This is a genomic window from Thermosporothrix sp. COM3, from assembly GCF_059696735.1.
The window spans coordinates 4,901,714-5,017,056 of record NZ_AP019376.1 but is presented as its reverse complement, the minus strand read 5'-3'; the positions used below and the strand labels follow the sequence as shown (position 1 = coordinate 5,017,056).

Genomic DNA, 115,343 nt, shown 5'->3' with positions numbered 1-115,343 from the left:
GGGCGGCTGCCGGTGAGGTTTTCTCAGGGCGTTTGGTCTGAAGCTGACCGCTGGCGGCTCGCTCAAGCTCGACTTTTCGGCGTTCGCGTGCGCGGCGGGCGCGTTTCCATTCGACAAGCGTTGTCCAGAGCGTATAAATGGCTGGCCGGTACACGAAGTCCTGTGTAGGGATATTCAGGCGGGAGAAGCCCCCAAAGCCCTTCTTATATTCGTAGACGCCCCACATTTCCTCGCCGGGCTCCAGAATCTCTGGAATGGTACGGAAGTCAAAGTGAGTGCATCCCTTTGACTGTGCCCACTGGATACAATGATATTGCAGCAGGTAGGTGGGCTTGAGATTGCGCTTGTGATTGCTTGAGGCGCCGAACATATCCCAGCACCAATCGCCAAACCGGATCAGCATTTTCGCCGCGATCGCTTCGCCCTCGTGTTCTGCGAGGAAGAGTACCGCATCACCCTTGCTGGCAAAGTGCCGCAGGATCTCCTTATGATACGCCTTGTCGTGAATGAAGAAGGCGTCGCGCTCGCTGGTAATTTTCATCAATTCGTAGTAGGCATCGAAATCGGCATCGGTGGTAGCCTCACGAATAACGACGCCTTTACGGGCGGCGGAACGCACGTTCTGACGCCATGTCATCTTGAATTTTGCAAGCAGTTCTTCAGCGGGAGGGCGGATGTCCAGGACCCAGCTTCTACGCCCGTGAACGGCTATCGCGTTGTTACGGAAGCCGAGGCGCTGATAGGCGTTGATCCATTCCTGCTGATTGGGATCGTCATCGGCGATATTGGGTTCGATACGAAGGACGACGGCCCGTTCTTTGCGAGCAATCAGATGAGCATGCTGGATCAACGCTGGCAGTGCAGGCGAATCGGGGCTGGTAACGGTTGGCCCACGAACGCTATACAGCCACTTGAGCTCGACGCCCGGGATTTTGACAGGCAGAGGAACCGGATTGACGGTCAGTAGCATCGCGCCGATCATTTCGCCATCCTGAAGGGCGCCCAGACGGTAGATGCGCCCTCCAAGATATTTGTTGAGTTCTCCCCACTCATAGGACTGTAGAAGATGCCCGCGAGGCTGTGCCTGAAGGAAGTTATTCCATTGTTCGCGATCGGTGATTTCTTCTATGGTAAGAGACATACGCAATTACTTCTTTTCTTCTTGCTCCAAAAATTCACTTCTCAAAAGGCTGTATACACGAACGTTGTTATATTTGCCGAAACGGAAAATGGCTTCGCGCAATGTACCTTCATACTTGAAGCCCGCTTTTTCATCGGCTTTCCATCCGCCTATATTCTCTTCCATATCCTGCGTCTGGATGCGGTTCAGATTTAATTCCATAAATCCGTAGCGGATCATAAGCTTTGTTGCCTCAGTGCCGTATCCCTGCCCCCAGACGCTGCGATCTCCGATAATGACGTAGAATTCGGCTGTCTGATTGAGGGTGTTGATGTCCTTTAAGCCAACCAGACCGATGAGGCGATTATCACTCTTCCGCACGACACCAAAAATAATATGACCGAAGCTTTTGTACAGGTTCTCGATGCGTTCTTTTCCGCGGTAGTCGCTTGTTGGGTAAACGGAGAAATAACGGCGGATCTCCTCATCATTTAGCCAGGTGGAATACAGGTGGTTGTCCTGGGCCGGTTCCAGAGGACGGAGGTAGAGACGGTCTCCAATAATAAAAGGGTTTTGCATCTCGGTAATATTTTCAGACATAGTTTTGTACTCCATAGCTTCAATGTTCTCATGCATACAAGTTACTGGTTTTGAGGGCAGTATAACATAGCGAAAAATTCGAGGCAATTTGATCGTGCTTTTCTAGGGAGAAAGGGATACTATGCACAGACAGGTATCCTATTTCGCTCTTTATCCTGCGGCCTCACTCCTGTTTCGTCAACTTGCTGTCTATCTTTGCTTGCTTGCCTCTTGACAGCGAGATTTCTCTATGTCTATAATTGACTAAACTGATCAACTAAATTAAAAATCCAGGTAGCGTGCCCCTCGGTACGACTTCAACAGGGAAAAGTAGGTACGGAAAAATGTTTGTGATTGAGTCCGAGAACCCCCTTCGGAGGTTCGCTTTGACGCCGCTTGCGCCACGCATCAACCTATCTATGATTCGTGCTATTCCTCATATGTCCTCCCTCTCTCAGCGTTGTATGCCCTGTTCCATGTGTGCCTGTTGTTGTTAGGGCCTGGCTGCATTCTTTCATCCCTTTCTCTTGAGTCTTCTCTTTTCATTCTATGGCATGGAATAAAATCCTGTCATTGATGTGTCTTATGTTATAAACTAGAGAAAATAACACCGCTCGGTTATTTTCATTCTTTTCTGTTCATCCCTGAAGGGAAACACTATTTCTCAAATAGGTATTCCCTGGCTGGCAGTGTAAAGGAGTTCTTATCGATGTCATTACGACGTAGCCCAATGCGAAAATACTCTTACATCCTGTTGGGCTTTCTGGCTCTGCTCGTCGTCGCCTGTGGAGGCGGGAACACAACCACAGCGAATGATGGCGGGAAAGCACCCGAGAACAGGCAGGTTCTGGTTCAGCCGATGGTCGGCCCTGGATCATTGAAGACGCTCGATCCGCCGATCGCTGGCGGTCCGCGTGTGGTGAGCATGCTCTATACCGGCCTGGTGCAGCTTGACGAGAATTTACAGGTGATTGATCAGCTTGCACAGACACACGAGGTGGCAAGTGATGGCGTGACCTGGACATTTAAGCTGAAACCCAATCTGAAGTTCAGCAATGGAGATCCCCTGACATCTGAAGATGTTGTCTACAGCATTGATCGAGCTCTCCAGCCTGCGACAAAGGCTCCAGATGCGCTTTTCTATTTGCGCCTCATCAAAGATGCGGACAAGCTGGCAACAGGCAAAATCAAGACGCTGATCGGTTCCAGTCTGCTGACTCCTGATCCGCAGACCGTGAAGATCATCACCAGCAAGAAGGCCAGTCACTTCCTGTATGCGCTGGCCTATGAGACGGCTTTTGTAGTGAATAAGAAGGTCGTTGAGAAGTATGGCTCAAGCTATACCCACCATATCAAGGAGGGCGCGGGAGCCGGTCCGTACATTCTCTCTGAGGCTGATGAAAACAAAGCGTTCGTTTTTGTTCCCAATCCGAACTACAATGGACCAAAGCCACAAATTAAGAAGGTGATTATTCCTTTCTACAAGAGCCAGGACACGATGTATCAGGCCTACCAGACCGGTGAGGTCAGCTACACGAACGTGCCTCCCTCTCAGCTCGAAGCTGCCCAGAAACTGCCCAATAACCAGTTCTACAAGGCAGCTATTCAGGGGACCACGTACTACACGATGAACTATCTGATCAAGCCGTTTGACAATCAGAAGGTTCGTCAGGCTTTTGCCCTGGCCCTGGATAAAGAGCAGATCGCGCGCTCGGTGTATAAGGATACGATTATTCCGACAAACCATATCGTCCCTCAGGGAGCGAACAGCTACAACCCGAATCTCAAAGGTCCGGCTGGTGTTAATGATTTGAAGGGCGATAAGGCCAAAGCAAAAGCGCTCTTTGAAGAGGGACTCAAAGAAGAGGGCCTGAGCCGCGATAAACTGCCCCCGATCACGCTTTCGATCCCCCAGGGTGATACGCTGGTGCAGCGTGAGGCTGTGGTGGTGCAGCAGATGTGGAATGAGACGCTTGACCTGGACGTCCGGGTGAGCGTTGTTGAGACCTCGAAATATTACGAAGATATGGACGCCACAAAGAACAATCCACATGGAATGATGATCTGGCGTTCCTACTGGAAAGCAGATTATGCGGACCCGCAGAACTGGCTGACCTTGCTGTTCGATAAAGAGTCGACTTTTAATAATGAGAACTACGGCACAAACAATGCCTCCAACAAGGCAGAGCAGCAGAAGGCCATTGATCTCATGTATACTGCTGATGCAAACTTCAATCAGGATGAGCGCATCAAGCAGTATCAGGAGGCGGAACAGATGGTTGTCGATCATGCTGCCTGGATCCCTCTGTTCCAGATGACAAAGGTTCAGGTGCGCAAGCCGTGCGTAAAAGGCATGATCAATTCGGCCCCGTTTGATCCGGCTCCAGACAACTGGTCGAAGATCTACATTTCAAACGACCAGCCGTGCATTAGCTCAAGATATACTGTCTGAAGAGACTTTCTCACAACTTTGACGGCGTAGCGTGTATGTCTTGGTGACGATGAAGAGGGACAGCGAGAACAATGACGTTCTCCTGTCCTTTTTTCTGCGTTTTGGCCTGAGGAGGAGAGATGCTGACCTTGAATGGCCCCGGCATCTGGTTCTGCCAGAACAGGAATCATGCCAGCGCGACGGAAAGCGGCTCTGAGAGAAACAGTGAGAGGGGGGAACAGAAAACGAGAGAGAAACAGTCTGCTGGCTGTTTCTCTCTCTGCACAGGCTCAATCGGTATCTTTGGTTTCCTGGGGGTTATCCGTGCCATATGGCCTGATAGGAGGCGTTGCATTGATGATGCCCGCCTGTGTTTCAGCGTCATAGGCCCCATGTTTGCGCATAATTGCCAGGGCATCACGATACCCTTCCGCACTTGGCGTTTTTACGACGATAACGGTGTGACCGGCTTCCAGTTCCTGCTGATAAAACTGTGCATCTTTCTCTGGAATGCCGAATTTGACGAATGAGCCGATAAGCCCTCCGGCGGCTGCTCCGAGCGTGGCCCCGCCAAGTGTGGTCGCGAGAATGCCGCCTGCCACTGCCGGGCCAATGCCAGGAATGAGTAATGAGGCGGCTGCACCCAGAACGCCTCCGATGACACCTCCTTCGAGGATACCGGCGGCAGTGTTGGCTGCTTTGGCTGCATCTTTGCCGACCACGCGGCTGCGAGCTAGAAAGCCGATCTCATCATCATTGAAGCCAGCCTGCTTGAGCTCTTCTATGGCCTGGTTCGCCTGGGCTTTGTCATGGAAAACACCCACGACAACGGTATTTTGTGTCATTGCCATCGCCCTTTGCTCCCTTCCTGTACGGCTGTTCCAGGGCTACGAAAGGCTACTTCCTGTGTGATTAACACGGGAATGGTTCGGGTAAAGTTTCACAAAGCGCTTATTGATTCTGTGGCGTTTCCGGGGTTATCAGATTGAGGCGAGCGGCGTAAAGTGCTGCCTGAGTGCGACTCTGGACACCGAGTTTCGCCAGAATATGGCGTACATGTGTCTTCACGGTATCTTCAACGATGTGCAGGTGTCGGGCGATGTCTTTGTTAGTCTGCCCCTGGGCAAGCAGCCGGAGCACATCGGCCTCACGCTCCGTCAGGCGATCAATACGGTTTGGGATGCGCATTTCCTGACGCAGAAAAGCAGTGGCCTGAGGAGACATATGGAGTTGCCCTTTGCTGGCCGCTTTAATGGCTGTACAGAGCTCCTCGGCCTCAGTATCTTTAAGCAGGTAGCCAATCGCTCCCGCTCTGACAGCCGAGATTACTGCCAGACGTTCCAGAAAGCTGGTCAGAATAACCACTTGCGTTTGCGGAAATTCCTGACGAATTCTGCTTGTTGCTTGAATGCCATCAATAACAGGCAGAAGGAGATCCAGTAAGACAACATCCGGGTGATGCTCTCGTACAAGTTCCAGCGTTGCTGCTCCATTGGCAGCTTCTCCAACGACCTCGATTGCTGGATCGTCTGTAATGAGATGGCGTAATCCTTCGCGTACAATGCAGTGGTCATCTGCGATCACCACGCGAATCATCTCTGTTCCTCCTTCCGGGTACAGGCTTCGTGCTCCTTTTTTATTCTACACCGTCTGACGAATGCTTTTTCGTGCATGTTCTGCGAGTGATCTTGACTCCTGTTCTCTCGCTGGAGGGGCTGTCATTCGGGCTAGAACTTGTGATAACGGACAAAGATATGCTGTAATAGTTCTGGGCAGGCCTAACAAACAAACTGTATGTGTATTTTGAAGCACTATCTGGAACAAAAGAAAGTATTGTAATGGAGAAAGAAATTGTATTACGGACAGAAGGGCTGTCAAAGCGTTTTGGAAAGCGTGTTGCTGTTGATAATCTGCCTCTAGAAGTATATCGGGGTGATGTTTTTGGGTTACTGGGGCCGAACGGATCAGGTAAGACAACGACGATTCGGATGATCCTCAATCTGATCCGGCCAACGAACGGGCGGGTGATTCTCTTTGGCTGTCCTTCGACCGAGAAAGGAGCCTATCGCGAGGCATTGCGCGGTGTGGGCGCGATTGTTGAGCAGCCGCTCTTCTATCCTTTCCTTTCGGGATGGGAGAATCTGCGGGGGATCGCGGTCTTTGCCGGGCTCCCTGATAACAGTCAGACAAGAACTCGGATTGACGAAGTGTTACAGATGGTCGGGCTTGCGGAACGGGCGCGGGACACCTTTCAAAAGTATTCATTGGGTATGAAGCAGCGTCTGGGGATTGCCGCGGCCCTGCTGAACAATCCAGAATTGGTCATCCTCGATGAGCCAACAAACGGCCTTGATCCGGCCGGAGTTGTGGAGATCCGAAACTTTATTGGGCTGCTGGCAAAGCAGGGCATTACGGTGATTGTGTCCAGCCATATCTTACATGAGATCCAGCAGGTCTGCTCGCGGGTTGCCATTATCAAATTCGGGCAATTGCTGGTACAGGGCGACGTGCATTCGCTGCTGGCCTCTCAATCGGGGGTACGAATGCTCTTCAGGAGCACGGAACAGGCATACATGGCCGAAAAGTTGCTCAATGCTTTGCGCGGTGAGCGCGCTCCCTGGCTAAATGGTGCGCACTGCCTTCAGGCGGAAGCAGGGTCGTGGGCTCCGCCAGGCAGTGTATTGTTGCATGTTGATGTATCGGTTGAGCACTCGGCTGATCTCAATGCGTATCTCTGCTCTCAGGGAGTGGTGCCTGCCGAGATTCGGCGTGTAGAGGCCAGCCTTGAACGCTACTTCCTGGAACTGACGGGCGAGGCTGCGGGCTCTATGACGAACCATATACAGGGAGCCTCAATGATGGCTCCGGGGAGGAATGGCTAAGATGCAGAATGCATGGATAGAAGCGTCGCCGAGGCAGAGACGGCGAAGAAGCTGGTTTGGGGAAGTTGTGAGCCTGATTGGCTGGAACTGGTTTGTGCTGCGTCGTCGGGCGAGCATGACCGTAATTCTGACGCTCTTCTTTGCAATCGCGGCGCTGATCGTGATTGGCCTGTTTCTGTTGGGAAGCGGGTTGTTAGCCTATCCCGGCTCATTGAATATCCTCTCACAATATACGGTAAAGCTCGGTGCATTTCTCTTTCCTGTGCTTGCGGCTATTCTGGTCGGGAGCGAATACAGTCAGGGAATGCAGCGTCAGATCCTTTCTCGGGGCTTGAGTCGAGCGCAGGTGTTGATTGCGCAACTTATTTCGCTCTTCCTGCTCCTGCTTGTACTGGTGGTGATTGTGTTTCTGCTGGCGCTGCTCATCGGATTCGCTGTGCCAATGCTGAAACAGATGCAATGGGCGGTACCATCATCATATCACTGGGAGCTCTTGCCGGTCTTTCTGCTTGGCTGTGTGCTGAATCTCTTCCTCTATATGACGATGGCCGTCTTCTTTGCGACGCTTGCGAGAACGCCGGTTGGTGGCGTGGCCTTTGTCCTGGTTTATGAGATGCTGGAACTGGCACTCTGGGGGACGCTTCAGGCCTTTCTCGCGATGGGCGTTATTCAGGAGGATGCGGCACGTTGGATTCAGAACATCGGCCCCTGGCTCCCGGGCAATGTAGCGAATCGGGTTGCAGCGTTGACCTCGGATCTTCTGCCAGGCAACTTTGAGCAGGCGACCTCGCTGGCTGTTACAGGGCTGCCAATCTCGCTGTTGACCCTGCTTGGCTATTGTGTCATTCTGATTATCGCTGCCTATCTGCTCTACAGCCGACGCGATATTCTTGAATAATATCCAAACAGGAGGCTGACAAGCGCAAGCTGCCGGCCTCCTGTTTTTGTTATCCGCTGCTATTCGACTGTTACCGACTTGGCAAGGTTACGCGGTTGATCCACGTTACAGCCACGGGCGACGGCAACATGATATGAGAAGAGTTGAAGCGGAATAATAGCCAGTAGTGGGCTGAACGCTTCCAGCGTGGCCGGAACATACAGCACATCGTCAGCGAACTGCTTCACCCGCTCATCTCCTTCGGTAGCAACCACGATCGCACGGGCGTCTCTGGCCCGAACTTCCTGAATATTGGTGATGACCTTCTCATAGATGTGTGAGGAGGTGGCGATACCAAGCAAGGGTGTATCAGGGTCAAGGAGCGCGATTGAGCCATGTTTGAGCTCGCCAGCAGGAAACCCTTCGGCATGAATGTATGAGATCTCTTTGAGCTTGAGTGCCCCTTCCAGCGCGGTGGGATAACCAACGCCACGCCCGATGAACATCATATTGCTAACGGACGCCATGCGCCTGGCAAGCGGTGCGATCACATCATCTGGGCCTGCCGCCTGATCGAGAATGTGCTGTACCTGATCCGGGAGATGCTCAAGCGCAGCCAGAAAGGCGCTCATCTGCTCCGATTGAATGCGCTTGCGTTGCTCACCCAGATAAAGCCCGAGCAGGTAAAGGACCACCACAGAAGTGACGAAGGTCTTTGTTGCCACCACGCCGATTTCTGGACCGGCCTGTAAGTAAAGTACCGCATCTGAGAGGCGGGTGATCGCACTGGCGACAATATTGGTGACGGCGATCACCGGTGCTCCTTGCTCACGTGCCTGCCGAATGCCGACCAGCGTATCAGCGGTCTCGCCTGATTGGGTGACAGCGATACAGAGGGTTTCGGGTCCAACGATCGGGTTGCAGTAGCGGAACTCTGAGGCGGTAATAGCCTCAACCGGAATGCGGGCCCATTGCTCAATCACGTATTTCGCGAGCAGGCCCGCGTGATACGAGGTGCCGCAGGCCACGATAATGATGCGCTGAACTCGATCAAAAAGCCCTTCTTTGCGTAGCTTTTCCAGTTCTGGCAGATGAAGCTGTCCATCTCGGATGCGCCCGAGCATGGCCCGGCGTAGAGCGTCGGGCTGTTCATTGATCTCTTTCAGCACAAAGTGAGGATAGCCGCCTTTTTCGGCAGCTTCGGCGTCCCATTCAATAGTGATGTGGTCGCGCTCAACGACGCGCCCATCCAGCTTCTGTAAAGAGACACCGTTTGAGCGCAGGGTGACGACCTCGCCGTCTTCCAGAATCAGGATCTTGCGCGTATGCTTGAGGATCGCCGGGATATCTGAGGCCAGAAACTGCTCGTTCTCTCCCAGACCCACGATCAGGGGCCCATTGCAGCGTGCACCAACCAGAATATCAGGTTGTTCGCGACAGACCACAGCGATGGCATAGGAGCCAATCACGCGCTGTAATGCCTGGCGAACGGCCTCGGTCAGATCGCGCTTTGCCGGGCCAAAGTAGGTCTGTTCGATGAGATGAGAAAGCACCTCGGTATCGGTTTCTGAACGGAAGGTGTGCCCGAGGAGTTCAAGTTCCTGGCGCAACTCGGCGTAGTTTTCGACGATACCGTTATGCACCACAGTAAGGACTCCCGTGCAATCGGGGTGAGGATGCGCGTTATCGTCGCTTGGACGCCCGTGGGTTGCCCAACGGGTGTGGCCAATGCCCAGGCCGCCTTTCTGAGCTTCCAGGCGGGTGGTAATATGAGCGGCCAGATTGGCGATTTTGCCAGCTCGACGATGGAGCTCGAGTGTACCGTTTGCTGTCAGAACGGCTATTCCAGCGGAATCATACCCGCGATACTCTAATTTGCTAAGGCTTTCAAGCAATATGTCAGTAACATCAGAGCCTTGAGGCCCGACGTATCCTACGATGCCGCACATGGATGACTGGCACCTTTCTCTATTGTATTCGGGTTCTGCCTGAAAAGGGCAGAATACACCCGGCTACATCACTGTGAGCGTTTTGTTCCGATCGTTACCAACCGGGTTTGTGTGCCCACTTCACAGGGACGTGATCGCCCCTGGAGGCTCCCCGCTGATGGTCCGAACAGCCTCCACCTCGTCAACCGGGCTTCCTCCAGAGCCCGGCCCATGCGCTACTCTCTCTACAACACTACAAACAATAGACTTGATAGGTTTAGATCTACAGTTCTTTTGGCGCGTATCCCCTGCTCGAAGGGGGGCACCTGATCCTCTCTAAAGTGAGTATATCATATAGGTGGTTGAGATATTAGGAAATAGCACATTTAGATGAGTTGACACTCCCCGGCCTGAAGGCCGGGGATTCTTCCTTCATCCAGCCTGCTTGCGCGGCGCCGCAGTGCGACGACGCGTAGCGGCAGGCTGTCCAGAAGCGTTCGACGTTCCTTGCGGAGCGTCGGTTCCCGTCTGCCCGACGGTACCCTGTAGCGCTTTGTGCAAGATATTCAAGGCGGCGTTGTGGTCCCGATCCAGGAGCAGCCCACAGCCAGGACACAGATGGGTACGCACACGCAAGCTCTTCTTCACCCGTTGTCCACAACGAGAACAGTCCTGACTGGTATAGGCCGGTTCCACCCCGATCACCGGAACACGATGCAGCATGCCATCGTATCTCACCCACCAGAGGAAGCGCCCCCACGCCGCATCAGCGATGCTCTTGGCCAGATGACGATTCTTGACGAGATGGCGGATCTGCAAGGCTTCATAGGCAATCAGGTCGTGAGACGAGATGAGCGCGTTCGCCTGCTTTCTGGCGACATCCTCGCGCTGCCGTTGCACCTTGAGAGACGCTTTGCTGAGGGCTTGACGGGCTTTGCGCCGATTGCGGCTGCGCTTCTGCGTCTTCGAGAGCCGACGCTGCAGCCGCTTGAGCCGCCGTTCCGCTTTGCGCAAATACCGGGGAGGAGCCACGGTGTTGCCTTCGGAGTCGGTGAAGAAGGCACGCAGCCCCAGATCAATGCCCACCTGCTTGCCTGAGGGCTGATGCTCAACGCGTCGCGTGGCCGCCACCGCAAACTGACAATAATACCCATCAGCCCGCCGGAGCAGCCGTACCCGCTTGATCTGTGAGAGGGGAAAGGTCATGATATCGCGCGAGCCGATGAGGCGCAGCCGGCCAATGCCGCAGCCATCTGTGAAGCGAATATGAATGCCATCGGCCTCCAGCTTCCAGCCCGTCTGCTTGTATTCGACACTGCGACAATCGTGCTGGAACTGAGGAGAGCCCTTCTTGCCGGGTGTCTTGAGGCGACAGTGCTCGTAGAAACGGGAGATGGCAGCCCACGCCCGGTCAGCGGCAGCTTGCCGGGCCTGCGAGTTGAGGGAGAGCGCAAAGGGGAACTGTCTGGCCAGCACAGCACAATAGTGCTGCAGGTCATTCCTGGAGACGCCGCGTGCATCCATCCAGAGGCGCAGGCACGTATTGCGAATGAATTGGGTCGTGCGGATGGCTTCCTCGATGGCGGCGAATTGTGCTTTCGACCCATCCAGCTTGTATTCGTAGATCAGCATCCCTTGCTCCTTGTTCGTCCTCACTGTCTTCGCATATCCTCACACAACAATTGTCTTCTGTCAAGCGAAGGGGAACGTTCTGCCTCTGATGGCTTCCTGCGCCATCCATCCCCTTGGCTGAAGCCAGCGGCCTTCTGCCGCTTCTTGGTAATCTTCTGACGCATTCGTGATGAGAGTTTCCTGTGCGGTACGATATACTTTACAGAGATCCTAGAAAACATCCCCTGGAGGCGATGAAGTGTCTGTTGATTATATCATTCTGGGTATCCTCAGTCTGGCGCCGCGTTCTGGCTATGATATGAAGGCTGAAGTGGAAAAGGGCAGTGTAGGCATGCTCTCGGCGTTAAGTTTTGGCAGTATCTACCCTCGGTTGAAATCGCTGGAACAGGCAGGCCTGATAACGGTTCAGGAAGAAGAGCAAGCAGGCCGTGGCAAGAGAATGTATGAGCTGACGGCGGAGGGCTGGCGTCAGCTTCAGAACTGGCTTGATTTGCCCTCGGAGTATCCCATTCCCCAAAAGGACGAACTGCTCCTCAAAATGCTCTTCTGGGGCGCGGCAGGGGCTGACCGGACAACGCTGATCGAGCACCTGAAGCGGCGGCGTGACGAATCCTCTGATTTCTTACGTTATCTGGCGGAGCGTCCGCAGGATGGTCGTTCTTTTATTGATGAGTATGGCATGCTGGTGCTGGAATACATGCAGTCAAGGTTGGAAGCTGAAATAGGCTGGATTGATAAAGCGATTCGGCAGCTAGAGGGTGAGCCCGCTGTACCGATTCAGGACCCGCACTGGCTCTCAGTCTTACAGAAATCGCGGCGCACAAAGGCTCTGAACCCAGAGGCGGATGAGGAGCCCGAAGCTAAAGAGTAGCGGGCTGTTGAGAGGGACAATACGTTCGGGCGAGGCGCTGTGCTTTCGCGGAGATATCGAACGGTCTCCTCTTGACGAAGGGACGGAATCCCATTACTGTATGCGGTAAGGAATAGAATTGTTTCCATTATCTGCTTGAACGAAGAGTTAGGAGCATCTCTCGCATGGAGGTTTTAACCTTTGCCGTTCTGGTCACGCCATTTATTATTGTTTTCTATCTAGCCGTGCTCTTGATTGTACGTCCATCGAGGGCTGTGCTCTTGTCATCTTTGCTTGGTGGCCTGATTCTCGGCGTCGTGAATTTCCTGTTTGATCTAGCCGCATCCTCTGCTCATTGGTGGCATTATAACCTGACAATACCAAGCCCACAGCAGAAGATTCCGTTTGATATCCCGGCTGAGACGTTTACTCAGTTTATGTCACATCTTCCCTTTCCGTATTATCTGACACCTATCCTGATCTTTGGCAGCCTTGCCTACATGGTCATCTGGAAGCTGTGGCGGGGGCCAAAGCACCGCATTGCCCAGATTGTTCTGTTTGGTGTTCCTGTGTTTTGTATTCTGCGTGATATTTTGGTGGCGCAGAGTGGCGGAACGTATGCCACCAGTTGGGATAGCCCCATTGCCCCGCTGATGGTGGTGTTGATGTGGCTGATTGGCTTCTTCGTCGGCTATCTGGTCTTTAAGAAGCTCTCCCCCACACGCGAGAGCGTTGAGGCGCGTCGTCAGGCCGAGCATGAGCGTCTGCTTGCCGCCATTGAGGCACGAAAGAAAGCAATGCAGCAGAGCTAAAGAAGAGGAACGAATTCAGGCGGGTTGCACCAGATGCAGCCCGCCTTTTTTCTGGAAGAGCACAGTTAGCCGTACAGCGCATGATCGATTGCGATCGCCTCGCCATTCCAGATCTTTTGTGCGGTCCACGGGGCCGATCCCTGCCAGAAGGGGTCTTGCTCTGGCAGACCGAGGGGCAGGAAGATCAGGGAACTGAGGTACAGGCTGCCAGTTGAAATATATTCTTCGGCTAACACGGCCTGATGTCCGCAAACACCGATCTGAAGCCAGCCATGCTCATCAAAGGTGCCCGGCGCCTCAAGCATGCGCTTCATCAGGGCGGTGAGGGCGCAGCGTACCTGAGCGGGTTGCAGGGTCTCATCAAGGCGATGTTGTAGGGCTATCTGGCTGAGTGCATGCATCGTGCCGGTTCGATAGGTGACAGAGCGCCCGATAACCGGAATGGTGCCTTCTGGCGAGATGAGCCGTTCAAGGATGGTGGCATAGCGTCTGGCTCGCTGGATAATGGGCTCTTTAAGGGCTTTCCAGTCGTGATACTGGTCCCCAACTGTCTCAATAATATCGACAAGCATAGGATGGATGACGTAGCTGTTATAGTAGTCCCAGTGGAACTCGACCCCATCTTTATAATGGGCATCTCCCACATACCATTGCTGGAATTGTTTCAGGGCAAAGTCAATGCGCATCGGGTCCCACTCTGCCCCCATACGGAAAAGAGCGGCCTCAATGGTGGCGCTAAAGAGCAGCCAGTTGTTATATACCGGCTTGCGGCTGCGTGTCATCTGAAGCGCCTTGATCACATTTTGTTGAACACGGGGTTCCAGCTTTGCGTAGAGCTCGTTTGGCGCACGCAGAATGGCCTCAGCGACATAGGCTGTATCTACGATCGGCTGCGAGCCCTCAGTGAAGTTCAGGAAGTCCGCTGAAGCGGGTTCGGTTGCCATATCCAGCGCTTTACGGGTCAGCTCTATATACGCGTGGCGCAACTCGCCCTCAGCTCCAGTGTCCGGCCCGGTTTCCAGCCAGGGCGCGAGACCTGCGAGCAAGCGGCCAAACGCCTCAAGATGCGAGAACTGGCTGCGTGAATACTCATCCCATTCCCATTCGCCCGGTTTGCCTTCAACAGGCATGGTCGCTCTCAATTGCTGGTTTGCCAGCGCCTGTAGAACCGGAGACGCAAGCTTGCAGAGCATCTGTAGCCAGTAGCGTCTATCGGCGTTGTTAATCTGCGCAAGCAGGTGTTGGTCATCGCTCATTTGCTATTCCTTGCACTCATTCCTTCAAAAAAGTGGTTGTTTGCTTGTAGTTTATATCGACTGATATCGTTCTATAGTCACATCTTTCCACAATGGGCGTGGAGTTTCGGTCTGTGATACCGTATTAGGAGAGAATGAAGCTGTTCTATTTTGTAGTGTAGAGGGAAAGGCTATGGAATTCACTCAAGAGGAGATCATTGAACGGATAAACAGCAGCCGCGCCGGGTCTGTCTGGGAGGTGCTTGACATCAAGCTCGTTGTCGCAGAAAAGCAGCGGGTGGTGGGAACCATGCCCATCGGACCGAATCAGCGGCAACAACTGGGGTATCTGCATGGAGGTGTCTCGGTCGTGCTGGCCGAGTCGCTGGCCTCATTTGGTAGTGTGCTGAATATTGATAATAGGCGACAGATGGCATTTGGCCTGGAAATCAACGCGAACCATATTCGGGCCAAACGCGATGGGATGCTGACCGGAACCGCGATCCCGCTGCATCTCGGACGAACAACGCATGTCTGGGAGGTCAAGATCACCGATGAGCAGGAGAAACTGATCTGTGTTTCTCGCTGCACCATCGCGATCGTTAATCGACCGCCCGAGAACGACAATATTTTGACTGTAGAGTGATAAGCTATTCCAGAACATCAGCCAGAGCTGCGCCCAGATTCTCATACACCAGATCGGGCTTGATCGGTGAGCGAGCCAGACTCTCACGGCTATCTTTGCCAGAGAGAACGAGCATGGTATGGGTTCCGGCAGCTTTGCCTGCCTTGATATCGATCTCCAGACCATCGCCGATCATCACCGTTTCTTCAGGGGTGCTGCCAAGCAGGTTCAGCGCCTCTTGCAGCAGCGCGGGCTGAGGCTTGCCGATCACTTGAGGGGTCACGCCGCTGCCCGCCTCAATCGCGGCAACCATTGTTCCGGTTCCGGCAGTAAAGCCACCTGCGACGGGCAGCAGTGGATCACGGTTGATGGCAATAAAGTGCGCTCCGCGCCGGACCGCGAGAACGGCGGCTGTCAGCTTCTGGTAAGTGATGGTGCGGTCGAGGCCGACCAGAACAACATCTGCATCGCTGGCGTCCTCTCGGGCAAGCGGCAGGTTGTATGCGATGACCATATCAATCAATGGTTGCTCGCCGATCACAAAGACATGGGCGCCGGGAAAACGGCGGGCAATGTTGCGGACCGAAGCCTGACCCGCACCAAGCACATGCTCTTTGCCGGCGGGAATGCCCAGGCGGTTCAGTTTTTCCACAACCTGGGCCTCGCTGGCAAAAGAGTTATTCGTTGGGAAGAGATATTTTTTGCCAGTGCGCTCAAGCCAGGAAATAAAGTCTTTTGCGCCCGGGACAAGGGTCTCGCCTCGGTAGACGACGCCATCAAGATCGATAAGATAAGTCGTATATGGTGGTAACATAGCGCTCCGTTGTTTGTGTGTTTACTCTTTATTCTCTAGAAAAAAGACATCCTTGCGGCTGCTCAAGAGTGCCGCAAGGCTGGTAGAGTACTTGCTATCAAGACAAAATGCTGCTTACAGTTCAAGCCCTAATCGCGTAAGAGCTGTTCGCGAATGGCCTCAATCTCCTGACGCAAGGTTGAATTGTTTTTCAGCGCCTTCTCAATTTTTTCACAGGCATACAGAACTGTGCTGTGATCGCGTCCCCCAAAGAGCTGCCCGATCTCCAGCAAAGACGTCTGGGTCTCATGGCGGACCAGATACATCGCGACCTGTCGTGGTTTCACAATGAACTTGTCTCGTTGCTTGCTACACATCGCCTCAAAGGACACATGATAGAAGTGGGCGACGGCCTGAGCGATCTGCTGTCCACTGAGTTGCATTTCACGCTGATCGCTGTCCAGCGATGACATTGCGGCCCGAGCGATATCAAGGGTCAACTCGGTGCGATGCAACTGCTGGTAGGCGATCAAGCGGTTCAGGCAACCTTCCAGTTCGCGGATGTTCGTTTGAACCCGGCTGGCGATATAGGCAATCACCTCATCTGGAACGCGATAGCGCAGCATCTCCGCTTTGGCCCGTAAGATGGCCATACGGGTTTCAAGGTCGGGCGGCTGAATATCCGCGATCAGGCCCCATTCAAAGCGAGAGCGGAGGCGCTCTTCCAGGCTGACGATGGCCTTCGGCGGGCGGTCACTGCAAATCACAATCTGCTTGCTCATTTCATGCAGGCTATTGAAGGTATGAAAGAACTCTTCCTCGGTTGATTCCTTGCCTGCAATAAACTGGATATCATCGACCAGCAGAATATCAACTGAGCGATACTTGGCGCGAAACTCTTCGGTGGTGCGATAACGAATAGCATTGATGATTTCGTTGGTAAATTGTTCCGAAGAGACGTAGAGGACAGCCAGACCGGTACGCACACCCTGATGGCCGATAGCGTGTAGCAGGTGTGTTTTGCCCAATCCCACGCCTCCATACAGGAAAAGCGGGTTATAGGACTCTCCCGGAGCTTCCGCAACGGCCAGAGAGGCTGCATGCGCCAGCCGGTTGCTATTGCCGACAATAAAGGTCTCGAACGTGTACCGCGGATTGAGCCGGTTATGCATCAGAATGTTAGCGCGTTGCTCGTTGTCCCACTCTTCGAGTGGGGGTGTTTCATAGCGTGGCTCTGCCTGTTGCGCAGGTTTTCGCATTGTGTAGAACGAGTAGCCATTCTTTTTTGCAGGCTCATCGGCCGGGGGCTGCTCGAAGGAAGCAGTGCTGCCTCGCGTGCGTGTGTCTGCTGTCCGCTCGTCGGCAGGCAGGCGGACCGTAAGCGTGACTGGGAGCCCGGTGACTTCTTGCAAGGCCTCCTCGATGGTCGGGCGCCAGCGGGTATTAATGACATCTTTCGCGATCTCATGGGGCACTTGCAGTTCCAGATACAGGCTATTGCCCGGGCTCTCGCCATCCGAGACATTGGTCAGATGAGCTTCCTGAAGCCAGACCTTACTGGTAGCGTCAAGTGACGCATGCTCTAGCCGTTCAAGGGTTGTACGCCAGATGGTAGCAGTGTTCACCGTTGTCTCCCAGTGGCTAATCTTCAACCAGGGCAACGCACTCAATTTCGACTAATGCCTTGCGCGGTAGTTCAGCGACCTGAATCGTTGAGCGGGCCGGAGTCACCCCACTGTTGAAATACTGAGCATAGATGGCGTTCATGGTCTGGAAGTCACCCATATTGGCAAGGAAAACGGTGGTTTTGATTACCTTGTCAAGGGACGTGCCGGCGCTTTGGAGGACGGCTTGCAGGTTCTTCAAGACCTGATGAGTCTGGGTTTCGATGTCGGAGCCGACCATCTCACCGGTGGCAGGGTCCAGGGGAATCTGTCCGGACGTATACACAAATTGGCCGCAGCGGATTGCCTGGCTGTAGGGACCAATCGCTGCCGGCGCTTCCGTTGTATTGATCTTCTTGATCTCCATAGTTTTTTATCCTGGTCTCTCTCTTAATAGTGGTTTTAGAGCGGGCAAAGGCTGCCCGAATCGGCTGGCTCTTTTTCCTTGATTATATCTGATGCGCAGACAGACAGGCAGCAATGTGCAGGCTGCATGTCTGGAAATTTCGGGCGCACCGCGCTGATAGAAAAGGAATGCCTGTTACTCAGGAATACTGCCGAGGTCCAGCGGGAGGGATCCTTCCCTGACCGTCGGCACCAGGGTACTGGTGAGGGTACATCTGGCTCTGCTGTGCCACTGGCGCGTTTTGCTGTAATAGCTCGCGGGCACTGCGTTTCAGGGCAAGCTGCATATCCGAAGCGGAAGAGAAGCGGTCTTCCGGCTCTTTCTGAAGTGCCTTACTGATAACGCGCTCGACAGAGGGCGGGACGGTCGGGTTAAACTGGCGCAACGGTGGCGGATTGGCCGTTGCATGTTGCATGGCGATCGAGACGGCAGTTGGCCCGACAAATGGGGGCCGTCCGGCAAGCATCTCAAACATCACAACCCCTAATGAGTATAGATCGGAAGATCCGGTGAGCGTTTCACCGCGTGCCTGCTCTGGAGAGAGATAGTCTGCGGTTCCCAGAACAATACCGCTATTGGTCAGACCGGCATCCTCCGCGACACGGACAATACCGAAGTCAGTTAGCTTCACCCATGCCCCCCCGTCACTGAGTCCTCGACCGCCTCCACTGCGGGCTAGCATAATGTTTTGCGGCTTGATGTCGCGGTGAATGAAACCTCGTGCATGGGCTACCTGCAAGACCGAGCAGACCTGAATCGCAACTTCGAGCGCCTCACGCGGCTGCAACTGACGGCGCTGACCAATCAATTGCTTGAGCGTAGGTCCGTGAATGTATTCCATGACAAGGAAATACTGGCCTGCCTCTTCAACAAAGTCATAAATAGTGACGGCGTTCGGGTGCGCAAGCGCGGCCGCTGCACGGGCTTCACGGCGGAAACGCTCTACGGCTTTTTGATCGTTCTTATCCAGGGACCGCAGAACTTTAATTGCAACAATCCGCTCTACGCGATGATCCCAGGTTTTAAAGACGCTTGCCATTCCTCCGGTCGCGATATGCTCACGTATTTCGTACCGTCCAGCAATGAGTTTGCCTTCGATTTGATTCAATGTTCTAACCTCAAGCGACCTGGGCGACTAGACCACAAGACAAATATACAACAAGAGTCCTTCTGTCTCACGCTAGTATACCATCATTGCGTTATGCCGTCGAGTTTTGTGACCTTCAGTATACCTGTCTCTTTTTGCCTGCATGGTCCCCTTGGGTCCGGTAACACCGGAAAAGAGTGGCTGGCGCTTTATCCTTTCACCCAGGCAATGCGCGAGTCCGCGTCAAGTCTGGCTTGCTGATCGCTGGCCTTCAGCAACAGTATCGGGTCGCCTTTCCTCTGATAGGTGTCATTTGCTTTTTGGACCTCAAGCAGGTACAGATTGAAGGTGTTGTCCTCATATCCAATATAGGCGATATACTTGCTGTCAGGAGACCAGACAGGCTGACTGATAAGATCGGCTTTCAGCAGCAGGGTTGAGTGATTATAGGGCTCCAGCGCCTTTTGTGCAGTTGCTTTATCATCGGGCCTGGTGATGACGTCTTCAGCGATTGGCATCACATAGAGCTCCATGCCGGGCGTCGCAAGATCGGGCTTGCGCACATAGGTCAGAAATGCGCCATCGGGCGAGAAGGCGGGCTGAATGTTCATCAGATCTGCTTGAGCCGGAGTCAGAGCAACCGAGGGATCACGATGCACGCCCGGAGCTCCGGGCTGATAAGTTCCCGGCTCGGCTTTTGCGATAGCGTTGATGTTCTGGGTGAAGAGTTGAATCAGTTGCTTGCTCTGTTGATCCTGGGTGTACTGATAACCTGTAAAGACAATCTGATCGGGGTGGTTCGGACGGATAATCAGGTCTCGCTGGCCCCCATCTCCCAGGACCGCGTAGGTGACATGTTGCAGGACACCGGGATAGTCGTCAACGTTTTGCGGATTGATGCGGGATAATTGCGGGTTGTTGATATCGATGCTATAGGCCATCAGATCCAGCATAAAGGTATCCAGTCCGGAGGTGATCTGAAGCTTGCGAATGTCGCTGAGAAAAACAAGGTGGGTATTATCGCGCCAGGTCGGTTGGGCGAACCAGGTATGTGTACTGATCGCTGAGGCATAGCGGGGATTGGGTGTAAAGTCACCTTTGCCCGTAAGCAGGACGCGAGGCTTCCCGCCGCTGGTTGGCATAATGGCAAGATCCGCATAGTTCTTGTAGCGGATCACGAAAGCAAGCATCTTCCCATCGGGCGAGACTGCCGGGTCGCGGATATCCATATCATGGGTCAGCCTGCGGGGTGTACCTGAGGAGTCGAGCACATAGAGATCGCGGCCAATGGTAAAATAGAGCTTTCCCGGAACCTTCAACTCGTTGTTGATGTCGACGCTGGTCCCATTGCCGAGGGTGGTTGATTGGCTTTTCCGAACCGGGCTCTGGCAACCAGCCAGCAGGAGCAGAATCAACAGAAGAAGCCCTGTTTTGATATACTTCGATGTTTGCATGATAACGCTTTCCTGTCAGGGGGTATGAGTGGTCTCTGAATTCACTACGTTTCGGGTACCAATTTGGTTGACGAACACAAACGTTTCCTGAGAAAAACGCAGGTGTGTGCGGTCTGATCAGACAGGAGACGAGAGAAGAGCCTTCCCCTTCTCTCGCCCAACGGGTTTATTTCGTCCAGATGAAGCGTGAATCGGCGTTGATCTGCGCTTTGGGATCGGTTGATTTGATCAGGGTGATAGGCTCCCCTTTTTTGCTATATTTGCCGTTCTCTTTCGCTACCTCGATAAGTGAGAGCTGAAAGGTGTGATCGCTATAGCTGATGTAGGAAATGTATTTGCCATCGGGTGTCCATGCAGGTTGTGTGACATACTCGCCACTGAGTATGAGCGTTGACTGATCGTAGGGCTGGAGCGCTTTTTGCGTCGTTTCCTGTTCATTGGGCGTCTGTAGCAGGCTGTCATCAATCACAGGCATGACCCGAAGCTCGGCCTGGGAGTTGGTAACGTTAGGCTTTTTGATATAGGCGATCGTGTTGCCATCGGGTGAAAAGGAGGGCAACATGTTCGCCATATCGGTCTGCTGCGGGGTCAGTGCGAGTGAGGGATCTCGCTGTATGCCATTGAGTCCCGGACGATAGGTTTCGGTGGGTGGAGCGTTCTTGATCCCGTCCACGTATTGCAGGCAGATTTGAATCAGTTGATGCTCATTGCTGCTGTCATATTGATAGTTGGTAAAAATGATCTGGTCAGGGTGGTTGGGCCGCAGGCTGATGTCCCGGTGCCCGCCATCACCGGTAATAGCATAGGTGACCGGTTGTAGCGCATTGGGATAGTCGCCGACAGTGTACGCGTTGATCTGTTGAAGTGTCGGGTTGTTGATATCGACGCTGAAGGCCATGAGTTCTAGCGAGCGTGCGGCAAATGAGCGCCCCTCGTCGGCATTGGGCCAGTACTGGTATTTCCAGATATCACTGAGGAAAATAAGGTGTGTGTTGTCGCGCCAGATGGGTTGTGCATACCAGGCATAGGATGTATCAACATAGTCATCTGTGCCATCGCCGTTGGTATCATGGCCGACAAACTTCCCGTTCCCGCTCAAGATAACCTTCGGTGTGCCGCCCCCTGCCGGCATAATGGCAATTTCTGAGTAGTTTTTGTGGCGAATCTCAAAGGCGATATTTTTGCCATCAGGTGAGATCGCCGGATCGCGCACATCAAGTCCCTTTGTCAATTGTTTCAGGCTGCCGGATGAATCCAGCATATAGAGATTGCGGTTCAGTGTAAGATAGAGCTTCCCCGGAAGCTTGATATCTTTATTGATTTCGATATTTGCGCCGTTGTCCAGTTTGGTTTGCTGGTTGTTTGGGCCAAGACAAGCCGTCAGGAGCAGTGAGAGCGCCAGTAGTAAGAGCGGTATGTGAAAATATCTCGATCTTTTCATCTTCTGGTTTTCCTGAGATACAGAAAATAGTGAACAAAAATGGGGAGGGTAGCCACAGCTACCTCTCCATCACCTTCTACTTAAAATATATCCCTTATCTATTCAATTCGGCTATTTCGTCCAGATCAAACGAGAATCAGCATTCAGTTGTACTTTTTGACCGTCGGTCTTGATCAGTTGAATCGGATCGCCGTTTTTCTTATAGGTTTTCCCCTCCTTGACGACTTCGAGCACATACAGGTTAAAGATGTTGTTTTCATAGCCTATATAAGCGATATATTTGCCGTCCGGTGACCAGATTGGCTGACTAATGTACTGAGACTGGAGCAGCATCGTCGACTGACTATAGGGTTGCAGCGCTTTTTGTTCTGTCGCTTTATCATTGGGTGTGGCTGTGACATCTTCGGCCACCGGCATGGTGTAGAGCTCCATATTGCTGGTGGGGTTGGGTTTGCGAATATACACAAAGGTATTGCCATCGGGCGAAAACGATGCCTGCATATTGAACAGATCTGCCTGATCGGGTGTCAGCGCCACGGCGGGATCTTTTTGTATCTCCTCAATGCCGGGCTGATAGGTGCCCTGTGGCGCATGCGCGATTGCATCGGCGTCCTGTAGAAATAGTTGTACGACCTGATGCGTGCGAGAAGCATCATATTTATAGCTGGTAAAGACGATCTGCCCGGGGTGACCGGGGCGCACGCTGAGATCACGGTGTCCGCCGTCGCCCGCGATGGAATAGGTCACGTGCTGGACTACATCGGGGTAGTCATCCACAGTCTGTGCATTAATTTGCGATAATCGGGAGTCATTGATATCTATACTGAACGCCATTAAATCCAGCATAAAGGCATCCTGCCCCGGGTTGATTTGGAGCTTGCGCAGATCGCTTAAAAAGAGAAGGTGTGTGTTGTCGCGCCACGTAGGCTGGGCGTACCAGACATGGGTGCTTTTGGGTGCCGGATAGTTTGGATTGGGAATGTATTCTCCCTTGCCGGTCAGCAGCACTTTCGGCTTGCCACCTGTTGCGGGCATGATAGCGAGATCCGAATAGTTTTTATAGCGGATAATAAAGGCAAGCGTTTTGCCATCAGGTGAAATGGCAGGATCAACAACCTCCATTCCTTTGGTCAGTTGTTTGGGCCCCGATGCATCCAGCACATAGAGATCATGATTCAAGGTAAAATACAGCTTCCCCGTTAAGGGAACCTGTGTATTGAGTTCTAGCGTCTTCCCATCACCGAGATCTTTTTGTTGATAGGTTGTATCTGTACCCAGACAGCCCGTCAGCAGCAGTGCGACAAGCGTCAGGAGAACGAATAGCTCTCTTTTTTTCTTCATAATGATAGTCTGTTTTCCCATAACCACATGCTATTTTAGAACAGGGGAGAAGGGGGCAGTATAACCTTGCCCCCTTTCTCAAGCATTGTTATTGTTGACTCTTCTGATGATAAGAACGCCAGTGTGTGGACATTTGTTACGGCCTGTTTATGACCAGACGGAAAAGGACCCTGTCACACCCATCAGCATCAGTTTGACGATGTTCTGGGCTCCAGTAATCTCATCATTGAGCAGGAGCGGTTTCTGTTGCGGAGATGAAGCGGTCACAGCGGAAGGCTGCTGTGCCTGGCTGGCGATCTGGTTTGGCGTGCTGGTGTTCCCGGTCTGGTTGCAGGTGCCGGTGCCGAACATCTTTTCCAGAACCGGTTGCATCTGCGTGCAGACCGGGTAGTAATCTTCGCTTTTCTCATCCAGTTTCTGAGAATAGGGCGGGCTGAAGACCATGCGATCAACTTTGTTCATATCGACCTCGCGGCCAAAGTTCCCGAGCTGAATCAACTGGTTCAGGGAGAGGTCAGTTTTCACATAGCCTTCCATATCTTTCATCAGTTCAGGAAGCTTACCGATCGTGTCGATGGTAGCGAGCTTAGTCTTCAACTGGTTCAAGACCTGCTGCTGGCGCTGGGAGCGTCCAAAGTCACCGATCAGGTCTGCGTGGCGGGTTCGCACATATTGCAGCGCTTCCACACCGTTGAGGTGCTGAGGGCCGGGAGCGATGTAGAGGCGCCTGTACCCTGAATGGTCAGAGCTATGCACATCGTCAGGGTAGGTATCATCAACCATCGGGTGGATGACATCAACATCGACGCCGCCCGCAGTATCAATCACCTTAATAAAGCCATCAAGGCCAACCCAGGCATAATAGTCAATGGGGATGCCAAACTGATTCTCGATGGTATCCATCGTAATGCCTGCTCCGGCGGCCAGAGCCTTATCTTTGCTCTTTGTCTCGGCAAATTTAGGCGTGTAGCCCGCTGAGAAGACGCGCATCATTTTCTCAGTGGTGCCGTCTGGCATGCGGACCATCAGGTCACGAGGAATCGAGAGCATACCCACGTATTTTGTTTGTGGATCGATCGTGACGATAATCACCGATTGAGTGAGCAGATCTACTTTAAATTTATCGTCATTATCGCTTCCAAGCAACAGAATATTCAGGCGTTTTCCGCTGAGAATATTATTTGGGTCAACATTATGATCCACTTTGTCATTCTTGTTTTTTCGGTCTGCCTGCTGCCCGAGAATGTTCCCAATGGAGCTGGCAAAGTTGATCTGGTAGTAAGCAAAGGCGCTACCACCCAGAATAACCAGGACCGCCAGGACAGCAATCAGGATCCGTGCCCACATGGGGAGGCGCTTCCCTTTCTTGTTTTTACCTGTTGGAGGCTTTGTCGATGGGGGTTCTCCTGCTGGAGAAACCAGATTCCCCGATATTTTTACATTACCAACCGGTGGAAGCGTCACCGGACCTGGAGTCTGTTGAAGTTGGCCTGATTTGGTCGGACTGACAAAGGGAGCCGCGAACGAATGATTTGCCTGGGAAACCGGGTTCTTGACGGCTGGATGGCTATGTTGCGCAAAAGGACCTGTGACCGGCCTGTTCCCCTGCGGAATACCGGATAAGGAGGTTGCAGAGCCACCAGGAAGCTGTTGTGAGAGTGTTTTCTTTTGAATGGCGGACTGATCGGGCGAGAACGCGCCTCCCCAGCTCGGGCCGATGCCTGGTAGGGTTGATGGATGCTGCTGTTGGGTTGTATTGTTTTGATCCAGGTTCCCGGTCAATGGCCTGGTAAATAGTGGTTGTTTTCCGGGTGCCTGAAATTGTTGTCCCCATTGTGAAATAGGCCCCGCTCCCGAAATACCGGAAAGGGATGCGGGATGTGCTGCTTGAGACTGTGCTTGTTCGGGGGGAATCGTAGGTGTCGTCCCGGCTTGCGACACCTGTGGACTGCTAGACGCTTTATCTTTCAGTCCAGGTTGTATTGGTTTAAATTGCCGTTTCACAGTCCTTTACCTGCTTCCTTTTCTGTGCTGCGAGTATATTACGTTTGCTGTTTTCTATACCCTCTTCTTTCCTATTCGTCATCGTATAGGGTTTCGTCACCCATTCCACGTAGTCCCTGTGTACATATTTCTCAGTCTGCTTAGAAAGTAGCTTTGCTGTTGAGTATAACGTATAAGATTGTTGAACCATGACGACCTATTGTGGAGAATAGGACATTTGGTATAAGGCATACGCTGCCTTTAACCTCTTTTTAGCCATGTTTTTACATTTCTATTACTGTGACTTAAATTCCCTCTAATGAATACCGAATATGCTGGAAACGAAGTCACCTGTCTTGTCTTACGTTCTGCGTTCTCTGGCATATTTGCTGACCGAAAGAGGGGGTTTATGCGTGTTGCTCTGATTACTGAAAACTTTCTACCTAAATTGGATGGGGTCACACGCACGCTTGCCCGTCTTCTGGAACATTTACAGCTCACCGGCCATCAAGCGCTTTTGCTTGGTCCTGACTCTGGCATGGAACGCTATGCAGGAGCTGAAGTACTCGGGACTGCCGGTATCCCGCTGCCTTTTTACCCCGAGCTGCGAGTCAACTTCTTTCGACCGCTCTTTGTACGCCGTCTCTACGAGTTTCGACCTGATATTATCCATGTAGTTGATCCGGTGATTCTAGGCGCTACTGGCCTGGCGGCAGCTCGGCTCCTTGGTACACCAATTGTTTCGTCATATCATACCAACCTGGCGGCTTATTGTACACACTTCGGTTTTCCCCTGCTGACTCGACCCATGTGGTTCTATAACCGTTTTATTCATAACCAGTGCGAACTGACTTTCTGCCCTTCCGCGTCAACTGCGACGATGTTGCGACAGCAGGGCTTTACGCATATACGCATCTGGCCTCGTGGCGTGGATACAGCACTCTTTACGCCTCAGCGGAGAAGTGCCGAGCTTCGGGCTCGCTGGCTTCAGGATAAGCGTGACAAGTGCCTGCTGCTCTATGTCGGGAGGCTTTCGTACGAGAAGAATCTGCGCCTGCTGGTTGAGGCATATAAGGGGATGTCTCATGAGCGCTGTCATCTGGTGCTGGTCGGGGATGGGCCGGCGGCGGCCGAGTTGCGGCAGGAGCTGGCGACTGTTCCGGTGACATTTACAGGCTATTTGCAGGGGGAGGAACTGGCAACGGCGTATGCCTCGGCTGACCTCTTTGCGTTTCCCTCAACAACCGAGACATTCGGGCAGGCGGCACTTGAAGCGCTGGCTTCGGGCTTGCCGGTGGTGGGATTACAGGCTGAGGGCATCTGTGATCTGGTAACGGATGGCTCTAATGGGCTACTGCTTGAGCTTCAGGGGAAGCAGCCAGAAGAGCAGATACGGCTCTATCGGGCTGCACTTGAGCGACTGATTGAACAGGAGCCTTTTCGCCTGCAACTGGGCGAAAACGCGCGCCGGGCTGCCAGTCGATATAGCTGGTTTGAGGCAATGGAATGCCTGCTTCAGGGCTATCGTGATGTGATGCAGAGGACCGCGCCGCTGGTTGCGGCCTGAGGCCCGGGAAGGAAAAGGGCGATTATCCCTTTTCTTCCCGCTGTTTCTCTTCTCGCCAGGTCTGAATCAGGGAAAGAATTAACGATCCCAGCAGAAACACGAGCAAGAAGAGCTCCATTGAACTAAAGACTTTTTTCTTTTGCATGCTCCCTCCTCTCGCGCGTAAGACCCGCGCTCTTTATATTTTAACCCATAGCTCTTTGTTTTGCCCGTACGATTTGACAAGCCTATAGTGCTGCTTGACCCAGGTATGGAACGCGGAATCCTTATCGAGAATCAGGCGTCCGGTATAGAAGAGGACAGCCTTGACCTCTGTTTTACTGGCCTCCTTTTGCAGCATCTCTGTGGTCAGATAATGGGATGTCAGCCGTACCGAGGAGGTGTCAACCAGATCGGGTGGCGTATCGCGTCCCGCAAGGGCGACAAGGAATTGTGCGTCGCTGATGACGTTTTGTCCACGCTGCGTATAGCGCTGCAAATCATTGATGACCTGCTGATCCTGACGCGAGATGCCATGTTGCATCTTATAATAGCCACGAATGGGGCGGGCATTGGTTGCAGCTGTTAGCGTGACAAGCACCAGCATTGCAGCCATCGTAATCTGAAGCGCCGATTGCCACTGCTTGAGATCAAGCACCCATTTCGCGGGAGCCAGCCCGATCACGGCCAGGCTGATCAGCGGCACTGTGATAGCAACATAATGATGTGGGAAGAGAGGCACTTGCTGCCAGAGCACATAAATAGTGGCAAGCGTCCAGGCAATCAAGGGAAGTACGCGCCAGTCCTTGCGCAGACAGGCGATCACGGCTCCGATCAAAGCAGGGAACGTCAGAAAGCCGGTCAGCAGGCTGCGAATCGCACCGAAGTTCTTGCTATGCTCTTGCTTTAAAGCGTCTCCTGCAACCACGTGGAAGGAGACAACGCTATCCCAGAACTGGGGCCAACTGCCAAGAAAGGGGAGAATCAGCAGCAGACAGGTCGCCGCGCAGGCCAGCAGACCAAACAGGATGGGCCTGAATGGTTTGGGCTTGACCGGCCCCTTCTTGCGGATCTGGAGCCAGCTAAAGGTGAGAAGCAGCAGGCCAATGGGGACTACTGCACCTACCGTTAAGAGCTTGCTCATCAGGCTCAGGGCCAGAGAGATGCCGCAACCGATAGTGTACCAGTATGCCCGGCGTCCTGTTGGCTCTTCCCACCACATCAGGGCCAGCCCAACCGCCAGCGCGGCGAACGCCACACAGGGGACATCTGCCTGTAGCGTCTGCGATTGTGCCAGATAGCGCTGATCAGTGACCAGAAGAAAGAGGGCGACCAGTGCTCCCATGCGTCCTGCCAGTGCTCGACCGATCAGGAAGACACCGACCAGACCGAGAAGAGAGATCAGGACAATACCAAATCGGGCCGCCCAGAGCGAGTGGCCGAAGAGCACATAGGATGGAAAAACCGATAGAATAAAGAAGGGCGTCTGTGAGTAAAATGTTTCCTTATATAGCGGGTGTCCGGCACTCATCGCACGTAAGGTTTGCCAGTAGACACCTTCATCGTAGGTATCGCGATCAAAGGGCGCATCCAGATGATACAGCCGCATGACGAGGCCAATGAGGAGTAAGAGAACGGCACTTCCATAAAAAAGGATATGTTGCCATTGCTGAGATATGGTGATGCTTCTGGGTATAGAAAGCTTTTTCTTCTTGGTTGCTGCTTTGCTACTCATTCACTTTTACTTCACTCTCTTCAATCATACTCTGGTCTGGCAAATTGCCGCTTTTACGATAACAAAAATAGAGGATATCTTCAATATCGAAAACGGAGCAGTCACAAAAAGGTGCAGGCAAGCGGGCCTTATCTCCCATTCCAGAGGCTGGTTCATCAGTACTGGTAGAAGCCTTTCCCTCTCCCTGCTGTCCGTTGTACAATACCGCTGTGATGCGTTCACACCGTTGATTTTGCCGCTTTTCATATGCTGAACTGTTTTTCGCAGCTTGCTCAAGAGAGCATACGTCCATTTGTGAATAGGGATTGTTGACGTTATAATAAAGATCCGAAAACTCGAAACAGCTTGAAGTGCGCCCGCGAGCGGGATGCATAGCCTATGTGCAGGAGCATGTGTAATGAATATGAGAGTTGAGAAGCCCGAGGGGGGAAAAGACTATATCTGGCTTCGTTATGCCACAGAATTTATAGTTGAGGGTCGCAAGCAATCAGTGGAAATGGGCATCCCCGTGCCGCTCGGGGCAACCGCCGAGGCACGAGAACAGCTCTTCCGTGAAGCAGAAGAGGGGATGGAGCAATTGATTGCTCATGTAGAGCAGCGCCTTCCCTTGTTTCTTCAAGAGAAACAGACAGCTCCTGCGATCCCGGCCCGTGCCAGTCGTGCTATTCAGAGCCAGCCGCCAGCGGCAAAGCCTGCGTCCGAGGCGGCTCCACAGACGGTCCAGCTACCGGCGACTGAACCGGAAAAGCCCATGCCGCCTCGTCCAGAGCGTCGCGCGACGACTCCGCCTTCTCCGCGCTCTTCTTCTGGGATCAGTATGCCGACAGTCGCGGCAGGACCCTCGGAGGGGGTAGCCAATATGTCGCTGCCCGAGTTCTTGCATGTGGCGCAGGAAGAGCTGAACTTGAAGCCCCGCGACATTCTGAATCTGCTCGGGCTTCGCACATTACAGGGCGTAAACTATCGACAGGCGTTGCAGCAGTTACGGATGGTGCAGGCTCACAAAAACGGAGAGAATTCGGCGGGTCGGCAGGCTGAGCCAGAGCGACGGCAGTCTGCTCCTCAGGCACGCATCTTGCGCGAGCAGGGCGCCGAAGAAATCGCTATCGAGCAGAAAAAAACGGAAGCGCTCGAACGGCCATCTGCTCCCTTGCGTTTTGCTGAAGAGACGGAGCCGGAGGAGGAGGAAGAGATCTTTTTTGACGAGGAAGAAGATGAACCCTATAGCGAGGACGAGGAAGAAGAGGAGATCGGGCCGCCTCCTGCTACCTCAGATCCAGTGGAGCGGGCTCACTATCGCTTGCGGCGCTTGCGGGCGGTTCGCGGGCGGGAGGCCCCGTCTGCTGATCGCTGGCGCGCGTTTCAGAACCTGATCCTCTCTTCTTTGAGCGAGCAACAGGTGATGACGCTGGTTCGGGGCGTCTGGAGTATTGATTCGCCCAGAAAGCTGAAGGCTGAACAATGCGAAGAACTGATCTCCTGGGCGAAGGAGGACAACTTTCCTGCGGAGGCCGAGGCTCTGATCCAATTGTTAGAGGAGGAACATTATGCGCGTGGTAACTGGTGAGGCCAAAGGCCGGAAGCTCAAATCTCCGAAGTCGGCAGGAACACGTCCGATTATTGATCGGGTGAAGACCGCTCTGTTCGACATCCTTTCGACGCGGGTGGAAGATTGCCGGTTTCTGGATCTGTTCGGAGGCGTGGGGAATGTGGGGATCGAAGCCCTGAGCCGGGGCGCGGCCCATGCAACCTTTATCGAGATGAATCATAAGGTCCTGCGCATCTTGCGGGAAAATCTGGATATTACCGGGCTGGCTGATCGGGCGGAGACGATTCGCGGCGATGCCTTTAAATTCCTGCAAGCTCCTGTCGGGGTGCGGCCCCCGTATGACATCATCTATGTCGCGCCACCTCAATATCAGGAGATGGCTGCCCGGGCGCTGGCGCTCCTGGATGGCTCGCCACTCGTTGCCCCCGCTGGACTGGTGATTGTGCAGATTCATCCGAAGGAGCGACCTGGAGTGGCCGCGGTGGCCTGTCAGCAGCTTGAGCTCTATGATGAACGTCGATATGGTAGCTCATTGCTGATGTTCTATCGGGCCATTTCGGAATAGGATGACGATTTCTCACGGCATCGTTGTTGCCCGATCCCGGGGAGGGTGAAGCAGAAACTGCTCCCTTCCCCCGGAATGCCCCGGCTCTCAACCCAGATACGCCCACCCATAACCTCAACCAGATGCTTGCTGATATAGAGCCCCAATCCACTGCCACGAACCAGCCCACCCAGATCGCGCTGTAAGCGGACAAACTGCCCGAAGAGCAGCGGAATCTCTTCCGGAGGAATACCCGGCCCGGCGTCCTTCACGCAGATACAGACGTTCCCTGTTCCCTGCTCAACATGGGCACTGACACGCACCTGACTCTGTGGAGGTGCATATTTGAATGCGTTGGAGAGCAGGTTATAAAGGACATGGCGCAGGCACTGGGCGTTCGCATGCACAAAGAGGTGGCGGGAGATCTCAAGCTGAATCGACTGCTGGCGCTCTCCAAGCGTGTTAAAGTGTTGGATCACCTCCTCGACGCTTTTCAGGAGATTGAGCGTCTCTACCTGAAGCTGACCGTTGTCATTGCCGATTGCCATACTATCCAGCACATTATTGACCAGCCGGGTGAGCTCCTCACAGTAGTTTAACGCGTTTTTGATATATACGCTGTGCGCATCTTTTTCAAGCGTGCCGTTTTCTTCCAACAGGTGAAGCAGGAGCTCAAGATAGCCATAGGCGGCGGCCAGTGGAGTGCGGAGCTCATGGTTGACGTTCAGGATGAACTGATTTTTGAGCTGGTTTAGTTGTCGCTGCTGTTCATACGCCGCTTTGACCTGTTGAATCGCCTGGTTGGTCGTCTGTCTGGCAGCCTCTGACTCATTCAGGATGTATCGAAGCGAGACCATCAAGCAGCCCTCGATGCTGAGCAGCAGCGTGCTCCCGATGAAAGAGGTCAGGTAGGTGGCGGGCCAGTAGTGCAGCCAGAATATGGCATAGAGGCAGCTAAGCAGCATGTGACCAAAGAATACGGTACAGGCTCCTCGCTTCTCAAAGGTCCAGCTTGCCAGGAACATAGGTATAGAAATAATATATCCGCTGTTTATTTGAGGAATAACCAGCATATGGAGTATGGCACAGATGAGGAAACTGAAAATACAGAGTGAGAGGCGCACTAGAAGCGGGCTCTTAAGGAAATAACGTGGCCATGGTCCGGTAAGCCATTTGCATATAATCATCTCAGCTTCTCTCCCTTCCCACATAGATCTGTTTGGTCTCTCCGCAGTGCTATCACACAATGCACTTCTTCCGACAAGTATTCTAACATGCTACGCTTCGGTTTTATAGGGGATAGACATTAATATTGTATTATTATTTCTGCTCTCCAGATAGAAAATGAAGTTTTTGTAATAGAGGTTCTACTGCAATGTACTACAAAGTTCTATGTCTGGTAGGAAAAACGAGAGTGGCTTTGGCCATCCGGGGAGAGTCGAAGTGGAGCAGTTGAATGCGCTATAATAGAAACCAGAGACAAAGCAATTGCGAGAAACGGATAGGCTTTTTGTCTGTCCTGAAAGGATATCAGTACAATGTCAAAACAGTGGCGAGAGCCGGGGGTTCTCTTTGCTGGCATACTAGTAAATGGAGGGATATGCTGATGCTTGGAAGACCGAGCCGCTTTGCGTTTATTGATGCCAGTGAAGCCGCACGGAAGCTAGGTATTACTCGTGTCACACTGGAGCAGTGGGTCAAAGATGGGCGTTTAAAGCCAGTGCGCGGTATGGGCAAGGAGACGTTTTTCCGTGCCTCTGATGTGGATGCGCTCTACCGTGAACTGCATCCTGATGCGGAGCTGGCGGAAGCGATTGCTGCTGATGAGCAGGAAAGCGCGGGCGATGCCAAACAGCAGGCCCTTGCCCGACGCAAGAACGATCCGCAGATGCGCGTCTATTTGCGTCTTCAGGCCGATGCAAAATGGTATGATACCTCGGACGAGGATATTCGTGCCTGGTTTATGCAGCTTGATCCTGATGGCTATGAGCGCAACAAGCGCAATGCTCTGCATGCGATCAAGAAGCTGCAATATCTGGTCAGTCTGATTGAAGAAGAGCAGCAAAAGCTGTCAACCGGGGAATAAGGCGTTTTCCCCGGTCTTCTCTTATTCCGCAACACCTTCGGGCAGGCACAAGAGCAGATCATCTATCGATTTGACAATGAGATCTGCGCCGCGCTGCTGGTACAGCTCTATCTCTGAGGGGTTGACCATCATCGCACTGAGAAATTCTGGCTCGCCTGCCTGACGGCTTTCCATATAGTAGCGAACGAGATCGCGGTCATCCGCGGTATCGCCGATAAAAAGCCCTCCTCTGGCACCGGTTTGAGCGATCGCCATACGCAACGCTCGCGGATCGGGCTTCGGACAGACATCCCCCGGGATCACCACCTCCCACCAGCGTTCTCCGGTATACTGTTCGAGCATCGCCAGAGCAACCTCTACTTCTGGCCCCACACGTCCTGTAATAAGCCCCATATGTTTAATGCCGCTTGCACGGAAGCGCTGAAAGATATCTGGCTGAAACAGGAAGTGTTCGCGCAGATAAAGTCCCTGCTGGTTCTGGACATAGCGCGGTTCGCGCCCATAATAGGTTCTGATGCCCTCGGCCCCCCAGTAGTATTCATGATAGATATCGCCGACAATGTGATAATCCAGGCGAGCGCTTTCCGGCACGACAGTATTGACCCAGGTGCGCCCTCCACGGCCCGCTAGATGAGCCTCCCGGGCCAGATTTGCCCATTCCTCTGTTGTACGTGCCGCCAGGGTTGTACCGCGCCACTCGCGCCAAATCGCGGTATAAAGCGAGGAAAGCAGGTAGCACATATCCCAATCATTGTTAAAGCCGCCTGCCAGCTTAAACTGTTCGATATCCTGGAGGGTGACCAACGGCTTCCCCTCGTGTTGCCCCCAATCCAGCCCGTGTAGTGTCCCGACGACATATTCGGCGGTCGCAATATCGGTCGCATGGAAGGAGTCAACGGTGTAGAGCAGAATGCCATCCACATCAAAAAAAAGCGCGTCAAACGGCTCTGGATAGCGCAGACCCGGTTTGCGCCAGATGCGCTGGTTCGTCATCTCGGACCAATCCTTTCAAATAGCGTGTATTTCCGGACTGGAATGTATCGTATCACATTCGTTGCCGAACGCTGTGGGCGAATCAGCGGGGCTCGGTGATCAGCAGCGTCAGGAAGCGGCGTAGAATCAGCGCCAGAATACAATAGACCACAATGGCAAGAATCAGCGAGCCATCAATCAGGAAGCCCTGATAGCGTGTGTGAGGGAGTACATTTTGAAAGGGGAGTGCCAGCGGATCACTGCACAGATACATCCACTGGACAAAGAGGCTTGGATGTCGTTGCAGATGGAAACCTGTCAACACAAAACGACCACCAAGCAGCAGAAATGTAACCAGCAGCGCCAGCCCGAGCATCTGGTTGATCTTGCGCACCAGAGCGACGCCAAACTGTTTGCAGGAGTGGCCAAACGAGCGCCAGCGCGACTCCGCGGGCAGATGCAGCGGAGGAAGTGGTGCTGTATTACTGAACGTTACGGGCTGCGTATGCATGCTATAGAAGCTGGCCGTATGTTGCTGGTTCTCTGGCTGTTTTTTCTGTCTCATAGCTTTCTCCGTACGCTTTTTATGCATCACAGGAGCGGCGGATACTGCTTCTATTGTACCATACCAGAGAACAGGATTCGCGCCAACATGCAGCGAAAAGATAGATAAAGGGAGCGGCCAGGCAGGGTGCCTAGCCGCGTGTATTCTCTCCGCTCGTTGATTTCTCTTGCTGTGGTTCTGCTGGCGGATGCGCTGGGGAAGGTGGCGGGGGAAGAATCCGAATGCGAATCAGATTGTTATTTAAGGTCAGGTGTTCTTCGCGGAGCACATGAACCTGTTTCCAGGGCTCACGCTGTGAGTCCTCAATGGCTTTACGAAGCTGTTCTTGATGATAGCTGATGACCTCGCTACCCACACGTCGGTGTCGCTGCTCTTCGTGCTCAAGACAGACATCCAGCGGCACATCAAAGATGAGCAGACAGGTATGATAGTGGTACTTTGCGGCCAGATCGAGCAAGTTATAGCGTGCTTCTGTGGAGAGAGCCGTACTATCTGCGATTGTGAAGCGATTCTGATACATACGTTTGCGAATGATGTAGTGGAAGATATCAAACGCATCTTTGCTGACAAACTGGTTGGTTTCGTCATCGCTGACCAATGCACGACAATAATCGGATGAGACGATCATGGTTGGCGCAAACTTGCGGTGTTTGTAGCGCTGGATCAACGAATGAGCAAATGTGCTTTTCCCGGCTCCTGCCGGACCACACAAAACAACAAGCGAACGTTCGGGTATGGTGATGAAGAGTGGAACTCGCTTCTCCTGAGGGGAGTCGGCTCTGTCCATTGCGGTACTACTTCTCCTTTGATATAATGCGCATGCGCAGATATACAGTATTCATTATATTGCGCTATAATAAGGCTGAATATGCTCGGTGAAGTGCTGTTCGGGGGGGCCCCTTCCTTCTACCGTGTAGCTATCGCCACAGCGAATATTTTTCTTTGACAAAACTGTTTCAGTACACAAGTATGTGGCGTGCTTTATCTTACAACACTTTAGAGAAAGCCGCCAGTGGCGTTCTCTGCATATAATAATGACGGGAATTCCCAGGCAATTGTAGAAATCATAAATCCGTTTTAGAAAGAGAAAAAGGTTTTCAGAGGAGTCTGCCTATTCTTCCAAAGAGAACGCTCAGCCCGGAGTCTCTGAAACCCATACAAGGGGGTGAAGCCCTTCTCCTTCTTCTCTCGCCTCTGCTATCGTGGTTGAGGCTTGCAGCAGCCTTAGAAGACTCCTGAGGCTTGCATTTGAGGCTGCTGAGGATTGAGACCAATAAAGCAAGGAAGATCCGTCAGAAAAAAGATGCTCCTACCATTTTGAGGAGGGTTGCTGTGTCTGTCAATACAACACTAACAGGCGCTGAGATTCGAGCGCGATTTCTTGATTTCTTTGTCAGTAAAGGTCATGTCAAGGTCCCCAGTTCCTCTCTTGTCCCTCATAATGATCCCACCGTGTTGCTCACCACGGCCGGGATGCAACAGATGATTCCGTACTTTCTGGGACGTGAGACTCCTCCGGCGACACGGCTGACCTCGGCGCAGAAATGTTTTCGTACAACCGACATCGATATTGTTGGCAATCAGCGGACGCTGACATTCTTTGAGATGCTCGGTAACTTCTCTGTTGGTGACTACTTCAAGCGTGAGGCAATCACCTTTGCCTGGGAATTCCTGACAAAGGTGCTTGGTCTGCCCGCTGATAAGTTGTATCCGACTGTCCACCCTGAAGATGATGAGGCCCCCGCTATCTGGACCGAAGTGAGCGGAATTCCCGATGAGACCATCGTGCGCCTTGAGGACAACTGGTGGGGCCCTCCGGGAGCATCCGGTCCCTGTGGTCCTGACTCTGAGATCTATTATGATCGTGGTCCCGAACATGGTTGTGGACGGCCTGATTGTAAGCCTGGCTGTGACTGCGAACGCTTCCTCGAAATCTGGAACCTTGTCTTTATGCAGTATTATCAGGATTTCGACGGAACCCGGGAGCCTTTGCCTCGCAAGAATATTGATACCGGCATGGGTCTTGAGCGCCTGACGATGGTGCTACAGGGACGTGAGTCTGTCTTTGAGACAGACCTGTATCGCCCGATTATCGATCACTTTGCCGGGTTGACCGGAACCGAGTACGGCAAAGATCCGAAGACTGATGTCTCGCTGCGTGTGATTGCTGACCATGCTCGGGCGCTGGTCTTTCTGGCGGCTGATGGCGTGCTTCCCAGTAACGAAGGGCGTGGCTATATCTTCCGACGCGTGCTGCGTCGCGCTGTGCGACACGGCAAGCTGCTCGGGCTGGATAAGCCTTTCCTCTCGATCGCGGCTGATACCGTTATCAATTTGCTTGGCGACTACTATACCGAGCTGCGGCAGAAGCGTGATCGGATCGTTGAAGTGCTGAGCATGGAAGAGAAGAAGTTCAGCCAGACGCTTAATACCGGTTTGCAGTTGCTGAATGAGCTGCTGACCGAGCTGAACAAGAAGCAGGAGCGGGTCATCCCCGGTGAGCAGGTCTTCAAGCTCTATGACACCCATGGTTTCCCGGTGGAACTGACCCAGGAAATCGCCGCTGAGCAGGGCTTCACGATCGATACCGCTGGCTTTGAAGAGGCGATGCAGCGGCAGCAGGAGCGCAGCCGTGCCGCCAGCCAGTTCGTTCAGAAGCAGGATGATCGGGTGCTGACCGAGATCTTACAGCGCCACGGCCCGACCGAGTTTACCGGATATCAGGGTGTGGCCGGGAATGGAAAGGTACTGGCGCTGGTCGTAGATAGCCAGGAGGCCGAGGATATCAGTGCTCCACAACAGGCGCTCCTGATTCTTGACTCGACACCATTCTACGCGGAAAGTGGAGGCCAGATCGGTGACCGGGGCACCATTCAGGGGCCGATGGGACTCTTTGAAGTGCAGGATACGCGCCGTCCGATCAAGGGGCTGATTGTTCACTATGGAAAGCTGACCGAAGGCCATTTGCGTGTGGGTGATGAGGTGCAGGCATCCGTGATCGGGGATCGTCGTGAAGACACGATGCGCAACCACAGCGCGACTCACCTGTTGCATAAGGCGTTGCGTGATTTGCTCGGTCCGCAGGTTGAGCAGCGTGGATCGCTGGTCGAACCCGAGCGGCTTCGCTTTGACTTTAGCTCTCCGCGTCCGCTGACTCCGTCTGAGATTGCTCAGGTTGATGCCCAGGTTAATCGTTGGATTCGCGCCGATTATCCCGTTCATATAAATGTAATGCCTTTACAGGAAGCGATGCAGACGGGTGCAATGGCGCTCTTTGGCGAAAAGTATGACGACGTTGTACGTGTTGTCTCGATGGGAAGCAGTAAAGAGCTATGTGGCGGCACGCACTGTGCCTCTACCGGCCAGATTGGCATCTTTGTCACCGTTCAGGAGGGCAGCGTTGCGGCTGGTGTCCGGCGCATTGAAGCTCTGACCGGACGCGCGGCGGAGGCCTACTTGCGCCAGCGGAGCGCCCTGGTTGATACGCTGGCCACCAAATTGCAGGTGCAGCCCGACAAGCTGGAAGCTCGTATTGAGCAGCTTCAGCAGGATCTGGCGGCGGCTCGGCGGCAGATAGAGCAGTATCAGCGTGAGGCGGCGCAGCAGCAGGCCGAAACGCTGGCGAGCCGGGCTCAGGATGTGTCCGGTGTGCCGGTGGTGGCTGCGGTGGCGCAGGTTGCTAACGATAAAGTCTTGCGCGAGATGGGCGATATGGTGCGAGCGAAGCTCAATCAGCCCGCTGTTGTTGTTGTTGCGGCGGCCTTCGGTGAGCGTGTCGCGATTCAGGCGAGCGTTGACCCGGTTCTGACAAAGCGCGGACTGCACGCCGGGAAACTTGCTGCGGCAGTGGGCCAGCGCCTCGGCGGCAAGGGCGGCGGTCGTCCAGATTCCGCGCAGGGTGGTGGCAAGAATAAGGCTGAGATGGGGGCTGCGCTTGATCTTGTCCCTGTCCTGGTGAAAGAGAATCTTAAATAATCAAGCGAGGCACGTTGTGAAGGGGAGTCATCTGACTCCCTTTCCCCCGTTCGTTCGTGTCAGGAACAAGGAGGGAACTGGTTTCGCTTTTGTCGCTTTCCCCACAGGCGCAGGGATGTAGTTTACACAATGCTCTCTCTTGTTGCCGCAACGTGTATTATCACTCTTTGCCACAAGCGCTATTTTTGTGTTATAAAGTAACGTGCATAATGCTGACAATAGACCGGGCATCATCTGTTTTTCCGCTTGCCTGTGCGAAGCCAGCGGCTTCCTGAAGCGCTCGCCCTCTCTCTTGCGTCTGTGGCCTGTTCCAAAGGAGCAGCCCGCAAGAAAGGGTTGCAGGCGAGAGCAGGGATCTCCCGCCACTACAGGGCGAAAAGCAATAAAAACGGGAACGTGCAATGATGGATCTCTTTCAAGGTTGGCTCAAGAAGCTGTTTACACGAGGTTCCGACGCGGACGGCTATTATAGCGAAACAGAAGTAGGGTATGATGAGGCTCTGAATACCGGGCAGAGTCAGCTCTTTACCGCTCTTGATGTTGGGACGGCCTATGCTAAAGCCATGATTATTGAGGTACAGGGAGACCATGCAGAGGTTCTGGGGGTCGGTCGGTATCCGCAGAGCTATTCTCATATGGCTGATGGTATAGTGACAGATATTCAGGGCGTCATTGCGAACTGTAATGAAGCTCTCTTACGGGCTGAGAAGTCGGCGGGGACGATGGCCCCGGCGGCGGTGATTGGCATCGCTGGCGAACTGGTCAAAGGAGCATCGACCCACGTCAGTGTAACCCGCCAGCACCCAACCAGGCCGATTACACGGGAAGAGCTGGAACAACTGATTGTGTCGGCACAAAAAAAGCTTTTGAAGAACGCGAAAGCGCGTATTGCCGCTGAAACCGGGCTGAGCAATGTTGAGGTCCGCCTGACCAATGCCGCAGTGATCTCGGTGCGCATTGATGGGCAGACCGTTACCAATCCGATCGGCTTCCCTGGTCGCTACTTCTCGTTGACGCTCTTCAGTGCCTTTGCGCCGCTGATGCAACTGGGGGCGCTTGAAGCGGTGGCTCAGGGGTTAGATCTCTCGCTGATCGCGATTGTCGCGGAACCCTATGCTCTGGCCCGTTGTTTAAGCATGAATGCAGGCACAGATAGCGGCGCGATTTTTATTGATATTGGTGGAGGTACCACTGATATTGCCCTGGTACGACAGGGAGGCATTGAAGAGACGCGCATGTTTGCGCTTGGGGGGCGCACGTTTACGCGCCGAATTGCAAATAGTAAGGGCATCTCGTTGAAAGATGCAGAACGTTTAAAGTTAAGCTATAGTAGTGGTGAGATGAAGGGGAGTGCTGTTGAAGAGATTCGCACGATTCTAGAGCCGGAATGTGAAACATGGATGGATAGCGTCGAATTGCTGGTTGAGGAGCTGTCAAAAGGGGAGCTTCTCCCACCTGCCATCTATGTTGTTGGCGGTGGTTCCGCGCTCTCTGATATCCAGCGAAAGCTAGAAGCATTCCCCTGGACGGAGCGGCTTCCGTTCTCGCGTCAGCCGATTGTGCGTACTGTGCTGCCGGAGATGGTAAACCATATTCTTGATCCACAAGGACTGTTGCAGGATGCTCAGGATATCACACCGATGGCGCTTGCATTTCAGGCGGTGGAACTTCAGAATGAGAACTCTGTGCTTGAGAATGCCCTGGACAATGTGATAGATCGCATGCACATCTAAACGGGTATGCAGGAGGCTCGCCCGGTCAAATCTGGCTGCGTTTTGTGGTAGTTCTCGAACCTGTACTTTGATTGGGGTTTTTAGGGCTATGAGTGACGAGCAGACGATTTACATAGGACCAGAAGACGACTTAACCAGCGTCAGAGAACGCCTTGAACATATAGAATCTCGTAGGGTAATCATGGTCATTCCTGCGCAGACGCAGCTACGGAGCCATGTGGCCTGGAAGCTCCTGCATGCCCGTGCTCGTGAGATGGGCAAAGATGTTCTGATTATCAGTTCCGATCCTCAGATCCGTTCGGTTGCACAGGCCGTCAAGTTCCGGGTGGCGAACTCTTTGGAGGCGGCACCCATTGAGCGATCAAAGCCCTTACAGGGAGGAAGCAGGACCGGGCGGACCTCTTCTCTGAATAAAGGTCGCTCTGTGGGCACGCGAAAAGCACCTGCCGAAAACCGTCCTGTGCGCAAGGCCCCTCCAGAGCGCCGTGAACCCTGGAACTCACGTCGTCCCGCGAAAGAGGCGTCTCGTCCCCTGCCCTTCTCCGGTGCTGCGTTTGATGAATCTCCCTTTGAAATTCAGGAAGATCCGCTGCCCTCGTATGAGAACAAACAGCGAGAGATCACGCCTCCGATTCGGCCCCTGACGCCCGAACAGATTGATGAGGAGCCTGATCTACTAATCGAGGATTATCATATATCGCAAGATATTCGTCAGGCCGCGATGAGCAGCCAGCCGGGGTCTACCCCGGTCGATGAGGACGAGGTGCTTTCCGCATACCCTGCATCTCCCTCAACACCCGCCTCTGAAGATCCGTTTGAGTATCTGGATGATACCACGTTCTCACAGCGCAATGAGCAGCGGGCCGGTGTCCCGATGGATATTTTTCCTGTGGAAGAGGACTACCCGCTTGAAGAGGCTCCGACCCGGATTGAACGTCCCTCTCGTTCAGCCAAGCAGGATATTTCGGAGGCCGAGACAATTGATATATTTCCAGAAGCGCCTGTACAACGGGAACGGCCTCGCAAAAAAGAGCCGATGGCACCTCGTCAAAATCGCCGCTCGCTTCCTCTCACACCGCGTGAGCCGCTGGAAGAGGAAGAGGGCGTGCCGCTAATCGAGGAAGAGCCGCCGCGGGCAGTCCCGCCACGCCAACACTCACGCACATCGCGGGCCTTGAATCGTCAGCCTTCCATTACCCCGCGGACTGCTCGCCCGGAGATGGAGCGCACCGATCTTTCGGGGGCTCTGCGTCCCATGACCCGCAAAGGGCGTCCAACCTCGCGCAAACTGGAACCCATCTCGCGTGCCAGTTCTGTACGAAAGCAAGCGCGCCAGCGCAGGCGCTTCCCCGTCCTGATGTTCAGTATCATTCTTCTGTTCATTCTGGCGCTTGGCTCTCTGGCTTTCTTCGTACCTGCTACTGATATCACGTTACTGGTGAACCTGCGCGACTACAGCCACGCGGTCAAACTGACAGCTTATCCCCACGATCAACAGGGACCGACCGGAGCGATTGGGGTTCCCGCCGATGTGCTGAAAAATACCTTTACCGGTGAGGGCACCGGCGTTGCGACTGGCTCCAGGAAAGTTGATACCAATGTTGCGACCGGAAGCGTCACCTTCACCAATAACGGGACGGGGTATGTCACCATCCCTTCTGGAACCCGCATTGAGACCGAAAATGGCGAGAAACAATATAAGACAACTGCCGAACTGACACTCAGTCCGCAGGGAAGCGACGTTCCCTCTATCACCGTTGATGTGGTGGCGATCAAGGCCGGTGAAACGGGCAACACCCCGGCTCGTACGGTCACGGTTATTCCCGATGAGAGTAAAGCGCAGATCGCGAAAAAGAGCAACATGAATGTATCGGATCTTCGGATTCAGGTCATCAATGCTGCCGAGATTAAAGGGGGAGGCGCCGGTATGGCGAAGGCGGTAACGCAAGCTGACCGCGAGAAGGTGACGAAGAAGCTTCAGGATGAGCTACTGAACACCACTGTGAAGGACTGGCTCCAAAAACAGAAGACCTCTGAACAGGATGTTATCGGGAAACCGGCATCTACAACGACGCTGGTGAATGCGCCGCAAGTGGATAGCGTTGTGAATGGTGATGGCTCTTTCCGCGCGCTGGTACGCGTTAGTGTAACAGTAATGGTGGTGCGGGCAAAGTCGTTACAAGATGCTACAATGAAAGCGCTCAATGTTTCACTCCAGGCTGAAAAAGACCAATCGCTCAAAGGGTATACTATAAACGAAGAGCTTGCACAGGATGTTGACATCAAAGGCTTGAAGACCGCGGGTGAAGGCTCCAATCTGGCCCTTGAATTTACTGCTGCGGGGAAAGCTGTTCCACCCATTCAGCAGGAGGATGTACAGAAGCTCGTTTCTGGAAAATCGGTTGAAGAAGCACAGTCGCTTTTACAGGCAAAATATCGGCAGTACCTTCAGAAAACGGAGGTAACGATTCAGCCGACATTTTTCCCGAGGATTTCCTATTTTCAACCGAATATTCATGTTCATCTGAAACCCGCTCTAGTACCATTGAAGCCGAAACCGTAACTATCATTTGGAACAGGACGTAGTATGGTTATAAAGCTGTCATAAGCTTACCATACAGCCTGTCCCTGCCTGTGAGGAAGCGGAGAACAGAAACCAAAACGGCACAAAGGTTTTTCTCTTTATGACTCGATTACTCGCATTAGATGTGGGTGAGGTGCGCATTGGTGTGGCTGTCAGTGATGCCACCGGCCTGCTGGCTTCACCCTATACGACACTCCATGTCCCTCGCAGTGAAAAACAGTTGTGGACGGCATTACAACAGATCGTTGACGAAACAGAGGCGGAAGGGATCGTTGTTGGCCTTCCCGTGAGTCTGGATGGCGCTATTCATGCTCAGGGAGAGCGCATTCTGGCGTTTGCTGAGCGCCTGAAAGCACACATATCCCTCCCCGTTTCATTCTGGGACGAACGACTCTCGACCGTAGAGGCCGAACGTCTTTTGCTGCATCGGCCAAGTGGTGCGGGCAGAAAGCCGCGACGTTCGGGCCAATCACACTCCCGGAAGTCTCGCCAGAGAGGGCATGAGCTGGATGCTCTGGCGGCTACTGTGATCCTGCAAGAATATCTGGACTCTCTGCGGAGTAGCAAACAAGAGGAAAAGGAACTATGAAACGACCTGGAGGATCAAAGGCTGCTGTTATCTCCATTATCCTGGTGGCAGTAATTATCTTTATCGGTCTCTATTATGCCTGGTCGACGGTAACGGCTGTATTTCTTCCTGTGAGTGATGCAAAGAATGCCAAAACTGTGTCAATCACTGTTAAGCCGGGGGAAACAACAGCCGATATCGCTGAAAAGCTGGAGAAAAATGGCATTATTAAGAATGCCTTTGCTTTTCGCCTGTGGTCGCGGGTGCGGGGGTTAGACGGAAAACTACAGGCGGGCGTCTATAATAAACTCAATTCAAGTATGACAATTGATAAGATTATCGACGAATTTATGAATGCGCAGCCTGATGCAACCCAGGTTCTGGTGAAAGAGGGATATCGCCTCGAAGAGATAGCAAATGCGGTTGCACAATCCAGTCCAGTGCTGGTGAATTTCAAGAAGGACGAATTCCTGAAATATGCCCACAATATCAAGAGCTTTCCTGATTATGGGAAATATCCTCTGCTGAAACAGATCAGCCAGCAAAGCGATAGCATGGAAGGCTTCCTGTTCCCGGCTATCTATGAGATCCCTGTTGATGCTGATGCCCGCGTGGTGATCCAACGCATGATAACGAAGACGACCGAAGTCTTGCAAGAGAACAAGCTGGAAGCGCTGGCGAAGCAGCATCAAATGTCGCTGTATGATCTAGTGACACTGGCCTCGGTTGTGGAGCGCGAGACCGGAAAAGTGGAGGAAGATCGCCCGAATATCGCCAGCGTTTACTGGAACCGGCTCTACAAGGTGAATCCAGAGATTGGTAAACTGCTACAGGCCGACCCGACGGTACAGTATGCGCGTGATAATCAGGAAAAGCCAGCGAAATACTGGACGCCGTTACAGGATAGCGGCGGGAATGTCTACCCTGATAGCCCGTACAATACCTATACGCAGGCAGGCTTGCCGCCAACACCGATCTGTAGCCCGGGACTGGCAAGTCTGAAAGCGGTCGCTGAGCGACCCGATACCGACTACTACTACTTCTTTGCTGACAAAACAGGGAAGTCCCATTTCGCAAAGACACATGCCGAGTTTACGCAGCTCATGGCGCAGTATGGCGTCAGTGGTGCGTAACGCAAGCTGAAACATCAGGAGGTACGGAAGCTTTGTGCTTTCCGTGCCTCCCTGCTTCTATACCACATCAGGCCTGTGAAGGTGCTCCCAGTACCTCCCCGACGATCTGCCGATAGCCCCGCAGAAACTCTTCGGTGCTCATTGCCTTTTTGCCCTCCAGTTGTAACTGCTTGATAAGCAGATAGCTGCTCCCGGTTACCACGCCCATATAGACATGGCCTGCCTCCTCTCGAACGGCAACCGTTCCGGGAGGAACAGGCTTGGCAGGCTCAAGCGCGACGGCTTTCGCGGCATGGATTTTGAGCAGTTTGCCGCGCCAGTAGGTATAGGTCCCCGGCCAGGGTGAATAAGCGCGTACCTGGCGGGCAATAACTCCGGCTGGCTTCGTCCAGTCAATCAGGCCATCCTCTTTCTGCAACATGCGCGTATGGGAGGCTCGCTCTTCGTCCTGTGGCTCTGGCTGAATCTCACCTGCGATCCAGCGGGGCAGGGCCTCAAGCAGGGCCTTCGCGCCGAGCTCTGCCAGCTTGCCCGTCAGGGTTCCAGTGGTGTCGTCTTCGGCGATAGGAATAGATCTGCGCAGCAGCACCGGCCCGGTATCGATGCCCGCATCCAGGAGCATGATCGAGACGCCGGTCTCTGTGTCTCCCTGTAAAATGGACTCCGCTATAGGGTCTGCGCCCCGATATTTGGGGAGCAGCGAGGCATGAATATTGAGTGTGCCATAGCGGGGCTGATCTAAGACGGCCTGTGGCAGAATCTGGCCGAAGGCGGCGACAATATAGAGATCGGCTTTATAGGCGGCCAGCTCTTCCCGGTTCGCTGCTTTCTTGAACGAGCCAGGCTGCCAGACCGGAAGATGATGAGCGAGCGCGGCTTGCTTGACCGGAGAGAAGAGAATCCCTCGTCCGCGGCCTGCTGGTTTGTCGGGCCGGGTGATGACGGTGGCAATCTCATAGCCTTCCGGGAGCAGTTTGCCCGGAGCCGAGTGTTGTACTAATGCTTCCAGTGCGGGGACGGCAAACTGTGGTGTCCCCATATAGATGATTCGTAACAATGGCTACCCCTCTATTCTACTGAATCCGCTCGATAGTAGTGCTTTGTCTCGCAAGGCTGTTCTCTGAGTCTATTTTATTGTATATTGACTTACGTTGAAATGCATCGGGTGTTGGATCTCTGAATCAGTTTCTGTAGAAACAAGCTGAGCATGAAAATATTGTTTTTCTGGATGCATAGAGTATAGCACAATCAGGCTACTCTCTCAGGTTTTTTTGACAAAGAAGAGTATGCTATATTTGCATGTACCAGAGTTTTTCTGGGAGTACTCTTGTAACGAGTGGGGTGTCAACTCACTGCATAACGGAGCAAGTTGTGAAGACGGATCGTGATATAATTCTTCCAACAAATCAGCTTATTGAACAGGCACAGACAAGCCTGCACGAGCAGCTTGTGTCTCTGACTCCTTTTGGCATTATTGCAACAAAGCCACCCGCGACAGATCCTCCAATGACGATGCAGCGTGCCGACGAGGTCCATATTCTCCTGCGTATGGTCAGCGATACGGAGACCAGCTCAGTGGTGCTCACCGGGAATCCCGGGGCCGGAAAGTCGACGCTGGCTGCACTCCTCTACAATGGCTTTGAGCTCTCGAAGCGTTCCGGTCTTCCAGCTCCTCGCTATCTGGTCTGGCTTGGTCTCAGTCCGTTTACCACCATCCCTGATATGATTGCGGCAATTCTCCAGGGCCTGGAGTATCCTGTTGAGGATTTTGTGCTGCTTCGGCCTGCTGAGCAGATCCAGGTGCTGTTGCAGGCGTTACGGCGTCCACAAGAAAGTGCGCTGGTGATTCTGGATCAGTTTGAGGCGCTGCTGTACTCGGATACCAGTCAAAGCGGGGGGGGACGCGGGATGTTACCGCTGTTCCTTGAAATGTTGCAGCAGGACATCGGGACGAGCCGCATTATTCTGACCAGTTATCAATCGCCTTTTGATGAGCGCCTGGAAATTCCCCGGGTGCGCTCATGCCTGATCTCACGGATCAGTATTCCTGAGGGGCTTGGACTGCTGCATGAGCGTGGGCTGAGGGCTTCCCCCGAGGAATTGTCTCTGATCTGGCAGCGCTGTACCGGGCATATCTTCTCGCTGGTGCTGTTTAACGCCGTGGTCCAGCTCAGTGGTATTTCCGTCAGCTATCTGCTCAATTCTCCGGATTATCGTCCGCTGTGGAGCGGTGACGTAACGATGCAGCTTATCGCAACGCTGTATCACTTTCTGAATCCGACGCAGTTTGCGCTCTTTCAGGCCTTGAGTCTGTTCTATCAGCCAGTCCCGCTTCAGGCGTTGATTGCGATTGTTACCGGGAACAATCAGATCCAGAAACAGAGCTCGCAGTATCTGCTGTTTGAGAAAGAGTTGGATACGCTGGTGCAGCTCTCACTGGTGCAGTGTTCGACTGATCGCTTCGGGACTCCCTGCTATATGCTGCATTCCCTGCTGCGTCAGTATATGTTTGAAAACTTCCTGGATTCCAATCCACAACGGCGAGGAGAGAGCCTGACCGCGTATGGCATTACGTCTCCGCTATCTCAGGTGCCCAGCGGTTCCGATGGGGTTCGCAGCGCGATTGCGGCGGGCCATAAACGTGTGGCCACCTATTATCAGGAACTGGCGCGAACCGCGTATCCACCGAAAGGGAAGCGCCAGAAGATGCACGATGTTGAGCCACTGATTGCGGCGGTGCGTCACCTCTGTCTTGGTGGGTTCTGGCAGGAGGCCTGTGATCTGCTGTTTGCCGAAGGATTGCACGAAAACTTGATCCAGTGGGGAGCCTGGAATACATTGATAGGCATATATACATCGCTGTTGCCTCCCTTTGGTGATATTGCGGCCCGCGATCAGGGGATTGTCGCCAGTTATGTGGCGATGCTCTATGCTCGTCTGGGTGAGTTTCCGCAGAGTCAGTCGTACTTTGAACAGGCGCTATCGTTGCAGCGTCGTATCGGGGACCGCAAGGGAGAGGTCGCGACGCTGGTCAATCAGGGCGAGATGTTTCGTCTGGCCCGTGACCTTGAGCATGCGCTGAATTGCTTTGAGGCAGCCAGTCAGTTGAATGCGGGGAGCGATCGACAGGTACAGTGTGTGATCTTGCACAATATGGGGCTGCTCTATCACCAGATTAAGGATTTCGATCAGGCCTATCAATGCTATATCGAGGCTCTGGATATTATTAACGAGACCAATGCGCCCGAAAGTGCTGGTATGGTGCTGACCAACCTGGGAATGTTGCTCTATCAGCAGAAGCAATTTAAGGAGGCGCTGGCGATTCTCCTGACGGCGCTTCGTATTCGCAAGAAGGTTCAGGATACCTCTGTTGTCGTGCTGGAAAAGTTCTTAAAGGCTGTTGAGCAGAAACTGGGGCCGGAGAAATACGGAATTCTCTGTCAGGAAGCAAAAGAGATGCAGAAGCAGGTACTGAGCCGCATTCTACCCGCGCATCCGCTACCGTGAATATGATTTGACAAGCTATGCCATATTGTCTACATTACGTGATAATGTTACTCGTTTTCAACATGGCTCTTGCTTTGTTTTTTTGAACAAAAACGACTTCCGGTACTGGAAAGTGAGTTTCTCGTTATGTCTACCGCTACCCCAAGTCCACAAGAGATTCAAGAAACCAGTGCGCCACCCGCGCAGGCTGCCGGCCGTCCAGCGCAGAGCTGGCTGGTTATCTTGCTGGTCTTTGTCTCTGGCGGTGTCTCTCTGGGCGTTGAGATGGCCGCCTCACGTTTGTTGGCCCCTTACTTCGGGACATCGCTCTTTGTCTGGGCGAACCTGATTGGCCTGATCCTGCTGTACCTGACAGTGGGCTATTATGTAGGTGGTCGCCTTGCGGATCGCTTCCCCCGGCCCACTGTTCTCTATGGGATAACCGCGCTTGCATCATTGCTGGTTGCCTTGATCCCGCCGCTATCCCGGCCTATTTTGCACTGGTCGCTGTCGGCTTTTGCCACCTACTCGGTCGGCGTCTTCTATGGCTCGCTGGTTTCGGTTATTCTGCTCTTCTTGCTGCCGATGGTCTTGCTTGGCTGTGTTTCGCCGTTCGCGATTCGGTTGAGCGTCGATCAGGTTGGCAAATCGGGACGCATCGCCGGTTTGCTCTATGCGATTTCGACCGCCGGCAGCATTCTGGGCACCTTCCTCCCAGTGCTTGTGCTGATCCCGAATTATGGCACCGCGATGACCTTCATTATCATGGCTGCCGCCCTGTTGCTGGTCTCGATCATCGGCCTGCTGTTCTCTGTGAAGCCGCAGCAAAAGAGCCCTGCTGAGAAGGCGCGCTTCCTCTCAATCTTGTTGTTGTTGCCTCTAGGGGGTGCTTTTCTGGCATCTCAGGGCAACATCAAACCTGCCAGTGGGATCGACGATAATGGCAATATTGGAGGCAAGCTACTTGAGGAGCACGAATCGGGCTATAACTATATTCAGGTGGTGCAGGTAGGAGAAGAAACCCAGTTGATTCTTAATGAAGGATTGGGGGTGCATTCCATCTATAACCCAAAGCGCGTGACGACGGAGGGAGGCGGTCCCTGGGATTATTTTTTAATCGCGCCCTTTTTCAATAATTCGTTCAGTCCCGATCAGGTCAAAAAGGTCTGCATTATCGGTCTGGGTGGTGGAACCTCTGCCCGGGGCTTCTCCGAGGCATACAAATCCGTTGCCATTGACGGCGTTGAGATCGATCAAAAGATCGTCGATATGGGCGAGAAATATTTCCATCTGGGCGAGACGAATACCAATGTGATTGTGCAGGATGGTCGCTATTTTCTTGAGTCCACCACAAATAAGTATGATGTGATTGGTATTGACGCGTATCAACAGCCCTATATCCCCTTTCAGTTGACCTCGACTGAGTTTTTCTCTACGGTTCGTTCTCATCTGACTCCCAATGGCGTGGCGGTGATTAACGTCGGACGCACAAATGATGATTTCCGGCTGGTCAACGCGATGGCCCAGAATATGAAGACCGTATTCTCAAACGTCTATATTGTGGATACACTGCGTTTTACCAATAGTCTGATTATCGGGACAAACGCGAAAACCAATCTGGGCAACTTCCAGAAGAACACCATGCTGGTTGATAATCCCCTGCTCAAAGAGATTGCCTATCAGGCGTTGGTGACCGGGAAGCTGCGAGAAGAGAAGCAGGCACACGTCTACTTTACTGACGACCTTGCCCCGATTGAACAGATGATTGACCAGATTATCTTCAATGTCGCGCAGCACTCACTCTAAACGGGTAGAGGAGGAGCAAGAGCCCTCCTCTATTTCTTCTGGGTAAGCGCCTGCTCCAGGGCGAAGACATGTGGTTCATTGGGTGCTTGCTCTTTGCATTGCAAGAATGTACTCCTGATCCGCTCCTCTTTCATCGGCAGGTCCAGCGCGCGCACAATTTTCAGGGCCCGTAACAAAAAGAGCGCGCAATCACTGTACTGTTGTAGCGCGTAATGGACACGTGCCTCTTCCAGCAGCAGATTTATCTGCCAGCGCGGCAAGCCTGGCTTCAGCCCCTTGCGTGCTACCAGCAAAGCGTGTGCAGCCTCATCATAGCGACCGAAGAGGGTCAATGCTTTCGCTCGTTCGATATACAGGCTGGTGATATCAAGGCGAACGAAGCTCCCATCCGGTTCGAGTCTGCCCTTTCGTACGATATGTCCGGCGGTGTTGAAATAGGTCAGGCTCCTTTCCTGAAGGCGTTCGCTCTTGCCCGCAAGGTATGCTTGCGCTTCACCGGCGATCTGATAGACTTTCCCTTTCAGAGGATCGCGTGAGAGGTCGGCATAGGGGAGAGCCTGCATGGCATCCTGATATGCAGGCTCGAATTGTCGGCTCTGGATATAGATGCGGGCGCGGCGTAACAATGAGGCCGCGATAAGTTCGGTGTTTCTGAGGTGAAAGGCGATCTCGATAGCCTGATTCTCGTAGGCTAATGCCTCATCAATATGCAGGCGGTCGCGCTCAAGCAGTGAATAGAGCTGATAGAAACGACAGAGAAGCGCTTCAAACTGATCTTTACAGACCCCTCTGGCGCTCTCCACTCTTCTCCTCAGGCTGGAAAAGCAGAGATCGATTGTACAGGCAGCCCGCTGAACGCTGCTGCTATAGTAAAAGTCCCAGCTTAGTGCAAGCAAGTTCTCGTAAAAGGTGATGATCTTCTCATCTGCCATCAGATCTCCAGTTATCACCTCGGTGAGCGGCTCCGGCTGCTGCTCAAGCAACGCGATTGTTGAGAGCCCGAGTAGAACCGGGGGAATGTTCAAGGCTCTGCTGATCCGCACCCGGCGCGGGATAAGTTCGGGCATCTTCTTGTTTTTTGGGCTTTCCAGCATCTTGATATAGCGCAGTGACCAGCCGAGGATGCGGGCCAGCTCTTCCTGTTCCCAGCCCCGGAGCTTACGGTAATGCTTGATAACCTGACCGATATGCGGAAATTGCCCTTCTCCCGGGTCAAACGGCCCATACGTATGCCACCAGTAGTAGTCTGTTTTTGTCATAATCGCCACCTACCCTGCACTACAACGCTTCCTTTTCTGATAAAGTCTAAACCATGCTCTGCTGTATTTCAATAGATGTTTGCTCATATAAGGGTGAAAGTTCTTTTCATTATAATAATTGCGTGCATTGGCGAAAGTTGAAATAAGGAGTAATGTGCATGTAGCACTTTTGCCGGGACATTCTCTGTTCGGTTGCATGGGAAAAAGAGGAGAGAAAAAGACGATTCATGTGACAAAGGACGGTATATGATGAAACGTGAAGAGACTCTGGTATCTTTCACGGCAACCCATAGCGAAATCATTGCACTTGGCGTTGCGATCCTCGCATATCCCCGCTATCTTGCCACACAGGAACAAATAACGCAGGAGCAGCGGACCGTGATGCAGTTGCTGGATAGTTTCCAGCGCCGCCTGGCGCTTCAGGCACAGAGGCCCTCTTTGCGCCTGCTCTTAGAGCGGCACCATGTGAGCATTAATGACCTTGCGCGTGCCAGTGAAATTGAGGTGTTGCTGGTCTGGGCTATGTATGTTGGCAGGCCGACTACGCGCGAGGATGCGCAAGCAATTGTACAGGGACTCAATCGGCTCTGTAACACCCGGTATACACTTGACGATATTTCGGTTGTGTTTGCCTCCGGGGAGTAGCAGACGCAGCTACTTCGCCCGGGAGGCGAAGCAGTGCGCCGCGTTTGAGGGGTTCAGGCGCGTTTGCGCTGACTGGCAAAGATGATAAGACAACCGATAAGAATGCTGATGCCGTAGCCAATCCCGTTCACGACGAGTGGCAGCCGGAAGTTCAGATGATAGAGCGGCAGGAATAGAGTGCTACCAACGAATGCCCCCATAAAGCCGAACATATTATAGAGGCCCTGAATCTGCGCTCTGGTGTTGGCTGTTGAGGATGTCGCGACGTGAGCGTCAAGGGCTGGAAGCATCAGGCCATAGACTGCCCCGTGAATGACGAAGAGGATACCAACCAGGGTGGCGCTGTTTGCCAACCCATATGCCATATAGAGCGGCACTTGAAGCAGGCCGCCCACAAGAATGATCCACTTGCGGCTCAAGCGATCAGCAAGTCTGCCCCCCAGTGGCGAGAGAATGATGTTTGGCACCGACCAGAGCATATAAATGATTCCTACTACCGTCACCGTCGCCCCCAGATCATTATGCAGCCAGATCGGCATAACAGTCTGATCGAAACCCAGGAAGAGGTAATCACCAAAGGCAATCACATATGCGCCGATCAGTCCGAGCGGGAAGAGCATATGCAGCGGAAGCTTTGTTTTCTGCTTTGTTTGTGTGATTTTGTGGGATATCCCGCTTTTGACCAGCGTGATAATCAGCACCAGACCGATCAGGCGAGTGACAACCGAACCAATAAAGGTATTGGTATATCCAAGCAAGCCGCCAAGTCCGGGACCAAGCAGAAAGCCTACATTCAAAGCCGCTCCAAATATGCCAAAGGCCTCACCCCGCTGGTGCTCCGGTACGGCTTCGATGACCATTGCGCGGCCTGCCGGAGCGACTGCGGCTCCAACCATGCCTTCGAGGAAGCGAAGGACAATAAAGAGGATCGGGTCTGTAATAACCAGATAGATGATGGTTAATATCGCCTGTAGGATCAGGCCAATAATCATCAGACGCTTGTGTCCGAGTTTATCTGAAAGCCAGCCGGCAGGGAACTGGAAGGCGAAATTTGAGATCAGAAAGGCATTCGCCATCATAGAGATAATGGTAAGAGAGGCCCCCTGCTGTTCTGCATAGAGCACACGAATCGGTGTCACCATACTCAAACCGATATACGTGACGCATACAGCGAGTGATATAGCCAGTAGTGTGCGATTGCGCCAGACCGGGGTATCTGGAATGGTAGGTAACCCGCTTTGCATATGCTCAGATACGGATGTATTGGTAGATGAGTGATTGGCAGACATAAGACTCCTTTGAATAGTAGGGTGGCTGGCCAAAAACGCTACACGGAGAAGAAGTATTCTCAGTATAGCTGATGCAGAGTATTTGGGCCCTGTCCTGAAGGACAGAAACCGGTCCGGGTGTGGCCGGCAGTTCCATGTACGCTGGAATGAATGTATTGTGGTATACTGAGCTTAATTTCGCGTGCATGACCAGCCTTGCTCAGAAAGGATGTTTGTATAGAATGAGTAATCAGACGCTTCCCCCGAATTATTTCTTCCACCGGCTCCCAAACGGGATTGAATTAATCGGGCAATATATGCCAAGCCTGAGCTCAATTACGCTCGGCTTTCAACTCAATGCTGCGGTGATCCATGAGCCTGCCGAAAAATATGGGCTGGCTCATCTGTTTGAATATATGCTGCTTCAGGGCACTAAGCAGCGTGATGCCCGTGCACTTAACGAAGCCTTTGAGTCGCTTGGAGCACGCAAAGGGGTAAGCACCAGCCTGGAAATCTCCCAGATCTGGGCGCAGATTGTGCACAATAAGTTTGATGATACGCTGGCACTCTTGCGTGATGTCTTGCTCACGCCGACTTTTCCGCGCAATGAGTTAGAGCAGATGCGCAATATTATTCTGCAAGAGATTCGCCGCCGCGATGATGAGCCCATGAGCCGCATCTTTGAACTGGTGCGCTCAAAGTTCTATGAAGGGACATCACTTGGCCGCCCCATGCTTGGTACCAACGAGAGTGTACGGGCGTTGCAGAAACAGGATTTGCAGGAGTTCTGGCGCGAGCGTTATCAGCCCGATAATGTGCTGTTTGCAATTGCCGGTAAGTTTGACTGGGATCATGTCGTTGCCCAGATGGAGACGCTTTTCGGCGATTGGAGCGGTCAGGCAAGCGCCGTCGCAAAACAAACCCCAAGACCGCAAAATGCGATTGTGCTTGATCGACAGGAGGGCAAGCAGGAACATATCTGTATGCTGTGCCCATTCCCTAATTATACCGATCCTGATTACTATGCGGCAATGATTCTCGCTGAGGTCCTCGGTGGCAATATGGCTTCACGCCTCTTTGTCGAGGTGCGTGAGAAGCGCGGTCTGGTCTACGGCGTCTCCGCCAGCCTGGCAGGCAACAGGCATATCGGGGCCCTGCGCATCTATGCCGGAACCACGCCAGAACAGGGACGTGAGTGTCTTCAGGTGATTGTAAATGAGTTGCGCAAATTGGAGCAGGACGGCATTACTGCTGACGAGCTGGAACGCGCAAAGGTGCAGTTGAAGAGTGAAAACGTCATGCGCAGCGAGGGCTCTGGTTCCCGTATGGGCGCGATTGCCCGTTCATGGTGGTATGAGCGCAAGGTCAGAACGGTACATGAGGTGAAAGATGCGATTGACGCTGTCACCGCCGATCAGGTTATGCAGGTCTTACAGCGTTACTCTCCGTTGAATCCGCTGACCGTTGCCGCTGTCGGCCCGCTCTCCCGTGATGAACTGGTTGGCGATACCTTGCCTTTCTAGCGGTGAGGATGAGTCTTGAGCAGTTGCTGAGGCTGAAATAAAGCCATCAGCAATGAGCCTGTGATCTCAAGTGTGCGTACAGTATCGCTTCCCGTTCACCTGGAGAAGCGATACTGCGGCCTTTTCTGCGCCGTCCTCATATCTCGTCAGGATAGAGACTTATGAAAAAGGATTGCAATGTTGTTCTACTTGGCTCAAATGGCTATCTTGGACGCACTCTGACCGTGCGTTTGCAGCGGGATGTCGCCGTATTTCCCACCCATCGGCAAGGCGCGCTTTTCCCCTCGTCGCTTCAGTACGACTTCTGGACGGACGATCTGACTCCGTTGCTCAGCCTCTGCCAGGCTGACATTGTGGTGATCGCTATGAATGTCGCCTATGTGGCGCAGGATCCCGTCGTTGATAGTCGCCTGTTTCGGTTGCGCGTGGGTAAGCTGGTTCATGCCTGCCGTGAGCGCAGAGTGATCTATATCTCCAGCGACGGTATTTTTGATGGCCGATCAGGCATGTATACCGAGACGGATGTACCGCACCCGATTACACCCTATGGCAAGAACCTGCAATTTTTCGAGGAACGTGTCAGAGAGTTCTGTGACGACTACTGTATTATTCGTCCTAGTTATCTCTTCGGTTATGCCCATGCCGAGCTTGATCGGCGCCTGGCACGGGTGCGTGCTGGTTTACTTGCAGGAGAGCATTTCACCTTTTTTAAAGATATGATCAAAAGCCCGCTCGACGTCAATCAGGCGGCGGAAGCGATCGCCCAGATTACGCTTTCCAACTATATTGGCGTCGTGCATGTCGGCGGGGTTGCGATGTCGGTCTATGATTTCTACCATACCGCGATGCAGACGTTGCAGGTTCCCTGTGAGGGGCTCAGTGCAAGCATGATGCCCGCTGATAGCACTATGCCGAAGAATACGTCGCTTGATATTCGCTTGATGAAGGGACTGACCGGAGTCAGACCCTATACGGTGCAGGAGGCATTGCAGCGGATCCCTGTTGAGTAGCGACGATGCGGTAGATCAACCCTGCTTTGTCATCGCTTACGTATAATGCCCCATCGGGACCCACGGCCAGCCCGACCGGCCTACCTGTCGCTGCGTTCTGCTGTAACCATCCTGTCGCGAAGTCCTGGGCTGGTCCGGCCACGTTGCCCTGTGCGTTCAGCGGCACAAAGACGACCTTATAGCCGGTGGGTACACTGCGGTTCCAGGAGCCATGAAAAGCGATATAGAGCCCATGATAGTGTTCGGGGAAAGCCTGTTGTCTGTAGAAGGCGAGCCCTAACGGTGCGGAATGAGCCTGCATTTTCAGCAATGGCTTGATGATTCCGTGACAGGAGTCGGGTTTTCCCAGTTCGGGATCAGGAATGTCGCCCGCGTGGCAGTAAGGCCAGCCGTAGTGGCCGCCATCTTGTAGCGCATAGACCGTCTCGGGCGGCGTGTCATCCCCGAGCAGATCGCGCCCATTATTGGTGACCCAGATTTGCTGGTTCCAGGGATTGATAGCCATGCCAACAGCGTTCCGTAGACCATCGGCATAGAGCCGCCCCTGGCTGCCGTCGAGGGCATAGCGCCAGACCGATGCGCGGCGCTTATCCTGCTCCACGCAGTTATTGCAACTGGACCCGATAGAGACATAGAGGGCATTGTCTGGCCCAATCAGGACCGTTCGCGTGGTATGATTACCTGTTGCTGGTAGGTCCGGGATAATCACGCGTTGCTGTATTCCCCGGTAGCCCGACCCGAGAAGCAGGCGCGTGATCTTTGACGTTTCACCTATGTAGAGCTCATTCTGGTGAAACGCGAGGCTGGTCGGACTATCGAGCCCCGAGGCCACCACAACATGGCGTGTGGCCTTGCCGGTATGGTGTGGGTCCGGGAGCGCTGTAACCTGATCCGCCCCGCTTTCGGCGACAAAGAGCGTGCCATCTGGACCGAAGGCCAGAAATCGTGGAGCTGAGAGCCCGTCGGCAAAGATAGAGGCCTGAAAGCCTGGTGGCAGGGTAAGTGTGGTGGCGCCCGGCATACCGCTGACCCGGCTGGAGCCAAAGATCCAGGAACGGAGTGCATTGAACCGGACATAGACCAGTAGCCCTCCGACAACCAGCACGATCAGACTGACGACGATAACAAGACGTATGATTCTGGTGCGACGCTCTGTCATCTTTTCCCTCTTTTCCTGTAATCTGTCCTTGTCTGCTTCCAGTATAGCGCTTTTTGGCTCTGAGGTGAGCTTATAATGGAGGCAGGTAAAAGATTGTTCCCCTGTTTGGCTTTTTTCTTGACAGCACTGACAATGCATGCAACAATGGCACTCACCAGGAATGATAACCGTTGAAACCTGTACAAAAACGAGAGAAGAGACGAGCGCTGTCGGGGTTGGCAGCAGTTGGAGAGCTCGCAGGGAGGAGCTTGAACAATGGCCGGTGAACAGGGTTTAAGTATGTATGAGAAAGTGATGGCAACCATTGAGCACGAGCGCGTGCGCTTTGTGAATCTTGAATTTACAGATATTGTCGGCATGGCAAAATGTGTGACGATTCCCGTGGAGCAGTTTGTTAATAGTGTCCGTTACGGGAAATGGTTCGATGGCTCCTCTCTTGAAGCGTTTGCGCGGGTGGCCGAAAGCGATATGTATCTCTTCCCGGATCTCAGCACCTTCGCCGTGCTGCCGGATAAGGTGCGTCCGGTGCCGACGATAGAGGCCACACCAGATGAAGAACTGAGCGCCAGTGATGTGGTGGCGCGGGTAATCTGTGAAGTGCGTACGCCGGAAGGAGAACGCTTTGACGGTGATTCTCGGGCGACACTGATGCAGGCGCTCCAACTCGCGCAGGAGATGGGTTTCTTTTATCGTGTTTCCCCCGAGCTGGAATTCTTCCTGTTACGTTTTGAAGGCAAGACGCCAACGCCGTTACCCCATGATCGCGGAAGCTACTTTGACCTTTCGACCGATCTGGCAACGGTGGTACGCCGCCAGATGGTGCGAGCCCTGCAAAAGATGGGTTTTACGATCGAGGCCAGTCACCATGAAGTGGCCGAGGGACAGCATGAGCTCGACTTTGAGATTGCGGATGCCCTGCATATCGCTGATGGCCTGATGACTGCCAAGTATGTGCTCAAGGCGATCGCGTCGCAATATAACCTTTACGCAACCTTTTTGCCCAAGCCCTTCTTCGGGATCAATGGGTCTGGATTGCACACGCATCAACAACTGATCTCAAAGGAGACGGGGAAAAACGCCTTTGTGGATATGCAGGCCGAGTATGGGCTGTCGCAGATCGGACGCTATTTTATCGCCGGGCAATTGGCGCACGCTCCGGCTATGTGCGCGATTCTGGCGCCGCTGGTCAACTCCTATAAGCGATTGGTGCGCGGCTATGAGGCTCCGGTCTTGATTAATTGGGGCCGAATCAATCGGCAGGCGCTCATCCGGGTGCCGCATTTGAGCAAGGATCCCGAGACCTCTATGCGCATTGAGCTGCGCTGCGCCGACCCGAGCTGTAACCCCTATCTGGCCTTTGCGGTGATGCTGCGGGCCGGACTCGATGGCATTCAGCGGAAGCTGGATCTGCCGGGACCAATGGAAGAGAACCTTTTCTTGCAGGATGAGGGGGGGCGCCTCCGTCCACGTGCGCGTCTACTACCTGCGACGCTTGGCGAGGCGCTTGACGCCCTGCGTAGTGATTCGCTGATTCGCGAGACGCTCGGCGACTCCATTTATGAAGGCTTTATTGATGCCAAAAGTATTGAGTGGACCGAGTATCGCGAGCAGGTGCATGGTTGGGAAATTGATCGGTACCTGCCCATCTTCTAGCGTGTCTGGCTGCGTGAGTGCAGTCTGAATATGGAGGCAAGAAAGAAGGCGACGGGTTCTGAACCGCCGCCTGTTTGTTTAGATCAGGAACTTTCCGTTCTCATAGAAGAGCTCACCATCTGCGGTGATGCGTCCCTGCCGTAGATCACAGATCATATCCCAATGCAACCCGGATTCGTTCTTGCCACCGGTATCAGGATAGGATTGACCGAGCGCCATGTGCATCGTGCCGCCAAGCTTTTCGTCAAAGAGGATGTCCTTTGTAAAGCGCTGAATGTCATAGTTTGTGCCAATGGCAACCTCACCCACAAAGCGGGAACCCTCGTCCATATCCAGCATGGTGTTCAGGAAGTCCAGGCCACGATCAGCGCTGCTCTCAATCACTTTGCCATCTTTAAAGACAAGGCGCACATTCTCGACCTCGTTTCCCTGATAGATAGCGGGATAGCTGAAGGTGACCACACCATTGACCGAATCCTCAATTGGGCCGGTGAAAACCTCGCCATCCGGGAAGTTCACCTTGCCATCGGCACTGATCCAGGTGCGCCCCTTGACCCGGTAGGTCAGATCAGTTCCGGGAGCCTCGATATGAATGACATCGTGCTGATTGAGATAGTCGACAATGCGCTGCTGTTCCTGGCTGACCTTTTTCCAGGCGGCAATGGGATCCTCTTCGTTGAGCTTGCCTGCTCCGTATACGAACTCCTCATACTCGCTCAAGGCCATTCCGGCTGCCATTGCGTGTCCCTGTGTCGGGAAGCGTGTCAGACACCAGCGTAGCTCTCCAGTGGCGGCTCGCTCCATATTGCGCTTGCCCAGTTCACGTGTGGCGCGGCTACGAAGGGTTATGCGTTTGGGATCGACGCCGCTGAGGGTGTAGATGTTTTCGGAGGCGCTGATGTGGAGCGTCTTGTTGAAATATTCAAGCTCATATTTGGCAAGTTCGGGGACCGTGGTCAACAGCTCGTCGCTGGCCTCTTGCAGAAAAATCGAAGCGAAATCCTCGACCTCAATGCGCGTGCTAACCTCTGCTCCTGCTCTGACTGCTTCGCGATAGACTTCGCGCAACAGGGGCAAGCTGGCAATAGATCCGCTCAGACGAAAGCGGTCTCCGGGCTGCAATTCCAGCGAGTAATGGACCATGATCTTAGCCAGTTTCTGTACACGAGGATCGGTCATAACGGCAAATCTCCTTCTTTTATGGTGCCTCTTCTTCTACCACCATATGTATAAATGGGCATCATAATTTCTGGTTGGATACGATCACGTGGTGATCTCCGGGTGGATGTTTTTCAGTATATCATTCAAGACGATGTGGGGCTATGCTTTGGGGCATAGCGAGTAATAGAGCTGCTCGTAAGCGGTGAGCATGCTCTGCAAAGAGAAGTGACGCTCCACGTGAGCGCGACACCGGGCCCGCGAGAGGGTATGGAGGTTGTGCACCGCTTTTACGGCTCCCGCGATATCGCCGGGCGTGACCAGGAAGCCTGTTTCTCCATTGGCCAGCACTTCGGCAGCTGCCCCGCGCTGATACGCGATGATAGGTGTGCCTGTTGCCATCGCTTCTACGGCGGCCAGCCCGAACGGCTCTTCCCAGGAGATCGGGAACAGGAGGGCCCGCGCTTGCCCCATCAGACGCCACAGATCCGCATGCGGTAGCTGACCCAGATAGTGGACCTGGTTCCCCTGGATTCGGGGCTTGATGCGCTGCTGATAGTAGTCCTCATCATAGATGCCTCCGGCAAGGAGCAGGCGCACACCAGCCTGTTCGGCGATCGCAATGGCATCTTCTACACCCTTCTCAGGTGTAATCCGTCCGGCAAAGAGCAGAGGGGCGTCGGTGGCGACCTCTTCTTGATAGGGAATCGCCGAGAGGTTCAGCCCGTTGTAGATCACGCGATCAAATGGGGTATAGTCAGCATAGCTTTGCGCACAGGCCTGCGATACGGTGACCAGCGTTAGAGGATGACCCTGTTGGTTGAGGACACGCAGACAGTCGTTGATCTCTGGTGTGACGGCAGGCAGATGTATGGTATGGACCACCGGAATTTGATCCAGTAACGTACTACAGGCGAAGGCGGGCCAGTCGAAGGCGTGCGCGTGAACCAGATCAAATTCATGCTGCCGCTGTTTGAGGCGCAAAAAAAGGTCAAGGAAGAGATTGGCCTGTGCGAAGAATCCCGCGTCAGCAGGGCGCTCCTGAGGCGGACCCGAGAAGCGGGCTGGAACCACGCTCTCGGGCACAGCGATCTGTTCGATCACGATATCGGGAAGGATGGAACCCTCGCGGGCAAAGAGCGTCACCTGATGACCATCTCGATGAAGGCCGGTGGCCAGTTCAGCGACTAACGCCTGTGCACCACCCACGAAGGGCTGTGCGATAGGGGTAACAAGTGGGGCGATCAGGGCTATTCGCATGCGGGACCTCGGTAGGTGGCAACGTTATTCTCAGTTTCGTGCAGTGTGACTTCATAGAGCATATGCGCGGGAAAGGCGCTCTCCAGGCGCTCCCAGAACTTGATAACCAGCATTTCGGTGGTGGGGATTACTCCTTCAAGCCAGGGAACATCATGGTTGAGATGCTTATGATCGACCCAGTCAACAACCTGTTCATTGACGATGCGCTTGAGATCTGTCAGATTGATGATCATGCCAGTTTTTGGGTCCGGCTGACCTTGCACGGTGACTTCCAGCGTATAGTTATGTCCATGCCCGTTGGGGTTGGCGCATTTATCATAGATGGCGTAATTCTCTTCGTCGCTGAGATCGTTACTCCAGAGGCGATGTGCGGCGCTGAAGGTTACGCGCCGTGTCAGAAACACCATAATGTTTGTTCTCCTATTACAACACGCGGGACGGTGCCCGAGCCGGGCGGATAGACGCCGTGTGGTTGTTCAGGCATTGGTGAACAGTTCGATATTACTGCCGTTAAACTTGCTGCCGCTCTCGTCGGCCAGGAACAGGAGAATCCGGGCCAGTTCTTCGGCTGTCATGCCTGCTTGCAGGTGCGGAGCCGCCTGACGAAGCATCTCGGTATCAATGGCTCCCGGACTGACCGCACAGACGCGAATATTATGCGGCTTCCCTTCGACTGCCAGAATCTCGGTCAGGCTGGCAACTCCGGCCTTCGAGACATTGTAGGCGCTTAACCCGGGAAACTTTTCTACCCCTTTGACGCCCGAAAGCGATGAGATGTTGATAATCACGCCCTGGTGTTGCGCAATCATCATCCTGAAGGCCTCACGGCAACAGAGGAAGGTGCCACGCAGGTTGACAGCAAGCACGCGGTCCCAGGTGGCGCTATCCATATCCTCGAAGGGACGCGTTGCAACAAGACCCGCGCTATTGACAAGAATATCGACCCGTCCAAACTGTTTCCTCATTTGTTGGAACAGCGCCTGAACGTCGTCTTCGTTTGCAACGTCGCCGCTAACGGCGATGGCGGTTCCGCCTTCCTGGCGAATCGCGGCCAGGGTCTCTTCAAGGTGGGCCGGCGTCTGACTGAAAAGGACAACTTTGGCCCCTTCCCGGGCAAAGAGCTGCGCCGTTGCGCGACCGACTCCACGACCCGCACCGGTAACAATAGCAATATGATTTCTTATACTCATAACGGCATTATAACACGCGTGGCCGGTGGATGGTGTCGCTTGTCTGCTGCTCCGCACATGGCTGGAGTTTATTTGTTGATCTATAAATAAAAATATGGTATTACAAAAGAAACAGAAGAAATTTGAAAGTAATGCCTAAAAGTTAAAAGGGAGAGTACCGTTGGATGAGATAGATCAAAAGATCCTGAACTTGCTTGCTCGTGATGGCCGGATGACACATACCGCACTTGGAAAGGCGACCGGATTGAGCGCACCTGCCGTTTATGCACGTATTCAGCGCCTGGAACAGGAAGGTGTGATTACCGGCTATACGGTGTTGCTCGATCCCACGAAGATTGGCTGCGGACTGACTGCGATTGTCCGGGTGGTGTTACAGGCATGTGAGGGAGAAAACGAGCTCTTTGAGGACTTTGTACGCCGGGAGCCGCAGATTGTGGAGTGCTATGATGTTGATGGCGAGGATTGCTTTATTTTAAAGATCCGGACGGCCTCTCCTCAGAGCTTACGGGAGCTGGTCGCCCGCATCCGCAGTATTCCGCAGGTTACTCGTACTATCACCTCGATCGCTTTGTTAACTATCAAGGAGCCTGGCGTCAACGGCCCGCTTCCTGAATACTAGAGAGGGTTCTGTATTTTTATGGCAACCGAGATGCAATCAAACGTGCAGCCCGGCCACGGGAGCGCACTGCATACACGAAACGGTCATCATCTGAAATATATTCTGTTGCCGCTCCTGGTCTCGATGATCTGGGGTGGAACCTTTATTGTGGTGCAGCGTGCGGTCAGTCTGAGCGGGCCTTTTACCTTTCTAGCGCTGCGTTTTGGGATCGGGACGCTGATTCTGGCGCTCTTCTCATACAAGCGGCTGCGCAGGATTACCCGACTGGAACTGATCTCAGGTTCCTGTATCGGCGTCATTCTCTTTGCCGCTTATGCATTGCAGACTGTGGGTTTACAGTTTATGACATCGAGTAAGGCAGCGTTTATTACCGGGCTCTACGTGCCGTTTGTGACGATCCTCTCTGTCTTGCTGTTGCGCCAGAGGCCGACGCTTGCCGCGCTGGTCGGAGTGCTGCTGTCCTTTCTCGGGTTAACGCTATTATCGGTGAATGATCAATTGACCCTGACGTTTGGTCTGGGGGAGGCGCTGATGCTCGGCTGCGCCGTAGCAAATGCACTGCATGTTGTCAGTATCAGCAAGTTTGCGGCGCGCTCGGATGCACTTAACCAGACGATTATTCAGATGGGAATGACGGCGCTTCTGAGTGTGATCGCGATGCCGCTAGCTGGTGAGCGCTTCGTCTCTCCTGATTGGACAGTCTGGCTTGCCGCGCTGGCGATGGGGTTGATCGCGACCGCATTCTGTATCGCGGTGATGAACTGGGTGCAGAAGTTCTTGAGCAGCACACAGGCAACGCTGATTTACGCGCTTGAGCCTGTCTGGGCAGCTATCATCGGAGGGGTGATCGGGGAACCAATGAGTATCCCGACAATTATCGGCTGTGGGGCAATCTTTCTCGGTATGATTGTTGGCGAACTGGATTTGGGCCGCTTCAAAAGAAGGAAAAGTGGATAGTTCATCTTATCATTGCACGAACCCTTGTTTCAGATCACTTTAAGTGTGAAGGTGAAAAAGAACACATACTGGTAGAAAAGGGGAATAACAGAGGCAATAAGATACTTGTTGAAACAAGTTGAGCTTGTTATAATGAGGCAGAAAACAGTGTTCCGACACGTTTTCTTCTTCGCAGAAACGACTCGGATTCGCTACAATCAGGGTAGATGTTTTCCAGTGTTCTTTTAAACTGATCTGGCCCACGGGGGATATATGAATACAGGCACTGTCTTATCTGGATCACTCAAAGATTTTGGCCTGGTGGAAGTATTGCAGATAGTGGAAATGGGAGGGATGACGGGCGCTATCCATCTGAAGCAGAGCAACGGGCGAATGGGTATCCTCTATTTTAATGAAGGGAAGCTTGCGAACTGCTCCGAATTTGACCCGAGTGCTTTAACGCTTGGTGATGTCTTGCAACAGCTTGGTATGACCACGTATCACCATATCGAGCAGGCCTACATGCAACAATTACAGGATCCTATTGGGAAGCGTATCGGGGAACGGCTTATCGCAATGGGGGCGATTACGGAGGATCAGTTACAGCAGGCACTCAAGACAAAGGTCTTATGGACGGCCCGCGAACTGGCTCTATGGAACGAAGGCAATTATGAGTTCATCGCCAGCCCGAATGTACAGAAGCTGTTGCCGCATGGAGAAATCTCGTTAGACATCGATGTTCTGCGCATCACGATGGAAATGGTGCATTATGGCGATGAGTGGCAGACGCTCCGGCAGTTTTTACCGCAGGGCATGCGCACCATGCTTCAGCTCTCGCCTGCAATCCCGTTTACCATCCGCTTTGATCTCCGCGCTCTGGAACTGTTCACCCATGTCAATTTGTATCGGCGGGTGCGGCGGATTGCGACCGCTATTCGTCGTCCTGAACTGGAGGTTGCGCAGGATCTGGCGCAACTGGTACAGCAGAAGTTCTTGCTGGTCGCGCAGCAGGAGGCGGTGCCACCCAGCGAGCGCAATGTGCGCCTGCCGGATCCGGCGGAAAAGCTGCGTCTCGAAAACTTTGCGCTGTTAGATCTCATCAGCCGGATGGAACAGGAATGGGATAAACGTAGAACGCCAATGGATCAGCTTCCGGCGCTGGCTGAGTTTGTTAACTGGACGATGGACGCGCTGGCCGAATTGCAGCGCTCGAATGGCCTGGCGCTTGATCCGAATGCGCTCAAGTCCTTGATGATGAATGAAGGGTTGACGAACGTTGGCAATTATGAGTTTAAGGTTGAGCATAATCATGTCGACGTCGAGAACTTCACCAGCCTCTGTTACGAGATTATGAGCGGCGATGTGCATAAGGCTGAGGCTTTTTACGATCAGGCCGCGATGATCCTGCATCGATTGTTATGTTGTATCTTTGAGATGATCAATGCTCGTGTTGCCAATCCACGCGAACGATTGGAGAACCAGGAAGTCTGGGAGGCTATGTTTGAGCAATTCGCTTTGCAGAGTAGTGGTGCCTGAGCTGAGTTTGTGAAGCTACCGAGCTCGCCAGAAACTCGGTAGCTTTTTGCTTGAATGAGCCTGTTATTTATGAGGCGGATAGGACACGAATATACTCTTGACCTCGCTGAACTCATCAACGGCGCTGCTGCCTAGCTCACGATGCCCGTTGCCGCTCTGCTTCATGCCGCCGAAGGGTAAATGAATCTCCGAACCGGTTGTGCCCGCATTGACGTAGACCAGTCCTGACTCGATATCCCGGATGGCACGGAAGGTATAGCGCATGTCCTCGGTGAAAATAGCAGTCGAAAGCCCGTACTGGCTGCCGTTCGCGACCTCAATAGCCTCCTCATAGTTGGCCACCGGAATCAACGAGACGAAAGGCCCAAAGATCTCCTCGCGGGCTATGCGCATCTCGGGCTGAACCTCGGTAAAGATGGTCGGCTGATAGAACGCGCCCTCGCTGTGTGCACCGTCGGTCAGGGGTGCTCCTCCCGTCACCAGTTTGGCGCCCTCCTGCTTGCCAATTTGCGCATACTCGTGAACCGCTTTGACACGTCCCATATTGACCAGCGGTCCCATATCAACCTGTTCATCCAGGCCATCACCAATGCGTAGCTTCTCGGTAATGGCTAGCAGGCGCTCGGTGAAAGCTTTGAGGACCGAACGCTGAATAATCACGCGGCTGGTTGCTGTGCAGCGCTGACCGGTTGTTCCGAATGCTCCCAGGGCGACGCTTTCGGCGGCAAGGTCCAGGTCGCCATCTTCAAGAATGATGACGGCATTCTTGCCCCCCAGCTCCAGGGCACAGCGTCGTAGATCACGCCCGCAGATCTCGGCAACCTGCTTGCCGACCTCAGTTGAGCCGGTGAGCGAGATCATATTGACCCGCTTATGACTTGCCAGGGCTGTGCCCAGGGTGCCGCCTGAGCCAGTTAATACATTCAGCACGCCATCGGGAAGCCCGGCCTGTTGTAGAATCTCGGCCAGCTTGAGGGAGAGCGCGGGGGTATCGCTGGCGGGTTTGAGTATCACAGCATTGCCTGCCATCAGGGCTGGAAGCGTTTTCCAGACAGGGATGGAGAGCGGGAAATTCCAGGGGGTGATAATGCCGACGATGCCAAGCGGATGCCGTACGGTCATACAGAATTTATTGGGTAGGCCGGGGGGAACAGTCTCGCCTTCTGCACGGCGACCTTCTCCGGCAATAAATCGAGCGACATCGATAGAGACCTGAACCTCGCCACGGGTCTCTTTCAGGATCTTGCCCATTTCACGGGTCATGAGGCGGGCAAGCTCCTCACGCTGTTCGTCCATCAATTGGGCGGCCTTCATCAAAATCTCGCCACGGACCGGGGCTGGCGTGCTCGCCCATCCTTTCTGGGCCCTGGTGGCGGCTTCAATCGCTGCTTCCAGGTCTTCCACGGTCGAGCTCTGATAGGTGCCAATGGTGTCACTGGTACGAGCCGGGTTAGTGCTGAGAAAGGTTTTGCCGCTGCTGGAAGCGCACCACTTGCCACCGATAAAGTTCTGAAACTGCGTTGGGGAAGTTGTTGACATAACATCTCCTCACTGAAGTGAATCGGTCATCTTTGATCGAGTTCGAGGGCGCTTCTCTGGCATGGGGCTGGAGAAGCGCTATCTCTCTGTCATTATAGCATGTGGAAAGCAAGCGAGGACTTCATGGGCTTATGTATTCCAGAACGGATTGATCAGAGGACGCAGCGTGGCGATATGCTCATCAATGCTTTTCACCGACGGAAGCTTTTGCCAGGAATCAAGCTGACGGCGCATGTTCAGGAAGCGTTGGAAGACACGTGCCGATTTGATCTGACCAATCAGATAGAGGGCTTCCTGCGCATAGAGACAGGCTTCGCTCATCTCATTCGCCTGACAGTAGGCGCTGGCAAGATCGATATAGACAATTGCTTTCTGACGTGTGCGCGTTGTATCAAGCCGTAATAATGACTGATGCAGTGTCTGAATCGCAAGCTCAGTCTGATGCAGCCGGAGACGGCAGGTTCCTTTATAGTTCAGCAGCGTGGTGCTATTAAAGCGGGTGTATGGCAGGTTACCGGGCTGTCCACGCTCAAGGAAACACTCCGACATATCCAGCGCTTTCTGACAGGCCGCCTCATTGCGCAACAGGGCATGTGCTTCGGCTTCAATTGCCCAGAGCCAGGCTCGCGTGACCTCAGGAAGGTAGAGCGGCGAGAGAGTATGTGCTTCCTGCAACAAAGTGAGTGCCTGCTGAGCGTTCCGGTTGTAGAGCGGAATAAAGCATTTGCGCCCGAGGATAACCGCCTGCATAATCTCGTCTTTGATCATGCGAGCCGCTTCCAGCGCGACGTTATAATAGTACTCTGCCTGCTCATGCTCTTTCAGATCAAAGAGGATCTCACCGACAACTTGAGCCAGCTCACCGGCAACGCGAGCGAGGCGGTGACGCGCCTCGGCTGAGAGCGGGCTTTCAAGGAAGGTGGTGACGACTTCCAGGCGTTGCAAGACATAGTTCAACATGCCCTGCGAGAAGATTCCGAGCATATCAGATAGCACGGACCAGCAATCTCTAGTGATAGCTTCCAGATGCTTGAGCGTCATATCATCCAGTTCAGTTGGTTTTTTGAGGGCCATTGTCAATCGCTGCCAGAGCGGAGGAGCATCGGGAAGAGGCTGTGTGAGGTGCGGTGCAAGCCCGTATCGTTGTAACACATGAAAACGGGTGTGCGCCATGTCGGCGCTTTCAAGCTGCTTCGAGGCCAGAACGATGCCCTGAGCAATGGCCTGGGCGATCGGTGAGGTCGGGATTTCCTGTAGCGCGATAGCGGGAGTGTCGGGAGGACGCCTGTTGTCGACTGCTTTCTGCTCGTTGTTGACCAGTCCCAGTGCTTCCGGCGTCATTCCAAAATAGTCACAGAGCAGGCGGCGCGATTCGGCATTGATAGGCTTGTTATGCTCGGCACGCAGGATTGTTTGTGCGCCAACTCCAGCCTCTTCTGCGAGGCGTTTCTGTGTCAGGTTCAGGTGTTCGCGCATAGCGCGGAGTGGATGGATTGGTCTTTTCGTCACGGTTACTTCCCCTTCTTCCACATATTCCCATGTTCGGCTTCAAGAGGGCCAGATATGAAAGCGGTAATTGTGAGATGAGGTCCTCTTCCGTATATAGGGTAGCATAAAAATAGAGATATGCAAAATGGTAGGAAGAATGTATAAAAGAGAAATGGTAAAAAGTATGATGTGTGAGCTGGTTGAATAGTGCAATAAAAACCTGAGCGTATCTGAAGGGCACAGATACGCTCAGGAAAACCAGAAACTCAACCCGGTAGATCAGGCATTCTCGACGGTCGGGCCGCCACTTGCGGGAGGCGTTTGTTCCTCCTGAGTTTGCTTTTCAGGGTGCTCGTCTGCGAAGTCGCCCTCTTGTGCCGGGCGTTTAAAAACATAATATGCGGAGTTGGTGGTCAGAGGCTGAACGGCGACCAGCTCCCAGCTTTCGCGTCCCAGACTGTTGAGGTAGCGACGGGCAAAGGCGCTGCGGCGCTCATTCCCGATCAGGGTTTCCTGCCCCTCACAGGAAATACGGCCCCGGTAATCGATATAGACCACTTTGTAGGCCCACTGTGTCATATGATCTCCTTCTGCATTGGCGCTCCAATCCCGAGGTAATAGACAAGGATAGGGAGCCCTGCTCTCTCTATGCTCTGAGAGCGGCAAAACAACGCTGTACGCAAGAACCGGGACAGAGAATGAAGAGTCCCTACCAGTAGCACCATACCAGAGTTTCAACCCCGGTACGGGCACCGTCCCCGTCGTGCCCTATTCCCACTCGCACCGGGTTCCACAATGCAGCGCGGGCGAGAAATGATGCGTTACTGGTAGGTTTCCTCGCACAGTTGCCAGTATAGCCGTTCCCCAGACCAAAAACACCGCTCATCTCAACGGTTTTTGGTTCCCGAGAAATAGACAGGGCCTCCTGTCAGATTCTACAGGTAAGCTATGTTGAAAAAGCATGATGTGATATGTGGAAAAATGTCACTATCTGCATGAATAATTTACCATTCATAGAACCGACTTTTTAAAAATAAAATAGTACTACATGTGCGGTGTGAGCTCATAATTTTTGATTTAAAATATGCTGTCATGTATAATGCATTGTGAGCTACTGTGGTACAGAGTGAGACATTTGTGGTTTGTACTATATCTGGATCACAAGGCTCGATGATGCAGGCCATTCGCAGTGGTGGCAACTGTGGAGAGGGATGGCAGGGAAGATGGTCGGTCAACAACGGGCCGTCTTGCATATCTTCTTCCTTTACTTCTAGTTTTTCAGGAAAGGATTAAGTGAGTATGCGACAGTACAAACGCCTCATGCTCTTAGTCGTACTGGCTGGTGGCTTACTTGCCGGTGCTGCAACGTTTGGTTTTCACCGAGCTTTTGCCGTTCATGATTCTCAGCCGAACAAAAACAAGGCGCATACGGTTGCGCCTAAGGATGATAAAAAGAATCCGCCTGCCGGTGTGTTTACCAATTATCCTGCGACAAAAGATCTGAAGCCGATTGCGGTGGATGATCTGCCCGGCTTGACTGCCCGCCTGCTGACGGATGACAAGGGCAAGCCCGAGGCGGTCACGTCGCCTGAGAGTGCGGGATTGCTTGGTGAGCTGCTCGGCGGTCTGGGACTACAGCAGATGCTTGGTGATACTAAGCTCTTGAAATCTGGCTCCATTCAGACGGGTGATCCCTCGAGTGTGCTTCAGACCGATCCTCAGCTTGAGTCGATGGCAATGCAGGCCCCTGGAGTGGGTGAGGTGCCTTTAAAGGATATTACGAGTCTGCTCGGTGATGTTGGCATTGATAAGCTCGGAAACCGGCTGAACAACTTCGGTAGCATGGAAAATGCCCTTGAAGTGGTCGAGAAGCTGAAGAACGCGCAGCCGGGACAGCGCATCACCTTGCGCAACAATCACGGCGCGTTTAAAGAATATCGTATCACAGGCACCTCTGAGATCAGAGACGGTATGGCGTGGATACCCTCGGATATGCCGGTCGGAGAAGCAAACCAGTATCTTGCGTTGATTGCTGGCACAGCAGAACTGGTGAAATCCACAGGGACAGACCAGTTACTCAAAGGGGTTGTTGTGCTTGCTCAGGCAGTCTAACATAAATCGTATCCTGCTGTCTCCTCGTGTTTGTCTTTTCTGTTTTGTACAAGGCGCTTCCAGAGTTACTGGAGCGCCTTCAGTTTGTGCTCAAGCCGAAAAGCGTGGAGCGACGCTTTGCTGTTTGGTTGGAGGGGGAAGCGGGCTTGAGGGGAATGCTCTACGGGCAGAATGAGGAGGGAACGTTTAGCCATCCTGCAAGGGCAGATCGAAGCAGAACGTGGTGCCACTTTGCCCTGGCTCTGGCAATTCCAGCCGTAGCGTTCCTCCATGCGCCTCGATGATGGAATGCGTGATGTAGAGCCCCAGGCCATTTCCTTTGCGCCTCTCCCGGGTTGCTTCCAGCCGCACAAAGGGCTGAAACAGGTGGCCCCTTTCCTCCGGAGGGATCGTAATGCCCTGATTATGGACACTGACATGTACAAGAGCCGGTTGCTCCGCTGTTGCCGAGGTGAGCCATACTTTGACCGTGATGGTGCTTCCCTCATCCGAATACTTGATCGCGTTATCCAGCAGATTCCCGAGTGCCTGATGCAAGCGCCCTTCATCCCAGTTACCCGGTACAGAAGTATCGGGTGTTTCCACGACGAAGGTATGATAGGGAGCGACGGGCCGAAGCTGCTCAACGCTCTCTTTGACGATGGTCACAAGATCACATGGCCTGGGTAGAATGGAAAACTGGTTTGAGGCGAGTTTGTTCGCATCCAGGAGATCATTGACCAGGCGGGCCATTCGCTGGGCCTGACTGACAATGATACTGGCATTACGCTGCATTCCCCTGGGACGGCGTGCCGTTGTTGCAGGCTCCTGATCTTCTACGTTGGCAAGATGACGGTGCAGCATCTGCGCGTAGTTAATGATAGGCGCAAGGGGATTGCGCAACTCATGGGCTATCATCGCGATAAATTGTTCTTTTCGCTCAATCTCCTCCTGTAATAAGAGGTTACTTGCCGTAAGTTCTTCGATCTGTTTCTGAAGAGCCTCTATCGTCTCTTGCTGTACCTGTGTCGGCTCGTGCTGCACCTGCATACCCTGTAACTCCTGCACCTCTCTATGTATTATTGTTTGCTTCCTTGTCTCCCTGCTACAGATTGTGTAATTTTAGTATACACTCTTATGCTGTTTCGAGTGCCATAGTAAGATCTGTTAATAGGAATATTGGGTGAATAGATTGCCTTCTACAATTTTGTGCAGATGGGTTTTGGTTGGTAAAAAGAGGTGTAAAAGTGCGAAGAAAGGGGATCAGGCACAGGATAAACAGAAGGTAGGATGGGCTATTCAGGTGAATGGAAGAGGTAAGCGATGAGAAACGCTCAGATGCGCCAGGCAAAAAAAGAACCTCCTTTGAGTGGAGGTCTATTGAGCGTCGGGCGGAGCTGGTAAGAGGCGAAGGGCCCGGAGCTCCTCCTGTGCCATTTCACTGAAGAGAGAGGGATCTAATGACGGATCGGCATGACCGATCAGGTGGCGAATCTTCTCAAGGATGCCCTGCCGAATATAATAATCATCGGTAAGCAGGAGTTCGCCGATCGCAGCTTCAATCTGCTGTCGTTGAATGGAGGCCAGAACCGATTCTCCCATATGGTCTTGCTTGCTCCTCTTTTCTTATCGGGCGGCGGTAGGCTCCGCCTGAAGGCGGAACCCTACGAACCCGCAGCGGTTGCTGTTTTGCTCTCGCTGGATGATGTGCTGTTGTTTGTGCTTGACGAAGAAGAGCTCTCTGTGGAGCTCTTGCTTTCGGTAGAGCTCGTGCTGCTTCCGTTAGAAGAGCTGCCGGGATGATCGGTCTTGTAGAAACCGGACCCCTTGAAGATGATTCCCGACGGATACAGCACTCTGCGGATATGTCCACCACACTCAGGGCAGACGGTCAGCGGTTCATCGGTCATTTTCTGCCACGTTTCAAAACGGTGGCTACAGGCTTGACAGAGATACTCGTACGTTGGCATATACCAATCACCTCTCTACAAAGCGGCCATAACAACTGCTTGTTTTTCTTTTCTTGTCTGAAAGAGCAGTAAAATAGCAGCGCAGAGTCAGAACAACTCTTTTGTTGCCAGGTATTTGTTTACTATGATATTACATAAGAACGGGGGAGACTGGAAAAGTCGCCCTGCATTTGTTATAGTAACGCGAAACCGTTGTGTTGTCAATCGGAGCTTGTGACTGCTAGCACTCCTTATTGTATAACGTTATGTCTGGCTTTTTTTATTCCTGGCGCCCGATGTATTCCTTGACTTTTTCAGCGGCCTCTCGCGTCATTCCTTCTAGGGCTGCCAGCTCTTCAACACTGGCGTTACCGATCGCCTTCAGCGAGCCGAAGTGACGCATCAGCGCCTTTTTACGTTTTGGGCCGATGCCGGGTATCTCATCGAGCTGAGACTTAAAGGTTCGCTCCGAGCGCACTTTGCGATGGTAGGTGATGCCGAAGCGGTGCGCTTCATCGCGAATGCGTTGCAACAGATACAGCGCCTGTGAGGTGCCGGGAAGCAGGATCGGCTCGGTGGCCCCGGGCACAAAGATAGCCTCATTTGTCGCCAGTTTGGTATGTGAACCCTCTTCCTTTGCCAGCCCGATAAGCGGAATGTCAAGGTGAAGCTCCTGGAGCACTTCCATCGCCGCATGTAGCTGTGGCTTACCGCCATCGATGATGATGAGGTCCGGCAGGCTCCAATCATGCTCAAAGTGCTGCTCATCTTCGGTTGCGGGAGCGATGTCGCCGTTTACTGGAACCGCAGGGTTTTCCAGTGTTGTGTTCTCTATCATTGTATGATCGGCTTTTTCTTTCGCAACCTTACGGAAGCGGCGACTCAATACCTCCTGATGGCTGGCGACATCATTTGCGCCCTCAACGGTCTTGATTTTAAAGCGGCGATATTCACTGTTCTTCGGCTTGCCGCCCTCAAAGACAACCATCGCCCCGACCGAGTTGGTGCCCTGGGTATTGGAGATATCGTAGCATTCAATGCGCTGTGGCGGGCTGACCAGATTCAGCGCTTCTTGCAATTCGTCCAGAGCAAGCTGTGTTTTCTGGCTATCGGTCAGCCATTTGATCCGCTGCTGTTCCAGCACTTCCTGTGCGTTGCGCCTGACCATCTCGATCAGGCGGACCTTGTCTCCACGTTTGGGGACAGTCAGGGTAACGCTGGTGCTTCTGGAGGTGGCGTTGCTGCTTTTGCGCCGCTCTTTGAGCCAGTTCTGAAGCACCTCGCGGTCATCCGGCTCTGCTTCGAGGATGATTTCAGAGGGAATGTGTGGTGACGTTTCGTAGAATTGTTGCAGGAACGAGGAGAGTATTTCACCCTCGCTGCTGTCGCGGGTTCCCTGAAGAATAAAGGATTCGCGCCCTATGAGCTTACCGCTGCGGAAGAAGAAGACCTGCGCACAGGTTTCATCATCCCCGCGGGCCAGAGCGATCACGTCCTGATCTTCCTGTCCTTCCGTGTTAATGATGCGCTGTTTCTCCAGCACGCGTTCAACGGCCTTGATGCGATCGCGGATGCGGGCGGCCTCCTCGAAATTAAGGTTTTCGGCGGCGGTCTCCATCTGGTGTTGCAGATCTTTCAGGATCTCATCATGCTTGCCCTCAAGGAAAAGAATCACCTGCTGAATCACCGCGTCGTATTCCTCTCGGGTACAATAGGCCACACAGGGAGCCAGACAGCGGTGAATATAGTATTGGGTGCAAGGACGCGTGAGAAGCTTCTGTTTCCAGCCGGCGGGCACTTCGCCTTCGCGCGGGGGAGCCCAGTTGCTGCCATCATAGCGGCAGGTGCGGAAAGCAAAAAGTTTATTGAGCAGATCTAATGTGGCATCGACCGCGCCCGAATTGGTATAGGGTCCAAAATAGCGGTTCCCATCACGCTGGTAGCTGCGGACGCGATAGACACGCGGAAAATCTTCGGTGAGCGAGATTTTGATATAAGGATAGTTCTTGTCATCGCGAAGCAGCACATTATATTTCGGGCGATACTGCTTGATATAGTTGCTCTCCAGTACCAGCGCTTCGACCTCGTTTTCAACTACCAGAAACTCGATGTCGTCAACACGAGCGACCATGCTTTGATTCTTGGGGCTCAGGTCGGCGGAAGGCTGGAAGTAGGAGCGCACGCGATTATGCAGCGAGATCGCTTTACCAACGTAGATAATCTTGCCCTCTGCATCCTTCATCAGGTAGATACCGGGCTTGTGTGGGAGTGAGTTCAGGACGGATTGTATCTTTTCATTCATTGCGTTTCTGCAACATCCTCATCATCAAGGCTAACCAGGCGGAAAATCTGTTCGTACGTCCCCCCCATTATACTACAAAGCTACTACAAAGCTACTACAAAGCAGCTACAAAGGGGTCAGCCTCCGCGTTTGGTCTCTGGAGAATCGGAAACGCGGGGATCAGGAAGGGGGCCGGTACTGAGACAGTTTTGCGACAATTATGCGATACCTGTGCGACAGCTCTACAGTATCGTTTCTGACTAGATTGATTGAGTGATTGAAGGCTATACGCTGAACGTGTGTATCAAGGCTTTTGTATGTATGATTTTCTGAAAAACACATGGCATGGACGAATTGAGGAGTACTGAGTATGGAGGTGTCAAACGTACAGGGGCACATGGCGATAGGTATGTTCCCGAGCTTCCCCGGGCTGGTTCAGGGCGAAATAACGAAGCTCATGCGGCATCCGCTGACCTGGGTGGCCGGCCTGCTTTCGCTCTGTGGGCTGGTAGGTGTGAATCTGCTGATTCTGCTTACGGATATAGGGAATGATGCCAGGAGCCCGCTCAAAGATCCTGTTGGCTTCTGGACGAACCAGTTTGAGGGGCTGATGTTTGTGCGGGTGTGTGGTGGGCTCTTCCTGATCATGATAACGGCCTACTTGATCGGGATGGAATATCACTTCGGTACGATCCGTGTGGTGCTTGGTCGCGGTGTAGGGAAACTACAGCTTCTGTTCGCGAAACTGACTGCCCTCTTGATTATGGCGCTTGGCATGCTGGTTATCAGCGTCCTGGTCTATGCTCTGGGTTCAGTCGTGAACGCCTTGATTCTGGCCGGGAATCTGAACAGCCTGAGCGCGTTGAAAGGCGAGAACTGGAAATTTGCCAGCTATTTTCTCTCCTCGGCGCTGATTAGCCACGTAGTGACCATTATAATGGCTGCGGCAATGGCGGTCCTCGGGCGCTCGCTGGCATTCGGGATGACAGCGGCACTCTGCTGGTTTGCCGTCGATAACATGGCAACAATCATGCTCTACCTTGTGGCAAGCTTTACCCACAACGACATCTTCCTGAAGATTCAGACGTATCTGCTCGGGCCTGATCTGAACGCGCTGGTTTCTGCCTGGGCCGGTCAGGAGCACGTGCGTCTGGCGATGTTTACACCGATTGTCAACGGGAGCTACTCGTCTACACAGTTCTTGCTTGTAATCGCGGGCTATACGGTTGCCTTGCTGGCTATTGCCGTCTTCTTCATGGCCAGACGTGATGTGAAAGAATAACCCTTTTTTTACCTCTGCCCATTGTTGAGGGGGACGATGTTTCGGGCATCGTCTCCCTTTTTTATGCGCTCGATTGGGCAGAAAGGGCTTGTTGTAGTATACTGAAACCGTCTGGGATTATCCTTGATCCATCGAGAAACAAGACTTCTGATAAGGGCTAAGGAAGCGTAGCAAGAGGAACTATGAGTTGTATTGGTACTGCCGGGCATATTGACCACGGAAAGTCGACGCTGGTGCAGGCGCTCACCGGAATTGATCCTGACCGATTGGCAGAGGAAAAAGCGCGTGGCATGACCATTGATCTGGGCTTTGCCTGGTTGACGTTGCCAGGCGGGCGTGAGGTCAGTATTGTGGATGTACCCGGTCACGAGAGCTTTATAAAGAATATGTTAGCAGGAACAGGCGGCATTGATGCGGCGCTGCTGGTTGTTGCCGCTGACGAAGGGATTATGCCGCAAACGCGGGAGCATCTGGCAATTCTCGACCTGCTGCGGGTTCCCCGTGGTGTCGTGGCTTTGACAAAGGCCGACCTTGTGGATGAGGAATGGCTGGAACTGGTGCGTGAGGAAGTGAGCGCGCAACTTCGGCCTACCACGCTGGCTCAGGCCCCGATCCTCCCTGTTTCTTCCTATACGCGAGAGGGGTTGCCGGAACTTCTGAGCACACTTGACCGTATATTGTCAGAAGAGGAAGTGCGGCAGGATATTGCCCGCCCACGCCTGTTTGTTGACCGTGTCTTTACGCTCACCGGCTTTGGCACGGTTGTGACCGGGACGCTTCTTGATGGGACACTCCGCGTTGGACAGGAGGTGGAGATCCTGCCTGCTGGCTTACGTACACGTATTCGAGGCATGCAGACGCATAAGCAGGCTGTCGAGGTGGCTCGTCCGGGGAGCCGGGTCGCGCTCAATCTGGCGAACATTGCTCGTAGCGATGTCAGGCGTGGAGATGTTGTGGCCCTGCCGGGGCAGTTGCGTCCGGTCCAGCTCTTTGATGCGCGGATACGCTTGTTGCCCGATGCACCTCGTCCGCTAACGCATAATACAGAGGTAGAGGTGTTCAGCGGCTCCCAGGAGATTCCGGCTAAGGTGCGCCTGCTAGATGTGGAGACGTTGCAGCCGGGAGCGAGTGCCTGGGCGCAGTTTCGCCTCAGCCGTCCGGCGGTACTGGTGCGACGGGACCCGTTCGTCCTGCGTATCCCTTCGCCAAGCATGACTATTGGCGGCGGGGAGGTAGTAGACACACGGCCCCGGTATCATCGACGCTTTCAGGCTTCGGTGCTTGAGACGCTGGAACAGATGCTTCATGGCACGCCGGAAGATCTGGTGCTGGCTGCTCTGGAAACCCGCCGGGTCGGAGCGAAAAAGGGCGCCTCTGCGTCGGGTGGAAAAGGATATGAGCTGAGAGATCTGGCCCGACAGTGTAATCTTGCAGAAGATGTGACACAACAGATATGTGACACGTTGTTATCTGAAAGAAGAGTGCGTAAAATAGGCAATTTCTGGGTCGCGCAGACGGTCTGGGAAGCCCTGGTTGAGGAGAGCGTCCGTCTGGTGAGTGATTTCCACAGGCGCTATCCGTTGAGAAGCGGACTCTCCAAAGAGGAGTGGCGTACTCGCCTGCATCTGACGCCCCGTCTTGCTGCCGATGTATTTGCGACGTTACAGAGAGAAGGCGTGCTGGAACAGGGAGAGATACCGGGCACAGGGGGCCTATCGGAGACGCGGGGAGCGGGCACGGTCCATCTTCCGGGCTATGCACCGCAGTATACAGAACAACAGAAGAAGCAGGTGGTACAATTATTGGAGAGGTTCCGGGCCAGTCCGTTTACGCCGCCAACGCGTGCCGAGGCCGAGAAGATTGCAGAGGCGGAGGTGGTCACGGCCCTGATAGAGCAGGGAGTGCTTGTCAAGATTGGTGACGGCCTGCTCTTTTTGCGTGAAACCTATGAGGAAATGCTGCGCAAAGTGCTGACCTATCTGTATCAGCATGGTACGATGACGGTTGCCGAGGCGCGGGACCTCCTGGGAACGACACGAAAATATATTTTGCCTGTGTTAGAACATATGGATATATTGCGTATTACAAGGCGTAACGGGGATGAGCGCGTTCCGGGACCGAATGCAGCCCTGCTTGTGCCAGATCAGAGTGAGTTTCTGGAGCGTAAGGAAGAGAAATAATCGAGCGGTAATAGCTGAAGTTGATTGGCGCTGGCATACAGTTGTAAACTCCTACTTTTGTGTAGAATGTTCCATTCTGTCGCAGAATAGGTTAAAATAAGTGACGCAATGCATTTTTTCCCGGCCGGGCCGGAGGCTCTGATCTGTAGTCAGCTTATCGTATCACCGATCAGAGAAAGCACTTACGCCTTTTCGTCGATAAGGTAGCAATAATCTGTATCCTGAATTGTTGGTGGAGTGTGGTGTGTGTGGAAGGCGCATCGGAAGAAGGTGCGATCAGGCATCATTCTGTAGAACGCTTCTGAGAAAGAGAGTTGCCTGATTTCGGAAAATAGGCAACCGATATCTTGCCTGTACAGTGCGGAGAACTATGCAAATCGAAGTTTTGGCTGAGCGATACCAACTACTCGAACCAATAGGGCGGGGCGGCATGGCGACCATTTACCGTGGGCGTGATATGCATATGGAACGCGATGTCGCTATTAAAGTGCTGCGCGATGTTTATAGTACCGATCCGAAGTTTGTTACCCGCTTCCAGCGCGAGGCGAAAGCGGCTTCATCTCTCCAGCATCGCAACATCGTACAGGTCTATGACTACGGCCAGAGCGACGGTAATTATTTTATTGTCATGGAGCTGGTCGAAGGGACTGACCTGCGCCGCTATCTGCGGACTCGGGGGGTACTGGCTGTCGATCGGGCGATTATTATTGCTCATGATGTGGCACTTGGTCTGGGCGCTGCTCATCGACGGCAGATCGTGCACCGCGACGTCAAACCGCAGAATATTCTGGTTGGGCGTGATGGTTCGATCAAGTTAACCGATTTTGGTATTGCCAGTGTCTATAAAGATATTAATGCCGAGCGTCTGACAACCACGGGGATGACACTTGGTACGGTGCAGTATTATGCGCCGGAACAGGCACAGGGGGAAATCGTCAGCCCTGCCGCTGATGTGTATGCGCTGGGAATCGTCATGTATGAGATGCTGACCGGGCGCACACCATTTGAGGGTGACACACCTGTTGCCGTTGCAATGCAGCATATTCAGGACCCCCCCACGCCTCCCAGTCATTTCAATCCGGGCATTCCTCCGGCCCTTGAAGATATTATCTTACGCTGTCTGGAAAAACAGCCGGAGATGCGCTATCGAGATGGCAATATGCTTGCGCGAGCCCTCGAAGCGCTGGAACAGGGGGATGCCTCCCTGTTTCATCCGCTCCATAATAGTGGCCTGCTGGTCGCGACTGATAGTGCGACTGTCATTTCGCCTCCTGTCGCAGGAGGGCCTTCCGCTGGTGGTGTCTACCAACAGCCCTATCAACATCCGTCGAACCCGCAACATATGCTTCCTCCTCAAGGGGAGCCGGTAGATCCCGCCTACGCTCAGGCGCCGTTGATGGTTGGGTCGCAGTCAGGAACCTCTATGGACCCTACCGGGGCAACGCGTCCGTTTCAGCGCGATACCATGATGCAGTCAGATGCAGCTGCTGAGGTCCCACAGAAAGAATCCCGTGCTGCCGGTATTATCACTGTTCTTATCTTACTTGCTGCTGTCGTCTTACTGGGATTCAGCGCCTTTCTGGCCGGTGAGCTTGGTCTGATTAAGCTGCCGTGGACGCAATCGGCAACGCCGACGGCTTCTCCGACGCAAGAACAGGTTCAGGTTCCCGATTTTCATGGGAAGAATTGGAGCGAGGCCGAAAAGCTGGCGAAAGAGAAGAAGCTGGTCATCAAGCCCGAGGATAATGTGAAAACGGGTGTAGTGATCGCGCAGTCCCCCGATCCGAATATGAACATTGCCGCCGGGGGAACGGTGACGCTGAAGTTCGGCCTGAAGGTGCCGAGTGGCATCACCAATGTCAACCTTGATATTGCGCGCCAGAAGTTGCGTGAGGCCGGTATTCCGCTTGATCGCATTCGTGAGCAGGATGCGGGCGTAAACGCGGCTCTGAGCGATGATACCGTTGTGCGTGTGGAGCCCGCGGAAGGATCCGAGCTGAAGGAAGGTGATACCGTGATCCTTTATGTTGCCAACTACTCGAAGGTTGAGCCAACGCAGGAGCCGACCGCGGAGCCAACGGAGACGGCTACCCCATCGCCGACGCCATCACCAACGCCGACTTTGACGCCATCACCAACACCGACCTTGACACCTTCGCCCACTCCAACGCCGACGGAGCTGCCAACTGCGATGCCGACGCTGCCTATAGGGGGCAAGACCGATCAGGGGAATCCGTCCCAGAACGGCCAATAAGCAAAAAGCAAGACCCGTCAGCAATGGCGGGTCTCTTTTTGTCTGGTGGGAACGCGCAGGGAGGGTTGAAGTGGCAAGCATCCCCTTTCGCACACTTGATTGCTCTTCCTGTATATATGAGTCTGACTATCACCTCCCTATCGTATTACCTTTAAATATAAAAGAAATTCATTTCTACAGTACTGTAAGCTTTCTTCAAAGAGGCCGGAGAAATACAGGATTTCAGGCATGGATGCCTGCTTTCTGTGATATACTGGCAGTGTTGTATAGTGATGCTACCTGACATGCTATACTGAATAGTAGAGTTATTCGCTGCACACTTTTCGTGCTGATCGATATCCGGTGCGAGAGTTCGCGATGCGGCACGTTTTCAAATGTTGTTTCCGTCACCTGACAGGGATTGCAGGTCTTTGCGCTGTCGATTTTCAGGCTCGCTGCAATATATGGTTTCTGGGGCCGGACGTTCAATGGTGAACAAGAGCAACAACCTCTTCCCTCACCTGTAGATCAAAGGACTATCTGCTTATGTTAAAATTAGAAGGTGCAATTACGCCTGAAAACACGCTGTTTGTGCTCCTGTGTTTTGAGGGGCCGGATGTTTATTCAACCGCCGGGGGACTCGGCACACGCATTACTGAACTCAGTGAGGCGCTGGCGGTACAGGGATATACGACCCACCTGCTCTTTATCGGTGATCCCGATAAGCCCGGCATCGAAACCCGGGTAGAAGGTCGCCTGATTCTCAAGCGCTGGTCTCAGTGGATCAGCAAGTACTATCCAAATGGCGTGTATGATGGAGAGGAACAAAAGCTCTACGATTATAATGAGAGTGTTCCCTACCATATCTATGAAGAGATTGTGCGCCCGGCTGTTGCCGAGGGTAAGATGGTAGTGATTATGGGCGAGGATTGGCACACCGCCGAGGTCATGTGCAGAACGTCTGATCTGCTCCATTGGTTCGGTTTGCGTCAGAAAGTTCTCTTGCTCTGGAACCTCAACAGTCTCATGTCGCTGCACCGGGTGGATTGGGCCCGGCTCAATTTTGTCTCAACCCTCTGCACTGTCAGCAAATATATGAAGCATAAAATGTGGGATCTGGGTGTCAATCCGCTGGTAATCCCGAATGGTATTCCCTCACGGCACATGGAACCCGTCGATCAGGACGCTATAACGCGTTTACGCCGCTTTGCCCGTCAGGGGGACCCGAACCGGCTGTTTCTCTTTAAAATCGGGCGTTTTGACCCTGATAAGCGCTGGATGATGGCCGTTGAGGCGGTCGCCCGTCTGAAAGAGAGCGGCTATCCTGTGACGCTGCTGGTTCGTGGCGGCATTGAGCCACATGGCGCCGAGGTCTTCTCGCATGCCTATCGGCGCGGGTTGGTCATTCGTGATGTGGTTGCGCCCCGCCGTCCCTCGACGGTGAACGAATGCCTCGATCTGCTGGAAGGGGCGGGAACCGCTGACATCTATAATCTACGCTTCTTCTTGCCTGAAGCTTTCGTCCGCTCAATTTATGCCTCGGCTGATGCGACGCTGGCGAATAGCGGTCATGAGCCGTTCGGCCTGGTCGCGTTGGAAGTGATGGCCGCGAAGGGGATCGCGGTGACGGGATGTACCGGCGAAGATTACGCGGTCTCCTTTGAGAATGCGATTGTGATCGAGACAGATGATCCTGATGAGATCGTGGGCTACCTGCTGTACTTGCAGCGACACCCGAATGAGCAGGAGCGTATGCGCAGGGAGGGCTATCGAACCGCGCAGCAGTTCTTGTGGGAGCGCGTGCTTGAGAACCTGTTCGGAAAATTAGAGTTTCTGGCACGAAAACAGAATATCATTCTATCACCTCGCCAGTTGGAAGAGCAGGCTCCGGCCAATGGGCAGCATGGCGCTTCGTCCACTGTTGTTGAACGGGAGAAGGTGGCGGGTAAACCAACCGCTTAGTTTGTGAGGGCCGTTGTATGGTTGCGAATCTGGCGATTTATACTGTTGTGCATCAACCACGCCGCTTGAAGTTTCCGGCGCAACCAATTCCGTATGGGGCATCGAGTGAGGATATTGCGCGCTGCCTCTTTGATGAGCGCCTGAATGAGCAGTGTTTTCATCAGGTCGCGCGCGAGTGCTACTATCCGGCTGCACAGGTGTTCCTTGAACTGGTGCGGAACGAGGGGTTGAAACTCTGCATGGGGGTTCCCCTCTCTTTTGTGCAACAGGCGCAGGTCTGGGAACCCGCGCTTCTGGAGCTCTTCCGCGAATTGATTGCGGAACCCAATGTAGAGTTAATCGGGGTGGAGCCCTGCTATAGCTATCTCTTCTTGCTGGACCTGCCTGCTTTTGTCAAGGAGATGCAGCGCATGTCTGATGAGCTGTATACTGTTTTTGGCAAGCGTCCACGAGTTACTGATACCACCTCGCTGTGCATGTCGGCCCCGCTCTATGATGCTCTGGATGAGGCTGGCTTTCAGGGGGTGTTTGTTGATGGCAGTTCCGCAATGCTTGGCTGGCGACAGGCAACCTATCTTTATCGCAACGGGGATGAGGGCACCTATACCCTTCCTCCGGTGACCCCGAAGAAGATACGCCAGGCAACGCCTGCTGCTCCCTATCTGCTCTGTCGTCATCAGGCTTTGAGCGATGATGTTGCGGTCCGTTTCTCAAACCAGGACTGGTCTGAGTTCCCGCTGTATGCCGACACGTATGCCGAATGGATCGCGCGTACGCCGGGTGATCTGGTGGTGCTGGGGTGGGATTTTGAGGTATTTGGTATCAGGCAGAGCATTGATAGCGGTATTCTCTCGTTTCTACGCGCCCTACCAGAACAGCTTGCGCGTCGAAATATTGTCACCTGTACCGCCAGTGAGCTCATTGAGCAATATCAGACGCAGGCGTATTATCTTCCCCTTTCTGTGTATCCGTCAGCACGCGACTTTCTCCCGGACACCAGGGCGTCCCAGCAGTTGTTTTATCTGATGCACTCCCTCTATGGAGTGGCGAAGCTGACCGAGAAGCCTGAGTTGCTGGAACTGGCTCACTGGCTGGCGCAGGCCGACCATTTTCTGTACTCTCCCCGTGATATGCTGGCTCCGGTTCCGCGGCTGAAGCACTACGATACTGTGCAGGAGCAGAAACAGATCTATCTGAACGCGCTGCATGCGATGGAGCCCTATCTTCCGGCTCGCCTGTCGCGGCGGATGGAAAAACGACGACGTGCCTCAAAAGCATCAAAAGAAACAGCAACGAAACGAAAACAGAAATCCGTACCTGGCAAGCGTATCAAGACGAGCATGCGCTAACGAGAGCAATGCGCATGAGAAGGGCTACACTCGCTGTGGCCCTTCTCATGTTGAGACCGGCAGAATACCTCTGCTGTATCAGCCCGATGAAATCCGCTTTGATTGGTAAGAATCGGTTAAGATAGATCATTTTTACATTACTTTTCGCCCCTATTCGGCACAAAACGTTGACGCCTCCGTGTTTCTTTGGTTATTCTCAGACATGAAATGGTAGCTGCTGGCGCAGGGGGGCTTATGGTTGTATCGACAGGAAGCAGCTAATGTCAATGATGATAGTAAAGAGAGTTGTTTGAGGTAGGATATGTCCCAGTTCCGTTCACGTGTGCCGTTTCAGGTTGAGGAGAAGCCGTCGCCTCCTCCTCTTTCCGGTCCGCATCTGCCATCTTCGCCCTCATTCGTCGGGGGAAAAGCAGGGACAACGGAAGCGTTTGAATTTAGCCCGATTGCCAGCGCCTCAAATCCGGTTCGTGTCCCAACAGGCCAGCTTAGTACGACAAAAACACCAACAGGGCAGTTACTGCCGACACCATATCAGCCCACCACTGGACAGATGTATGTGCTGACCGGGCCGTTGACCGACGGTCTTGTGCTACCCCAGAATCGGCAGGCTGTGGTTATTCCCGGCTCAAAGAAGAAGCGCCAGAACACGACAGTGCAGCGCCAGCCTTTGCCTGCACGTGTTCGCTTTTCGATTGTGGCGATTATGCTGTTCTGCTTCTTTATTTCAACGCTGGTTTCGTTCTCTCCTGTGGGCACCGGTCAGAAGACGACTCCCTTTTCGGGTTCCATCGCAGAATGGTTGCAGCGCCAGCAGAACTGGAATACGATAGGCAACAGTGGCGTACCGGTCAGGACAAATCAGGAGAAGCCACCGGCCAATGTTCCTGATGGCGATTATGTTGCGATGGCTCGCGCTGCTGCTCGGGCGGCGGGCATCCCCGAAGAGTACTTCGTGAAGCAGATTGATGCTGAGACTGGCTTTAATCCGAACGCCATGTCGCCGGTTGGGGCGATGGGCATCGCTCAGTTCATGCCTGATACGGCTGCCAGCCTGGGAATCGATCCCTGGAATCCTGAACAGGCGCTCTATGCTGCGGCACGAATGATGTCGAGCCTCTATAAGACGTATGGCGATTACGCGAAAGCGCTTGCCGCTTATAACTATGGCAGTGGCAACTTACAGACAGTTTTGAATGCCTGCGGTTCGGGCTGGATGGGATGTCTCCCCGGAGAAACCCGAGCCTACATTTACAAGATTATGGGAATCTAGCAGGCATTTGGCAATACGGATCAAGAGAAACGCGCATAACCTACCACCTGATGGCAACCCGGTATCCAGCCGGGTTGTTTTTTTTGTCCGTAAACGTTCGGGGCACTTTTGCTGTTGAACAGCTTTTTTTCCTGTCAGGCTATCTGACCTATCAGCTTGACTTTCCCCTGCTCTGCGGCATACAATTGATATGTCCATATGGAGATATGACACTTCGTTTTGTGTGAACAGGTATGCTGAAAGTGACGCTTGCGACGTCTCTGGCCTCCCTCATCTGGAGGGGGCCCGTTTGAGTAAAGGAGTCTGGCGATGGTGACGCAGACCCCGGCTTTGCAAAGCGAGGAGGCTTTGCAGCAACGGCTTCGTAAACAACAACTGGTCGAATCCCTTGAGCATATGAGCCCGGTGTATCTGGAAGGGATCAAGCGCATTCTGACCGTCTCTGCTGACACCGAGCTGATTAGCTCTCCTGCGTATTATCATGCCGCTGTGCATGCACCCTCGTTAAATGCCTTTGGTTCCGCCATTTCTATTATTCAGGATGAACTCGGCCATGCTCATATTGCCTATCGGCTGCTGCGTGACCTGGGCGTGGACACCGAGCAACTGATTTTTGAGCGTGAGCCAGCGAAATTTAAGTACCCCTATGCGTTTGATGTGCCTCTGGAAAGCTGGGTTGAACTGGTGGTTGCCAACGCGTTCTATGATCGGGCTGGCTTCGTCCTGTTGAGCGATGTCTTCCAGAGTACCACCTTTGGCCCCTGGAAACGTGCCCTGCTGAAAGTTGATAAGGAGGAGACCTTCCACCTGCGCCACGGTGAGCAGTGGATGCGTCGCCTGAATAAAGATGCAGAGGGACATGCACTCCTTCAGCAGGCGGTGGACTGGATGTTCTTGCTGACGGTGGAATGGTTTGGCCTGCCCGATGACCTGAAGAAGCACACCGAGCAATTGAACTATGGCTTTAAGGGACACAGCAATGACGAACTACGCCAGATCTGGATGTCAACGGCTGTGCCGCTCTGTAACGAGCTTCAGCTTCAGATTCCAGCCCATTATGATGAGGAGCAGGGAAAATATGTCCTCGAGTGTCCTTTCCCGGCCTATTTCAACGCGGAGAAGAAGCGCTGGGAAGAGTCCTGTTCCTGGGACGATGTCATGAAACGCTGGAAAGCACGGGGCCCAAAGAATGAGGAGTTTGTTGGTATGATACAGCGCGGCAAGAAAGAGATGCTGCGCCTGTTGGAGCAGAAATAACGATGCCTGCACACTATCCATCTCTCAAGGACTATCCACGCGATCACACGTCGTGCCCGGCTCTCTGGGACGCGCTCCGTGAGGTGATGGACCCGGAGATCCCTGTAAGCGTCGTTGATATGGGGCTGATCGTGGCAATCAGTCAGCAAGATGGGGTGGTTAACCTCAAGCTGACCTTTACTGCGATGGGCTGCCCGGCAACGGAGTTCATTCTTGAGGATGTGCGAGAACGCCTGTTGCGTGAGCCCGGGGTCAAAGAGGTACAGATTGAGGTCGTTTGGGACCCCATCTGGACAAAGGCACGTTTGAGTGAAGAGGGCGTTGAGATCATGCGCTCCTGGGGTATATCTGCATGAGTACAAGCACAATCCGCTCGCAAGCGCCTGCACGCCGCGAAGCGCTCAATGAGTCGCAGGTCTGGTGTGTGTATGCCCGGCGCAAATATGAGGAGCCGCTACATGAGATTGGCAATGTGATGGCCGATGATGTTGAGCTGGCAAAAGTCTATGCTCGCAGTATCTATGATGAGTTTTCCTGGGTTGAAATGGTACTGGTTCCTCGTGAGAGCATTGTTACCGTCATTGCATCGTGAAAAGTGAGGCGGATCTTTCGCATGAGTACAATATCTCGTATCAATCATGCGGCTTTATTTGCTATTCTGTCGTCGCTTGCCGATAACAAGCAAGCGATTGGGCGGCGCTATGCCTACTGGTGTAATGGCGCTCCGGCTCTGGAAGCGGCGGTTGCGGCTGCGGCTATGACGCAGGATGAGCTCGGCCATGCCCGGACGCTCTATCCTTTACTTGGTCACTTCGCGCAGGCCGAAACGATGCCCGAACAGGTCGAGCCCGAGACGCGCACACTGCGCTATCACCTGGCCTATCTCGATCAGGAGTTTCAGGGCTGGTGCGATTTTGTGGCGACGAATTTTCTGCTCGATACTGCCCTGACGACCTTCTTTGAGGCAGCACAGAACTCAAACTATGATGCACTCCGCGCCCGCTCTCGCAAGATTGTGCAGGAAGAGCGCATTCATGCGATGCACGCGGATGGCTGGGTGCGGCGTCTGGCCCGGGCCGGTGGCGCGGTGCGAGAGGTGTTGATTGCCTCGCTAGAACGTCTCTGGGATGAAACGCTGTGCTGGTTCGGCCCATCTGATGATGCGGTGATGCTGCAACTCGTTCAGGATGGCATGGTCGAGGCTACACCTGATGAACTGCGTGACCGCTATCTGCGGAAGCTGTTACCCGTACTGCAAGCGACAGAGATCGAAGTCCCGATCCGGTTTGAGGAGCGCATACAGCGCTGGCTTCCCGTGCGGCCCTTGCCCTGGGCATGCTGGAAGCAGGAGGAGCGGCGCTTTCAGGGGGATCGCTGATGAGTGAGCAATCCGAGGTAACCTGTCCTTTTTGTGGCTCCACTGAGACAGAGCTGTTTTCATTGTTCGGGCAACAACTGTTGACCGTGCAATACTATTGTCGTTCCTGTCGTACACCGTTTGAGCGCGTCAAAGATGACACGGTGCTTGATGAGTATGTCGCACGAAAGGAAGAAGAGCAATGACGACACAGACTGAACGGACACTGGTCAACTATAATGTGACCGATGGGGTTGCGATTATCGAGCTATCCAATGCTCCCGCAAATACATATAGCTACGAGATGATGAGCCAGCTTGATGCGGCTATCCTGCGCGCTCGTTTTGATGAACAGGTGCATGTGCTGCTGCTGCGGGGCGCTGGCGAGAAGTTCTTCTGTGCCGGGGCCGATATTTCCATGCTGAACGAGGTCACGCCCGCGTATAAGTATTATTTCTGTCTGCATGCAAATGAGACGTTGGTCCGTCTGGAGCAGACGCCGAAACTGGTAATCGCGGCACTGAATGGCCATACGGTTGGCGGTGGTCTGGAAATCGCGCTTGCCTGCGATATTCGTATTGCGCGGCGCAATGCCGGGAAAATTGGCCTACCTGAAGTGAATCTTGGCGTGTTGCCGGGAACCGGCGGCACACAGCGAATGGCCCGTGCCCTGCCCAAAAACAAGGCCATTGAATATATGGCTGAAGGCAAGCTGATGAGCTTTGAAGAGGCGCTTGAACTCGGCCTGATCAATTATATCTATGAGTCCGAACACTATTGGGAACAGGTGCTTGACTATGCCCGATCGTTCTGTCCGCCGCATAAAGCAGCCCGTACAGTTGGGCGTATCAAGCGTTCGGTGCAGTCCGGAGCTGAAGTCACGCTGGCCGAGGGGTTGGCACTTGAACGCGAACTCCAACAGCTTTGTTTCCAGAGCGAGGATGCAAAGGAAGGCATTGCCGCCTATGTAGAGAAACGCAAGGGGAATTTCAGCGGGCGCTAGCAGCAGAAGTTGAGCTATCCTCTCTTTGCGCACCTCTTGAATGTCATCCAGAGTCCCATTTGTGGGCTCTGGATGATATAATAGTTGCTGGTAGAGACAAAGATGAGCAATGAGGGTGCAGGGTCAGAGAGCGGTTATGGCTGAGATACGAACGCGAGTGCAGAAGGATGTCTGGTGGATCATTCTCGATAATCCACCGTTAAATCTCCTGACGACAGAGATGCTGGTACAATGTACAGCGGCTCTGCAAAAAGCGCTGCGCCTGTCCCCACGCCTGATCGTACTATCCGGTATTGGTGAGCAGGCTTTCTGCTCTGGCGTTGACCTCCCCTCCGAAAAGCAACGTTCAAAGCTATTGCATGCTGCCCGGGAGACGGACGTGATGTTCTCAACTGTGCGGCAGAAAAAGATTCCCACCGTGGCATTGATTAAAGGGAACGCCTTTGGTCCCGGCTGTGAGATCGCGTCTTTGTGCGAGACGATTATTGCACGTGAGGATGCTCGGTTCAGGCTTCCCGCGCCCAATGCACAGGTGTTTCCCTCGGCGGTCACGACCTATTTACCCTCTCTGATTGGTCAGGAGCAGACAACCTTTCTCGGGCAGAGCGGCAAAACGCTTTCAGCCCGTGAGGCGTTGCATCTGGGGCTGGCTCATCAGGTACTCCCGGCGCGTCGCTTCTTGCAGGATACAGAAGAACTGCTGATTATGTTGGCTACAATCGGCTCTCCCGCCTGAATATGGTATACAGAGGCGCTTCTTCCTCGCTTACTATCCATGGCGTTTTGTGGCCCAATCCCTACATGAGTGAAACGGGAACTTTTTGAGCAAGCAGAACGTCTTGTCTGTGAAGGCTTATTGGTGCAGAGGATGGAGGTGAGCGAGAAGGAGTATCTTTTGAAGAAGGAGAGCTATGATGCAGAAGCTCAAATCAATACCGTATCTGACACACTGGCTGCTGGTGCTTTCTCTGGTGTTGGTTCTGGTACTTGTTACGGCATGTGGTTCAAGGCCAACCACGGGGGGACAGCCAGCACAGGGAAGCCCGACCGCAACCCCTCCTGCTACCACGCCTGCTCCCGATAAGGGAGACAAGAACGCGCTTACAAACGGCTGCCCTAGCGATATCACGATGAAGACCGTGCCATCAAAGGCGGATGTCATTGTGAAGAGAAGCGATATTGGGAAGACCATTGTTGTGCATAAAGGCAATATTATCGAATTTGATCTCCCGTTCGGGCAGCGCTGGCTTGGGCCGACCGCTACACCAACCATTCTGGAAATTCAGCAGCCTGCTGGCTTTGCTGCCTCTGAGAATAAGGCCTGTATCTGGCGCTTTGTGGCCAGGGATACAGGAAAGATCGAGCTTGACTTTACGGCGCGGGCGATCTGTCGGCCCGGTAAGATGTGCGCCATGTATATTATGGATCTTCCATTTACCATCGAAGTACAATAAGACCTCGTTCATCTCTCCAAGCGGGCGTATACGGGACGCCTGCTTTTTTTATGCGGTGTAAAGGTTGCTTTTGGGTCCCACTTTGTGCTGATAATGAATGGAGGTACCTGCTAAGAGAATGCGAAGCGGAAAACAGGGAAGGTCATAGTCGCTCAGGATGCCTGTTGAGCCGGAGCCAGATGTGATTGCTCCCGTGGCCACCTGCTCTTATTGCCGAGATCCTCTTTTTCTTCTCATCGGTTGTCCCGTTTCTTCCTGATCGCTGCTGCGGTGGCCTGCTTTCTTATCTATGCTGCTCAAACGAAGCCCCGGTGTGCCCATAATCATATCTGGACCGGGGATAGATCGATATGTTCAGTAATATCTCTTTTTGTTGGTGGTGGAACATATGAATATCCAGGAGCAGGTGAGGAAACCTGCACAGAATCGTATTGCCAGGCTGCTCTTGCGCCCATTTCAGGCGTTTTTTGATGCGGAAGTCACAGGAGGAGTCATCCTGCTCTGCTGCACCGCGCTTGCTCTAATCTGGGTCAATTCGCCATTTGGGCCGCTTTATGACGCACTCTGGCAGACACATGTTATGCTCGGGATCGGACCTTTTGCGCTGGATGAAGCACTCCATTTCTGGATCAATGATGGCCTTATGACGCTCTTCTTCTTTCAAGTCGGGCTGGAAATCAAGCGTGAAGTGCTGGTAGGGGAGCTCTCGTCGTTACGAAAATCGGCCCTGCCTGTGATTGCTGCCCTGGGCGGTATGATCTTTCCGGCCTTGATTTTTCTTGTATTCAATTTCAACACCAGCGCTCATAGTGGATGGGGTATCTCGATGGCGACCGATATTGCCTTTGCACTCGGGGCCCTGGCGCTGCTCGGAAGCCGTATCCCTGTCGGGCTCAAGGTATTTCTGGCAGCTTTTGCGATTGCCGACGACCTCGGCGCGGTTCTGGTGATCGCGTTGTTCTACAATACCGGGATTGATCTGCTTGCGCTTGGGCTTGCGGCGCTGTTCCTGATGAGCCTGATTACAGCGAATATGCTCGGGATTCGGTGGCGCTTTGTCTATCTCGGGTTGGGTGTCTGCCTCTGGCTGGCGTTGTTGCGCTCTGGCATCCATGCCACACTGAGCGGGGTGTTGCTGGCGATGACGATTCCCGCCCGCGCCTTTATTGATGGACATGATTTTGTCAGGACCGGGCGCGAATTGCTGGATGAGTTCGAGAGCTGCGATCCCGGTCAGGTTGGCCTGGCGATGAGTGATGAGCAACAGGCGGCAACGCAGGCGCTTGAGGTGGTCTGTGAGAAGATTCAGGCTCCCCTGCAACGGCTGGAACGTGGTCTGCATCCGTGGGTCAATTTCTTGATTATGCCCCTGTTTGCGCTCTCGAATGCAGGTATTCATCTTGAGGGGAATGTGTTGAGCAACATTGTCAGCCCTGTGTGCCTGGGGGTTGTCCTGGGGCTTGTCTGTGGCAAGCAAATCGGGATTACGCTGTTCTCCTGGCTCGTGGTGAAACTGGGCGTCTCCGAGCTTCCAGAGCGCGTCTCGTGGCGGCATATTTATGGCGCGAGCTGGCTTGGTGGAATTGGCTTTACTATGTCCCTCTTCGTCAGTGATCTGGCCTTTGGCGCGGGGCAGGAGGTCCATATTGCGGAGGCCAAGCTTGGCATTCTGATTGCTGCACTGCTGTCGGGCGCGGTTGGTTGTGCAATTCTGTTTGGATGCAGGAAAGAGGCGGCTGAGTGGTAGTTTTTTCTGTCTGGCTGCTGTAGAATGGTGCTGCAAGAAGATGCAGTTTCTGGCTGAGGAAAAGAAGATGACAAAAGCGCTTTATTTTGACTGTTTTTCTGGTATCAGTGGAGATATGACCCTGGGGGCGTTGTTGGATCTTGGCCTGTCGCTGGATGAGCTGCGGAGAGAACTGGCGAAACTGAATCTCTCTGGCTGGAAGATCGCGGCACGCCAGGAGATGCGCGGGTATATTTCCGGGACGCGGGCGCTGGTTGATGCACCTGAGCAGCACCATCATCGGCATCTGGCGGATATTCGGTTGATTATTGAGTCAAGCACCCTTTCCGAGCGCGTTAAGGCACAGAGTATGCATATCTTTCGGTTGCTTGCTGATGCTGAAGCAAAGGTGCATGGCCTCTCGCCTGATGAGGTTCATTTTCATGAGGTCGGGGCTCTGGATGCAATCATTGACATTGTGGGTACTGCGATCGGGCTGGAACTGCTGGAGATTGATGAGGTGTTCGCGAGCCCTCTGCCTCTCGGCTCTGGCTGGATTCAGGCTGCTCATGGCTGGTTGCCGCTGCCGGCGCCTGCGACGCTGAACCTGCTTGCCGAGGCGGGCGCACCGACTGTTCCCGATACGTTGCGGACAGAACTGGTGACGCCGACCGGAGCCGCTATCCTGGCCGCGCTGGCGACCTTTGAACGCCCCTCACTGCGCTTGCAAGGTGTGGGGTATGGGTTGGGCATGCGTGAGCTGGAACGACCTAATGTGCTACGCGTCTGGCTTGGTGAGCGGTTGCCCCCGGAAGGGGAAGAGCGACCAGAAGAACATCACCACCATCACCATCATCGTTGAAGGATAGAGAGAAGAGGGTGACTCTCGTTGTGCTGAGAGCCACCCTCTCCATTTTACCACTGGTCCCAGTGGATCAGTTTCTCAACGTTCTCGCGTTTGGCTGGTTGAAAGTTGGTGCCAATGGTGTAGGCAATGGGCAGGAGCGCGGCCTGCTGAACCCGCTCATAGGGAATCCCGAGGAGCTCGGCAGCTTCGCGTTCATAGCGCAAGTGAAGCGTTGTCCAGGCGGTACCGAGGCCCCGAGCGCGAGCAGCAAGCATAAAGCTCCAGGTTGCCGGCAGGATAGATCCCCACATCGCAGCCTGGCCCTCTGCTGGAAGGGTATCGGTTCGGCCTTCAAAGCACGGAAGCACCATTACCGGAACCTCATGGAAGTGCTCGCTCAAGTAGATCGAAGATTGCGCGATGCGCTGCTGTGTAGCAAGTCTTTCAGAAGGCAGGGTGCTCATTGCCTTTTGAGCTTGCTTGATATAGATATTGAACGATTTACGATAGAGTTCCGCAAGTCCTTTGCGCTTTTCTGCGTCAGTGACTACCATAAAGTGCCAGCTCTGCCGATTGCTTCCGGTTGGAGCCTGAATCGCGATTTCAATGCACTGGCGAATGACCTCCGGTTCGACCGGACGCGAAAAGTCGAGCCGCTTCCGAACAGTGCGCGTGGTAGTTAGAAGCTCATCCGGTGTCAGTTCAAGGTACATCTATTGCTCCTCCTCTTGTGTTGTGGGTAGGTGAAGGGCAGGTTGTTGGGCGCTCCACTCGCAGGCCTGTTCATAGGCTGTTGCGGCGCAGAGGATACGCGGTTCATTCCAGGCATTGCCGACAATTTGCAGACCTATCGGGAGGCCAGTCTTGCTGAAGCCACAGGGTAGTGTCAGTGCGGGCAATCCGGTCAGGTTCCAGGCTGCCGTGAAGCAGTTCAATCCGGCGCGTTGCTCCTTCTCTGCCTGGGTTTCGGCCAGTGGGGGCGAAACAACGGGCGTGGTGGGAGTCAGCAGCAGGTCATAGTCCGCAAAGAAGCGCTGCATAGAGCGGCGGATCCGGGTCTGTTCATGGCGGGCGCGAGCATATTCGATACTGGCAATTGCAGCACCGTAGGTCAGGCTCTCCCGCACTGAGTCGCTGTAGGCTTCCGGTTGTTTTTGCAGGCGTTCATAGTGATAGGCGGCAGCGTCACATGTCAGAAGCAGTCCGTTGAGGCTCCGCACACGGCTGTCAGCCGGTGGTTCGACCTCGTGCAGTCGGGCTCCCAGACGCTCGAAGACGTGAAGTGCCTGCTCGAATGCCTCGGCGATGTCGGGTTGAAGTTGCTCATCCTCGTTGAGGAATGGGGCGCGGGCAAAGGCGATGTTCCACCCTCTGACCCCGTTTTTGAGGGTGGAGCGGTAGTCGGGTACGGGCATGTTGCTTGTGTATGGATCCTGCGGATCGAAGCCTGCAAGTTGCTGCAAGAGTAGTGCAGCATCTTCAACCGAGCGGGTGAACAGGCCCGCGGTATCCAGGCTCCAGCTTAACGGGATAACGCCCCGGTTGCTTATGCGCCCGAGAGTGGGTTTGAAGCCAACAATGCCACAGAACGCGGCGGGAATACGCGTGGAGCCGCCCGAATCGGTGCCCAGAGAGGCAGCAGCCAATCCCGCGGCAACCGCGACCGCCGAGCCACCCGAAGAGCCGCCCGGGTCGCAGTCTGTATTCCAGGGATTGCGACAGGTGCCAGAAAGCGGGTTGGAATTATCGGCTTTCATTGCCCATTCGCCCATTGTCTGCTTTCCCAGCAGGACCGCGGTTCCGGCTTTGAGCTTTTGAACGACGGTCGCATCTTCCTGCGCGATATTGTCGAGCAGTGCCGGAGAACAGGCTGTTGTGGGAACGCCTTGCACATCAAAGAGATCTTTCAGGCCCAGAGGAATGCCGTGCAGGGGGCCTGTATAGGTGCCGTTCGCTTGCAGGTCGTCGGCCTGTTGTGCCATACGCAGTGCAAGCTGTTCTGTCACGGTGGCGTAGCTGACAAGCAAGGGGTCATAGGTAGTGATCCGTTCCAGGTAGGCCTGTGTGACCTCCAGAGAGCGTACCTCGCCTTGCTCAATCAGGGGTGCCAGTTCGCTGATTGTGTATGCTGTCAGGTGTTGCGTCAAAGAACCTCTCCTGCTTTTTGGTTTGTTCTTCATGCCTTTATGCTACTATATTAGCAAGATATGAATCAACAAAGAAGGGTGGATGTTTCGCATGTCTGAGACACACGCTGCAAGGAGGCAGTATCGCGTCGGCTTCGTTGCTGACTCTCCGAATTTTCCCGCTGCCTGGAACGATGTTGTAGAGAAAGTACGAATCGCGGATGAACTGGGCTTTGACTCTGTCTGGCTCGGGGAATCCTGGGGGTATGAACTCTTTACCTCGCTGGCTGATCTTGTGCGTGCTACACAGAGAATTAAGATCGGGGCCGGTATCGCGAATATCTACTCGCGCAGTCCTGCCGTACTGGCGAGTAGTGCGGCAACGCTGGATGAGCGCTCTGGCGGGCGTTTCCTGCTTGGTCTGGGCCCCTCGGGAGCGAATGTCATTGAGCACTGGCACGGCGTCCGCTTTGAGAAACCGTTACAGCGTACCCGCGAATATATCGAGATTATTCGGATGATCCTGCGGGGCGAGAAGCTGATTTATCATGGCACCTTCTTTAAACTTGAGCGCGGGTTCAAGCTCCGATTCACGCCGCCTCGGAGTGATCTGCCGATCTATGTTGCCGCGATGGGACCGAAGAACATTATCCAGACGGGTGAGATCGCGGATGGAGTGATGCCGATCTACTGGCCGTGCACTAAGTGGGGCGACCTCCGGGCGCTGCTGGATGAGGGGGCCCGAAAGGCCGGGCGAGTGCCACATAGCGCGATGATTGCACCCTATATTACGACGGCGCTCTTGCCAGAAAACGTTTCGGAGGAACGACGTCAGGAGGCACGTAGCGCGGCTGCAATGCCCCTGGCCTACTACGTTGGCAAGATGGGCACCTACTATGCTGATATGCTGCGCCGAAATGGCTTTGAGGCGGAGGTGCAGGCGATTATCGATGGCTGGCAGAAGGGCATAAAGTCGGCTATCGCCGCTGTGTCTCCGCGTTTGCTTGATGCGGTGGCACTGGTCGGGACGCCCCGGGAAGTGGTGGCGCGGCTCGATCAGTGGGCTGAATGGGGTGTTGACGAGCCGCTGTTAACCATGCCAGAGGGCCCGGTTGATGAGGTGGCTGCCCTGTTGCAGGACTTGAAAGAGGCTCTGGTATAGGATGAGGAGAGGAGCCGTTCCGCGAACTCGTCCGCATGCCTGAGACGGCGGTGTACGGCAGGATGGGAATATAGCCAGAACTCGACGAGGGGTGCGGGCGCGATCTCGGTAAGGTTCTGGCTTGCCAGACGGCGCATGACGCTTTTGAAGGCATCTACCTTTTGTGTAACCTGAAGGGCGTACTCATCGGCCTGATATTCCATATGGCGGCTCAGAGTGTTCCGAATCGGCATGATCAGCACATGAAAGCTCACGACAAGCAGGGCAAAGAGTGGAATGGTGGCCGGATCTGTCAGGGAGAAGTACATGTTTTGATTGTCCATCAGCCAGCGCAGGAAGAGGTGCGTCAGCGAGAGGCCTGCGAGCGTCAATACCCCCTGGCTGAAGAGCATTTTCCAGATGTGATTGTGGACATGGTGCCCGATTTCATGCGCAAGCACTACCTCGATTTCATCAATCGTGTAGCGGTCGGTCATGGTATCGCCCAGAACGATGCGTCTGGTGTTGCCCAAACCCATGAGAGCTGCGGTGGCCGCTGTCGTCCGATGGCTGAGTTGAATTGTGAAGATACCCTGTACCCGTGTCGCAGTGCGGCGGGCCAGTTCAAGCAGCCGCTGGTTCAGCGCTCCTTCAGGTAGAGGCTTGAAGCGATAGAACAGAGGAAAGATCAGGACCGGGGCCAGATTGGTCATGATAATCGAGAAGAGCAGGAGGAGCAGCGCAAGCCAGAGCCACCACCAGTGTGGTTGACTTGCCAGCAGACCATAGGTGAGCAGCAGTGCTCCTGCCTGGAGTGCGAAGTTAAGTAGAAGGTTCTTGCCTGTATCATGCAGCCAGGTTGAGCCATCGATGAGCGCAAGCCCATAGCGAAATGAGAGACGATATCGCAGGTAGGCGAGCGGCAGACTGAGGCAACAATAGCCACAGAACGCAATGGCGAAATAGGCCACCAGTTGTGCCGGGTAGTAGCCGGGAAAAGGATGCCAGGTCAGGATAGGAGCCCAGAGCACGGCCATATAAAGCTGATCTCGCAGTAGCTTATCAAGTCCCGTTGCTATCGTAAGCGTCAGGCAGGTGAGAAGCAGAACAAGATCCAACAGAGAGAATACCAATTTTTGCCGAGCATAATGGCGCGCTTTCCGTTGTCGGGCTTTATCTATCTCCATGCGATTGCACTCCTGAAAGGCCTGGCAGCCTCTTGCCTTCTATGCCACATTCTGGTGACAGCAGTGTCTCAACAAGCTCAGGGTCTCATTCCGTATTGGAGATGGATGGTGTTGCGGCTTTACTTCAGTCCTTTTAAATAGGCCAAAGAACGCTGCGCGCTTTCGAGTGACGGGATCTGTGGCGCGTCATTCTCCACCAGATACCACTGGCTTTGGGCGGCCTGAGCAGCCTCAATATAGGATGGGATCGGCAGCGTACCCGCACCCGCCTCGGTAAAGGTACGCTCCGGTGTCATATCTTTGATATGGACCACGGGAACCCGTCCCGAAAGCCGCTTGAGATAGGCAACTGGATCGACGCCCGCATACGCAGCCCAGTAGGTGTCGAGCTCACATTGCAGCGTCTCGGCGTCAACGGCCTCAAATAAGCGATCAAGCCAGTATGCGCCTGCGACCTCGGTAAATTCGGCGGCATGGTTATGGAAGGCAAACGTGATGCCCTGGTCACGACAGCGCTTGCCGAGCTCATTCAGGATCGGAGCCAGCTTCTTCAGCCCTTCCTCGTTGATCCATTCCTGCCCGAGCCAGGGGAGAACGAGATGAGGACAACCGATTTCACGGCAATACTTGATCTCGCGCTCGGCATCTTCCTGCAAGGCGAGCAGACTGACATGTGTCCCTGCGGCCTTCAGACCTGTTTCCTGAAGCAGGTCGCGCATTTCGGCGGCGGAAAGATTGCCATATCCGGCGAACTCAACCCCCTCGTAGCCCATTTCGGCAACGCGGCGGATGGTTCCCTTGAAATCCTGGGCCGTCTGGTCTCGCACCGTATAGAGTTGTAGTCCAATGTGCATTGTTGTAAATACTCTCCACTTCTAATTGAATTGGCTTTGAGCTCTGGCCGTTCTTCGGGGCGGGAGAGAAGAGCATTCTAGCCTTGCTTCTTTTCTTCCTTGAGTAGTTTTTCCTGCCGAAGAACTACTTTAGTATATCTCTTCTTGTGGCTGCCATGCCAGTTGTCTGTAAATCTTTAGCGTGTGTTGATCTCCTGGTACATAGCTGACCATCGAATAATTCGCGATGCCGGTAAAGACAGTCGTTGCGGTTCGCAGTGTCAGGCGTCCAAGCTGACTATGCTGAATTTGAAAGACAAAAGAGGGGGCAGGTTTGCCTGCGGGATAGGTTGCGGCGGCGATGCGTTTGAATTCTGGAAGTGTGCGCAAACGCTTGCGGAGCTCCTTGTATCCCGGCAAATGAGTGACGGTGCTGGTGTTGTACTGGAAGTCGCTGACCAGACGCCGCGCCAGATGTTCCCAACCATGAAAGCGTTTACGCATATGCGGATCAAAGACGAATTCCAGCAAGTGTAACGGTAACCCGGGCGGTGCAATCTCAAAGAGCTCAAGGGCAGCTTTATTCCATGAGTGGAGATACCATAAGCGGTTCAGGGAGTGCGCCGGATACGACGTATTATGGACCAGTAAGCGGGCGAGCTCTCCCAGCTCAAGGAGCGCGCTTTCCGTCGCTGTTTCCGTATCGACAAGTTGTCCCGTGAGCCGCGTATAGGCCTGATAAAACTGCTCTTTTTCGGCTCCAAAGAGCTCAAGGGCTCGTGCGAGCAACTGAGCAACATGGGGCGAGGGATTGTGCCGCTGCCCGGATTCCAGATGGTAGATATAGGTCCGGGAGAGGCGTGTTGCCTGTGCCAGTTGCCCCTGGGACATGCCCTTCTGCTGCCTGTATTTCGTAATGAGCCTGGCAAAATCTGATTCTAGGTGTTGAACCATCCTTGCGCGATCCTGTTGCTATCATAGCGTGAAAAAGAAAACTCTGCAATGGAGAGTCGCTTCAATAGCGTCAGGAGTCAGTCAGACGAAAGCGAACTATCTCTGCACTTTCTCCTGAGAAACCTGGAAGTTTTGGTAAAAACGTTAGCTACTTCTCCATTATCGCGCAAAATCTGTTAGCTGGCAACATGGCTATTACTCAACGGTGGCCATATAATTAAAGAAATGGGTCTTTCACATAGCGGTGCGTCATAAAAGTGGAACAACGTTGGTTGAGCGCACGATGTGGCGTCAGGCTGAGCTAAGCGTTTGTTGTTGCTTATAGGGTGACAAAGAAGTCGCCGGGGGTGGTTCCCCCTGTAGGAGAGGAGCATACACCATGTCTGACCCATCTTTAACAAACAACACTCCTGCTGAGCAGAATTCATCTTATGTGGGCGCGGCGGATGCTGAACTCCTGGCTTCTCGCCCCTGGGTACGTCACTATGAAGAGGGAGTTCCTGTCACTCTGGAACTACCCGAGCGCCCTTTGACCTACCTTCTCGATAATGCGGCAAGCCGTTATCCCGGTCATACTGCGCTGTACTATTTTGGCACCAGGATAACCTATGCCCGGCTCTCGAATCTGGCGAATCGTTTTGCGATCGGTTTGCAGAGACTGGGCGTACAGAAAGGGGATCGGGTTGCTATTTCTCTCCCTAACATTCCGCAGTATCCGATCGCCTTTTTTGGAGCGCTGCGGGCAGGTGCAGTTGTTGTTCCTACCAATCCTATGTATACCTCGCATGAACTCAGACACCAGCTAAAGGATTCAGGCGCGAAAGTGCTGGTTGCGCTTGATATGTTCTATCCCAGAGTGCGAGAGATCCGCCACGAGACTGCCCTTGAACATATCATTGTGACCAGCCCTGCTGATTATCTCCCCACCCTACTGCGTACGCTTTATCCGCTCAGCCAGCGCAAACAAAAGCCAGAGAAACCTTTGACGGACAAAGAGATACAGGACGACCCCGGCTTACATGTCATGCGCACGATTCTGGCAGAACAGACCAGAGGCGGCGTCGAGCTCTTCAATCTCCCGGTACCGGCGAGAAGCAGCGATCTGGCTGTGTTGCAATATACCGGCGGCACAACCGGACAGGCAAAAGGGGCGATGCTTACGCATGGCAATTTGCTGGCAAACGCCTACCAGACACGCTATTGGACCCCGAAAGCCCAGGAGGGGACAGAGGTCACGCTGTGTGCGGCCCCCTTTTTCCATTCGTATGGGCTGACCGTCGGCATGAATCTGTCGCTGCTGATCGGGGCAACGATGGTGCTGGTACCGCAGTTTAAGGCCCGCCAGATTGTAGATGTGATCCGGCGCACGCATCCGACGCTCTTTCCGGGTATTCCAACCATGTATATCGCGATCATGCGGGAGGTTGGCAAGCACACCGACTACCTGCAATCGATCAAGTTTTGTATCAGTGGAGCCGCTCCGCTTCCGGCCCAGGTACAGCATGATTTTGAGGAGATGTCGGGGGCAAAGGTGGTTGAGGGCTATGGTTTGAGTGAAGCCAGTCCTGTCACTCACTGTAATCCGCTGACCGAGGCGTGTCGCAATGGCAGTATTGGCCTGCCTCTGCCCGGCATCGATGCCCGCATTATGGATGTGACCTCGCATCAGTTCTTACCTGTCGGCGAAGTGGGCGAGATCGTGGTACGTGGACCCAATATCATGCAGGGCTACTGGAACCGCGAGGGAGAGACCCGTGACATCTTTGTCGATGGCTGGATGCGCACCGGAGACATCGGCAAGATGGATGAGGACGGCTACTTCTATGTGGTGGACAGAGCGAAAGACCTGATCCTTGCCAGCGGGTTTAACGTCTATCCACGCGAGATCGAAGAGGTGCTGTTTCGGCATCCCCGCGTAGCTGAAGCCGCTGTGATTGGGATCCCCGATGAGTACCGTGGTGAGACGGTTGCCGCCTTTGTTGTCCTGAAGGATGGGAACAAGCCGTCAGAGGAAATCAGGCAAGAAATTATTGCCTTCTGCAAGCAAGAATTGACGAACTATAAAGTCCCGAAAGTTATTGAGTTCCGTGAGCAGCTTCCCAAGTCGATGGTCGGGAAAGTACTGAGAAGAGAGTTACGAACAACCAGGCAGTAACAGCGCTGACCTGATGTGTGAGCATAAAGGAGTGATACGGTCTATGTCGACAACTATCAAGCCTACCGAGGTTGGTACTGCGTTTTTGACGACGCCCGTTACCGAGAGCGCAGAGAAGATCTGGACTCTAGAACAGCGCACCGAAGAACAGCGCATGATTCAGGAGTCCTGTGAGACATTTGTTGAGCGTGAGGTTCTGCCGAAACTCGATGCTATCGAGCATCAGGAGCCCGGTGTGATGCTGAACCTGCTTAAGAAAGCGGGCGAACAGGGGCTCCTCTCGATCGAGATCCCGGAGGATTTTGACGGGGCCGATCTTGGCCTGTTGACCGCTGTCCTGATTGCTGCCTCGCAGAAGGAAGCTTCGTTCAGTGTGGCCTATGGGGCGCATACGTCTATCGGCTCACTGCCGATCGTCTACTACGGGACGGAGGAGCAGAAGAAGAAATATCTCCCGAAAATCGCGAGCGGCGAGTGGATCTCTGCCTACGCGCTGACCGAGCCTGGCGTTGGTTCTGATGCCATGCACCTGAGCACGCGGGCCGAACTGTCACCCGACGGCAAGCACTATATCTTGAACGGAACCAAGCAATGGATCACCAACGCCGGTTTCGCGGATGTGATGGTTGCCTTTGCGCGTATTGGCGATAACAAGCCCTCTGCCTTTATTGTGGAAGCGTCCTACCCGGGCGTTTCGACCGGACCAGAAGAGCGCAAGATGGGTATTAAAGGCTCCTCGACCCGGCAGGTAATCTTTGACAATACGCCGGTTCCAGTTGAAAACCTGCTTGGCGAGATCCATAAAGGGTACAAGATTGCTTTTAATATCCTCAATATTGGGCGCCTGAAACTGGGGGCCGGAACGGTTGGCGGGGCGCGTAACGCGTTGAAGCTGGCGGCAACCTATACCACAGAGCGCAAAGCGTTCGGTAAGTATCTGCATGAGTTCGGTATGATCAAGAAGAAGCTGGCACGGATGGCTGCGGAAACATATGCGGCAGAGAGTGAGGTCTTCCGCACGGCTGCCAATATCGATAACGCGCAGCGAAGCTCTGACGAGAACACCGAGCATATGTTTAAGGCCGTGGAAGACTACGCTGTCGAGGCCTCGCTTGCGAAAGTGCACGGTAGCGAAGTGCTGGCAATGGTGGTCGATGAGGGCGTGCAGATCTTCGGTGGCTATGGCTTTATGCAGGAGTACCCGATTGAGAAGGCGTATCGCGATGCTCGGATTCAGCGCATCTTTGAGGGAACCAATGAGATTAATCGTCAGGTTGCCTCTGGTACCCTGTTCCAGCGGGCTATGTCAGGCAAAATCAACCTGATGGGCGTCTATCCGCAGGTAGAGGCGCGGGTGAAAGCCGGGCAGGCGGCCAGTGTGGCCGGAGATAGTGTCCCGGCCGAATTGCGCGATGCGGTGAACGCACTTGAGCGGGCCAAAGATGCAACCATCTATAGCGCGGTACGCATCGCGATGAAGCATATGCAGGCGCTGCGAGACGAGCAGGAGTTTATCGAGTATCTGGCTAACCTGCTGATCGATCTCTACGCGACCGATAGTGCACTTGCGCGCGCGATTCAGGCGGTACGGCGGGGTGATGCCGAGAGCGCGACCCATGTCAAGCTGGCACAATTGGCCTCATGGCTGGCATTCTCGCGCATTCGCACCAACCTCGATCAGATGATTATGACCTATATCGATGAAGCACGTGTGGCCAAAGAGCTGGACCGCGTCCGCTCGTATGTTGGAGATTATCAGTTGAATGGCGTCGCGCTGCAAAGAACCATTGCCGACATCGTGGTAGAGAAGCAGGGATATCCTCTGTAGTCCTGACGAGGACAAGCAGACAAAAAGACCTACTCCTTTTTTACCTTCTTGGGCTCCTGGTGTAGAGAGAGGGGTATGGAAGCTCCCACCGCTCCATATCCCTTCCCTCTCACGGCCTCTTGTGTATTTGAATGGCTCGCGGTATGTCAGGTACCGTGATACATAAAGGAGAAATGAACCTATGGCTGAAGCCGTAATTGTGAGTGCCGTTCGTACTCCGATAGGACGAGCAAACAAAGGTGTTCTGAAAGATGTTCGCGCCGATGATCTGGCGGCGATGGCGGTCAAAGCGGCAGTTGAACGGGTTCCGGCTCTGGACCCGGCTTTGATCGAAGATGTGATTCTTGGCTGTGCCTTCCCTGAGGGAGAGCAGGGCATGAACCTGGCACGTATCGTTACGGCGCTGGCCGGGCTCCCGGAGACGACCGGAGGCGTCACGGTCAATCGCTTCTGCGCGTCCAGTCTCCAGGCGGTCAATATGGCGGCGCAGAGTATCATGCTTGGCCTGGGAGATGTTGTGATTGCGGGTGGCGTCGAGAATATGTCACGGGTGCCGATGGGAGGCTTTAACCCGAGCTTTAACCCGCGTCTGGTCAGCCCGCGCGAGGGAGAGCGGATCTCATCGCCATATCCTCCCTGTGAGCTGGAATACGGGTATGCAAGCTATATGCCGATGGGCATCACCGCTGAAAATCTGGCAAAGCAATATCAGATCAGCCGTGAGGAGCAGGACGCGTTTGCGTTGCGCAGTCACCAGCGGGCAATTGCCGCGACGGATCAGGGTATTTTTAAACGCGAGATTGTGCCGGTTCCTCTGCCTGATGGCCGGGTTATGGAGATCGATGAGGGCCCGCGCCGTGATACCTCAATGGAGAAGCTGGCGGCGCTTGAGCCTGCCTTCCTCAAGGGAGGAACCGTCACAGCCGGAAACTCCAGCCCGTTAAACGATGGCGCGGCTGCTGTGGTGCTGATGTCGGCTGGGAAGGCGCAGGAGCTTGGTATTACGCCGCTGGCGAAGGTCCGCACAATGGCGGTTGCGGGCGTACGACCCGATATCATGGGTATTGGTCCGGTGCCCGCAGTTCGCAAGCTCTTGCAGCGTGCAGGGTTGCAGCTCAGCGATATCGATGTGATCGAGCTCAATGAGGCTTTTGCGGCACAGAGTCTCTCGGTTGTCAGAGAACTGGAAATCGATGACGAGAAGCTCAATCCGCATGGTGGAGCGATTGCGCTTGGTCATCCGCTTGGTTGTAGTGGAGCTCGCCTGATTGCGACGCTGATAAACGACCTCCAAACCCTGGATAAGACGCTTGGAATAGCGACCCTGTGTGTAGGTGGTGGTCAAGGTCTGGCTACCCTGATTGAGAGGATGTCATAGCATGTCTGAAACCACATATCAGATTCGGAAGGTCGGTGTGCTTGGTGCAGGCGTGATGGGGGCGGCAATTGCCGCGCATCTGGCAAACGTTGGTATCCCCTCTGTGCTGCTTGATATTGTGCCTCCAGGAGAGACAAAAGATCGCAATAAGATCGCTCGAACCGGCCTTGAGAAAGCGCTGAAATCCAGGCCTGCATCATTTTATAGCAAGCGCTCTGCCAGCCTGATTACAATTGGCAATATTGAGGATAACCTTGCCGATCTGGCGGAGGTCGATTGGATCGTTGAGGCTGTTGTGGAGCGGCTGGACATCAAGCAAGCGCTCTATAGCAAGCTGGAAAAGATCGTCAGGCCCGGGATGATTCTGAGCTCCAATACCTCTGGCCTGCCCGCGCATATGCTGATAGAGGGGCGCAGCGAGCTCTTTCGTCGTCAGTTCCTGATTACGCATTTCTTCAACCCTGTGCGCTATATGCGCCTGCTGGAACTGGTCCCGACCGCGGATACAGATCCCGAGATTGTGGCTGCAATGCGGCGCTTTGGTTCCGAGACGCTGGGAAAAGGGGTAGTTCTCTGTAAGGATACCCCGAACTTTATCGCGAATCGTCTGGGTGTCTATGGCTTCCTTTCGACGATCCACCGGGCCCTCAAAGAGGGTTATGGTATTGGTGAGGTGGATACCATTCTTGGGCCAGTAATGGGACGACCGAAATCGGCGGTCTTTCGCACGGCTGATCTTTCAGGGCTGGATACCCTGGCCCATGTTGCCGATAACCTGTATGAGAATGCGCCCGATGATCCTCGGCGTGAGGAATTCAAACTTCCGGAAGTGGTGCGCGATATGGTCAGTCGGGGCATGCTTGGCGAGAAGAGCGGTCAGGGCTTCTATAAGCGGGTGAAGGAGCAGGGCGCTACTGTCATTCTGGAACTTGATTTTAACAGCATGGACTATGTCGCGAAGTCGAAGGTCCGTTACCCCTCCATCGGGGCGGCACGCGGCTATGATGACCCGGGACAGCGCATGCTAACCATGCTTGATGGCGATGATCGTGCCTCACAACTGGCCCGTGAAACGACCGCCGATGCGCTGACCTATGCAGCGGAACTCGCACCAGCGATTGCCTATACCATCGTTGATGTGGACAACGCGATGCGCTGGGGCTTTAACTTTGACCTCGGTAGTTTTGAGGTCTGGGATCTGCTGTTGCAAAAGCCTGCTGTGCTACAAAAGGTGTTCCCTGATGGGAGGCTGCCCGAGCTTGTCAGGCGGGTGCAGGAGAGGGGGCAGGGAACCTTCTACATTGGAGGTGCCGGTCAGAAGCAATATTTTGACTTTGAGACCGATACCTATAAGCCCGTGCCCGTACCTGAGGGAGGCATCACGCTGGTTGGCCTGAAAGCGCAGGAGAAGGTGGTGCGCGACAACGGCTCGGCGGCACTGATCGATATGGGTGACGGCGTGGCGTGTCTTGAGTTCCATACCAAGATGAACGCGATCGATGAAGGTGTGATCGAGATGATTCGCTATGCCGTGGAAGAAGGGGCAAAGCAGTTTCGGGCGCTGGTGATTGGCAATGAAGCGCCTGACTTTTCTGCCGGGGCAAACCTGTTTCTGGTCCTGATGGGAGCGCGTCAGGGCGCATGGCCCATGATCGAGAACGCGGTCAACGGGCTGCAACAGGCGAATATGCTGCTGAAGTATAGTCCGATCCCGGTCGTGGCTGCGCCTGCCGGTCGGGTACTGGGCGGCGGCTGTGAGATTGTGCTGCACTGCCATCATACGCGAGCACTGGCCGAAACCTATGTTGGACAGGTTGAGGTCGGGGTTGGTGTTGTGCCTGCGGGCGGTGGCTGTAAAGAGCTGCTTCTACGTTACAAGGCCGATGTAGAGTCGCAGAAAGCGGGGAAGACGGGTGGCCCATTTCATCCGGTGCGCAAAGTGTTTGAGCTGGTCGCACTGGCAACCGTCTCGACCAGTGCGGTTGAGGCACAGGAGCTTCGCTTCTTCCGCAAGACGGATGCAATCACGGTGAATCGCGATGTGCTGCTGCGCGACGCGAAGAACGACGCTATCAAGCTGGCTGAGGCCCAGGCGGCAGGTCAGTGGCAGCCTCCAAAGCCGCAAATGCTGCTGTTACCGGGTGCGGGGGCACGCCTGGTGCTTGAGCAGCAGGTTGAAGGCATGCTGCTGGCGGGCAAGATCAGTGAGCATGACGCTGTGGTCGCCTATCACCTTGCACGTGTGCTGACCGGGGGAGATTGCTCACCATTAGAGCCTCTCACCGAGCAGCAGGTGCTTGACCTGGAACGAGAGGCATTCCTGAGCCTCTGTGGCATGGAGAAGACGCAGCAGCGTATGGAAGCGATTCTGACAACTGGAAAGCCGCTTCGGAACTAGATAGACCGATCTTCTTGTAGCCTTCCGTAAAGAGATATCGGGAAACGCGTCCTTCCCGATATCTCCTGTTTTTCGCAAAAAAAGAGATCCGTCAGCCATGCTAACGGATCTGTGCTGTACTTCTGCGAAAGGAGTATTAGAAGTATGCCTTCTGAGACTCGCTGTCGAAGAGGTGAATTCTCTCGCTATCAACGTACAGCCGGATGCTCTTTCCTGGTGTGATGTTGGCGCGAGGATCGAGGGTCGCGATGAAGTCCTTGTTGCCAGATTTGAGGTACGCCTGAAGCTCGTTACCGAGGTTTTCAACGACATCAACCGTAGCATCGATGCTGGAACGGGTTGCGCCGTTCTCGCCGACCAGGCGGGCATCTTCCAGGTGAACCGGGCGGATACCGAAGGTAAGCGGCTTGCCGGAAGCGGCTGCCTCGCGAGCTTGTTTCTTGTACTGCTCGGGAACCTCAATTTTACCCACGCCTTCGAGCACGATATGGGTGTTCTCACCCTCGGAGACGACCTTTGCGCCCTCGAAGAAGTTCATTGCCGGGGTGCCGATGAAGCCTGCAACGAACATGTTGGCGGGATGATCGTAGAGTTCCTGCGGGGTGCCGAGCTGCTGAATGATGCCGGCATTCAGAACGGCAATGCGGTCGCCCATCGTCATCGCTTCAACCTGGTCATGTGTCACGTAGATAGTGGTTGTCTGAATGCGCTGGTGAAGCTTGATGATGTTTGCGCGGGTCTCAACGCGGAGCTTTGCGTCAAGGTTGGACAGAGGCTCGTCCATCAGGAAGACTTTCGCTTCGCGAACGATCGCACGTCCAAGTGCAACGCGCTGGCGCTGACCACCGGACAGCTCTTTCGGCTTGCGCTTCAGCAGGTTTTCCAGACCGAGGATACCAGCAGCCTCTTCTACGCGTTTCTTGATCTCTGCTTTGGGGAAGTGGCGCAGTTTCAAGCCGAAGGCCATGTTGTCGAAGACCGTCATGTGGGGATAGAGAGCGTAGTTCTGAAATACCATTGCAATGTCACGATCCTTAGGATCGACACCATTGACCAGCTTGTCTCCGATGTAAATTTCGCCGTCGCTTGGCTCTTCCAGACCTGCTACCATACGCAGACAGGTACTTTTACCACAACCGGAAGGGCCGACAAATACCATAAATTCCTTGTCTTTGATGTCGAGGCTGACGTCTTTGACGACTTCGACTTTACCAAACCGCTTGTAAACGTTCTGAAATTGAACACGAGCCATGAAGGACTACTCCTTTCGCTTCATAACAGGAACGTTCCTGTTATCCTTCGCTTAGTATTTGAAGCTTTCGCTTGATGCCCCGCTGCATCGAACCTGTACGAGGTTGACGGGAGTCAACGTGGCTTCTTACCGCCTGTCGCTACAGGGTTGTTTAGCTCTACCTTAGCGAGCTAGCGATAAAATTAGTATAACATATACTCTCTGAAAAAAGGAAGAGCCGTTGTCGCCTCCCTGAATATTGCCAGTTTGTTCCTGTTTTGGCTGTGGTAAAAAAAGAGGGGGTATTTGTTTAGCTCTATCCTGAAAAAGAGGGCTACAGGCTCTGCTGTGCCCTCGGGAAACAATCAGGCCTGCATGCATTCTCGGGCGAAGAGATCCAGCACATCAGGATTGGTTGCGGAATCCACAAAGCGGATAATCAACTCCTGAATACCAGCCGCTTCGTATTCTTGCAGGCGGGCACGGATCATCTCGGGTGTGCCGATGAGGGCTGCCTTGCGCATCGTATCAACCCGCTGTTGCTCTTCCGGCTTGAGTTTGGCAATCGCTGCCTCTTCCGTTTCGGCAATGGCGCAGTGGTCAACAATAGCGGTCTTCCAGATCTCGTTATAGTCGCGCCCGATGGCCTCACAGTGCTGGCGCAGGACATCAAGCTTATGGGTGATATTGGCGATATCGCCGCCCAGATTACATGCATCCGCATATTTGGCGACCAGGCGTAGCGTGACCTTTTCACCGCCGCCACCGATCAGCAAGGGAATATGGGGCTTCTGTACGCCCTTTGGCTGATTGATTGCACCCCGGATCTGATAGTACTTTCCTTCAAAGGTGGCCTCTTCCTGGGTCCACATCGCGAGGATGACCTGAACGGCTTCGCGCAGTCTACCGAGGCGCTCTTTGGTCTCAGGATAATCATAGCCATAGGCGCGGTATTCATGTTCATACCAGCCTGCGCCGATGCCGAAATACAGGCGTCCATGACTCAGCACATCAACGGTACTTGCCATTTTTGCCAGCAAGGCAGGATTGCGATAACTGTTGCAGGTAACGATCTGCCCGAGCTTTACTTTTTTTGTATCGCGGGCCAGCGCTGCAATGCTGGACCAGCACTCAAACGTAATTTCCTGTTCGGGACGGGGAACGGTGTGAAAGTGATCGTACAGCCAGATGGAGTTGAAGTTCAGGGCATCAGCGCGCTGAGCAACACGCGTCATTGCCTCGTATGCCTCAACGGGATCAGCAATATCGACCAGATCAAGCCTCCATCCCTGGGGAACGATAACACCGAATTTCATGACATGCTCCTTGAGTGTAGTGTGAGATAGAGTGTCCTGCACAAAGAGACTTTTGCGCGTGAACATATCCTTCTAATTACATTTGTAACATCATTTTGTTATCGATAGCAATGGATTTGAAAGGACATTTTAATAGGGCTGCTGGACGCCAGTCTATATGTAGTAGAGGAGGAAAATACCACTGTACAGCCCTTCTCGCGACTGCTGGTGAGCGACTGGGGAGGCCTTTCCCGGGAAGCGTGCTCTATGCGGGTCAGCGGAAAGAAGAGAGGCCGAGTGCAAAATGTTTGCAGATTACAGGACAAATGGAGAACACTGTGCAAAGAGTTTTCCCAGTGTATGTACCTGTTTTCTTATATAAACTGACACGGTTTGTATACTTTGACATCTAAATGTTGTATAGCATGAATAGGCTTATATAGCTGTTCTACTGCTTTTCTGGTGCTGTGTCAGGAACAATCCGGCCTATAAAAAAAGTATAAAAAATCATGGTAGTACAGGAAAAAAGTCACAGGATAACTGGACAGGAACAGAACTCCTCATACATACTATTACAGTGTATTTGGTATCAAAATACAGCTTGTTCTTACAAAGGAAATACATTGTAAGGCACTTGTCAAAACAGGTGCTGACATGCGAGGGAAAAAGGAGAGCTCGCATGGTATGGTAGGAAGAAAGGAAGAGAAGATTATGTTAGAAGCGCAAAAGCAGCGCAGTGAAGTTGCTCGTTTGTTATCGCAAATCAGCGCGGAGTATGAGGCGGCACAACGTGGCTTGTCTGGTCTCTCCTATGGCACATCACAGCATGAGTTCATCACAACGCGCATGGAGAATATGGGGCAGCTCCATAGTCAGTTGCAGGCGCTTGTTGGTGATGCGGCGATTGCCATGATTGCGGATCGGCTGGCGAATTGTCATTGAGACGAGAAGGCGCAATGGAGGGAACGGGTGAGGTTCTGCGACATTGCGTACCGGTGATGAGGGGTGGAGGAGGAATTATGCTGGCTGCTTGCCTGCATGATCCTATTCCGCTCACCTTTTTTTCTTGTTGGGTGGCGCATAAAAAAAGCTCTTATGCCACCGAGCCGGGGTCTCAGTGACATAAGAGGAAGCTACCTGAAAGACTGACTATATGTCTGGATGCCTGGTTGTCATTGACTGATAGTCGCTATCTGGACCTCTTGCAGAACGTTGTCTGATGGTTGATGCCATTCCCCGGTGACAACGAACTCGGTCTCTTCGCAGACAAAGTCTTCTCGTTGCAGGACTGAAGCCTCGGAGAAGAAACAATTCCACCACTGCTGAACATCATCGGTTGAGAGATGAGGCGCACCTTCACAAATGAACCAGTCGGCAATTCCCTGGATATAGTGTATATAGGATTGTGGGAGCGGGTATTTGCGCGTGATCGTATAGGTGCGCTCCTGAATATTGGTATAGCCGGCAGCATGCAGGTAGCTTGCCAGCTTGGAGCCGACCCAGCTATCTTCAAAGGCGTAGCCCAGATGCACACGTTCCTGTTCCCAGCGTTCGCGAGCCTGAAAGACGCGGGCCTGAAGGGCAGTATCAATATTATGGAAACGTAAGGTGCCAAAATCGATATCTTTGATAACGAGACGCCCTCCATCTTTTAAATAGGGTCCCATAGCTGCAAATACAGAGACGGGCTCGGGCAGATATTGAGAAACATTTGCGCTGAAAATGATATCGGCCACCCCATAATCAAGCGGTAAGCGATCAAGAGATGCTTTCTTGTATTGCACAAAGGAGTTATACCAGGAGAAATTGCTGCGCTGTCGAGCAAGAACCAGCGATTCAGTGGAAATGTCTATGCCGAGAATATGCCCTTCCGCACCAACTACCTCCGCCAGAAGTGGAGTCCAGAGGCCAGGTCCGCAGCCTGCATCCACCAGGAAACTACCCTTTTTGATCTGAAGATCCCGAATCATTTGTTGACGTTCAGATGCTTTGCTGGCATGGTGCGTTTCCAGCCATTGGGTTGCATTTAGCGGTAGACCGTACTCGTTTGCATGTATGGTCCGATTCACTGCCATAACTTCTACCTTAACCTTCCATCCACTAGTTCGTTTGCCTATTCGTTTGTCTCATCTCAGCAGCCAGACAAGGACTGCTGCACCCCCCATCCCCAACGGTAGAGATAGGAGAACGGGCCTCGTTCCTCTTTCATGAAAGGTTCTCTTGGTATTGTGCTTTCCATGAAAGCGAATGAAGCTGCCTCTAAGATCTCCTGTTCCATTCCCGGGCCAGGTTCATTGTTCTATACAGGAATACATGCATTACAGTATCGAGAACTACTAGCAAATGCTAGCTGACTCGTTGATGCCCCTCAACAGGAAGAGGCATGGGGTGAACTGCGCACCCTCTACCCCCTGGCAGAAACGCCGCAGGGGCTCCTTTTCGGATCATGTTGTAACTGCCATTGACATTAGCATTGATGAGCGTGCCGAACTGTGACCGGAACAATCCACGTTTGATCCGTTTGCCACAATACGCCCCTTCTGTTTGTCCTTGTACTTCGGCAACTTCGGATGTCCTGGAAAGTTCTCAGGATGTTCCTGATATGCTTTACAGGCAGCAAAGTAGGACTTCCAAATCTTGTCCAAGAGTCGGAGTACAGCGTTGCTCACCTTACGTGGCAAGGCTTGATAGGCTTCGTGATGTTTGATGCGGTGAAAGACTTCTGCATAGCCCAGGTACAGACCCTCATGAAGAAAGGACTGGAGTGCAAGGTAGTTCGCGGCATTGTAGAGGTTCTTCGAAGCAAAGGCCGCACAGTCTATAGCTGCATAGCGCGGATCACTCGTTCTAATGACATGCCGCTCAATCAGTTGCATCTACCGTTCCTCCTGCTTCAATTGCTCCATTAAGGCTTTCGTCTTGCGCTTTGCCCGGCACTATCCATAGAGCCGAGCAGTGAACGACCTGCTGTTTCTGGTAATAATATTACATGTAGATTTACGGAAAAGCAATACATGTATGACATTGTAGTACTTTCGTATAAACATTGTTGAAGAAGAGAAAATTGAAAGGAGGAGTAAGGATATTCATTGTAATAAAAAAGAATGAGAGAGGAAGGGATATATGATAAAATGTGACAGGGGAAATGAAGAGAAAAGTTAGAACCGTTTTCACAGAGGAACAAACAAATATGCTGATCTCACATGCTGGTATGTGGTCTCTTTTAGGGACAGTACGGTACATTTTTTGTGTATCTTTTCATAAAAGGGGCTACAAGTTTCATATTATATGGTATAATTTAAAGGCCAAAGTTTTGTAGTGGGTACTGTATTTTTTTGTTAAAGGACGGATTACGATGCAAGGACGTACTGAAGACGATTTGCCCGTAAAGAAACGTCGTCGCTCAACACGCCGTAATATGATCGGTGGAAACAAAGGTCAGGACCGCACCCGAGAGAGACGTGTACCTGCTACAGATGAGAAGCAGCCAGGGGAACGGAAGAGGCGCGGGAGCAAGGCTGCCTCTGCTGAAGCAAAGGGACAATCGGTGTTTTGCACTACCTTGCGTTCACTATTGCGGCGTGACAGAGCTCAGGTGACCCGGGTATCCCGGGCGCTTGAAGTGGCTGAAAACACGGTCTATCGCTGGATGAGCGGTGCTTCTCGGCCCCGGCCCGTCCATCTCAAGGAGTTGCCGGACGTCCTGCCGGAACATCGGCAGACGCTAATTCAGGCCATTAACGAGACGTTTCCTGGAACGATCAGCGAGGCGACTGAGGACGTTCCCGAACTACCGGGCGATGTCTACAGGCGGATACATTATCTGGCTGCGACCATTCAGGATGCAGACCAGTGCTTTTTTACGATTGCTCGTGAACTCTTTGAGCAGGTGCTGCAACTGTTGGGTAAGCCGCAACAGGGCATGGCGCTCACCTATGCCAGGTTGATGCCGCCGCGCCCTGATGCAAAGGTTCATTCTCTCTATGAGATCTTTGTGCGTGGAACGTATCCCTGGGAAAATGAGGCCGAGGGAAAGGTGTTTCTCGGGCGGACCACCCTTGCGGGAAACGCCGCACTGACGCTTCGTACACAGACATGGGATAGCAGTCAGGAACAGCGGCAACCAGTTGAGGTTGATGAGCATGAAAAAAGTGCTTGCGCCGCACCGGTGATGTGGCGTGGTAAAATTGCTGGCGTGATTATTGTTTCAAGCAACCGGACGGGAATGTTTAACAACCCGAAGATGCGTCTTCTCGTAGAAGAAATAGCGCGTCTTCTGGCCATTGGGCTAAGCGAGCATGATTTCTATGCGCCTGAACAGATCCAACTGCGCCCGATGCCGCCATTGCGGGTGCAGCGTGAAAAAGTGGCCGCCTTATATGTAGAGCGTGCTCTGGCATATGCACGCAATTTTAAAGTGTCGGGGAAAGATGCCGAGAGACGTGTGCAGGAGGAACTGGAAAAAGAATTTGAGTTAATGGTCCAATAGTGATAGAGTGAGTTATGAACCGGTCTCGGTTTGTATCCTATTTTGAGAAGTATATCAGGAGCAGTAATCAGTAATTTATTATGCAAACTCCTCATCATTCATCAGAAGAAGAGCCCACTTCGGGTTCTCAACCATTTTTTGAATATTCTCGGGAAGAACTGGAGCCGCCTGCTGAGGACGTGAAAGCGGAGGAACAACAACCCGCTCCCGCTGAACAGAAGCCGAGCGAGGGCGAGAAAGGGACATTTGTCTATCCTCCGCCACCGGATTTCTACCAGAATATGCCCGAGCGAAAAGAAGCTCCTCCCGAGCCGGCCGCTCGCCCGGCTGAGCCCATGCCCGAAATACAGTCCTATCACGTGACTCCTGCGCCGCCACCTGTTATGGCTGCACCACGGGGACGGAAGCGCCCTCACACGTGGACCTGGATCTCCTTGGGGGCCTTTGTTGTCTTGATCGTGCTGAGCTGTTCACTCTGCTCGATCCTGACGCCGACGATGTCTTCTGCTTTTTCCAAGTCGGTCGCCAACACGATCGTGAACCAGTATTATATGGCGATTCAGAACAAGGAGTATGAGAAGGCCTATAGCCTCCTCAGCCTTCGAGATGGCGGTAGCCTGACAAAAGAGCAATTTGAGACGATGGCGAAGGAGCGCGATCAGCAGTATGGAGAGGTGCGCTCGTTCTCGCCGAAGCCGGGACAGGCAACCGGTGATACCAACCTGATGGAGATTCCCATCCTCTATGAGGTTACGAGGGACAGGCAGACCTACACGGTCAAGCTGGACGTGCGGAATGTCAATGGTGAATATAAGATCGTCGGGTTTGATGTGATCTGAGGCCAGAACAAAAGATAAGCGGCGTATAAATAGGGGATACGCCGCTTTTTGTATGCAAATGAAAGATGGTTATTGGTTGCTCGGAATCAGATAAAGGAAAAGGGATGAAAAGAAAAGGAGTTTCCTTGTTACTGGTTCTGAGCCATTCCCGTTGAGGAAGTCTCGCGGCCAACGCACGCGCGTAGATCCTCACGATAGAAGCGCCATGTGCTGCCAACCTTGTGACCGGTAAGCTGGCCGGACCACATCAGGCGATAGAGCGTGGAGCGGCTCACACGCAGGTAGTCCATTGCCTCTTTGAAGGTCAGAAGGGTATCGTCCTGGATCATCTGAACAACCATCTGTAGATCTCCTTAATATCTTAGATAAGTACACTTGACACTAGCAATGTAAAATGAAAAGACGACACTATGAGATACATAAATTTGTCTCATTGCATATTATAGTAACCAATGGTGACTCTGGTCCCAGTTAAGGAACAGTTGCGATCTGGTTAATTTTTGTGTTCATGTGATTAAATATTCATCACCACGGATTTTAGTAACCTGAATGCGGTTACCACGGCGTTTCCAGCAACTCATCAAGCTCCTCCAGTGCACAGGCAACAGGGAAGATCAGCATGCCAGTGAGTTGTTGTAGATAGCGAACAGCTTCTTGATCGGTCGGATGTAGCATCGCCACGGTCAGATGTCGCTGTTCTTTTCCGACAGGAGCGCAGTGAAGTTGCCGGGCGACAGAATACGGAATATACCGTGTAAGGTGATCCGAAAGCCGTTTCGGCAGCTTGAGAAACGGAATTCCCGGATACACGCTTTCCGGTTTTCGGGGCTGCTGTGGCAGCAGTGCCGACCGAAAAGTAACCTGGCGCGTCACTTTCCCGCACTGATAGAGCAGGCGTTCCAGTGATTTGCCATCTTCTGGAAAGGAGCAACTACCCAGTACGATGTGCGTTTCATGTGCCAGTGGCGGAATGAAGGTTTCGGGTTGGAGCAGTTGAATGCTCTGCACAAAACGCTCAAGAATGCGACTGGCGTCCTGTTTGTTCGCTCCTCGTAGCAGGTAGATGGATCCCGTTTCATTGTCGGTCAGGGGCCTATCTGTGGCCCGTATCCCTCGCTGTACTGCCGCAAGAAGCTGCTTGAGCTGTCCGTGCGCCAGGTGCGAGGGCTGCGCATCGGTAATGAGCTGATGAGCGTGAAGCAGAAAGATACTGAAGCATTCTTCTGACTTCAGCAACTCGGTCAGATGTTGTCGTAATTGTGCCAGCAAAGGGGAGGCGACTGGAACCCAGCGCGCCGCTTTGCCGCTCTGAAGCCGGGGAGAAGCGGCAGTACAGGAACAGAGACCGGACCGAGAAGGGAGAAATTCCGTTCCTCGGGGACCATGTGGCGTTGACTGCTTGATCTGTCCCTGGATGGTCGCTCTGGCCGATGAGAGCTGTTGCGTTGAGAGACGCGTTCTCTTGTTCTTAATGTCCATAGCCATATCTATAACTGCTTTTCCCCATTTGCTTCATTCGCTGCTTCTGCTGTGCAACTCCTTGTTTGATAGTGTACCTGTTTGGAGCAGGGCAGTCGGGCATG

General features: G+C 53.5%; 97 protein-coding genes and 1 pseudogene (1 of these 98 cut by a window edge). 50 read left to right on the top strand and 48 right to left on the bottom strand.

Annotated elements, in window-relative coordinates:
• Both KTH_RS21215 and KTH_RS21210 read right to left on the bottom strand, forming a co-directional pair.
• A protein-coding gene (locus tag KTH_RS21215) for a lipid II:glycine glycyltransferase FemX (protein ID WP_497620969.1) crosses the window boundary here: on the bottom strand, positions 1 to 1,141 show its 5' portion. Its footprint begins 104 nt before the window's first position; the window shows 1,141 of its 1,245 coding nt (coding positions 1–1,141); its start codon is at positions 1,139 to 1,141; its stop codon lies off the left edge, out of view.
• A 6-nt stretch (positions 1,142 to 1,147) separates the two neighbouring features.
• The gene (locus KTH_RS21210; RefSeq protein ID WP_111324115.1) at positions 1,148 to 1,720 is read right to left on the bottom strand and encodes a GNAT family N-acetyltransferase; all 573 of its coding nucleotides are present in this window, start codon (positions 1,718 to 1,720) and stop codon (positions 1,148 to 1,150) included.
• Between the two features lie 688 nt (positions 1,721 to 2,408).
• On the opposite strand from KTH_RS21210, the gene KTH_RS21205 reads away from it, so the two are divergent.
• Positions 2,409 to 4,151, top strand: coding sequence for a peptide ABC transporter substrate-binding protein (locus KTH_RS21205; protein WP_497620966.1), 1,743 nt, complete (start codon positions 2,409 to 2,411; stop codon positions 4,149 to 4,151).
• A 269-nt stretch (positions 4,152 to 4,420) separates the two neighbouring features.
• On the opposite strand, the gene KTH_RS21200 is transcribed toward KTH_RS21205, so the two are convergent.
• Together KTH_RS21200 and KTH_RS21195 are read right to left on the bottom strand one after the other, a co-directional pair.
• On the bottom strand, positions 4,421 to 4,981 hold the full coding sequence (locus KTH_RS21200; RefSeq protein WP_497620964.1) for a general stress protein: 561 nt from the start codon (positions 4,979 to 4,981) through the stop codon (positions 4,421 to 4,423).
• A gap of 100 nt (positions 4,982 to 5,081) precedes the next feature.
• Entirely contained in the window at positions 5,082 to 5,726 is a 645-nt protein-coding gene (locus KTH_RS21195) for a response regulator (RefSeq protein WP_111324118.1), read from the bottom strand.
• A gap of 242 nt (positions 5,727 to 5,968) precedes the next feature.
• On the opposite strand from KTH_RS21195, the gene KTH_RS21190 reads away from it, so the two are divergent.
• Entirely contained in the window at positions 5,969 to 7,012 is a 1,044-nt protein-coding gene (locus KTH_RS21190) for an ABC transporter ATP-binding protein (protein WP_497620962.1), read from the top strand.
• Between the two features lies 1 nt (position 7,013).
• Complete coding sequence (locus KTH_RS21185; protein ID WP_497620960.1) at positions 7,014 to 7,910, top strand: DUF2705 family protein; 897 nt, start codon at positions 7,014 to 7,016, stop codon at positions 7,908 to 7,910.
• A 59-nt stretch (positions 7,911 to 7,969) separates the two neighbouring features.
• Here KTH_RS21185 and glmS read toward each other — a convergent pair whose 3' ends face one another.
• Together glmS and KTH_RS21175 are read right to left on the bottom strand one after the other, a co-directional pair.
• The gene (gene glmS, locus KTH_RS21180; protein WP_497620958.1) at positions 7,970 to 9,838 is read right to left on the bottom strand and encodes a glutamine--fructose-6-phosphate transaminase (isomerizing); all 1,869 of its coding nucleotides are present in this window, start codon (positions 9,836 to 9,838) and stop codon (positions 7,970 to 7,972) included.
• Positions 9,839 to 10,249: 411 nt separating this feature from the next.
• Positions 10,250 to 11,449, bottom strand: a complete 1,200-nt coding sequence (locus tag KTH_RS21175) for an RNA-guided endonuclease InsQ/TnpB family protein (RefSeq protein WP_497620956.1) — start codon at positions 11,447 to 11,449, stop codon at positions 10,250 to 10,252.
• A gap of 238 nt (positions 11,450 to 11,687) precedes the next feature.
• Here KTH_RS21175 and KTH_RS21170 point away from each other — a divergent pair, with 238 nt between their 5' ends.
• Both KTH_RS21170 and KTH_RS21165 read left to right on the top strand, forming a co-directional pair.
• Positions 11,688 to 12,320, top strand: coding sequence for a PadR family transcriptional regulator (locus tag KTH_RS21170; RefSeq protein ID WP_111324122.1), 633 nt, complete (start codon positions 11,688 to 11,690; stop codon positions 12,318 to 12,320).
• A 164-nt stretch (positions 12,321 to 12,484) separates the two neighbouring features.
• A complete protein-coding gene (locus KTH_RS21165; RefSeq protein WP_111324123.1) occupies positions 12,485 to 13,111 on the top strand; it encodes a hypothetical protein in 627 nt (208 codons plus the stop codon).
• A 65-nt stretch (positions 13,112 to 13,176) separates the two neighbouring features.
• Here the strand turns inward: KTH_RS21165 and KTH_RS21160 are convergent, their stop codons facing one another.
• On the bottom strand, positions 13,177 to 14,367 hold the full coding sequence (locus KTH_RS21160) for a DUF2264 domain-containing protein (protein ID WP_497620953.1): 1,191 nt from the start codon (positions 14,365 to 14,367) through the stop codon (positions 13,177 to 13,179).
• Between the two features lie 172 nt (positions 14,368 to 14,539).
• Between KTH_RS21160 and KTH_RS21155 the strand changes: the two genes are divergently transcribed.
• On the top strand, positions 14,540 to 14,992 hold the full coding sequence (locus tag KTH_RS21155; RefSeq protein WP_497620951.1) for a PaaI family thioesterase: 453 nt from the start codon (positions 14,540 to 14,542) through the stop codon (positions 14,990 to 14,992).
• 4 nt (positions 14,993 to 14,996) lie between these two features.
• On the opposite strand, the gene KTH_RS21150 is transcribed toward KTH_RS21155, so the two are convergent.
• From KTH_RS21150 to KTH_RS21115, 8 genes are all read right to left on the bottom strand, one after another.
• Positions 14,997 to 15,785, bottom strand: a complete 789-nt coding sequence (locus tag KTH_RS21150; protein WP_497620949.1) for an HAD-IIA family hydrolase — start codon at positions 15,783 to 15,785, stop codon at positions 14,997 to 14,999.
• A 128-nt stretch (positions 15,786 to 15,913) separates the two neighbouring features.
• The gene (gene dnaA, locus KTH_RS21145; protein ID WP_497620947.1) at positions 15,914 to 17,389 is read right to left on the bottom strand and encodes a chromosomal replication initiator protein DnaA; all 1,476 of its coding nucleotides are present in this window, start codon (positions 17,387 to 17,389) and stop codon (positions 15,914 to 15,916) included.
• Between the two features lie 16 nt (positions 17,390 to 17,405).
• Positions 17,406 to 17,795, bottom strand: a complete 390-nt coding sequence (locus KTH_RS21140) for a RidA family protein (RefSeq protein WP_111324128.1) — start codon at positions 17,793 to 17,795, stop codon at positions 17,406 to 17,408.
• A gap of 178 nt (positions 17,796 to 17,973) precedes the next feature.
• The gene (locus KTH_RS21135; protein WP_111324129.1) at positions 17,974 to 18,942 is read right to left on the bottom strand and encodes a protein kinase domain-containing protein; all 969 of its coding nucleotides are present in this window, start codon (positions 18,940 to 18,942) and stop codon (positions 17,974 to 17,976) included.
• Between the two features lie 188 nt (positions 18,943 to 19,130).
• On the bottom strand, positions 19,131 to 20,375 hold the full coding sequence (locus KTH_RS21130; protein WP_497620944.1) for a TolB family protein: 1,245 nt from the start codon (positions 20,373 to 20,375) through the stop codon (positions 19,131 to 19,133).
• Positions 20,376 to 20,541: 166 nt separating this feature from the next.
• Entirely contained in the window at positions 20,542 to 21,816 is a 1,275-nt protein-coding gene (locus KTH_RS21125; protein WP_497620942.1) for a TolB family protein, read from the bottom strand.
• 111 nt (positions 21,817 to 21,927) lie between these two features.
• Complete coding sequence (locus KTH_RS21120) at positions 21,928 to 23,157, bottom strand: TolB family protein (RefSeq protein ID WP_497620940.1); 1,230 nt, start codon at positions 23,155 to 23,157, stop codon at positions 21,928 to 21,930.
• A gap of 147 nt (positions 23,158 to 23,304) precedes the next feature.
• Positions 23,305 to 25,161 (bottom strand): LCP family protein, encoded by a 1,857-nt coding sequence (locus KTH_RS21115; protein ID WP_497620938.1) that lies wholly within the window; start codon positions 25,159 to 25,161, stop codon positions 23,305 to 23,307.
• Positions 25,162 to 25,549: 388 nt separating this feature from the next.
• On the opposite strand from KTH_RS21115, the gene KTH_RS21110 reads away from it, so the two are divergent.
• On the top strand, positions 25,550 to 26,707 hold the full coding sequence (locus KTH_RS21110) for a glycosyltransferase family 4 protein (RefSeq protein WP_170142739.1): 1,158 nt from the start codon (positions 25,550 to 25,552) through the stop codon (positions 26,705 to 26,707).
• Between the two features lie 22 nt (positions 26,708 to 26,729).
• On the opposite strand, the gene KTH_RS21105 is transcribed toward KTH_RS21110, so the two are convergent.
• Both KTH_RS21105 and KTH_RS21100 read right to left on the bottom strand, forming a co-directional pair.
• Positions 26,730 to 26,852 carry a hypothetical protein gene (locus KTH_RS21105; protein WP_281278940.1) on the bottom strand — a complete coding sequence of 41 codons (123 nt, stop codon included), beginning with the start codon at positions 26,850 to 26,852 and terminating at the stop codon, positions 26,730 to 26,732.
• Between the two features lie 33 nt (positions 26,853 to 26,885).
• Entirely contained in the window at positions 26,886 to 28,421 is a 1,536-nt protein-coding gene (locus tag KTH_RS21100) for an ArnT family glycosyltransferase (protein ID WP_497620936.1), read from the bottom strand.
• A 397-nt stretch (positions 28,422 to 28,818) separates the two neighbouring features.
• Between KTH_RS21100 and KTH_RS21095 the strand changes: the two genes are divergently transcribed.
• Positions 28,819 to 29,988, top strand: a complete 1,170-nt coding sequence (locus KTH_RS21095) for a hypothetical protein (RefSeq protein WP_497620934.1) — start codon at positions 28,819 to 28,821, stop codon at positions 29,986 to 29,988.
• Positions 29,969 to 30,535: a 16S rRNA (guanine(966)-N(2))-methyltransferase RsmD gene (rsmD, locus tag KTH_RS21090; RefSeq protein WP_497620933.1), complete on the top strand. Its 567-nt coding sequence runs from the start codon at positions 29,969 to 29,971 to the stop codon at positions 30,533 to 30,535. Before KTH_RS21095 ends, rsmD begins: the two co-directional genes overlap by 20 nt.
• Here rsmD and KTH_RS21085 read toward each other — a convergent pair.
• Positions 30,514 to 31,479, bottom strand: a complete 966-nt coding sequence (locus tag KTH_RS21085) for a sensor histidine kinase (RefSeq protein ID WP_497620932.1) — start codon at positions 31,477 to 31,479, stop codon at positions 30,514 to 30,516. The genes rsmD and KTH_RS21085 overlap by 22 nt on opposite strands.
• Positions 31,480 to 32,120: 641 nt before the next feature.
• Between KTH_RS21085 and KTH_RS21080 the strand changes: the two genes are divergently transcribed.
• Positions 32,121 to 32,600, top strand: a complete 480-nt coding sequence (locus tag KTH_RS21080; protein ID WP_497620930.1) for a helix-turn-helix domain-containing protein — start codon at positions 32,121 to 32,123, stop codon at positions 32,598 to 32,600.
• A 21-nt stretch (positions 32,601 to 32,621) separates the two neighbouring features.
• Here the strand turns inward: KTH_RS21080 and KTH_RS21075 are convergent, their stop codons facing one another.
• The 3 genes from KTH_RS21075 to KTH_RS21065 all read right to left on the bottom strand — a co-directional run bounded on the left by KTH_RS21075 (position 32,622) and on the right by KTH_RS21065 (position 34,924).
• Positions 32,622 to 33,593: an HAD family hydrolase gene (locus KTH_RS21075; RefSeq protein ID WP_497620929.1), complete on the bottom strand. Its 972-nt coding sequence runs from the start codon at positions 33,591 to 33,593 to the stop codon at positions 32,622 to 32,624.
• Between the two features lie 82 nt (positions 33,594 to 33,675).
• The gene (locus tag KTH_RS21070) at positions 33,676 to 34,137 is read right to left on the bottom strand and encodes a YggT family protein (RefSeq protein WP_497620927.1); all 462 of its coding nucleotides are present in this window, start codon (positions 34,135 to 34,137) and stop codon (positions 33,676 to 33,678) included.
• A 130-nt stretch (positions 34,138 to 34,267) separates the two neighbouring features.
• Entirely contained in the window at positions 34,268 to 34,924 is a 657-nt protein-coding gene (locus KTH_RS21065; protein ID WP_497620925.1) for an AAA family ATPase, read from the bottom strand.
• 545 nt (positions 34,925 to 35,469) lie between these two features.
• On the opposite strand from KTH_RS21065, the gene alaS reads away from it, so the two are divergent.
• The 5 genes from alaS to mltG all read left to right on the top strand — a co-directional run bounded on the left by alaS (position 35,470) and on the right by mltG (position 44,130).
• Entirely contained in the window at positions 35,470 to 38,112 is a 2,643-nt protein-coding gene (gene alaS, locus KTH_RS21060) for an alanine--tRNA ligase (RefSeq protein WP_497620923.1), read from the top strand.
• A 401-nt stretch (positions 38,113 to 38,513) separates the two neighbouring features.
• Entirely contained in the window at positions 38,514 to 39,845 is a 1,332-nt protein-coding gene (locus KTH_RS21055) for a cell division FtsA domain-containing protein (RefSeq protein ID WP_497620921.1), read from the top strand.
• 88 nt (positions 39,846 to 39,933) lie between these two features.
• Entirely contained in the window at positions 39,934 to 42,408 is a 2,475-nt protein-coding gene (locus KTH_RS21050) for a baseplate J/gp47 family protein (RefSeq protein WP_497620920.1), read from the top strand.
• A 121-nt stretch (positions 42,409 to 42,529) separates the two neighbouring features.
• Positions 42,530 to 43,018, top strand: coding sequence for a Holliday junction resolvase RuvX (ruvX, locus tag KTH_RS21045; RefSeq protein WP_111324147.1), 489 nt, complete (start codon positions 42,530 to 42,532; stop codon positions 43,016 to 43,018).
• Positions 43,015 to 44,130 (top strand): endolytic transglycosylase MltG, encoded by a 1,116-nt coding sequence (gene mltG, locus KTH_RS21040; protein WP_497620917.1) that lies wholly within the window; start codon positions 43,015 to 43,017, stop codon positions 44,128 to 44,130. The genes ruvX and mltG overlap by 4 nt, the downstream gene beginning before the upstream one ends.
• 67 nt (positions 44,131 to 44,197) lie before the next feature.
• On the opposite strand, the gene fmt is transcribed toward mltG, so the two are convergent.
• Positions 44,198 to 45,187, bottom strand: a complete 990-nt coding sequence (fmt, locus tag KTH_RS21035) for a methionyl-tRNA formyltransferase (RefSeq protein ID WP_211326249.1) — start codon at positions 45,185 to 45,187, stop codon at positions 44,198 to 44,200.
• Between the two features lie 314 nt (positions 45,188 to 45,501).
• Between fmt and KTH_RS21030 the strand changes: the two genes are divergently transcribed.
• A complete protein-coding gene (locus tag KTH_RS21030; RefSeq protein ID WP_497620915.1) occupies positions 45,502 to 47,637 on the top strand; it encodes a tetratricopeptide repeat protein in 2,136 nt (711 codons plus the stop codon).
• A 126-nt stretch (positions 47,638 to 47,763) separates the two neighbouring features.
• A complete protein-coding gene (locus KTH_RS21025) occupies positions 47,764 to 49,422 on the top strand; it encodes a spermidine synthase (protein ID WP_111324150.1) in 1,659 nt (552 codons plus the stop codon).
• Positions 49,423 to 49,451: 29 nt separating this feature from the next.
• Here the strand turns inward: KTH_RS21025 and KTH_RS21020 are convergent, their stop codons facing one another.
• Entirely contained in the window at positions 49,452 to 50,681 is a 1,230-nt protein-coding gene (locus KTH_RS21020; RefSeq protein WP_111324151.1) for a helix-turn-helix domain-containing protein, read from the bottom strand.
• 246 nt (positions 50,682 to 50,927) lie between these two features.
• Here KTH_RS21020 and KTH_RS21015 point away from each other — a divergent pair, with 246 nt between their 5' ends.
• A complete protein-coding gene (locus KTH_RS21015) occupies positions 50,928 to 51,326 on the top strand; it encodes a hypothetical protein (protein WP_497620912.1) in 399 nt (132 codons plus the stop codon).
• A gap of 53 nt (positions 51,327 to 51,379) precedes the next feature.
• Here the strand turns inward: KTH_RS21015 and KTH_RS21010 are convergent, their stop codons facing one another.
• Positions 51,380 to 52,615, bottom strand: a complete 1,236-nt coding sequence (locus KTH_RS21010) for an MFS transporter (protein ID WP_497620910.1) — start codon at positions 52,613 to 52,615, stop codon at positions 51,380 to 51,382.
• A gap of 221 nt (positions 52,616 to 52,836) precedes the next feature.
• Between KTH_RS21010 and KTH_RS21005 the strand changes: the two genes are divergently transcribed.
• Positions 52,837 to 54,117: a M16 family metallopeptidase gene (locus KTH_RS21005; RefSeq protein ID WP_170142744.1), complete on the top strand. Its 1,281-nt coding sequence runs from the start codon at positions 52,837 to 52,839 to the stop codon at positions 54,115 to 54,117.
• Between the two features lie 161 nt (positions 54,118 to 54,278).
• Entirely contained in the window at positions 54,279 to 55,127 is an 849-nt protein-coding gene (locus tag KTH_RS21000) for a sugar nucleotide-binding protein (protein ID WP_111324155.1), read from the top strand.
• On the opposite strand, the gene KTH_RS20995 is transcribed toward KTH_RS21000, so the two are convergent.
• A complete protein-coding gene (locus KTH_RS20995; RefSeq protein WP_497620908.1) occupies positions 55,078 to 56,286 on the bottom strand; it encodes a PQQ-dependent sugar dehydrogenase in 1,209 nt (402 codons plus the stop codon). The two genes, KTH_RS21000 and KTH_RS20995, sit on opposite strands and share 50 nt — an antisense overlap.
• 255 nt (positions 56,287 to 56,541) lie before the next feature.
• On the opposite strand from KTH_RS20995, the gene KTH_RS20990 reads away from it, so the two are divergent.
• Complete coding sequence (locus tag KTH_RS20990; protein WP_111324157.1) at positions 56,542 to 57,939, top strand: glutamine synthetase family protein; 1,398 nt, start codon at positions 56,542 to 56,544, stop codon at positions 57,937 to 57,939.
• A 78-nt stretch (positions 57,940 to 58,017) separates the two neighbouring features.
• Here KTH_RS20990 and KTH_RS20985 read toward each other — a convergent pair whose 3' ends face one another.
• The 4 genes from KTH_RS20985 to KTH_RS20970 all read right to left on the bottom strand — a co-directional run bounded on the left by KTH_RS20985 (position 58,018) and on the right by KTH_RS20970 (position 61,547).
• Entirely contained in the window at positions 58,018 to 59,118 is a 1,101-nt protein-coding gene (locus tag KTH_RS20985) for an aminopeptidase (RefSeq protein ID WP_111324158.1), read from the bottom strand.
• Positions 59,119 to 59,259: 141 nt separating this feature from the next.
• Positions 59,260 to 60,357: a glycosyltransferase family 4 protein gene (locus KTH_RS20980; RefSeq protein WP_111324159.1), complete on the bottom strand. Its 1,098-nt coding sequence runs from the start codon at positions 60,355 to 60,357 to the stop codon at positions 59,260 to 59,262.
• On the bottom strand, positions 60,348 to 60,764 hold the full coding sequence (locus tag KTH_RS20975; RefSeq protein ID WP_111324160.1) for a 6-carboxytetrahydropterin synthase: 417 nt from the start codon (positions 60,762 to 60,764) through the stop codon (positions 60,348 to 60,350). Before KTH_RS20975 ends, KTH_RS20980 begins: the two co-directional genes overlap by 10 nt.
• Before the next feature lie 69 nt (positions 60,765 to 60,833).
• Complete coding sequence (locus KTH_RS20970; protein ID WP_111324161.1) at positions 60,834 to 61,547, bottom strand: SDR family NAD(P)-dependent oxidoreductase; 714 nt, start codon at positions 61,545 to 61,547, stop codon at positions 60,834 to 60,836.
• Between the two features lie 160 nt (positions 61,548 to 61,707).
• Between KTH_RS20970 and KTH_RS20965 the strand changes: the two genes are divergently transcribed.
• From KTH_RS20965 to KTH_RS20955, 3 genes are all read left to right on the top strand, one after another.
• Positions 61,708 to 62,166, top strand: a complete 459-nt coding sequence (locus KTH_RS20965) for an Lrp/AsnC family transcriptional regulator (RefSeq protein WP_111324162.1) — start codon at positions 61,708 to 61,710, stop codon at positions 62,164 to 62,166.
• 18 nt (positions 62,167 to 62,184) lie between these two features.
• Positions 62,185 to 63,123 (top strand): DMT family transporter, encoded by a 939-nt coding sequence (locus KTH_RS20960; protein WP_111324163.1) that lies wholly within the window; start codon positions 62,185 to 62,187, stop codon positions 63,121 to 63,123.
• A gap of 252 nt (positions 63,124 to 63,375) precedes the next feature.
• Complete coding sequence (locus tag KTH_RS20955; RefSeq protein ID WP_111324164.1) at positions 63,376 to 64,638, top strand: DUF4388 domain-containing protein; 1,263 nt, start codon at positions 63,376 to 63,378, stop codon at positions 64,636 to 64,638.
• Positions 64,639 to 64,701: 63 nt separating this feature from the next.
• On the opposite strand, the gene KTH_RS20950 is transcribed toward KTH_RS20955, so the two are convergent.
• From KTH_RS20950 to KTH_RS20935, 4 genes are all read right to left on the bottom strand, one after another.
• Positions 64,702 to 66,177 carry an aldehyde dehydrogenase family protein gene (locus KTH_RS20950; protein ID WP_497620904.1) on the bottom strand — a complete coding sequence of 492 codons (1,476 nt, stop codon included), beginning with the start codon at positions 66,175 to 66,177 and terminating at the stop codon, positions 64,702 to 64,704.
• 129 nt (positions 66,178 to 66,306) lie between these two features.
• Complete coding sequence (locus tag KTH_RS20945) at positions 66,307 to 67,686, bottom strand: helix-turn-helix transcriptional regulator (protein ID WP_497620902.1); 1,380 nt, start codon at positions 67,684 to 67,686, stop codon at positions 66,307 to 66,309.
• Between the two features lie 258 nt (positions 67,687 to 67,944).
• A complete protein-coding gene (locus KTH_RS20940; RefSeq protein ID WP_497620900.1) occupies positions 67,945 to 68,244 on the bottom strand; it encodes a hypothetical protein in 300 nt (99 codons plus the stop codon).
• A gap of 130 nt (positions 68,245 to 68,374) precedes the next feature.
• Complete coding sequence (locus KTH_RS20935) at positions 68,375 to 68,551, bottom strand: hypothetical protein (RefSeq protein WP_497620898.1); 177 nt, start codon at positions 68,549 to 68,551, stop codon at positions 68,375 to 68,377.
• A 413-nt stretch (positions 68,552 to 68,964) separates the two neighbouring features.
• Between KTH_RS20935 and KTH_RS20930 the strand changes: the two genes are divergently transcribed.
• Positions 68,965 to 69,777 carry a hypothetical protein gene (locus KTH_RS20930; protein ID WP_111324169.1) on the top strand — a complete coding sequence of 271 codons (813 nt, stop codon included), beginning with the start codon at positions 68,965 to 68,967 and terminating at the stop codon, positions 69,775 to 69,777.
• Between the two features lie 186 nt (positions 69,778 to 69,963).
• Here KTH_RS20930 and KTH_RS20925 read toward each other — a convergent pair whose 3' ends face one another.
• Positions 69,964 to 70,824 (bottom strand): sensor histidine kinase, encoded by an 861-nt coding sequence (locus tag KTH_RS20925; RefSeq protein WP_497620896.1) that lies wholly within the window; start codon positions 70,822 to 70,824, stop codon positions 69,964 to 69,966.
• A gap of 309 nt (positions 70,825 to 71,133) precedes the next feature.
• Positions 71,134 to 71,358 carry a hypothetical protein gene (locus tag KTH_RS20920; RefSeq protein ID WP_111324171.1) on the bottom strand — a complete coding sequence of 75 codons (225 nt, stop codon included), beginning with the start codon at positions 71,356 to 71,358 and terminating at the stop codon, positions 71,134 to 71,136.
• Between KTH_RS20920 and KTH_RS20915 the strand changes: the two genes are divergently transcribed.
• Positions 71,359 to 71,559: a hypothetical protein gene (locus KTH_RS20915; RefSeq protein WP_246046421.1), complete on the top strand. Its 201-nt coding sequence runs from the start codon at positions 71,359 to 71,361 to the stop codon at positions 71,557 to 71,559.
• A gap of 26 nt (positions 71,560 to 71,585) precedes the next feature.
• Here KTH_RS20915 and KTH_RS20910 read toward each other — a convergent pair.
• Positions 71,586 to 71,726, bottom strand: a pseudogene (locus tag KTH_RS20910) (FmdB family zinc ribbon protein); the annotation flags it as partial.
• A gap of 259 nt (positions 71,727 to 71,985) precedes the next feature.
• The gene (gene uvrC, locus KTH_RS20905) at positions 71,986 to 74,007 is read right to left on the bottom strand and encodes an excinuclease ABC subunit UvrC (RefSeq protein ID WP_497620894.1); all 2,022 of its coding nucleotides are present in this window, start codon (positions 74,005 to 74,007) and stop codon (positions 71,986 to 71,988) included.
• Between the two features lie 349 nt (positions 74,008 to 74,356).
• Between uvrC and KTH_RS20900 the strand changes: the two genes are divergently transcribed.
• The 16 genes from KTH_RS20900 (at position 74,357) to larC (ending at position 91,921) form a co-directional block, all read left to right on the top strand.
• Positions 74,357 to 75,268, top strand: coding sequence for an ABC transporter permease (locus KTH_RS20900; protein WP_497620892.1), 912 nt, complete (start codon positions 74,357 to 74,359; stop codon positions 75,266 to 75,268).
• Positions 75,269 to 75,450: 182 nt separating this feature from the next.
• A complete protein-coding gene (selB, locus tag KTH_RS20895) occupies positions 75,451 to 77,448 on the top strand; it encodes a selenocysteine-specific translation elongation factor (protein WP_111324175.1) in 1,998 nt (665 codons plus the stop codon).
• Positions 77,449 to 77,818: 370 nt separating this feature from the next.
• Complete coding sequence (gene pknB, locus KTH_RS20890) at positions 77,819 to 79,702, top strand: Stk1 family PASTA domain-containing Ser/Thr kinase (protein WP_111324176.1); 1,884 nt, start codon at positions 77,819 to 77,821, stop codon at positions 79,700 to 79,702.
• Between the two features lie 525 nt (positions 79,703 to 80,227).
• The gene (locus KTH_RS20885) at positions 80,228 to 81,643 is read left to right on the top strand and encodes a glycosyltransferase family 4 protein (RefSeq protein ID WP_111324177.1); all 1,416 of its coding nucleotides are present in this window, start codon (positions 80,228 to 80,230) and stop codon (positions 81,641 to 81,643) included.
• 17 nt (positions 81,644 to 81,660) lie between these two features.
• Positions 81,661 to 82,992: a polysaccharide deacetylase family protein gene (locus KTH_RS20880; RefSeq protein WP_111324178.1), complete on the top strand. Its 1,332-nt coding sequence runs from the start codon at positions 81,661 to 81,663 to the stop codon at positions 82,990 to 82,992.
• Between the two features lie 301 nt (positions 82,993 to 83,293).
• Positions 83,294 to 84,262 (top strand): lytic transglycosylase domain-containing protein, encoded by a 969-nt coding sequence (locus tag KTH_RS20875; protein ID WP_497620889.1) that lies wholly within the window; start codon positions 83,294 to 83,296, stop codon positions 84,260 to 84,262.
• 309 nt (positions 84,263 to 84,571) lie between these two features.
• Positions 84,572 to 85,519, top strand: coding sequence for a Phenylacetic acid catabolic protein (locus tag KTH_RS20870; protein ID WP_111324180.1), 948 nt, complete (start codon positions 84,572 to 84,574; stop codon positions 85,517 to 85,519).
• 2 nt (positions 85,520 to 85,521) lie between these two features.
• A complete protein-coding gene (locus KTH_RS20865) occupies positions 85,522 to 85,875 on the top strand; it encodes a metal-sulfur cluster assembly factor (RefSeq protein ID WP_111324181.1) in 354 nt (117 codons plus the stop codon).
• On the top strand, positions 85,872 to 86,111 hold the full coding sequence (locus KTH_RS20860) for a hypothetical protein (RefSeq protein ID WP_111324182.1): 240 nt from the start codon (positions 85,872 to 85,874) through the stop codon (positions 86,109 to 86,111). Before KTH_RS20865 ends, KTH_RS20860 begins: the two co-directional genes overlap by 4 nt.
• Positions 86,112 to 86,132: 21 nt before the next feature.
• Positions 86,133 to 86,897, top strand: coding sequence for a Phenylacetic acid catabolic protein (locus KTH_RS20855; RefSeq protein WP_111324183.1), 765 nt, complete (start codon positions 86,133 to 86,135; stop codon positions 86,895 to 86,897).
• Positions 86,897 to 87,082: a PaaD-like zinc ribbon domain-containing protein gene (locus tag KTH_RS20850; RefSeq protein WP_174843901.1), complete on the top strand. Its 186-nt coding sequence runs from the start codon at positions 86,897 to 86,899 to the stop codon at positions 87,080 to 87,082. Before KTH_RS20855 ends, KTH_RS20850 begins: the two co-directional genes overlap by 1 nt.
• Complete coding sequence (locus KTH_RS20845) at positions 87,079 to 87,879, top strand: enoyl-CoA hydratase/isomerase family protein (protein WP_111324184.1); 801 nt, start codon at positions 87,079 to 87,081, stop codon at positions 87,877 to 87,879. Before KTH_RS20850 ends, KTH_RS20845 begins: the two co-directional genes overlap by 4 nt.
• Positions 87,880 to 88,015: 136 nt before the next feature.
• Positions 88,016 to 88,615, top strand: a complete 600-nt coding sequence (locus KTH_RS20840) for an enoyl-CoA hydratase/isomerase family protein (RefSeq protein WP_170142746.1) — start codon at positions 88,016 to 88,018, stop codon at positions 88,613 to 88,615.
• A 175-nt stretch (positions 88,616 to 88,790) separates the two neighbouring features.
• On the top strand, positions 88,791 to 89,333 hold the full coding sequence (locus tag KTH_RS20835) for a hypothetical protein (RefSeq protein WP_137686128.1): 543 nt from the start codon (positions 88,791 to 88,793) through the stop codon (positions 89,331 to 89,333).
• Positions 89,334 to 89,721: 388 nt separating this feature from the next.
• Positions 89,722 to 91,080 (top strand): Na+/H+ antiporter NhaA, encoded by a 1,359-nt coding sequence (gene nhaA, locus KTH_RS20830; protein ID WP_111324187.1) that lies wholly within the window; start codon positions 89,722 to 89,724, stop codon positions 91,078 to 91,080.
• A 67-nt stretch (positions 91,081 to 91,147) separates the two neighbouring features.
• Complete coding sequence (larC, locus tag KTH_RS20825) at positions 91,148 to 91,921, top strand: nickel pincer cofactor biosynthesis protein LarC (RefSeq protein WP_111324220.1); 774 nt, start codon at positions 91,148 to 91,150, stop codon at positions 91,919 to 91,921.
• 53 nt (positions 91,922 to 91,974) lie between these two features.
• Here the strand turns inward: larC and KTH_RS20820 are convergent, their stop codons facing one another.
• Both KTH_RS20820 and KTH_RS20815 read right to left on the bottom strand, forming a co-directional pair.
• Positions 91,975 to 92,619 (bottom strand): nitroreductase family protein, encoded by a 645-nt coding sequence (locus KTH_RS20820; RefSeq protein WP_111324188.1) that lies wholly within the window; start codon positions 92,617 to 92,619, stop codon positions 91,975 to 91,977.
• Complete coding sequence (locus KTH_RS20815; RefSeq protein WP_170142747.1) at positions 92,620 to 94,053, bottom strand: amidase; 1,434 nt, start codon at positions 94,051 to 94,053, stop codon at positions 92,620 to 92,622.
• A 91-nt stretch (positions 94,054 to 94,144) separates the two neighbouring features.
• On the opposite strand from KTH_RS20815, the gene KTH_RS20810 reads away from it, so the two are divergent.
• Complete coding sequence (locus KTH_RS20810) at positions 94,145 to 95,194, top strand: LLM class flavin-dependent oxidoreductase (RefSeq protein WP_497620882.1); 1,050 nt, start codon at positions 94,145 to 94,147, stop codon at positions 95,192 to 95,194.
• On the opposite strand, the gene KTH_RS20805 is transcribed toward KTH_RS20810, so the two are convergent.
• The 3 genes from KTH_RS20805 to KTH_RS20795 form a co-directional block, all read right to left on the bottom strand.
• The gene (locus tag KTH_RS20805; RefSeq protein ID WP_497620880.1) at positions 95,089 to 96,360 is read right to left on the bottom strand and encodes a M48 family metalloprotease; all 1,272 of its coding nucleotides are present in this window, start codon (positions 96,358 to 96,360) and stop codon (positions 95,089 to 95,091) included. The genes KTH_RS20810 and KTH_RS20805 overlap by 106 nt on opposite strands.
• 119 nt (positions 96,361 to 96,479) lie before the next feature.
• Complete coding sequence (locus KTH_RS20800; RefSeq protein WP_111324192.1) at positions 96,480 to 97,214, bottom strand: sugar phosphate isomerase/epimerase family protein; 735 nt, start codon at positions 97,212 to 97,214, stop codon at positions 96,480 to 96,482.
• Between the two features lie 129 nt (positions 97,215 to 97,343).
• A complete protein-coding gene (locus KTH_RS20795; protein ID WP_111324193.1) occupies positions 97,344 to 98,147 on the bottom strand; it encodes a helix-turn-helix domain-containing protein in 804 nt (267 codons plus the stop codon).
• Between the two features lie 379 nt (positions 98,148 to 98,526).
• Here KTH_RS20795 and KTH_RS20790 point away from each other — a divergent pair, with 379 nt between their 5' ends.
• The 4 genes from KTH_RS20790 to KTH_RS20775 all read left to right on the top strand — a co-directional run bounded on the left by KTH_RS20790 (position 98,527) and on the right by KTH_RS20775 (position 105,906).
• Positions 98,527 to 100,302, top strand: a complete 1,776-nt coding sequence (locus KTH_RS20790; RefSeq protein ID WP_497620877.1) for a long-chain-fatty-acid--CoA ligase — start codon at positions 98,527 to 98,529, stop codon at positions 100,300 to 100,302.
• A 43-nt stretch (positions 100,303 to 100,345) separates the two neighbouring features.
• Positions 100,346 to 102,130 carry an acyl-CoA dehydrogenase FadE gene (locus KTH_RS20785; RefSeq protein WP_497620874.1) on the top strand — a complete coding sequence of 595 codons (1,785 nt, stop codon included), beginning with the start codon at positions 100,346 to 100,348 and terminating at the stop codon, positions 102,128 to 102,130.
• 181 nt (positions 102,131 to 102,311) lie between these two features.
• The gene (locus KTH_RS20780; protein ID WP_497620871.1) at positions 102,312 to 103,508 is read left to right on the top strand and encodes a thiolase family protein; all 1,197 of its coding nucleotides are present in this window, start codon (positions 102,312 to 102,314) and stop codon (positions 103,506 to 103,508) included.
• Position 103,509: 1 nt separating this feature from the next.
• Complete coding sequence (locus KTH_RS20775; protein WP_497620869.1) at positions 103,510 to 105,906, top strand: 3-hydroxyacyl-CoA dehydrogenase/enoyl-CoA hydratase family protein; 2,397 nt, start codon at positions 103,510 to 103,512, stop codon at positions 105,904 to 105,906.
• A gap of 136 nt (positions 105,907 to 106,042) precedes the next feature.
• Here KTH_RS20775 and KTH_RS20770 read toward each other — a convergent pair whose 3' ends face one another.
• Both KTH_RS20770 and KTH_RS20765 read right to left on the bottom strand, forming a co-directional pair.
• Positions 106,043 to 107,158, bottom strand: coding sequence for an ABC transporter ATP-binding protein (locus KTH_RS20770; protein WP_111324198.1), 1,116 nt, complete (start codon positions 107,156 to 107,158; stop codon positions 106,043 to 106,045).
• 344 nt (positions 107,159 to 107,502) lie between these two features.
• Positions 107,503 to 108,453 (bottom strand): LLM class F420-dependent oxidoreductase, encoded by a 951-nt coding sequence (locus KTH_RS20765; RefSeq protein ID WP_111324199.1) that lies wholly within the window; start codon positions 108,451 to 108,453, stop codon positions 107,503 to 107,505.
• 690 nt (positions 108,454 to 109,143) lie between these two features.
• On the opposite strand from KTH_RS20765, the gene KTH_RS20760 reads away from it, so the two are divergent.
• Positions 109,144 to 109,374, top strand: a complete 231-nt coding sequence (locus KTH_RS20760) for a hypothetical protein (protein ID WP_246046325.1) — start codon at positions 109,144 to 109,146, stop codon at positions 109,372 to 109,374.
• 230 nt (positions 109,375 to 109,604) lie between these two features.
• Here the strand turns inward: KTH_RS20760 and KTH_RS20755 are convergent, their stop codons facing one another.
• Positions 109,605 to 110,507 carry a methyltransferase domain-containing protein gene (locus KTH_RS20755; RefSeq protein WP_111324200.1) on the bottom strand — a complete coding sequence of 301 codons (903 nt, stop codon included), beginning with the start codon at positions 110,505 to 110,507 and terminating at the stop codon, positions 109,605 to 109,607.
• 369 nt (positions 110,508 to 110,876) lie between these two features.
• Positions 110,877 to 111,308 (bottom strand): hypothetical protein, encoded by a 432-nt coding sequence (locus KTH_RS20750; RefSeq protein ID WP_497620863.1) that lies wholly within the window; start codon positions 111,306 to 111,308, stop codon positions 110,877 to 110,879.
• A gap of 479 nt (positions 111,309 to 111,787) precedes the next feature.
• Between KTH_RS20750 and KTH_RS20745 the strand changes: the two genes are divergently transcribed.
• Together KTH_RS20745 and KTH_RS20740 are read left to right on the top strand one after the other, a co-directional pair.
• Positions 111,788 to 112,921 carry a GAF domain-containing protein gene (locus KTH_RS20745; protein ID WP_111324202.1) on the top strand — a complete coding sequence of 378 codons (1,134 nt, stop codon included), beginning with the start codon at positions 111,788 to 111,790 and terminating at the stop codon, positions 112,919 to 112,921.
• Positions 112,922 to 113,001: 80 nt separating this feature from the next.
• Entirely contained in the window at positions 113,002 to 113,760 is a 759-nt protein-coding gene (locus KTH_RS20740) for a hypothetical protein (RefSeq protein WP_497620858.1), read from the top strand.
• Positions 113,761 to 113,888: 128 nt separating this feature from the next.
• Here the strand turns inward: KTH_RS20740 and KTH_RS20735 are convergent, their stop codons facing one another.
• Positions 113,889 to 114,101, bottom strand: a complete 213-nt coding sequence (locus KTH_RS20735) for a helix-turn-helix domain-containing protein (RefSeq protein WP_211326251.1) — start codon at positions 114,099 to 114,101, stop codon at positions 113,889 to 113,891.
• Between the two features lie 214 nt (positions 114,102 to 114,315).
• Complete coding sequence (locus tag KTH_RS20730; protein ID WP_211326252.1) at positions 114,316 to 115,239, bottom strand: GspE/PulE/PilB domain-containing protein; 924 nt, start codon at positions 115,237 to 115,239, stop codon at positions 114,316 to 114,318.
• Positions 115,240 to 115,343: the final 104 nt, after the last annotated feature.

Excerpts from the sequence above, each read along its gene's own strand:
- KTH_RS21190 (WP_497620962.1), top strand. The coding sequence starts at position 5,969 with ATGGAGAAAGAAATTGTATTACGGACAGAAGGGCTGTCAAAGCGTTTT.
- KTH_RS20755 (WP_111324200.1), bottom strand. The coding sequence starts at position 110,507 with ATGGCAGTGAATCGGACCATACATGCAAACGAGTACGGTCTACCGCTA.
- KTH_RS21205 (WP_497620966.1), top strand. The coding sequence starts at position 2,409 with ATGTCATTACGACGTAGCCCAATGCGAAAATACTCTTACATCCTGTTG.
- KTH_RS21165 (WP_111324123.1), top strand. The coding sequence starts at position 12,485 with ATGGAGGTTTTAACCTTTGCCGTTCTGGTCACGCCATTTATTATTGTT.
- KTH_RS21075 (WP_497620929.1), bottom strand. The coding sequence starts at position 33,593 with ATGACGAACCAGCGCATCTGGCGCAAACCGGGTCTGCGCTATCCAGAG.
- KTH_RS20745 (WP_111324202.1), top strand. The coding sequence starts at position 111,788 with ATGCAAGGACGTACTGAAGACGATTTGCCCGTAAAGAAACGTCGTCGC.
- KTH_RS21185 (WP_497620960.1), top strand. The coding sequence starts at position 7,014 with ATGCAGAATGCATGGATAGAAGCGTCGCCGAGGCAGAGACGGCGAAGA.
- KTH_RS21195 (WP_111324118.1), bottom strand. The coding sequence starts at position 5,726 with ATGATTCGCGTGGTGATCGCAGATGACCACTGCATTGTACGCGAAGGA.
- KTH_RS20790 (WP_497620877.1), top strand. The coding sequence starts at position 98,527 with ATGTCTGACCCATCTTTAACAAACAACACTCCTGCTGAGCAGAATTCA.
- KTH_RS20805 (WP_497620880.1), bottom strand. The coding sequence starts at position 96,360 with ATGGAGATAGATAAAGCCCGACAACGGAAAGCGCGCCATTATGCTCGG.
- KTH_RS20750 (WP_497620863.1), bottom strand. The coding sequence starts at position 111,308 with ATGCAACTGATTGAGCGGCATGTCATTAGAACGAGTGATCCGCGCTAT.
- KTH_RS21175 (WP_497620956.1), bottom strand. The coding sequence starts at position 11,449 with ATGCTGATCTACGAATACAAGCTGGATGGGTCGAAAGCACAATTCGCC.
- KTH_RS21010 (WP_497620910.1), bottom strand. The coding sequence starts at position 52,615 with ATGTCTGCCAATCACTCATCTACCAATACATCCGTATCTGAGCATATG.
- KTH_RS20980 (WP_111324159.1), bottom strand. The coding sequence starts at position 60,357 with ATGCGAATAGCCCTGATCGCCCCACTTGTTACCCCTATCGCACAGCCC.
- rsmD (WP_497620933.1), top strand. The coding sequence starts at position 29,969 with ATGCGCGTGGTAACTGGTGAGGCCAAAGGCCGGAAGCTCAAATCTCCG.
- KTH_RS20835 (WP_137686128.1), top strand. The coding sequence starts at position 88,791 with ATGATGCAGAAGCTCAAATCAATACCGTATCTGACACACTGGCTGCTG.
- KTH_RS21065 (WP_497620925.1), bottom strand. The coding sequence starts at position 34,924 with ATGGACAGAGCCGACTCCCCTCAGGAGAAGCGAGTTCCACTCTTCATC.
- KTH_RS20940 (WP_497620900.1), bottom strand. The coding sequence starts at position 68,244 with ATGACACAGTGGGCCTACAAAGTGGTCTATATCGATTACCGGGGCCGT.
- mltG (WP_497620917.1), top strand. The coding sequence starts at position 43,015 with ATGAAACGACCTGGAGGATCAAAGGCTGCTGTTATCTCCATTATCCTG.
- KTH_RS21085 (WP_497620932.1), bottom strand. The coding sequence starts at position 31,479 with ATGCTGCTTAGCTGCCTCTATGCCATATTCTGGCTGCACTACTGGCCC.
- KTH_RS20870 (WP_111324180.1), top strand. The coding sequence starts at position 84,572 with ATGGTGACGCAGACCCCGGCTTTGCAAAGCGAGGAGGCTTTGCAGCAA.
- KTH_RS20930 (WP_111324169.1), top strand. The coding sequence starts at position 68,965 with ATGCGACAGTACAAACGCCTCATGCTCTTAGTCGTACTGGCTGGTGGC.
- KTH_RS20760 (WP_246046325.1), top strand. The coding sequence starts at position 109,144 with ATGTTAGAAGCGCAAAAGCAGCGCAGTGAAGTTGCTCGTTTGTTATCG.
- KTH_RS21130 (WP_497620944.1), bottom strand. The coding sequence starts at position 20,375 with ATGCAAACATCGAAGTATATCAAAACAGGGCTTCTTCTGTTGATTCTG.
- KTH_RS21125 (WP_497620942.1), bottom strand. The coding sequence starts at position 21,816 with ATGAAAAGATCGAGATATTTTCACATACCGCTCTTACTACTGGCGCTC.
- KTH_RS20840 (WP_170142746.1), top strand. The coding sequence starts at position 88,016 with ATGGCTGAGATACGAACGCGAGTGCAGAAGGATGTCTGGTGGATCATT.
- KTH_RS21140 (WP_111324128.1), bottom strand. The coding sequence starts at position 17,795 with ATGGAGATCAAGAAGATCAATACAACGGAAGCGCCGGCAGCGATTGGT.
- nhaA (WP_111324187.1), top strand. The coding sequence starts at position 89,722 with ATGAATATCCAGGAGCAGGTGAGGAAACCTGCACAGAATCGTATTGCC.
- KTH_RS20800 (WP_111324192.1), bottom strand. The coding sequence starts at position 97,214 with ATGCACATTGGACTACAACTCTATACGGTGCGAGACCAGACGGCCCAG.
- KTH_RS20960 (WP_111324163.1), top strand. The coding sequence starts at position 62,185 with ATGGCAACCGAGATGCAATCAAACGTGCAGCCCGGCCACGGGAGCGCA.
- KTH_RS20860 (WP_111324182.1), top strand. The coding sequence starts at position 85,872 with ATGAGTACAAGCACAATCCGCTCGCAAGCGCCTGCACGCCGCGAAGCG.
- KTH_RS21050 (WP_497620920.1), top strand. The coding sequence starts at position 39,934 with ATGAGTGACGAGCAGACGATTTACATAGGACCAGAAGACGACTTAACC.
- KTH_RS21120 (WP_497620940.1), bottom strand. The coding sequence starts at position 23,157 with ATGAAGAAAAAAAGAGAGCTATTCGTTCTCCTGACGCTTGTCGCACTG.
- KTH_RS20730 (WP_211326252.1), bottom strand. The coding sequence starts at position 115,239 with ATGGACATTAAGAACAAGAGAACGCGTCTCTCAACGCAACAGCTCTCA.
- KTH_RS20990 (WP_111324157.1), top strand. The coding sequence starts at position 56,542 with ATGGCCGGTGAACAGGGTTTAAGTATGTATGAGAAAGTGATGGCAACC.
- KTH_RS21025 (WP_111324150.1), top strand. The coding sequence starts at position 47,764 with ATGTCTACCGCTACCCCAAGTCCACAAGAGATTCAAGAAACCAGTGCG.
- KTH_RS20985 (WP_111324158.1), bottom strand. The coding sequence starts at position 59,118 with ATGACCGATCCTCGTGTACAGAAACTGGCTAAGATCATGGTCCATTAC.
- KTH_RS21055 (WP_497620921.1), top strand. The coding sequence starts at position 38,514 with ATGATGGATCTCTTTCAAGGTTGGCTCAAGAAGCTGTTTACACGAGGT.
- KTH_RS20900 (WP_497620892.1), top strand. The coding sequence starts at position 74,357 with ATGGAGGTGTCAAACGTACAGGGGCACATGGCGATAGGTATGTTCCCG.
- KTH_RS20795 (WP_111324193.1), bottom strand. The coding sequence starts at position 98,147 with ATGGTTCAACACCTAGAATCAGATTTTGCCAGGCTCATTACGAAATAC.
- KTH_RS20770 (WP_111324198.1), bottom strand. The coding sequence starts at position 107,158 with ATGGCTCGTGTTCAATTTCAGAACGTTTACAAGCGGTTTGGTAAAGTC.
- KTH_RS21160 (WP_497620953.1), bottom strand. The coding sequence starts at position 14,367 with ATGAGCGATGACCAACACCTGCTTGCGCAGATTAACAACGCCGATAGA.
- KTH_RS20740 (WP_497620858.1), top strand. The coding sequence starts at position 113,002 with ATGCAAACTCCTCATCATTCATCAGAAGAAGAGCCCACTTCGGGTTCT.
- KTH_RS20995 (WP_497620908.1), bottom strand. The coding sequence starts at position 56,286 with ATGACAGAGCGTCGCACCAGAATCATACGTCTTGTTATCGTCGTCAGT.
- KTH_RS20820 (WP_111324188.1), bottom strand. The coding sequence starts at position 92,619 with ATGTACCTTGAACTGACACCGGATGAGCTTCTAACTACCACGCGCACT.
- KTH_RS20735 (WP_211326251.1), bottom strand. The coding sequence starts at position 114,101 with ATGGTTGTTCAGATGATCCAGGACGATACCCTTCTGACCTTCAAAGAG.
- KTH_RS21110 (WP_170142739.1), top strand. The coding sequence starts at position 25,550 with ATGCGTGTTGCTCTGATTACTGAAAACTTTCTACCTAAATTGGATGGG.
- KTH_RS21100 (WP_497620936.1), bottom strand. The coding sequence starts at position 28,421 with ATGAGTAGCAAAGCAGCAACCAAGAAGAAAAAGCTTTCTATACCCAGA.
- KTH_RS20765 (WP_111324199.1), bottom strand. The coding sequence starts at position 108,453 with ATGAAATTCGGTGTTATCGTTCCCCAGGGATGGAGGCTTGATCTGGTC.
- KTH_RS20810 (WP_497620882.1), top strand. The coding sequence starts at position 94,145 with ATGTCTGAGACACACGCTGCAAGGAGGCAGTATCGCGTCGGCTTCGTT.
- uvrC (WP_497620894.1), bottom strand. The coding sequence starts at position 74,007 with ATGAATGAAAAGATACAATCCGTCCTGAACTCACTCCCACACAAGCCC.
- KTH_RS20780 (WP_497620871.1), top strand. The coding sequence starts at position 102,312 with ATGGCTGAAGCCGTAATTGTGAGTGCCGTTCGTACTCCGATAGGACGA.
- KTH_RS21000 (WP_111324155.1), top strand. The coding sequence starts at position 54,279 with ATGAAAAAGGATTGCAATGTTGTTCTACTTGGCTCAAATGGCTATCTT.
- KTH_RS21020 (WP_111324151.1), bottom strand. The coding sequence starts at position 50,681 with ATGACAAAAACAGACTACTACTGGTGGCATACGTATGGGCCGTTTGAC.
- KTH_RS20975 (WP_111324160.1), bottom strand. The coding sequence starts at position 60,764 with ATGGTGTTTCTGACACGGCGCGTAACCTTCAGCGCCGCACATCGCCTC.
- KTH_RS20845 (WP_111324184.1), top strand. The coding sequence starts at position 87,079 with ATGACGACACAGACTGAACGGACACTGGTCAACTATAATGTGACCGAT.
- KTH_RS21005 (WP_170142744.1), top strand. The coding sequence starts at position 52,837 with ATGAGTAATCAGACGCTTCCCCCGAATTATTTCTTCCACCGGCTCCCA.
- KTH_RS20955 (WP_111324164.1), top strand. The coding sequence starts at position 63,376 with ATGAATACAGGCACTGTCTTATCTGGATCACTCAAAGATTTTGGCCTG.
- KTH_RS20880 (WP_111324178.1), top strand. The coding sequence starts at position 81,661 with ATGGTTGCGAATCTGGCGATTTATACTGTTGTGCATCAACCACGCCGC.
- selB (WP_111324175.1), top strand. The coding sequence starts at position 75,451 with ATGAGTTGTATTGGTACTGCCGGGCATATTGACCACGGAAAGTCGACG.
- KTH_RS20920 (WP_111324171.1), bottom strand. The coding sequence starts at position 71,358 with ATGGGAGAATCGGTTCTGGCCTCCATTCAACGACAGCAGATTGAAGCT.
- KTH_RS20885 (WP_111324177.1), top strand. The coding sequence starts at position 80,228 with ATGTTAAAATTAGAAGGTGCAATTACGCCTGAAAACACGCTGTTTGTG.
- KTH_RS21080 (WP_497620930.1), top strand. The coding sequence starts at position 32,121 with ATGCTTGGAAGACCGAGCCGCTTTGCGTTTATTGATGCCAGTGAAGCC.
- KTH_RS20850 (WP_174843901.1), top strand. The coding sequence starts at position 86,897 with ATGAGTGAGCAATCCGAGGTAACCTGTCCTTTTTGTGGCTCCACTGAG.
- KTH_RS20855 (WP_111324183.1), top strand. The coding sequence starts at position 86,133 with ATGAGTACAATATCTCGTATCAATCATGCGGCTTTATTTGCTATTCTG.
- KTH_RS20875 (WP_497620889.1), top strand. The coding sequence starts at position 83,294 with ATGTCCCAGTTCCGTTCACGTGTGCCGTTTCAGGTTGAGGAGAAGCCG.
- KTH_RS20865 (WP_111324181.1), top strand. The coding sequence starts at position 85,522 with ATGCCTGCACACTATCCATCTCTCAAGGACTATCCACGCGATCACACG.
- glmS (WP_497620958.1), bottom strand. The coding sequence starts at position 9,838 with ATGTGCGGCATCGTAGGATACGTCGGGCCTCAAGGCTCTGATGTTACT.
- KTH_RS21200 (WP_497620964.1), bottom strand. The coding sequence starts at position 4,981 with ATGGCAATGACACAAAATACCGTTGTCGTGGGTGTTTTCCATGACAAA.
- KTH_RS21015 (WP_497620912.1), top strand. The coding sequence starts at position 50,928 with ATGATGAAACGTGAAGAGACTCTGGTATCTTTCACGGCAACCCATAGC.
- KTH_RS20775 (WP_497620869.1), top strand. The coding sequence starts at position 103,510 with ATGTCTGAAACCACATATCAGATTCGGAAGGTCGGTGTGCTTGGTGCA.
- KTH_RS20970 (WP_111324161.1), bottom strand. The coding sequence starts at position 61,547 with ATGAGTATAAGAAATCATATTGCTATTGTTACCGGTGCGGGTCGTGGA.
- KTH_RS21210 (WP_111324115.1), bottom strand. The coding sequence starts at position 1,720 with ATGTCTGAAAATATTACCGAGATGCAAAACCCTTTTATTATTGGAGAC.
- KTH_RS21155 (WP_497620951.1), top strand. The coding sequence starts at position 14,540 with ATGGAATTCACTCAAGAGGAGATCATTGAACGGATAAACAGCAGCCGC.
- KTH_RS20935 (WP_497620898.1), bottom strand. The coding sequence starts at position 68,551 with ATGAGCGGTGTTTTTGGTCTGGGGAACGGCTATACTGGCAACTGTGCG.
- KTH_RS20950 (WP_497620904.1), bottom strand. The coding sequence starts at position 66,177 with ATGTCAACAACTTCCCCAACGCAGTTTCAGAACTTTATCGGTGGCAAG.
- larC (WP_111324220.1), top strand. The coding sequence starts at position 91,148 with ATGACAAAAGCGCTTTATTTTGACTGTTTTTCTGGTATCAGTGGAGAT.
- pknB (WP_111324176.1), top strand. The coding sequence starts at position 77,819 with ATGCAAATCGAAGTTTTGGCTGAGCGATACCAACTACTCGAACCAATA.
- KTH_RS21105 (WP_281278940.1), bottom strand. The coding sequence starts at position 26,852 with ATGCAAAAGAAAAAAGTCTTTAGTTCAATGGAGCTCTTCTTGCTCGTG.
- ruvX (WP_111324147.1), top strand. The coding sequence starts at position 42,530 with ATGACTCGATTACTCGCATTAGATGTGGGTGAGGTGCGCATTGGTGTG.
- KTH_RS21095 (WP_497620934.1), top strand. The coding sequence starts at position 28,819 with ATGAATATGAGAGTTGAGAAGCCCGAGGGGGGAAAAGACTATATCTGG.
- KTH_RS21150 (WP_497620949.1), bottom strand. The coding sequence starts at position 15,785 with ATGTTACCACCATATACGACTTATCTTATCGATCTTGATGGCGTCGTC.
- KTH_RS21070 (WP_497620927.1), bottom strand. The coding sequence starts at position 34,137 with ATGAGACAGAAAAAACAGCCAGAGAACCAGCAACATACGGCCAGCTTC.
- KTH_RS20785 (WP_497620874.1), top strand. The coding sequence starts at position 100,346 with ATGTCGACAACTATCAAGCCTACCGAGGTTGGTACTGCGTTTTTGACG.
- KTH_RS20915 (WP_246046421.1), top strand. The coding sequence starts at position 71,359 with ATGGTCTTGCTTGCTCCTCTTTTCTTATCGGGCGGCGGTAGGCTCCGC.